This window comes from Rhizobium sp. PAMB 3174 (assembly GCF_052908375.1).
On record NZ_CM128608.1, the window covers coordinates 2,184,993 to 2,297,895 of the forward strand.

General features: G+C 63.1%; 110 protein-coding genes and 1 pseudogene (2 of these 111 only partly in view). 75 read left to right on the forward strand and 36 right to left on the reverse strand.

Features of this window, described 5'->3' with window-relative positions; translation table 11 throughout:
• Positions 1–952 carry the 3' portion of an SLC13 family permease gene (locus tag ACU5AY_RS10440; protein WP_446826152.1) on the forward strand. It extends 875 nt beyond the left edge of the window, so only the last 952 of its 1,827 coding nucleotides appear in the window; its start codon lies beyond the left edge, outside the window; it ends in the stop codon at positions 950–952.
• A 30-nt stretch (positions 953–982) separates the two neighbouring features.
• The gene (locus ACU5AY_RS10445) at positions 983–1,765 is read left to right on the forward strand and encodes an arginyltransferase (RefSeq protein WP_446826153.1); all 783 of its coding nucleotides are present in this window, start codon (positions 983–985) and stop codon (positions 1,763–1,765) included.
• A 48-nt stretch (positions 1,766–1,813) separates the two neighbouring features.
• Here the strand turns inward: ACU5AY_RS10445 and parC are convergent, their stop codons facing one another.
• Complete coding sequence (parC, locus tag ACU5AY_RS10450; protein ID WP_446826154.1) at positions 1,814–4,060, reverse strand: DNA topoisomerase IV subunit A; 2,247 nt, start codon at positions 4,058–4,060, stop codon at positions 1,814–1,816.
• A gap of 250 nt (positions 4,061–4,310) precedes the next feature.
• Between parC and ACU5AY_RS10455 the strand changes: the two genes are divergently transcribed.
• Positions 4,311–5,516 (forward strand): hypothetical protein, encoded by a 1,206-nt coding sequence (locus tag ACU5AY_RS10455; RefSeq protein WP_446826155.1) that lies wholly within the window; start codon positions 4,311–4,313, stop codon positions 5,514–5,516.
• 78 nt (positions 5,517–5,594) lie between these two features.
• Here the strand turns inward: ACU5AY_RS10455 and aspS are convergent, their stop codons facing one another.
• Positions 5,595–7,385 (reverse strand): aspartate--tRNA ligase, encoded by a 1,791-nt coding sequence (aspS, locus tag ACU5AY_RS10460; protein ID WP_446826156.1) that lies wholly within the window; start codon positions 7,383–7,385, stop codon positions 5,595–5,597.
• A 343-nt stretch (positions 7,386–7,728) separates the two neighbouring features.
• Between aspS and ACU5AY_RS10465 the strand changes: the two genes are divergently transcribed.
• Both ACU5AY_RS10465 and rnd read left to right on the forward strand, forming a co-directional pair.
• Entirely contained in the window at positions 7,729–8,988 is a 1,260-nt protein-coding gene (locus tag ACU5AY_RS10465; RefSeq protein ID WP_446826157.1) for an MFS transporter, read from the forward strand.
• A gap of 61 nt (positions 8,989–9,049) precedes the next feature.
• Positions 9,050–10,195, forward strand: coding sequence for a ribonuclease D (gene rnd / locus ACU5AY_RS10470; RefSeq protein WP_446824662.1), 1,146 nt, complete (start codon positions 9,050–9,052; stop codon positions 10,193–10,195).
• A gap of 10 nt (positions 10,196–10,205) precedes the next feature.
• Here rnd and ACU5AY_RS10475 read toward each other — a convergent pair whose 3' ends face one another.
• Together ACU5AY_RS10475 and ACU5AY_RS10480 are read right to left on the reverse strand one after the other, a co-directional pair.
• A complete protein-coding gene (locus ACU5AY_RS10475; RefSeq protein WP_446826158.1) occupies positions 10,206–10,751 on the reverse strand; it encodes a hypothetical protein in 546 nt (181 codons plus the stop codon).
• Between the two features lie 41 nt (positions 10,752–10,792).
• Positions 10,793–11,200 (reverse strand): DUF2000 family protein, encoded by a 408-nt coding sequence (locus ACU5AY_RS10480; RefSeq protein ID WP_446826159.1) that lies wholly within the window; start codon positions 11,198–11,200, stop codon positions 10,793–10,795.
• Between ACU5AY_RS10480 and ACU5AY_RS10485 the strand changes: the two genes are divergently transcribed.
• Positions 11,199–12,098 carry an AraC family transcriptional regulator gene (locus ACU5AY_RS10485; protein ID WP_446826160.1) on the forward strand — a complete coding sequence of 300 codons (900 nt, stop codon included), beginning with the start codon at positions 11,199–11,201 and terminating at the stop codon, positions 12,096–12,098. The genes ACU5AY_RS10480 and ACU5AY_RS10485 overlap by 2 nt on opposite strands.
• Positions 12,099–12,102: 4 nt before the next feature.
• Here the strand turns inward: ACU5AY_RS10485 and ppx are convergent, their stop codons facing one another.
• The 4 genes and pseudogenes from ppx to ACU5AY_RS10505 form a co-directional block, all read right to left on the reverse strand.
• The gene (gene ppx / locus ACU5AY_RS10490) at positions 12,103–13,626 is read right to left on the reverse strand and encodes an exopolyphosphatase (protein ID WP_446826161.1); all 1,524 of its coding nucleotides are present in this window, start codon (positions 13,624–13,626) and stop codon (positions 12,103–12,105) included.
• A gap of 12 nt (positions 13,627–13,638) precedes the next feature.
• Positions 13,639–15,768: pseudogene (locus ACU5AY_RS10495) on the reverse strand (RNA degradosome polyphosphate kinase); the annotation flags it as partial.
• Positions 15,769–15,902: 134 nt separating this feature from the next.
• On the reverse strand, positions 15,903–16,607 hold the full coding sequence (hdaA, locus tag ACU5AY_RS10500) for a DnaA regulatory inactivator HdaA (RefSeq protein ID WP_446826162.1): 705 nt from the start codon (positions 16,605–16,607) through the stop codon (positions 15,903–15,905).
• A 1-nt stretch (position 16,608) separates the two neighbouring features.
• On the reverse strand, positions 16,609–17,742 hold the full coding sequence (locus ACU5AY_RS10505; protein WP_446826163.1) for an AI-2E family transporter: 1,134 nt from the start codon (positions 17,740–17,742) through the stop codon (positions 16,609–16,611).
• A 326-nt stretch (positions 17,743–18,068) separates the two neighbouring features.
• Here ACU5AY_RS10505 and purM point away from each other — a divergent pair, with 326 nt between their 5' ends.
• The 4 genes from purM (at position 18,069) to ACU5AY_RS10525 (ending at position 22,152) form a co-directional block, all read left to right on the forward strand.
• Positions 18,069–19,142, forward strand: coding sequence for a phosphoribosylformylglycinamidine cyclo-ligase (gene purM / locus ACU5AY_RS10510; protein ID WP_446826164.1), 1,074 nt, complete (start codon positions 18,069–18,071; stop codon positions 19,140–19,142).
• Entirely contained in the window at positions 19,139–19,759 is a 621-nt protein-coding gene (gene purN, locus ACU5AY_RS10515) for a phosphoribosylglycinamide formyltransferase (RefSeq protein WP_446826165.1), read from the forward strand. Before purM ends, purN begins: the two co-directional genes overlap by 4 nt.
• A 102-nt stretch (positions 19,760–19,861) precedes the next feature.
• On the forward strand, positions 19,862–20,146 hold the full coding sequence (locus ACU5AY_RS10520; protein WP_446824672.1) for a BON domain-containing protein: 285 nt from the start codon (positions 19,862–19,864) through the stop codon (positions 20,144–20,146).
• A gap of 146 nt (positions 20,147–20,292) precedes the next feature.
• On the forward strand, positions 20,293–22,152 hold the full coding sequence (locus ACU5AY_RS10525; protein WP_446826166.1) for an ABC transporter ATP-binding protein: 1,860 nt from the start codon (positions 20,293–20,295) through the stop codon (positions 22,150–22,152).
• A gap of 12 nt (positions 22,153–22,164) precedes the next feature.
• Here the strand turns inward: ACU5AY_RS10525 and ACU5AY_RS10530 are convergent, their stop codons facing one another.
• On the reverse strand, positions 22,165–22,782 hold the full coding sequence (locus ACU5AY_RS10530; protein WP_446824674.1) for an NUDIX domain-containing protein: 618 nt from the start codon (positions 22,780–22,782) through the stop codon (positions 22,165–22,167).
• Positions 22,779–24,920: a molybdopterin oxidoreductase family protein gene (locus ACU5AY_RS10535; RefSeq protein WP_446826167.1), complete on the reverse strand. Its 2,142-nt coding sequence runs from the start codon at positions 24,918–24,920 to the stop codon at positions 22,779–22,781. Before ACU5AY_RS10535 ends, ACU5AY_RS10530 begins: the two co-directional genes overlap by 4 nt.
• Before the next feature lie 85 nt (positions 24,921–25,005).
• On the opposite strand from ACU5AY_RS10535, the gene ACU5AY_RS10540 reads away from it, so the two are divergent.
• The 3 genes from ACU5AY_RS10540 to ACU5AY_RS10550 are packed head-to-tail and all read left to right on the forward strand — an operon-like array spanning position 25,006 to position 27,228.
• A complete protein-coding gene (locus ACU5AY_RS10540; protein WP_446826168.1) occupies positions 25,006–25,866 on the forward strand; it encodes a 23S rRNA (adenine(2030)-N(6))-methyltransferase RlmJ in 861 nt (286 codons plus the stop codon).
• A gap of 3 nt (positions 25,867–25,869) precedes the next feature.
• A complete protein-coding gene (locus tag ACU5AY_RS10545) occupies positions 25,870–26,607 on the forward strand; it encodes a ribonuclease T2 family protein (protein WP_446826169.1) in 738 nt (245 codons plus the stop codon).
• A gap of 24 nt (positions 26,608–26,631) precedes the next feature.
• Positions 26,632–27,228, forward strand: a complete 597-nt coding sequence (locus tag ACU5AY_RS10550; protein WP_446824678.1) for a glutathione S-transferase — start codon at positions 26,632–26,634, stop codon at positions 27,226–27,228.
• 69 nt (positions 27,229–27,297) lie between these two features.
• Here ACU5AY_RS10550 and ACU5AY_RS10555 read toward each other — a convergent pair whose 3' ends face one another.
• A complete protein-coding gene (locus ACU5AY_RS10555) occupies positions 27,298–27,942 on the reverse strand; it encodes an outer membrane protein (protein ID WP_446824679.1) in 645 nt (214 codons plus the stop codon).
• A gap of 422 nt (positions 27,943–28,364) precedes the next feature.
• On the opposite strand from ACU5AY_RS10555, the gene ACU5AY_RS10560 reads away from it, so the two are divergent.
• The 5 genes from ACU5AY_RS10560 to ACU5AY_RS10580 all read left to right on the forward strand — a co-directional run bounded on the left by ACU5AY_RS10560 (position 28,365) and on the right by ACU5AY_RS10580 (position 32,663).
• Complete coding sequence (locus tag ACU5AY_RS10560) at positions 28,365–29,069, forward strand: SDR family oxidoreductase (protein WP_446826170.1); 705 nt, start codon at positions 28,365–28,367, stop codon at positions 29,067–29,069.
• Positions 29,066–31,096 carry an excinuclease ABC subunit UvrC gene (gene uvrC / locus ACU5AY_RS10565; protein WP_446826171.1) on the forward strand — a complete coding sequence of 677 codons (2,031 nt, stop codon included), beginning with the start codon at positions 29,066–29,068 and terminating at the stop codon, positions 31,094–31,096. Before ACU5AY_RS10560 ends, uvrC begins: the two co-directional genes overlap by 4 nt.
• Positions 31,097–31,199: 103 nt before the next feature.
• Positions 31,200–31,796 carry a CDP-diacylglycerol--glycerol-3-phosphate 3-phosphatidyltransferase gene (pgsA, locus tag ACU5AY_RS10570; protein ID WP_446826172.1) on the forward strand — a complete coding sequence of 199 codons (597 nt, stop codon included), beginning with the start codon at positions 31,200–31,202 and terminating at the stop codon, positions 31,794–31,796.
• Positions 31,793–32,047, forward strand: a complete 255-nt coding sequence (gene moaD / locus ACU5AY_RS10575) for a molybdopterin converting factor subunit 1 (protein ID WP_446824683.1) — start codon at positions 31,793–31,795, stop codon at positions 32,045–32,047. Before pgsA ends, moaD begins: the two co-directional genes overlap by 4 nt.
• 145 nt (positions 32,048–32,192) lie before the next feature.
• A complete protein-coding gene (locus ACU5AY_RS10580) occupies positions 32,193–32,663 on the forward strand; it encodes a molybdenum cofactor biosynthesis protein MoaE (protein WP_446826173.1) in 471 nt (156 codons plus the stop codon).
• Between the two features lie 71 nt (positions 32,664–32,734).
• Here the strand turns inward: ACU5AY_RS10580 and ndk are convergent, their stop codons facing one another.
• Positions 32,735–33,157: a nucleoside-diphosphate kinase gene (ndk, locus tag ACU5AY_RS10585; RefSeq protein ID WP_446824685.1), complete on the reverse strand. Its 423-nt coding sequence runs from the start codon at positions 33,155–33,157 to the stop codon at positions 32,735–32,737.
• Between the two features lie 118 nt (positions 33,158–33,275).
• Positions 33,276–33,965 carry a glutathione S-transferase family protein gene (locus ACU5AY_RS10590; RefSeq protein ID WP_446826174.1) on the reverse strand — a complete coding sequence of 230 codons (690 nt, stop codon included), beginning with the start codon at positions 33,963–33,965 and terminating at the stop codon, positions 33,276–33,278.
• 144 nt (positions 33,966–34,109) lie between these two features.
• Between ACU5AY_RS10590 and ACU5AY_RS10595 the strand changes: the two genes are divergently transcribed.
• Together ACU5AY_RS10595 and ACU5AY_RS10600 are read left to right on the forward strand one after the other, a co-directional pair.
• A complete protein-coding gene (locus ACU5AY_RS10595) occupies positions 34,110–34,622 on the forward strand; it encodes a DinB family protein (RefSeq protein ID WP_446826175.1) in 513 nt (170 codons plus the stop codon).
• Between the two features lie 119 nt (positions 34,623–34,741).
• Entirely contained in the window at positions 34,742–35,785 is a 1,044-nt protein-coding gene (locus tag ACU5AY_RS10600; protein ID WP_446826176.1) for a GGDEF domain-containing protein, read from the forward strand.
• Positions 35,786–35,806: 21 nt separating this feature from the next.
• Here ACU5AY_RS10600 and ACU5AY_RS10605 read toward each other — a convergent pair whose 3' ends face one another.
• The 5 genes from ACU5AY_RS10605 to ACU5AY_RS10625 all read right to left on the reverse strand — a co-directional run bounded on the left by ACU5AY_RS10605 (position 35,807) and on the right by ACU5AY_RS10625 (position 41,129).
• Positions 35,807–36,598, reverse strand: a complete 792-nt coding sequence (locus ACU5AY_RS10605) for a CPBP family intramembrane glutamic endopeptidase (RefSeq protein ID WP_446826177.1) — start codon at positions 36,596–36,598, stop codon at positions 35,807–35,809.
• A gap of 81 nt (positions 36,599–36,679) precedes the next feature.
• On the reverse strand, positions 36,680–37,702 hold the full coding sequence (bioB, locus tag ACU5AY_RS10610) for a biotin synthase BioB (protein ID WP_446826178.1): 1,023 nt from the start codon (positions 37,700–37,702) through the stop codon (positions 36,680–36,682).
• Complete coding sequence (locus ACU5AY_RS10615) at positions 37,699–38,274, reverse strand: biotin transporter BioY (RefSeq protein WP_446826179.1); 576 nt, start codon at positions 38,272–38,274, stop codon at positions 37,699–37,701. Before ACU5AY_RS10615 ends, bioB begins: the two co-directional genes overlap by 4 nt.
• Before the next feature lie 133 nt (positions 38,275–38,407).
• Positions 38,408–39,031, reverse strand: a complete 624-nt coding sequence (locus tag ACU5AY_RS10620; protein WP_446826180.1) for a GntR family transcriptional regulator — start codon at positions 39,029–39,031, stop codon at positions 38,408–38,410.
• A gap of 163 nt (positions 39,032–39,194) precedes the next feature.
• On the reverse strand, positions 39,195–41,129 hold the full coding sequence (locus tag ACU5AY_RS10625; RefSeq protein ID WP_446826181.1) for a methyl-accepting chemotaxis protein: 1,935 nt from the start codon (positions 41,127–41,129) through the stop codon (positions 39,195–39,197).
• 414 nt (positions 41,130–41,543) lie between these two features.
• Here ACU5AY_RS10625 and ACU5AY_RS10630 point away from each other — a divergent pair, with 414 nt between their 5' ends.
• The 3 genes from ACU5AY_RS10630 to ACU5AY_RS10640 all read left to right on the forward strand — a co-directional run bounded on the left by ACU5AY_RS10630 (position 41,544) and on the right by ACU5AY_RS10640 (position 44,737).
• The gene (locus tag ACU5AY_RS10630) at positions 41,544–43,433 is read left to right on the forward strand and encodes an ABC-F family ATP-binding cassette domain-containing protein (protein ID WP_446826182.1); all 1,890 of its coding nucleotides are present in this window, start codon (positions 41,544–41,546) and stop codon (positions 43,431–43,433) included.
• A gap of 198 nt (positions 43,434–43,631) precedes the next feature.
• On the forward strand, positions 43,632–44,147 hold the full coding sequence (locus ACU5AY_RS10635; RefSeq protein ID WP_446826183.1) for a TadE/TadG family type IV pilus assembly protein: 516 nt from the start codon (positions 43,632–43,634) through the stop codon (positions 44,145–44,147).
• Positions 44,147–44,737: a TadE/TadG family type IV pilus assembly protein gene (locus ACU5AY_RS10640; RefSeq protein WP_446826184.1), complete on the forward strand. Its 591-nt coding sequence runs from the start codon at positions 44,147–44,149 to the stop codon at positions 44,735–44,737. The genes ACU5AY_RS10635 and ACU5AY_RS10640 overlap by 1 nt, the downstream gene beginning before the upstream one ends.
• Positions 44,738–44,753: 16 nt before the next feature.
• On the opposite strand, the gene ACU5AY_RS10645 is transcribed toward ACU5AY_RS10640, so the two are convergent.
• Both ACU5AY_RS10645 and ACU5AY_RS10650 read right to left on the reverse strand, forming a co-directional pair.
• On the reverse strand, positions 44,754–45,203 hold the full coding sequence (locus tag ACU5AY_RS10645; protein WP_446826185.1) for a DNA polymerase III subunit chi: 450 nt from the start codon (positions 45,201–45,203) through the stop codon (positions 44,754–44,756).
• An 8-nt stretch (positions 45,204–45,211) separates the two neighbouring features.
• Positions 45,212–46,702 carry a leucyl aminopeptidase gene (locus ACU5AY_RS10650; RefSeq protein WP_446826186.1) on the reverse strand — a complete coding sequence of 497 codons (1,491 nt, stop codon included), beginning with the start codon at positions 46,700–46,702 and terminating at the stop codon, positions 45,212–45,214.
• Positions 46,703–46,947: 245 nt separating this feature from the next.
• On the opposite strand from ACU5AY_RS10650, the gene ACU5AY_RS10655 reads away from it, so the two are divergent.
• From ACU5AY_RS10655 to rsmA, 7 genes are all read left to right on the forward strand, one after another.
• Positions 46,948–48,039 carry a phosphatase PAP2 family protein gene (locus ACU5AY_RS10655; RefSeq protein WP_446826187.1) on the forward strand — a complete coding sequence of 364 codons (1,092 nt, stop codon included), beginning with the start codon at positions 46,948–46,950 and terminating at the stop codon, positions 48,037–48,039.
• A gap of 69 nt (positions 48,040–48,108) precedes the next feature.
• On the forward strand, positions 48,109–49,287 hold the full coding sequence (locus tag ACU5AY_RS10660) for an LptF/LptG family permease (protein ID WP_446824700.1): 1,179 nt from the start codon (positions 48,109–48,111) through the stop codon (positions 49,285–49,287).
• The gene (lptG, locus tag ACU5AY_RS10665) at positions 49,284–50,372 is read left to right on the forward strand and encodes an LPS export ABC transporter permease LptG (RefSeq protein WP_446826188.1); all 1,089 of its coding nucleotides are present in this window, start codon (positions 49,284–49,286) and stop codon (positions 50,370–50,372) included. Before ACU5AY_RS10660 ends, lptG begins: the two co-directional genes overlap by 4 nt.
• A complete protein-coding gene (locus ACU5AY_RS10670; RefSeq protein ID WP_446826189.1) occupies positions 50,373–52,730 on the forward strand; it encodes an LPS-assembly protein LptD in 2,358 nt (785 codons plus the stop codon). It begins immediately after the preceding gene.
• A 159-nt stretch (positions 52,731–52,889) separates the two neighbouring features.
• Complete coding sequence (locus tag ACU5AY_RS10675) at positions 52,890–53,837, forward strand: SurA N-terminal domain-containing protein (RefSeq protein ID WP_446824703.1); 948 nt, start codon at positions 52,890–52,892, stop codon at positions 53,835–53,837.
• Positions 53,838–53,855: 18 nt separating this feature from the next.
• On the forward strand, positions 53,856–54,881 hold the full coding sequence (gene pdxA, locus ACU5AY_RS10680) for a 4-hydroxythreonine-4-phosphate dehydrogenase PdxA (protein WP_446826190.1): 1,026 nt from the start codon (positions 53,856–53,858) through the stop codon (positions 54,879–54,881).
• Positions 54,881–55,708: a 16S rRNA (adenine(1518)-N(6)/adenine(1519)-N(6))-dimethyltransferase RsmA gene (rsmA, locus tag ACU5AY_RS10685; RefSeq protein ID WP_446824705.1), complete on the forward strand. Its 828-nt coding sequence runs from the start codon at positions 54,881–54,883 to the stop codon at positions 55,706–55,708. The genes pdxA and rsmA overlap by 1 nt, the downstream gene beginning before the upstream one ends.
• A 61-nt stretch (positions 55,709–55,769) precedes the next feature.
• On the opposite strand, the gene gmk is transcribed toward rsmA, so the two are convergent.
• The 7 genes from gmk to fabD all read right to left on the reverse strand — a co-directional run bounded on the left by gmk (position 55,770) and on the right by fabD (position 62,395).
• Positions 55,770–56,429 (reverse strand): guanylate kinase, encoded by a 660-nt coding sequence (gene gmk / locus ACU5AY_RS10690; RefSeq protein ID WP_446826191.1) that lies wholly within the window; start codon positions 56,427–56,429, stop codon positions 55,770–55,772.
• A gap of 7 nt (positions 56,430–56,436) precedes the next feature.
• Positions 56,437–57,324, reverse strand: a complete 888-nt coding sequence (locus ACU5AY_RS10695) for a YicC/YloC family endoribonuclease (protein WP_446826192.1) — start codon at positions 57,322–57,324, stop codon at positions 56,437–56,439.
• A 39-nt stretch (positions 57,325–57,363) separates the two neighbouring features.
• Positions 57,364–58,554: an endolytic transglycosylase MltG gene (mltG, locus tag ACU5AY_RS10700; RefSeq protein WP_446824708.1), complete on the reverse strand. Its 1,191-nt coding sequence runs from the start codon at positions 58,552–58,554 to the stop codon at positions 57,364–57,366.
• Between the two features lie 119 nt (positions 58,555–58,673).
• Positions 58,674–59,936: a beta-ketoacyl-ACP synthase II gene (gene fabF / locus ACU5AY_RS10705; RefSeq protein WP_446824709.1), complete on the reverse strand. Its 1,263-nt coding sequence runs from the start codon at positions 59,934–59,936 to the stop codon at positions 58,674–58,676.
• A 223-nt stretch (positions 59,937–60,159) separates the two neighbouring features.
• Positions 60,160–60,396, reverse strand: coding sequence for an acyl carrier protein (locus ACU5AY_RS10710; RefSeq protein WP_027675866.1), 237 nt, complete (start codon positions 60,394–60,396; stop codon positions 60,160–60,162).
• A gap of 290 nt (positions 60,397–60,686) precedes the next feature.
• Positions 60,687–61,424, reverse strand: a complete 738-nt coding sequence (gene fabG, locus ACU5AY_RS10715) for a 3-oxoacyl-[acyl-carrier-protein] reductase (RefSeq protein ID WP_261930595.1) — start codon at positions 61,422–61,424, stop codon at positions 60,687–60,689.
• 26 nt (positions 61,425–61,450) lie between these two features.
• Positions 61,451–62,395 carry an ACP S-malonyltransferase gene (gene fabD, locus ACU5AY_RS10720; RefSeq protein WP_446826193.1) on the reverse strand — a complete coding sequence of 315 codons (945 nt, stop codon included), beginning with the start codon at positions 62,393–62,395 and terminating at the stop codon, positions 61,451–61,453.
• A gap of 176 nt (positions 62,396–62,571) precedes the next feature.
• Here fabD and ACU5AY_RS10725 point away from each other — a divergent pair, with 176 nt between their 5' ends.
• The 11 genes from ACU5AY_RS10725 to ACU5AY_RS10775 all read left to right on the forward strand — a co-directional run bounded on the left by ACU5AY_RS10725 (position 62,572) and on the right by ACU5AY_RS10775 (position 72,708).
• On the forward strand, positions 62,572–63,615 hold the full coding sequence (locus tag ACU5AY_RS10725) for an aldo/keto reductase (protein WP_446826194.1): 1,044 nt from the start codon (positions 62,572–62,574) through the stop codon (positions 63,613–63,615).
• Between the two features lie 45 nt (positions 63,616–63,660).
• The gene (locus tag ACU5AY_RS10730; RefSeq protein ID WP_446826195.1) at positions 63,661–64,584 is read left to right on the forward strand and encodes a calcium/sodium antiporter; all 924 of its coding nucleotides are present in this window, start codon (positions 63,661–63,663) and stop codon (positions 64,582–64,584) included.
• A gap of 130 nt (positions 64,585–64,714) precedes the next feature.
• Positions 64,715–65,623, forward strand: coding sequence for an RTX toxin (locus ACU5AY_RS10735; RefSeq protein ID WP_446826196.1), 909 nt, complete (start codon positions 64,715–64,717; stop codon positions 65,621–65,623).
• Positions 65,624–65,916: 293 nt separating this feature from the next.
• Positions 65,917–66,366: a 30S ribosomal protein S6 gene (rpsF, locus tag ACU5AY_RS10740; RefSeq protein ID WP_446824714.1), complete on the forward strand. Its 450-nt coding sequence runs from the start codon at positions 65,917–65,919 to the stop codon at positions 66,364–66,366.
• Between the two features lie 12 nt (positions 66,367–66,378).
• Positions 66,379–66,624: a 30S ribosomal protein S18 gene (gene rpsR, locus ACU5AY_RS10745; RefSeq protein WP_410010928.1), complete on the forward strand. Its 246-nt coding sequence runs from the start codon at positions 66,379–66,381 to the stop codon at positions 66,622–66,624.
• A 180-nt stretch (positions 66,625–66,804) separates the two neighbouring features.
• A complete protein-coding gene (locus ACU5AY_RS10750; protein ID WP_446828992.1) occupies positions 66,805–67,767 on the forward strand; it encodes a DUF2232 domain-containing protein in 963 nt (320 codons plus the stop codon).
• A 25-nt stretch (positions 67,768–67,792) separates the two neighbouring features.
• Positions 67,793–68,395: a 50S ribosomal protein L9 gene (gene rplI / locus ACU5AY_RS10755; protein ID WP_446824716.1), complete on the forward strand. Its 603-nt coding sequence runs from the start codon at positions 67,793–67,795 to the stop codon at positions 68,393–68,395.
• Positions 68,396–68,734: 339 nt separating this feature from the next.
• On the forward strand, positions 68,735–70,231 hold the full coding sequence (locus ACU5AY_RS10760; protein WP_446824717.1) for a replicative DNA helicase: 1,497 nt from the start codon (positions 68,735–68,737) through the stop codon (positions 70,229–70,231).
• A gap of 265 nt (positions 70,232–70,496) precedes the next feature.
• The gene (locus ACU5AY_RS10765) at positions 70,497–71,291 is read left to right on the forward strand and encodes a transporter substrate-binding domain-containing protein (RefSeq protein WP_446826197.1); all 795 of its coding nucleotides are present in this window, start codon (positions 70,497–70,499) and stop codon (positions 71,289–71,291) included.
• A gap of 89 nt (positions 71,292–71,380) precedes the next feature.
• On the forward strand, positions 71,381–72,052 hold the full coding sequence (locus tag ACU5AY_RS10770; protein ID WP_446824719.1) for an amino acid ABC transporter permease: 672 nt from the start codon (positions 71,381–71,383) through the stop codon (positions 72,050–72,052).
• Positions 72,049–72,708: an amino acid ABC transporter permease gene (locus tag ACU5AY_RS10775; protein ID WP_446826198.1), complete on the forward strand. Its 660-nt coding sequence runs from the start codon at positions 72,049–72,051 to the stop codon at positions 72,706–72,708. Before ACU5AY_RS10770 ends, ACU5AY_RS10775 begins: the two co-directional genes overlap by 4 nt.
• An 8-nt stretch (positions 72,709–72,716) precedes the next feature.
• Here the strand turns inward: ACU5AY_RS10775 and ACU5AY_RS10780 are convergent, their stop codons facing one another.
• The 3 genes from ACU5AY_RS10780 to ACU5AY_RS10790 all read right to left on the reverse strand — a co-directional run bounded on the left by ACU5AY_RS10780 (position 72,717) and on the right by ACU5AY_RS10790 (position 74,663).
• Positions 72,717–73,022, reverse strand: a complete 306-nt coding sequence (locus ACU5AY_RS10780; protein WP_446826199.1) for an AzlD family protein — start codon at positions 73,020–73,022, stop codon at positions 72,717–72,719.
• Positions 73,019–73,672: an AzlC family ABC transporter permease gene (locus ACU5AY_RS10785; protein WP_446828993.1), complete on the reverse strand. Its 654-nt coding sequence runs from the start codon at positions 73,670–73,672 to the stop codon at positions 73,019–73,021. The genes ACU5AY_RS10780 and ACU5AY_RS10785 overlap by 4 nt, the downstream gene beginning before the upstream one ends.
• 133 nt (positions 73,673–73,805) lie before the next feature.
• A complete protein-coding gene (locus tag ACU5AY_RS10790; protein WP_446826200.1) occupies positions 73,806–74,663 on the reverse strand; it encodes an AraC family ligand binding domain-containing protein in 858 nt (285 codons plus the stop codon).
• A 115-nt stretch (positions 74,664–74,778) separates the two neighbouring features.
• Here ACU5AY_RS10790 and alr point away from each other — a divergent pair, with 115 nt between their 5' ends.
• The 7 genes from alr (at position 74,779) to ACU5AY_RS10825 (ending at position 83,446) form a co-directional block, all read left to right on the forward strand.
• A complete protein-coding gene (gene alr / locus ACU5AY_RS10795; RefSeq protein ID WP_446826201.1) occupies positions 74,779–75,933 on the forward strand; it encodes an alanine racemase in 1,155 nt (384 codons plus the stop codon).
• Between the two features lie 183 nt (positions 75,934–76,116).
• On the forward strand, positions 76,117–76,731 hold the full coding sequence (locus tag ACU5AY_RS10800) for a LysE family translocator (RefSeq protein ID WP_446826202.1): 615 nt from the start codon (positions 76,117–76,119) through the stop codon (positions 76,729–76,731).
• A gap of 215 nt (positions 76,732–76,946) precedes the next feature.
• Positions 76,947–78,350 carry a DNA repair protein RadA gene (radA, locus tag ACU5AY_RS10805; protein ID WP_446826203.1) on the forward strand — a complete coding sequence of 468 codons (1,404 nt, stop codon included), beginning with the start codon at positions 76,947–76,949 and terminating at the stop codon, positions 78,348–78,350.
• A 98-nt stretch (positions 78,351–78,448) separates the two neighbouring features.
• Complete coding sequence (locus ACU5AY_RS10810) at positions 78,449–79,042, forward strand: CvpA family protein (RefSeq protein WP_446826204.1); 594 nt, start codon at positions 78,449–78,451, stop codon at positions 79,040–79,042.
• A gap of 131 nt (positions 79,043–79,173) precedes the next feature.
• Positions 79,174–80,664: an amidophosphoribosyltransferase gene (purF, locus tag ACU5AY_RS10815; RefSeq protein WP_446824727.1), complete on the forward strand. Its 1,491-nt coding sequence runs from the start codon at positions 79,174–79,176 to the stop codon at positions 80,662–80,664.
• 70 nt (positions 80,665–80,734) lie between these two features.
• A complete protein-coding gene (locus ACU5AY_RS10820) occupies positions 80,735–81,475 on the forward strand; it encodes an SDR family NAD(P)-dependent oxidoreductase (RefSeq protein WP_446824728.1) in 741 nt (246 codons plus the stop codon).
• Between the two features lie 159 nt (positions 81,476–81,634).
• Positions 81,635–83,446, forward strand: a complete 1,812-nt coding sequence (locus ACU5AY_RS10825) for a methyl-accepting chemotaxis protein (RefSeq protein WP_446826205.1) — start codon at positions 81,635–81,637, stop codon at positions 83,444–83,446.
• A gap of 137 nt (positions 83,447–83,583) precedes the next feature.
• Here the strand turns inward: ACU5AY_RS10825 and ACU5AY_RS10830 are convergent, their stop codons facing one another.
• Entirely contained in the window at positions 83,584–84,333 is a 750-nt protein-coding gene (locus ACU5AY_RS10830) for a GH25 family lysozyme (RefSeq protein WP_446826206.1), read from the reverse strand.
• Positions 84,334–84,583: 250 nt separating this feature from the next.
• On the opposite strand from ACU5AY_RS10830, the gene cysS reads away from it, so the two are divergent.
• From cysS to rarD, 9 genes are all read left to right on the forward strand, one after another.
• On the forward strand, positions 84,584–85,984 hold the full coding sequence (gene cysS, locus ACU5AY_RS10835) for a cysteine--tRNA ligase (protein WP_446826207.1): 1,401 nt from the start codon (positions 84,584–84,586) through the stop codon (positions 85,982–85,984).
• A 239-nt stretch (positions 85,985–86,223) separates the two neighbouring features.
• Positions 86,224–86,592, forward strand: coding sequence for an endonuclease domain-containing protein (locus ACU5AY_RS10840; protein ID WP_446826208.1), 369 nt, complete (start codon positions 86,224–86,226; stop codon positions 86,590–86,592).
• Complete coding sequence (locus ACU5AY_RS10845; protein ID WP_446826209.1) at positions 86,589–87,071, forward strand: GFA family protein; 483 nt, start codon at positions 86,589–86,591, stop codon at positions 87,069–87,071. The genes ACU5AY_RS10840 and ACU5AY_RS10845 overlap by 4 nt, the downstream gene beginning before the upstream one ends.
• Before the next feature lie 327 nt (positions 87,072–87,398).
• Positions 87,399–87,875, forward strand: coding sequence for a GFA family protein (locus ACU5AY_RS10850; protein ID WP_446826210.1), 477 nt, complete (start codon positions 87,399–87,401; stop codon positions 87,873–87,875).
• Positions 87,872–88,360 carry a GFA family protein gene (locus tag ACU5AY_RS10855; protein WP_446826211.1) on the forward strand — a complete coding sequence of 163 codons (489 nt, stop codon included), beginning with the start codon at positions 87,872–87,874 and terminating at the stop codon, positions 88,358–88,360. The genes ACU5AY_RS10850 and ACU5AY_RS10855 overlap by 4 nt, the downstream gene beginning before the upstream one ends.
• Positions 88,357–89,313 (forward strand): prolyl aminopeptidase, encoded by a 957-nt coding sequence (pip, locus tag ACU5AY_RS10860; protein WP_446826212.1) that lies wholly within the window; start codon positions 88,357–88,359, stop codon positions 89,311–89,313. Before ACU5AY_RS10855 ends, pip begins: the two co-directional genes overlap by 4 nt.
• Positions 89,314–89,336: 23 nt before the next feature.
• On the forward strand, positions 89,337–90,953 hold the full coding sequence (gene cimA / locus ACU5AY_RS10865; protein ID WP_446826213.1) for a citramalate synthase: 1,617 nt from the start codon (positions 89,337–89,339) through the stop codon (positions 90,951–90,953).
• Between the two features lie 5 nt (positions 90,954–90,958).
• The gene (locus ACU5AY_RS10870) at positions 90,959–91,162 is read left to right on the forward strand and encodes a hypothetical protein (protein WP_446826214.1); all 204 of its coding nucleotides are present in this window, start codon (positions 90,959–90,961) and stop codon (positions 91,160–91,162) included.
• A gap of 79 nt (positions 91,163–91,241) precedes the next feature.
• A complete protein-coding gene (gene rarD / locus ACU5AY_RS10875) occupies positions 91,242–92,186 on the forward strand; it encodes an EamA family transporter RarD (protein ID WP_446826215.1) in 945 nt (314 codons plus the stop codon).
• Here rarD and ACU5AY_RS10880 read toward each other — a convergent pair.
• Positions 92,175–92,795 carry an LOG family protein gene (locus tag ACU5AY_RS10880; RefSeq protein ID WP_446826216.1) on the reverse strand — a complete coding sequence of 207 codons (621 nt, stop codon included), beginning with the start codon at positions 92,793–92,795 and terminating at the stop codon, positions 92,175–92,177. The two genes, rarD and ACU5AY_RS10880, sit on opposite strands and share 12 nt — an antisense overlap.
• 156 nt (positions 92,796–92,951) lie before the next feature.
• On the opposite strand from ACU5AY_RS10880, the gene ACU5AY_RS10885 reads away from it, so the two are divergent.
• The 5 genes from ACU5AY_RS10885 to ACU5AY_RS10905 all read left to right on the forward strand — a co-directional run bounded on the left by ACU5AY_RS10885 (position 92,952) and on the right by ACU5AY_RS10905 (position 99,039).
• Entirely contained in the window at positions 92,952–95,027 is a 2,076-nt protein-coding gene (locus ACU5AY_RS10885; protein WP_446826217.1) for a LysM peptidoglycan-binding domain-containing protein, read from the forward strand.
• Between the two features lie 146 nt (positions 95,028–95,173).
• The gene (locus ACU5AY_RS10890; RefSeq protein ID WP_446826218.1) at positions 95,174–97,060 is read left to right on the forward strand and encodes an ABCB family ABC transporter ATP-binding protein/permease; all 1,887 of its coding nucleotides are present in this window, start codon (positions 95,174–95,176) and stop codon (positions 97,058–97,060) included.
• 127 nt (positions 97,061–97,187) lie between these two features.
• Positions 97,188–97,886 carry a phosphatidylserine decarboxylase gene (locus ACU5AY_RS10895; RefSeq protein ID WP_446826219.1) on the forward strand — a complete coding sequence of 233 codons (699 nt, stop codon included), beginning with the start codon at positions 97,188–97,190 and terminating at the stop codon, positions 97,884–97,886.
• Between the two features lie 16 nt (positions 97,887–97,902).
• On the forward strand, positions 97,903–98,751 hold the full coding sequence (locus ACU5AY_RS10900) for a CDP-alcohol phosphatidyltransferase family protein (protein WP_446824745.1): 849 nt from the start codon (positions 97,903–97,905) through the stop codon (positions 98,749–98,751).
• A 156-nt stretch (positions 98,752–98,907) separates the two neighbouring features.
• Complete coding sequence (locus tag ACU5AY_RS10905) at positions 98,908–99,039, forward strand: hypothetical protein (RefSeq protein WP_446824746.1); 132 nt, start codon at positions 98,908–98,910, stop codon at positions 99,037–99,039.
• A gap of 95 nt (positions 99,040–99,134) precedes the next feature.
• On the opposite strand, the gene ACU5AY_RS10910 is transcribed toward ACU5AY_RS10905, so the two are convergent.
• Positions 99,135–99,806, reverse strand: coding sequence for a TetR/AcrR family transcriptional regulator (locus tag ACU5AY_RS10910; RefSeq protein ID WP_446826220.1), 672 nt, complete (start codon positions 99,804–99,806; stop codon positions 99,135–99,137).
• 76 nt (positions 99,807–99,882) lie between these two features.
• Between ACU5AY_RS10910 and ACU5AY_RS10915 the strand changes: the two genes are divergently transcribed.
• Positions 99,883–101,319, forward strand: a complete 1,437-nt coding sequence (locus ACU5AY_RS10915) for a DUF1254 domain-containing protein (RefSeq protein WP_446826221.1) — start codon at positions 99,883–99,885, stop codon at positions 101,317–101,319.
• Positions 101,320–101,337: 18 nt separating this feature from the next.
• On the opposite strand, the gene ACU5AY_RS10920 is transcribed toward ACU5AY_RS10915, so the two are convergent.
• Positions 101,338–102,129, reverse strand: coding sequence for an SOS response-associated peptidase (locus tag ACU5AY_RS10920; RefSeq protein ID WP_446826222.1), 792 nt, complete (start codon positions 102,127–102,129; stop codon positions 101,338–101,340).
• Between the two features lie 481 nt (positions 102,130–102,610).
• Here ACU5AY_RS10920 and rpsU point away from each other — a divergent pair, with 481 nt between their 5' ends.
• Positions 102,611–102,832 (forward strand): 30S ribosomal protein S21, encoded by a 222-nt coding sequence (gene rpsU, locus ACU5AY_RS10925; RefSeq protein WP_446826223.1) that lies wholly within the window; start codon positions 102,611–102,613, stop codon positions 102,830–102,832.
• Positions 102,833–102,847: 15 nt separating this feature from the next.
• On the opposite strand, the gene ACU5AY_RS10930 is transcribed toward rpsU, so the two are convergent.
• Positions 102,848–104,032, reverse strand: a complete 1,185-nt coding sequence (locus tag ACU5AY_RS10930; protein WP_446826224.1) for a multidrug effflux MFS transporter — start codon at positions 104,030–104,032, stop codon at positions 102,848–102,850.
• A gap of 188 nt (positions 104,033–104,220) precedes the next feature.
• Between ACU5AY_RS10930 and ACU5AY_RS10935 the strand changes: the two genes are divergently transcribed.
• The 8 genes from ACU5AY_RS10935 (at position 104,221) to ACU5AY_RS10970 (ending at position 109,292) form a co-directional block, all read left to right on the forward strand.
• Positions 104,221–104,631, forward strand: coding sequence for an NUDIX hydrolase (locus tag ACU5AY_RS10935; protein ID WP_446826225.1), 411 nt, complete (start codon positions 104,221–104,223; stop codon positions 104,629–104,631).
• Positions 104,632–104,640: 9 nt separating this feature from the next.
• Positions 104,641–105,054 (forward strand): TIGR02301 family protein, encoded by a 414-nt coding sequence (locus ACU5AY_RS10940; protein WP_446826226.1) that lies wholly within the window; start codon positions 104,641–104,643, stop codon positions 105,052–105,054.
• Positions 105,055–105,205: 151 nt separating this feature from the next.
• On the forward strand, positions 105,206–105,415 hold the full coding sequence (locus ACU5AY_RS10945) for a hypothetical protein (RefSeq protein ID WP_446825905.1): 210 nt from the start codon (positions 105,206–105,208) through the stop codon (positions 105,413–105,415).
• 17 nt (positions 105,416–105,432) lie between these two features.
• A complete protein-coding gene (locus ACU5AY_RS10950; protein WP_446826227.1) occupies positions 105,433–106,209 on the forward strand; it encodes a hypothetical protein in 777 nt (258 codons plus the stop codon).
• Between the two features lie 96 nt (positions 106,210–106,305).
• A complete protein-coding gene (gene ygfZ / locus ACU5AY_RS10955; RefSeq protein WP_446826228.1) occupies positions 106,306–107,142 on the forward strand; it encodes a CAF17-like 4Fe-4S cluster assembly/insertion protein YgfZ in 837 nt (278 codons plus the stop codon).
• A gap of 32 nt (positions 107,143–107,174) precedes the next feature.
• Positions 107,175–107,750 carry a YfbR-like 5'-deoxynucleotidase gene (locus ACU5AY_RS10960; protein ID WP_446825906.1) on the forward strand — a complete coding sequence of 192 codons (576 nt, stop codon included), beginning with the start codon at positions 107,175–107,177 and terminating at the stop codon, positions 107,748–107,750.
• A complete protein-coding gene (locus ACU5AY_RS10965; protein WP_446826229.1) occupies positions 107,750–108,268 on the forward strand; it encodes a tyrosine phosphatase family protein in 519 nt (172 codons plus the stop codon). The genes ACU5AY_RS10960 and ACU5AY_RS10965 overlap by 1 nt, the downstream gene beginning before the upstream one ends.
• Positions 108,269–108,401: 133 nt before the next feature.
• Entirely contained in the window at positions 108,402–109,292 is an 891-nt protein-coding gene (locus ACU5AY_RS10970) for a mechanosensitive ion channel family protein (protein WP_446828994.1), read from the forward strand.
• Positions 109,293–109,403: 111 nt separating this feature from the next.
• Here ACU5AY_RS10970 and ACU5AY_RS10975 read toward each other — a convergent pair whose 3' ends face one another.
• The gene (locus ACU5AY_RS10975; RefSeq protein ID WP_446826230.1) at positions 109,404–110,213 is read right to left on the reverse strand and encodes an EF-hand domain-containing protein; all 810 of its coding nucleotides are present in this window, start codon (positions 110,211–110,213) and stop codon (positions 109,404–109,406) included.
• Between the two features lie 394 nt (positions 110,214–110,607).
• Between ACU5AY_RS10975 and ACU5AY_RS10980 the strand changes: the two genes are divergently transcribed.
• The 3 genes from ACU5AY_RS10980 to ACU5AY_RS10990 all read left to right on the forward strand — a co-directional run.
• A complete protein-coding gene (locus tag ACU5AY_RS10980) occupies positions 110,608–111,252 on the forward strand; it encodes an HD domain-containing protein (protein ID WP_446826231.1) in 645 nt (214 codons plus the stop codon).
• 9 nt (positions 111,253–111,261) lie between these two features.
• Positions 111,262–112,110 carry an MOSC domain-containing protein gene (locus ACU5AY_RS10985; protein WP_446826232.1) on the forward strand — a complete coding sequence of 283 codons (849 nt, stop codon included), beginning with the start codon at positions 111,262–111,264 and terminating at the stop codon, positions 112,108–112,110.
• 107 nt (positions 112,111–112,217) lie between these two features.
• Positions 112,218–112,903: the 5' portion of an MFS transporter gene (locus ACU5AY_RS10990; RefSeq protein WP_446826233.1), read on the forward strand. Its footprint extends 532 nt past the window's final position; the window shows 686 of its 1,218 coding nt (coding positions 1–686); it begins with the start codon at positions 112,218–112,220; its stop codon lies beyond the right edge, outside the window.

Here is a 112,903-nt window from a genome sequence, read left to right on the forward strand (position 1 = left end):
CTTCATGGAGGCGATCGCCAAGGGCGAAAAGGGCCCGGCGCTGGAGCACACCAATGTTCCCGGCGAAGCGCTGGCCGACCCGGCGCCGCCTGCCGCCGACTATCATCTGGTCGAGGCGGTGATCGCACCCGGCTCGCGCTTCGAGGGACGCACCATCCAGCTTTCCGGCCTGCAGCCGCAGTTCGGCGTCGCCGTCTTCGGCGTGCAACGCAAGAGCCGCATGGCGCGGACGGCGCTTTCCGAAGTCCGTCTCGAGGCCGGCGACACGCTGCTGCTCGGCGGACCGCTGGAAGCAATCGAATCGATGCGCGGCAACCACGACATCCTGCTGCTCGAACACTCCGCGGAAGCCGTGCCGCAGCGGCAGAAGGCGATCCTGGCGGCGCTGATCTTTGCCGGCATCGTGCTGCTTTCCGCCTTCGACGTGTCGCCGATCGTCGTCAACGCCATTGCCGGCGCCGTGCTGATGATCGCCACCGGCTGCCTGACGATCAATCAGGCGAGTCGCGCCTTCGACAAGCAGATCTTTCTGCTGATCGGCACCTCCATCGCCATGGCGACCGCATTGGAATCAACCGGCGGCGCACACCTGATCGCCACCGAAACCGTGTCGATGATGGACGGCGCACCGCCGGCGATGATCCTGTCGGTGCTCTTCCTGCTGATGTCGGTGATGACCAACGTGCTGTCCAACAATGCGGTTGCGGCACTCTTCATGCCGATCGCGCTCGACATCGCCAACAAGGTCGGCGTTTCGCGCGAAGCCTTTGCTATGGCTGTGATTTTTGCCGCCAACTGCTCGTTCGCCACGCCCATCGGCTACCAGACGAACCTGCTGGTCATGGGCCCCGGTCATTACAGCTTCGCGGAGTTCATCAAGGCCGGCACGCCGCTCGTCATCATCATTTGGTTGACGTTTTCAATAGTTGCGCCATGGTATTATGGTTTCTGATCTTCGAAACCAAGGATCCGCAAGCCTCAGATGAACACACGAGTCGCGACCTCCCCGCAGTTCTACCTGACAGCACCAGCCTCCTGCCCCTATCTGCCGCGCGAAATGGAGCGCAAGGTCTTCACGCATCTCGTCGGTCCACGCGCGTCCGAGCTGAATGACCTTCTGACGCAGGGTGGCTTCCGCCGGTCGCAGAACATCGCCTATCGCCCGGCCTGCGAAACCTGTCGGGCCTGCGTCTCCGTGCGCATTCTCGCCGACGAATTCAAGCCGACCCGCTCGATGAAACGCATCCTTGCCGCCAACAAGGACGTGGTGGCGACCGAACTGCCGCCGCAGCCGACACCCGAACAATATTCGCTCTTCCGCCGCTATCTCGACGATCGCCACCAGAAGGGTGGCATGTCGGACATGTCCTCGCTCGACTACGCGATCATGGTCGAGGACACGCATGTGACGACCCGGCTGATCGAATACCGGATCCGCGAGCCCGGCCACGGCTTGGGTGGGGAGAAGAAGGGCGAGCTGATCGCCGCGGCGCTCACCGACGTCATGTGCGACGGACTGTCGATGGTCTATTCCTTCTTCAACCCGGAACTGGACCGCCGCTCGCTCGGCTCGCTGATGATCCTCGACCATATCCGCCGCACCAAGGCGATGGGCCTGCCGCATGTCTATCTCGGATACTGGGTCAACGGTTCGAAGAAAATGCATTACAAGACCCGCTTCCAGCCGCAGGAGCACCTGATGCCGAAGGGCTGGCAGCGGTATGAGGCGGAAGCCGGGGAAGAACTGGACGATAGCCAGGAATGAGCCTCAGGCCATTGTCCAGATCCTAGCCGGCGCGCGCCCTCACGCCAGTCAGAACTTGCCCGAACGCGGGAAACCCTTGGGCACAAGCCGTCCGGCGGTAGCCCGGTCGCCGAGCCATTCGGCCAGTTCCTCGCGCTTGCGCACAAAGGTGCGGCCGGCGCTGTCGTCCCAGGTCAACCCCTCCTCCATCGCGAAGCAGCGGACGTCGGACACGCCGCCGTCCTTGTAGCGCTGCAGGCGGACGCCCTTGCCGCGCGACATCTCAGGTATCTGGACGAGCGGGAAGACGAGCATCTTGCGGTTCTCGCCGACGACGGCGACGTGATCGCCCTTCACCTCGGCGGCAAGCCGTGTTTCGTCCGGCAGAGAGACGTTCATGATCTGCCTGCCCTTGCGGGTGTTGGCGATCATGTCGCTTTCGGCAACGACGAAGCCGTTGCCGGCAGTCGAGACCATCAGTCGCTTGCGCTCCGGATCGTGGACGAAGGCCGTCAGCATGTCGTGGCCAGCCTCCATGTCCACCATCAGGCGCAAGGGCTCGCCGTGACCACGGCCGCCCGGCAGCTTGTCGGCGCCGAGCGTGTAGGCCTTGCCGCCGGTGGTAATCATCAGGATCTTGTCGGTCGTCTGGGCGTTGAAGAACACGCCCATCTTGTCGCCTTCCTTGAAGGTCAGCGACGAGACGTCGGACATGTGGCCCTTCAGGGCGCGGATCCAGCCCTTTTCCGAAATGACGACGGTGATCGGTTCCTTCTCGATCATCGCCTGGTGGATCGCCTCGTCGTCGGCGTCCGGCGCGTCGGCAAACTGGGTGCGGCGGCGTCCGAGCGGGGTCGCCTTGGCATAGGTCTTCTTGACCTCGCCGATCTCCCAGGCAACGGTCTGCCACTGCTTCTCGTCGGAGGCGAGCAAGGCTTCGATGCCGGCCTTTTCGGTCGACAGTTCGTCGTGCTCCTTGCGGATCTCGAATTCCTCGAGCTTGCGCAAGGAGCGCAGGCGCATGTTGAGGATGGCTTCGGCCTGGATGTCGGAGATGGAGAAGCGCTCCATCATCACCTGCTTGGGCTCGTCCTCCTCGCGGATGATGCGGATCACCTCGTCAATGTTGAGGTAAGCGACCAGCAGACCGCCGAGGATTTCCAGGCGGCGCTCGATGGCGGCAAGGCGGAAGCGCGAGCGGCGGATGAGCACGTCGCGGCGATGCGCCAGCCACTCCAGCAGCACGTCGTTCAGCGCCATCACCTTGGGCACCTTGCCCATCGACAACACGTTCATGTTGAGCGAGATGCGGCTTTCGAGGTCGGTGAGCTTGAACAGCGATTCCATCAGGAGGACGGGATCGACGGTGCGGCTCTTCGGCACCAGCACGATGCGGACGTCTTCGGCCGATTCGTCACGGATGTCTTCCAAGAGCGGCAGCTTGCGGGCGATCAGCAGTTCGGCGACCTTCTCGATCAGGCGCGACTTCTGCACCTGATAGGGAATCTCGGTGACGATGATCTGGAAGCCGCCGCGGCCGAGATCTTCCGTCTCCCACTTGGCGCGAACGCGGAAGCCGCCGCGGCCGGTCTTGTAGGATTCGATGATGCTTTCGCGGCTCTCGATAATGATGCCGCCGGTCGGCAGGTCCGGGCCGGGCATGAACTCGACCAGCTTCTCGATCGTGGCGTCCGGATGCCTGATCAGGTGCAGCGCCGCGTCGCAGATCTCGTGCGCGTTGTGCGGCGGGATCGAGGTGGCCATGCCGACGGCGATGCCGGAAGCGCCATTCGCCAGCAGGTTCGGGAAGGCGCCCGGCAGAACGACCGGCTCCTCGTCTTCCTCGTTGTAGGTCGGGCGCAGGTCGACGGCATCCTCGTTGATGCCCTGCAGCAGAAGTGCGGCGACTTCCGTCATGCGCGCTTCGGTGTAACGCATTGCCGCTGCGCCATCGCCGTCGATGTTGCCGAAGTTGCCCTGGCCGTCGACCAGCGGATAGCGGATCGCGAAATCCTGCGACAGGCGCACAAGCGCATCGTAGATCGAGGCGTCGCCATGCGGGTGGAACTTACCCATGACGTCGCCGACGATACGGGCGCATTTCTTGTAGGCCGAATTGGGCCGGACGCCCATTTCGCTCATCGCATGGACGATGCGGCGGTGGACCGGTTTCAGTCCGTCGCGCACATCCGGCAGCGCACGGTGCATGATGGTCGACAAGGCATAAGCGAGGTAGCGCTCCTCGAGCGCCGCCTTCAAATCGACCGGCTGAATGTGATCGCCGCCGTCACCCGGCGGTACAAGCGATTTCCCCATGTTTCCTGACTATCCGGGATCGGCAGCAGGAGCAAGAAAGGCGGCGCAATCCCCTGTGGATTAAGGTGTTCAGCGCCCCGGCCCGATTTTCGCGCCGTTTAAGGCTTCGTTAAACCCGCCCGCCAACGCCCTGCCCGCCGCTATTGCGCCGTATTCATTGGTGACATACTGGTTTGCATCTGATCGCGTATATCGCAGATGACGGGACGGACAATACTGTTCCTGTACACTATTCTATTCTGGGGGTTTCATGTTTCAGTACAGAAAAACGAGACTGCTTCTGGCCGGCGTTGCTTTCGCGGCCATGAGTTCGTCGGCCTTCGCGCTCGACGGCGAGAAGCTGTTCGAACACCTGAGCAAGAGCTACGAGGGCCAGGGCGGCATGACGCTCAAGGCTCAGGACGTTTCGACCAACGGATCGAATGTCACGCTCTCCGGCGTCAGCATCACCGTACCCGGTGAGGACAAGGAAATTCCGCTCGGCAAGATCGAACTGACCGATGTCGAGGAGGCCGGCGACGGCGGCTACACGATCGGCAAGGCGATGTTCGACAATGTCGACTTCAGCGATGCAGACTCCGCCTTCAAGATGCGCGACATCGTGGTTTCGGATATCGCGGTGCCTGCCGAGATCAAGCCGAACCCCACCAGCCTTTCCGACATGCTGCTCTATCGCAACATCCATGTCGGCCCGATCAGCGCCGAGGACAAGGGCACGAAAGTGTTCGCCATGGACGGCCTCGACATGAATCTCGGCGTCGACGGCGACAACAGCACGCTGACCTTCGACTACACCGGCAGCGGCGTCTTCATCGACATGTCCAGCGTCAAGGACATGGATCCGAAGACACGCGAAAAAATGCAGGCGCTCGATCTCATGCAGATCAGCGGAACGTTTTCGGGCAATGGTAACTGGAACTCGTCGAGCGGCATGCTGGACATGCAGTCCATGGCCTATGATTTCGACAAGGTTGGCAAGCTCGATATCGGCCTGTCGATTTCGGGCTACACGCTGGAATTCGTGAGGGCCCTGCAGGAAGCCACCAAGGCCGCCCAGGCCAGCGGCAACACGCCGGAGGCCCAGCAGGCGTCCGGCATGGCCATGCTCGGCCTGATGCAGCAGCTCAGCTTCGTCGGCGCCACCATCCGCTTCGAGGATCACTCGATCACAGAGCGGGCGCTGGACGTGGCCGGCAAGGACCAGGGCATGTCAGGCGAGCAGATGGCGCAGATGCTGAAGGCCATGGTGCCGATCGGCATGGCACAGCTGCAGATCCCGGAACTGCAGAACATGGTCAGCCAGGCGGTCAACACCTATCTCGACAATCCGGAGAACATCACCGTCTCGGCGAAACCCGCCGATGCCGTCCCCTTCCCGATGATCATGGGCGCCGCCATGGGCGCGCCGAAGACGCTGCCGCAGGTGCTCGGCGTCACGGTCACGGCGAACGACTGACCGGATCAAGCCGATCCAAAACAAAACCCCGGCGGAGCGATCCGCCGGGGTTTTTCGTTACCTTCGCCAGAAGGACGGTCAGTCCTTCTTGGCAGTCGGGATGACGCGTAGTGCCAGTTCACGTAGCTGCTGCGGGCTTGCTTCTGAAGGAGCGCCCATCAGCAGGTCCTGGGCCTGCTGGTTCATCGGGAACAGCGTGATCTCGCGCAGGTTCTTGGCACCCACGAGCAGCATGACGATGCGGTCGATGCCGAAGGCGGCACCACCGTGCGGCGGAGCGCCGTACTGGAAGGCGCGGTACATGCCGCCGAAGCGTTCCTCGACGTCCGCCTTGGACAGGCCGACGATCTCGAATGCCTTGACCATGGTTTCAGGCGACTGGTTACGGATCGAACCGGAAGCGATTTCGAAGCCGTTGCACACCGCGTCATACTGGTAGGCCTTGATCGTCAGCGGATCTTGGTTCTCAAGCGCATCCATGCCGCCCTGCGGCATGGAGAACGGGTTGTGCGAGAAGTCGACCTTCTTCTCGTCCTCGTTCCATTCGTAGAACGGGAAGTCGACAATCCAGCAGAGTTCGAAGCGGTCGCGATCGACGAGGTCCAGTTCCTCGCCGGCGCGGGTGCGGGCTTCGCCTGCGAACTTGTAGAACTTCTCCGGAACGCCGGCGACGAAGAAGCAGGCATCGCCGTCATCGAGACCAAGCTGCGTGCGGATCGCGTCGGTGCGTTCCGGGCCGATGTTCTTGGCGAGCGGGCCGGCGCCTTCGAGGCTTTCGCCTTCCTTGCGCCAGAAGATATAGCCGAGACCCGGCTGGCCCTGGCTCTGGGCCCAGGCGTTCATGCGGTCGCAGAAGGCGCGGCTGCCGCCGGTCTTGGCCGGGATCGCCCAGACTTCGACCTTCGGGTCGCGTTCGATCATGCCGGCGAAGACCTTGAAGCCGGAACCGGCGAAATGCTCGGTGACGGACTGCATCTCGATCGGGTTTCTGAGGTCCGGCTTGTCGGTGCCATACTTGCGGATCGCGACGTCGTAGGGAATGCGCGGCCAGTCCTTCGTCACCGGCTTGCCCTCGGCGAAACGCTCGAAGACTTCGGTAATGACCGGCGTCATCGTGTTCCAGACGTCTTCCTGGGTGACAAAGCTCATTTCCAGGTCGAGCTGGTAGAATTCGCCCGGCAGACGGTCGGCGCGCGGGTCTTCGTCGCGGAAGCACGGCGCGATCTGGAAGTAGCGGTCGAAACCGGCGACCATCAGCAGCTGCTTGTACTGCTGCGGGGCCTGCGGCAGCGCGAAGAACTTGCCTTCGTGGATACGGCTCGGCACGAGGAAGTCGCGCGCGCCTTCCGGCGAGGAGGCCGTCAGGATCGGCGTCGTGTATTCGGTGAAGCCGGCGGAGGCCATGCGGTTACGCATGTCGGCGACGATCTGCGTGCGCTTGACGATGTTCTTGTGGAGCGTCTCGCGGCGCAGGTCGATGAAGCGGTAGCGCAGCCGGACGTCTTCCGGATAGTCAGGCTCGCCGAAGACCGGCAGCGGCAGTTCCTTGGCCGCCGACAGGACCTCGATTTCCTCGGCATAGAGTTCGATCTCGCCGGTCGGCATGTTCTTGTTGACGGTGTCCTCGGTGCGCGCCTTCACCTTGCCGTCGATGCGGATCACCCACTCGCCACGCACGGTCTCGGCCATCTTGAAGGCCGGGCTGTCCGGATCGGCGACGACCTGGGTCATGCCGTAATGGTCGCGCAAATCGATGAAGAGAACGCCGCCGTGGTCGCGGACGCGGTGCACCCAGCCGGAAAGGCGGGCGGTCGATCCGACATCGCTCTTGCGAAGGGCGGCGCAGGTGTGGCTGCGGTAACGGTGCATCTTGTTCTCTATCCTGCAGTGCTTGGTGAAGCGGCGGCATGCGTGGCACTGACGCGCGACGGCCACCGGCAGACAAATCGCGCGGAAAAGCGCATGCCGGACCGCTTTTGTCAAGGCAAAAGGCGGAAAGTCGGGGCCGCGAACGCCTGAGCCGCCGCCGTTCACCAAGACACTCCCCTTCTCCGTGCGCCTGCGAGACGTGCACTCAAGCGGCGGCATCCATATGAGCAACTTGCCGACTCATTCCAACCTTTGCATTGTCATGGAAGCGGATGGCCGTTTATTGATGGCTATTGGCGCAACAAGGCATCATCCGAGTCGCGCAGCGTTCCGGTAGCCGTCCATGCCACAGATCCGCGCCCTTATCCCTCTTCTCGTCGCCGCCGGCATCCTGATCGGCGGGAATGGCATGCAGGGCACCTACATTCCGCTGCGCGGTGCGTATGAAGGCTTCTCCGTCACCCTGATCGGCATCATCGGCGCCAGCTATTCGCTCGGCTTCGCCATCGGCTGCATCTATGTCACGCGGCTGTTGCGGGCGATCGGACATGTCCGCCTGTTTGCGGCCCTCGCGGCGATCGCCGCCAGTGCCTCGCTGTCGATGGCGCTGCTGATCGACCCGGTCTTCTGGTTCCTGATGCGCTTCCTGACCGGCATCTGCGTCGCCGGCCTGTTCGCGACGGTCGAAAGCTGGATCAACGCCAAGGTCACCAATCACACGCGGGCGCGCACGCTCTCCATCTATCGCTTCGTCGACCTGTTCTCGGTCACGGCCGGTCAGTATCTGATACCGGTCGCCGGCATCCCCGGTTTTGCCGCCTTCGCGGTGATCTCGATGGCAACGACCCTGTCCCTGGTGCCGATCTCGCTTGCCGACAAGTCGAGCCCGGCTGTGCCGAGCGCCGTCAAGTTCGACGTGCGCACCATCTGGCAGGTCTCGCCGCTCGCCGTCGTCGGCGTCGTGGTCGTCGGCCTCACCATGGCCGCCTTCCGCTATGTCGGGCCGCTCTATGCCGCCAATGTCGGCTTCTCGATCGCCGAGGTCGCGAGCTTCATGAGCGCCGGCATCATCGGCGGCGTGGTGCTGCAATATCCGCTCGGGCATTTTTCCGACCGCATCGACCGGCGCAAGATCCTGCTGGTGACGACCGCGGGTGCGCTGGTCGCCGGCCTTTATCTCGCCATGGCGGCCGGAAACAACGAATGGCGCAACATTGCCGGCGTCTTCATCTTCGGCGCCTTCGCCATGCCGCTCTATTCACTCTGTTCTGCCCATGCGAACGATTTTGCGAAGGACGGGCAGCACGCCTCGATTGCTGCAGGCCTCCTGTTCTTCTGGTCGGTCGGTGCGACGATCGGCCCCTTTCTCGCCTCCGTCATGCTGCAGTTCTTCGGCCCGCACGCGCTGTTCTGGTACACATCCGTCATCCAGGCGGCCTTCATCGGCTACACCGTCTACCGGATGTCGGCGCGGGCGGCGATCCCGGCTGGCGAACGGCGCTCGCGTTTCCGCTCACTTTTGCGCACCTCTCTCTACTTCAGCAAGCTCGCCACGCCGCCCGCCGAGCGAGACGGCGGTCGCAAAAGCGGGCCAAGCGATTGACATCACGGCCGAAAGCGACAAGGAATAGCGCGTTTCCCGTCTACAAGAATGTAAGAAGAACATGATCGTTACCACCGCGGACCTTGAGGCCGCCTGCCAGAAGCTTGCCAAATCCGAATTTGTAACAGTCGATACGGAGTTCATCCGGGAGACCACCTTCTGGCCGGAACTCTGCCTCATCCAGATCGCCAATCCATCGATGGAAGTGCTGATCGATCCGCTGGCCAAGGGCATCGACCTGAAACCCTTCTTCGCGCTGATGGCCGATCCCAACGTCGTGAAGGTCTTTCACGCCGCCCGCCAGGATCTCGAAATCATCTACAATCTCGGCGGCCTCATCCCGCACCCGCTGTTCGATACGCAGGTCGCGGCCATGGTCTGCGGCTATGGCGACTCGGTCTCCTACGACCAGTTGGTCGCACGCATCGCCGGCGCTCATATCGACAAGACCTCGCGCTTTACCGACTGGCGGCACCGGCCGCTATCCGACAAGCAGCTGGACTATGCGATCGCCGACGTCACCTATCTGCGCGACGTCTATCTGGCGCTCAAGGAAAGGCTGGAGCGTGACGGACGGACGTCCTGGCTGAAGGAAGAAATGGACATCCTCGAGGCGCCGGAGACCTACGACCTGCATCCGGACGACGCCTGGCAGCGACTGAAGATGCGCGTGAAAAAGCCGCAGCAGCTCGCCGTCCTGCAGAGCGTCGCCGCCTGGCGTGAGCGCGAGGCGCGCAACCGCAATGTGCCGCGCGGCCGGGTGCTCAAGGACGATGCGATCTACGAGATCGCCCAGCAGCAGCCGAAGGATATCGAGGCGCTCGGCAAGCTCCGCTCGATCCCCAAGGGCTGGGAACGGTCGTCGGCCGGTGCGCAGCTGCTCGAAGCCGTCAATCAGGCGCTTGCCCTGCCGAAATCCGAACTGCCGGCCATGCCGCGCCAACAGCAGTCACCGGAAGGCTCCGGCGCGGCCGTCGAACTGCTCAAGGTGCTGCTGAAGCTGACGGCGGAAAAGCACGGTGTCGCGCCAAAGGTGATCGCCAACAGCGACGACCTCGAAAAGATCGCGACCGACGGCGAGAATGCCGATGCCGCCGCCATGCACGGCTGGCGCAAGGAACTGTTCGGCGACGTGGCGTTGAAGCTGATCAACGGCGAGATCGGACTCCGGTTTGCCGGCAAGAAGGTGGAAGCCGTCGAGCTTTGAGCCCGGACGCCTAGCGGTGGCGCAGCCTGGCGGCTGCGTCTTTCAGCGATGCGAGGAAATCGGCGACGGCGCGCGGCAGCGGGCCGTGCTGATAGGCTTCCAGCCTCTCGACCGTCCAGCCACCTTCCGGACAGAGTTGGCGCAACAGGTCGCGCCGCTGCCCTTCCTGCTCCGGGGTGAGCGGCAGCTCGGCCGCCATTGCCAGATAATCGAGGTTCTGGTGCATCCGGCGCATAATCCGGAAGGCTTCGAACATGGTGGCAGCGATGCCAGCATCGTCACGCCACGAGCGTCCGCCGAAGACCTCCTGCGTCACCCGCTGTCCGGCGCCCTTGCAATCGAAGGCGACGCAGCCGGAGAAGCCCTGCTCCTCCAGCATGCTGTGGATCGTGCAGGAATGCCGTGCCGACAGATGCAGGCAGGGCGCGTCGGCATCCTTGTTGTAGGCGAATTCATCGCCCTTGTCGAAATGGAAGGCGACGCAGCAGAGCGCCGCGCAGCGGCTGCAATCCGCCACGAGCGATACGCTGTCCGATCCGGTCGTCCTATTCGCCATGGCCGACGCTATAGCGTCCCTCACCGTCGACCTCAAGCGCCTCAGGGGTGCATCCGGGCTCCCTTGCAAACCTTGTCGGCGATTTTCCTATCGGCGTGGAAGGCGATGCCGACGACCCTGGCGTCATCCGGACCGTAGGCGGAAAAGGCCTCCCGGTTGGCGGCATCGTGTCCGGTCGCGAACATCTCCTCTATATAGAGCGTCGAAGCGATGTCGCGCTCCAGCGTGCGGCGATGGATCTTCGACAGGGTGTCGCCGTCGGCGGCGAGCACGATGATCGGCTGTACGCTCATCGCATTATAGACATGGCCCGCCGCATCCCGGTAAGCTTCGCCGATGATTTCCGGCTTGGCGGCGGCGATGCCGGTGGCGAGGAAGGCGGTGACGTTGAGCTTCTGCCAGACGGCCAGATCCTCGCGAACGACGACAACGAACTTGGTTTCGAACATGTACGGCAACTCCACGAAAGGCTTTCAAAAAATAGGTTCGGCCGGGACCTTATCGGCGTCCGCGCCGGATGGTCTTGAAGGTTCGTGCACGATCGGGAAGGACGAAATCTGCGCTGCACCGGAGGAAGGCGGCATCGAGCGGATCGAGGCGCGGTTCCACGGCAACGGCTTTGCGCCGCACCGCCACGACACCTATGCGCTCGGGATCACCGTCAGCGGTGTGCAGACCTTCCGCTATCGCGGCGCATCCCGCTTTTCCATGCCGGGACAGCTCATCATTTTGCATCCGGACGAGTTGCACGACGGTGGAGCCGGAACGGCAAGCGGCCTGCGCTACCGCATGGTCTACATTCCGCCGGACCGCATTGCCGATGCCGCGGGTGGTGCGGGCGGCCGCCTGCCCTTCGTGCCGGCGCCGGTGATGGACGACCCGAACCTGCGCGCAAGCCTTGCCGATGTTCTCGACGACCTGGACCGGGAAATCGGTAATCTGAAACTCGATAGCTTTCTGGCGGAGGTCGCCGCAGGTCTCAACCGCCACAGCGACGACCGCCGGCAGACAGCATCACGCCTCGATGGCCGGGCCTTGTCGGCCTGCCGTGATTTTCTGACCGAAAACTGCCGCAGGAACGTCAATTCCGGTGAACTCGAAACGATTGCCGGCATCGATCGCTTTACACTCGCACGGCAATTCCGCACGGCCTACGGCACGAGCCCGCACCGCTTCCAGGTTCTGCGCCGGCTGGATGTCGCACGCAGACTGATGCGTAAGGGGCATGGCCTCGCCGACGCCGCCTTCGACAGCGGCTTCGCGGACCAGGCACACATGACCCGGCATTTCAAGAAGACATACGGCATGACGCCCGGCCGCTGGCTGGCGCTGCAGTCGGCGTCCTGAGAGCTCAGAGATAGCGGAAGGCGAGCCGCTTGCCGGTGAGCTTGGCGAGCTGCTGCAAGCGGCCGTCGAGCCTTTCACCGCGGAAATCGTGATATTCCGCCGGCACGACGAATTCCAGGTCAAGATCCGGATTGTCGGACACGACGAAGCTCAGGTTCCTCACCACGCCCGGCATGGAGGCGGAAAAGAGGTAGACGACTCTCAGCAACCCGCCGACGAGCTTGGCGCGCTCGAGGAAATGCGGCGTGGCGATATCGGCCAGCTGCTTGGAAGCGCCGTCCTCGCGAAGACCTTCAAAGCGGAAATAATTGGTCAGCGCAATGAAGGCGCGGCCCGGATGGGTGATGCCGATGAAGGAGGAATGGGCGATGATGTTGAGCGCCTGCAGTCCGCGATAATCGGGATGCGCACGCCAGGAAATGTCGGCGAGCAGGCAGGCCGCCTGGCGATACCGGCTTTCTTCCTCCGTCTCGCTGATGCCGAAGAGCGGCATCATGCGGCCGGTCCATTCGGCGAGCTCGCGGGCATGCTCGGGCGAACGGGCGCGCAGGATCGCCAGTTCGTCGGCGGCCGACAGCAACGGATCGCGGGCCTGGTCGGCCTCGGACAGGAGCGAATAGAGATAGCCTTCGCGCACGCCCTGGGCAGAAAACGAGACCGAGCTCGGCTTCATTTCCTCCAGCACGGCACGCATGGCGATCGCGCCATAGGGCAGCAGGCTGCGGCGGTTACGCGAGATGCTCGACCACGCCGGGTCCTTGCCGGGATCCTTGGTGTCGATGATCTCGCCGAGGAACTGCATGATCTCCTCGAACGGCACGTCGTAGCCCTGCATCATGTGCAGCGGATAGCCGCGCTTTTCCATGTGCAGCTTGGCGATATTGCGCCAGGTCCCGCCGACGGCATAGAAGGTGCGGCCCTGCCCCTTGGAGAGGAAACCGGCGGTGGCAACCTGCTTGCGGGTGAAGCTTTCCGCCCGTTCGAGCGAGCCCTTCGAATATTCCGACAGGCGCAGGCCGCCGAGCGGCAGCGTGATGCCGTCACTGAAGCTTTGGCCCTTGATGTCGATGAGCTCGAGCGAGCCGCCGCCGAGGTCGCCGGCAATGCCGTCGGGCTCATGGAAGCCGCTGATGACGCCGAGCGCAGAATAGCGCGCCTCTTCGGCGCCGGAGAGGATGATGACCTTCTGGCCGAGGATGTCTTCGGCGGCACGAATGAAGTCCGGGCCGTTGCTTGCCTCGCGCGCGGCAGCCGTCGCCAGCGCATAGATGGTGCGGGCACGCGCCTGGGCCGACAGGATCTTGAAGCGGTGGAGCGCGGCAAGCGCCCGCTCGACGCCCTCCTCGTGCATCTTGCCCGTCGAGGCGATACCGCGGCCAAGGCCGCAGAGCACCTTTTCGTTGAAAAGGATGGCGGGTGCGCGGGAAAGGCCCTCGTAGACAACGAGGCGGATGGAATTCGACCCGATGTCAATCACCGAGACAGGAGCAATACCCGGAAGGCGCCCCTGGGCTTCTGATTCAACCATTAAGTCCCAGTTCTAGTTCTTCTTGCCGGAAATCCATCCAGCAATCAGTTTCGGCGCACTGGACTTCAAGGCTTCCCCCCGGCCCGACAGGCTGGGATTTGTCATGAAATAGTGCTGCGCATTGAACGGCTCCTCGCCCTCGCGCACTTCCATGCGTCTGGACGTCCCGTCGGGCAGTATCTCGTAGCTCTGCTGGTTGTCAATCAGATTGCCCAGCATGATCTGTTGAAGAACCTGCTCGTGCACGGTCGGGTTCAGGAGCGGCACCAGCGTCTCGACGCGGCGGTCGAGGTTGCGCGGCATCATGTCGGCCGAGCCGATATAGACCAGCGCCTTTGCCGACGGCAGGCCATGGCCGTTGCCGAAGCAGAAGATGCGACTGTGCTCGAGGAAGCGGCCGACGATCGACTTGACGCGGATATTGTCGGAGAGGCCCGCCACCTGCGGGCGCAGGCAGCAGATACCGCGCACCACGAGGTCGATCTCGACGCCGGCATGGCTTGCCCGGTAGAGCGCGTCGATGATGTCGGGGTCGACGAGCGAATTCATCTTCATCCAGATCGCCGCCGGACGGCCGTTCCTGGCGTTCTCGATCTCCTCGTCGATATGGGTGAGAATGCGCCTGCGCAGCGAATAGGGCGAGACCGCCAGCTTCATCCCCTCCTCCATCTCGCCGTAGCCGGTGATGAAGTTGAAGACGTTGGCCATGTCCTGGGCGATCTTCGGGCTGCAGGTGAAGAAGGACAGGTCGGTGTAGATCTTCGCCGTGACCGGGTGGTAGTTGCCGGTGCCGAGATGGCAGTAGGTGCGCAGCTTGCCGTCCTCGCGGCGCACGACCATCGACATCTTGGCGTGCGTTTTCAACTCGATGAAGCCGAACACCACCTGCACGCCGGCGCGTTCGAGGTCGCGCGCCCAGCGGATGTTGGCCTCTTCATCGAAGCGCGCCTTCAACTCGACGAGCGCGGTCACGGACTTGCCGGCCTCGGCCGCGTCAATCAGTGCGCGCACGATCGGGCTGTCGTTGGAGGTGCGGTAGAGCGTCTGCTTGATCGCCAGCACGTCCGGGTCGCGGGCCGCCTGGAACAGGAACTGCACCACCACGTCGAACGATTCGTATGGGTGGTGGACCACCATGTCCTTTTCGCGGATCGCGGCGTAGCAGTCGCCGGCATGCTCGCGCACCCGCTCGGGGAAGCGCGGATTGTAGGTTTCGAACTTCAGTTCCTCACGTGGCGCCTTGACGATCTCGGAGATCGTGTTGAGTGCCAGAAGGCCCGGCAGGACGGCGACGCGATTGTCCGGAACGCCCAGTTCATGGACCACGAAATGGCGCAGTGAGGCCGGCATTTCGGAATCCGTCTCGATGCGGATCACGGAGCCGCGGCGGCGGCGCTTCAGGGCGGTTTCGAAGAAGCGCACCAGATCTTCGGCCTCTTCCTCCACTTCGATATCGCTGTCGCGGATGATGCGGAACGTACCGGAGCCCTGCACCTCGTAGCCGGGGAAAAGCTTGTGGATGAACATCGACACCACGTCTTCGAGCGTGATGTAGCGGATGGTCGTGCCGGCATCGGGCAGACGGATGAAGCGGTCAAGCGCCGGCGGCAGGCGCAGGAGCGCCGTCATCGGCTCGCGGCCGGTCTTCGAGACCAGCTGGAGTCCGACCGAGAATCCGAGGTTCGGAATGAAGGGGAACGGATGAGCCGGGTCGATCGACAGCGGGGTCAGGACCGGGAAGATCGATTCGGCGAACTCATTGCTCAGCCACTGCGCATCCTCGTCCGACAACGCGCCGGGGCGAACGATCAGGATATCCTCCTTCGCCAGCGCCTGCTGCAAGACGGCGAGCGAGGCCTGCTGTTCCATCTGCAGCTTGTCGATCTCTTTCAGGATTTCGTCGAGCTGTTCGGCCGGCGTCTTGCCGTCGGGCGTCCTCATCGACATGCCCTGGCGCACCTGCCCTTCGAGACCAGCGACACGCACCATGAAGAATTCGTCGAGGTTGGCGGCAGAGATCGACAGGAAGCGGACGCGCTCCAAGAGCGGATGGGCGGAGTTCAGCGTCTCCTCAAGCACCCGTCGATTGAACTGAAGCCAGGAAAATTCGCGGTTGATGAAGCGTTCGGGACTGGCGATCAGCGTATCGAACGGATCGTCTGCGACCGTTCCTTCCTGTTGCTCCATGTTCTGGTTGTCGGATGCGAACGTGTCCATTTGCCTGCCTTCGTATGATTTCCCGCGAATATAACACGTTAACGACGGTTATGTGACAATCACTCGCCACCCTGCCCGCCGCTCATTTCATCGATGACCTCGCCGGCGAGCGTCCGGGTGATCCGCGTTCCCCTGGCCAGCGCCAGATGGTCGAGGCTCTCGACGATCTTCTGCGCCGCGCGCATGGAGCGTTCCATGCGGTTGACGATGTAGAGCACCAGTTTCTCGTCGATCAGAAGCTGCCGGTCGGCAAAGAGCTTGACGATCACCTGCGACAGCAAATCCTCGTCCGGCTCGCCGATCTCGACCACCGTCGCCGCCTTCAGCCGCGAGACGAGGTCCGGCAGCGTCACCGGCCAGGACATCGGCCAGAGGCGCGACGTCATCAAGAGGCTCGTGCCATTCTCGCGAACGGAGTTGATGACGTGGAAGAGCATGTCGTCGTCGAAGCCGGCGCGGTCAGCATCCTCGAAGACCACCGGTCCCAGGGCGGCCAGTTCGCTCGCCTTCGCGCCCATTTCGGCCGAGATCGGCACGGCGCCGCTGCGCTCCCGCCAGATGGCGGCGAGGTGCGACTTGCCGGCGCCTTCCGGCCCGGCGAGGATGACGACGGGCGACGGCCAGCGCGGCCATTCATCGATGATGGAGACGGCCGCGCTCAACGGATCGGACACGCGCAGGTCGTCGCGGCCGCGTGCAGCCGCGTGTTCGAAGGCCAGCGGCAGCTGGCCGGTCTCGCGCCTCGGACGGTCGCTCTTCTTCATCTTACGGCTCCAGTTCCTCCGGAGCCGTATCATGTTCGATGAGCTTCATGCCGCCGTGCCCGTGATAAAGATCGCTTTCCAGATAGCGATTGAGGGCAAACCGGACGAGCACGCCGACGGCGGCGGCCGCCGGAACGGCGACCAGCAGGCCGACGAAGCCGAACAACAGACCGAAGGCAAACAGCGCGAACATCAGCCAGACGGGGTGCAGGCCGACGCTTTGGCCGACCAGCTTCGGCTGCAGGATGTTGCCCTCCAGGAACTGGCCGGAGAGGAAGATGATCAGCACCAGGGCAACATTGAGGTATTCCGGCCAGAACTGCACGACGGCGACGCCAAAGGCGAGCACCAGGCCGACGGTCGAGCCGATATAGGGAATGAAGCTGATCGCGCCGCTGAAGAGACCGATCAACAGCCCGAAGTTCAAACCCGTCAGCGACAGGCCGATGCCGTAATAGAGGCCGAGGATCAGGCAGAGGGAGCCCTGCCCGCGCACGAAGCCGGCGATCGCATTGTCCATTTCATGGGCGATCAGGCGGACACTGGCGACGTGGTCGCGCGGGATCCAGCTGTCGACCTTGGCAACCATGCGGTCCCAGTCGAGCAGGAGATAGAAGGCGACGACCGGCGTGATGACGAACAGCGAGGCGATGTCGACCAGCGCCTTGCCCGAACTCCAGATCTGCCCGAGCAGCTTGCCGATAAATCCGGCGCCCTCGGTGATGAAATTGGAGAAGTTCTCCTTCACCGTCGTCACCTGGTTGGCGATCCAGTCGGGCATCAGCGTGCCGTGCTGGCGGGTGATGAAGTCCTGCAGCTGGTTGATGTAGCCTGGAAGCTTGGAGATGAAGTCGGACAACTGTCCGGCGATGATCGGGATGAGGATGACCAGGGCGATCACGAAGACGACGATGAACATGATGAGGATGACGATCGTCGCCATCATCCGGCTGAGCCCGATCTTCTCGAGCCGGTCGGCGACCGGATCGAGGAAATAGGCGAGCGCCATGCCGGCCACGAAGGGCAGCAGGATCGAATGGAATACGGTGAGGAACACGGCGAGGACCAACAGGGCACAAAGCCAGAAGACTGCCTGCCGCCTGAGGCTCGCGCTGCTGATGTGTTTGTGTTCCAAGAGCTTCGGTTTCCTCGTGTTGGGCCGGAGTTCGAACCGGTGCGGCTGAAATTGCTGTCCCTAGGAGATAGGATGCGTGTGGGAGACTGGTCAAGTCCGCCCGTCATCGGCGATGGTGCAATCGAAAGCCGGCGTCGCCACCCGGTCCTGCGAGACCCTGAATTTCACACCGCGGCGCATGCGGCGGGCCTTGCGCCTGTGCCCAAAACAGCCGGCATTGCGGTGAAAAACCGGGGTTTTCGCCGCCATCCGGCTTGCATCTCGCGCTGACCCGTGCAATTGCCAGCGGCACGAAAAAACCGTTCCGAGCCAGTGGAGAACGATCGATGAGCCATTCCGGCAAAAACGGCCTTACCTACAGCGACGCAGGCGTCGACATCGATGCCGGCAATCTCATGGTAGAGAAGATCAAGCCCGCTGTGAAGTCGACGCGCCGTCCGGGCGCCGACGGCGAGATCGGCGGTTTCGGCGGACTGTTCGACCTGAAGGCCGCAGGCTTCACCGATCCGGTGCTGGTCGCCGCCAATGACGGCGTCGGCACCAAGCTCAAGATCGCCATCGACGCGGACAGGCACGACACCGTGGGCATCGACCTCGTCGCCATGTGCGTCAACGACCTCGTCGTCCAGGGCGCGGAACCGCTCTTCTTCCTCGACTATTTCGCCACCGGCAAGCTCGACGCCGACCAGGGCGCTGCAATCGTCGGCGGGATTGCCGCCGGATGCCTGGAAGCCGGTTGCGCGCTGATCGGCGGTGAGACGGCGGAAATGCCGGGCATGTATTCCTCCGGCGACTACGACCTTGCAGGCTTCGCCGTCGGTGCGGCCGAGCGCGGCCAACTGCTGCCGTCCGGCAACATCGAGGCGGGCGACGTCATTCTCGGCCTCGCCTCCTCCGGTGTGCATTCCAACGGCTTCTCGCTGGTGCGCAAGATCGTCGAACTCTCCGGTCTCACCTGGGACGCGCCGGCACCGTTTGCCGAGGGCAAGACGCTCGGCGAGGCGCTTCTGACACCGACCCGCATCTATGTGAAGCCGCTCCTGAAAGTGATCCGCGACACCGGCGCGATCAAGGCGCTCGCCCACATCACCGGCGGCGGCTTCCCGGAAAACATTCCGCGCGTTCTGCCGAAGACGCTGGCCGCCGAAATCGACCTGGCATCGATTGCCGTTCCGCCGGTCTTCTCCTGGCTTTCGGCGCAGGGCGGTGTCGCCGCCAACGAAATGCTGCGCACCTTCAACTGCGGCGTCGGCATGATCGTTGTCGTCCCTGCCGACCAGGCTGACGCCGTCACGGCGGCGCTCGGCGAAGCCGGCGAGACGGTCTTCCCGCTCGGCCGCATGGTCGAGCGCAGCGAAGGCGCGCCCGGCACGGTCTACAAGGGTACGCTCGCCCTATGAGTTCGGCGAAGAAGCGCGTCGTCATCTTCATCTCGGGCTCCGGCTCGAACATGGTGGCGCTTGCCAGGGCCGCGCAGGCACCGGACTTCCCTGCGGACATTGTTGCCGTCATCTCCGACAAGGCAGACGCCGGCGGGCTCGCCAAGGCGGAAGCGCTCGGCATTGCCACGCATGTGTTCATGCGCAAGGACTACGACAGCAAGACCGCCCACGAAGCGGCCATTCTCGCCTGCCTCGCCGAGATCAACCCGGACCTGATCTGCCTTGCCGGCTACATGCGCCTGCTGTCGGCCGAATTCATCCGTCCCTATGACGGGCGCATCCTCAACATCCACCCCTCCCTGCTGCCGCTTTTCCCGGGTCTTCACACCCATCAGCGGGCGATCGACGCCGGCATGAAGCTTGCCGGCTGCACCGTGCATGTGGTCACCGAGGGGATGGACGAAGGTCCGGTCATCGCCCAGGGCGTCGTGCCAATTCTCGCAGGCGACACCGCCGACGACCTCGCCCACCGCGTTCTTGCCGTCGAGCACAAGATTTACGCCCGCGCACTGGCCAAAGTCGCCGGCGGCGCAATCGAGGCAACCGACGGCGCAGACTTCCTCATTTCCGTCTGATCCCTGCCGCATTGCGGGGCCATCATGGAACAATCCTGATCGTGAAGCGCTTTCCTTAAGCAGGGTTCATGCCCTGCGTAAGGAAACGAAAGGAGGATTGCCATGAAATATGAGCTTCCCACATTCTTCGACGAGCATAACGAAGGCGCCGAAATCCGGGCCGTCAAGGACAAGCTGACCGAAACCCGTGTCGCCGGTACGCTCGCCACCACTGAAGGCGTTCATGCCGAAGCGCTTGAGGTCGAGGTTCACGACGACACCGCTCGCCTCAGCGGCACCGTTCCGCAGGAGCGCGAGATCGAGGTTGCCACCAATGCCGCCGCTTCGGTGGAAGGCGTTGAACGCGTCGACACGCGCATCACTGTGGCGAAGGGCGAAAAGCTCTGAGGGCACAGACATGCCCCGCCGAGGAGACGGAGACGGCGGCAACCTGAAGACGAATGACACGCGATTGGCTTCGCCCATCAGCACGACTCGTGGTTTAGTGAACGGACCTAACCGCCCGCCCTGACATCATCGAAAAGCAGGTTGCCATGTCGCTGTCAGACCGCGTCTTTCGCCCGTTCGAGACGCTCGTCCGCCCCCTGGATGTGCCGTTCAGCCCCCTGCCCGCAGATGGGCCGCTTGCGCTTCTCATGCATTTCGCACGCATGTGCCGCGGTGCCCTGATCGCGATCCTTGTGCTGAGCATGGCGACGGAGGCCTGCAATCTCGCCGTCATCTGGGGCATTTCGCGATTGGTGGACGGTGTGACGACGCAAGGTGCGGCCGCTTTTGTCGAGAGCCACATGTCGGCGATCGTCGCTTTCGGCGTCCTGTTCTTCCCGGTGATGCCGCTGCTTGCCTTCCTGTGCAACACGCTGGGCTCACAGGTCATTGCCGTCAGCCTGCCCGTCCTCATGCAATGGCATGGCCACAAGGCGGTCGAGCGCCAGGACCTCGCCTTCTTCCACGACCTGTTTGCCGGACAGGTCGCGACGCGCATCGCCCAGGTCGCCTCGGCCATCAAGCAGCAGCTGGCGGTGGCGGCATGGGTCCTGCCGAACTTCATCGTGCAGGTGACGGGCTCGCTGATCCTGATTGCGGCCATATCCTGGCCGCTCGCCATTCCGGTGCTCGTCTGGGCGGTCGCAAACCTCTTCGTCGCCCGCAAAGCGGTGCCGCTGTTTTCCGATCTCGCCCGCCGCACGGCGAAGACGCGCAGCCGCGTGGTCGGGACGATGGCGGATCTCTATTCCAACATCCAGACGGTCAAGCTGTTCTCGGCAGAAGACAGCGAGGCGGGTGCAATCCGCAAGGCGCTCGGCAAATCGCTCGCCGCCCAGCACACAGAACGTCGTATCATGCTGACGGCGGACATCACGATCATCACCCTGAACGTCCTCCTGCTGCTTTCCACCTGTATCGTCGGCATCTGGGGGATGACGGCGTCCTTCGTCACGCTCGGGGATTTCGTCGCGTCCATCACCATCGCCCAGCGGCTGTCATCCAATGCCCGGGCCTTCCTCAACATGGGCCAGCAGATCTTCGAGGCGATCGGCACGATCCGCGACGCGATGCCGGTAATGACCACGCCGCCGACCATCAAGGATGCTGCCGACGCGGGCCACCTGGAGGTCAAGCATGGAGAAATCCGCTTCGAGGCCATTCGCTTCCAATACCAGAAGGACCAGCGGGTCATCCGGGACCTGTCGCTGACGGTGAAGGCCGGTGAGAAGATCGGCATCGTCGGCCTGTCGGGCGCCGGCAAGACGACGCTCGTCAGCCTGCTGCTGCGCTTCTTCGACCTGGAGGGCGGTCGTATCCTGATCGACGGACAGGATATCATCCGCGTCACACAGGCGAGCCTGCGCGACGCGATCGGCGTCATCACCCAGGACGTGTCGCTGCTGCACCGCTCGGTCGGTGACAACATTCTCTATGGCCGACCCGGCGCCTCCCGCCAGGAGGTGGAGAATGCCGCACGTCTGGCACAGGCCGACACATTCATCCCCGAACTGAAGGACAGCGAAGGCCGCAGTGGCTACGACGCCTATGTCGGCGACCGGGGCATCAAGCTGTCCGGCGGCCAGCGGCAGCGGGTGGCGATCGCCCGCGTGCTGCTCAAGGATGCGCCGATCCTCGTGCTCGACGAGGCGACCTCGGCGCTCGACAGCGAGGCGGAAGCGGCGATCCAGCAGAACCTCGACCTGTTAATGGGGAACAAGACAGTGATCGCCATCGCCCACCGCCTCTCGACGATTTCGCAGATGGACAGGATCGTCGTCCTCGACAAGGGGCGGATCGTGGAGGAAGGACGGCCCGACGAATTGCTGGCGATGGGTGGTCTCTACGCCCGTCTCTGGAACCGCCAGACCGGCGGCTACATTGCCGACAAGGAAGAGGCTCTCTGACGGCCGGCCGGCTCAACCGGGGACGGGAATTCTGCCGGCCTTCAGCGCGTCGCGATTGAGCATCGCCCATTGCAGCAGCATGACCGTCTTGCCGTCGACGATCTCGCCGCGGCCGATCATGGCGTAGGCTTCCTCCAGCGGAAGCTCCACGAGTTCGAGGTCTTCGTTCTCATGGTCGAGGCCGCCGCCGTCCGCGACCTTCATCGACGGATCGACAAAGGCGGCAAAGAACTGGATGCGCTCCATATAGGCGCCCGGAGACATGTAGACCTCGAAGAGCGGCACGACGTCGTCGATCTGATAGCCGGTCTCCTCGAGAATCTCGCGGCGGATGCCGTCGGCGGGGTCGCCCTCCTCCAGATTGCCGGCCGGCGCTTCCAGAAGAAAATGCGGCAGCTTCTGCAGATAGGCCGGCAGACGGAACTGGCGGACAAACGTGATGGTCTCGCTTTCGCGGTTGAACAATAGCACCGCCACGGCCCGGCCGCGATCGTAGATCTCCCAGGTGATGCGCGATGTGTCGCCATCCGAGCTGGTGTAGTCGAAGGTGACCTCGCTCAAACGGCTCCAGCCCTGCCAGATCGTCCTGTCCTCGACGATCTGGATTTTCGTCCTGTCAAACTTGCTCATGCGAATTCCGGTTGCTCGGCCGTGACCTTTTCCAGCCAGACGCGGTTGTCATGGATGGCCGCGCCGCCATAGGGGGCGACGCAGTCGGCGCCGGTCAGCACGTTGATGCCCTCGCCGTCGAGATGGGCGCTGTTGGCCCAGAGTCCCTCGGCGATCAGCGTGCCGCGCTTCATCTCGTCGGTCACCTTGGCATGGATGCGCAGCGTGCCGCGATTGTTGCCAATGCGCACGATCGCGCCGTCTTCCACGCCGAGGCGGGCGGCGTCTTCCGGATGGATCATCAGTTCAGGCCTGCCCTCCTTCTGCCGCGACGTCTTCGTCTCGGCGAAGGTGGAGTTCAGGAAGTTGCGGGCGGGCGACGTGGCAAGGCGGAAAGGATGCGTCTCGTCCACTTCCTCGATCAGTTCGACATGATCCGGGAACATCGGCAGGCGATCGACGGCACCGAGCACACCGACCGATTCCGGCGGGCGGTTGGGCGCGGGTGTGCCGGTCCAGTCGGGCCGGAAGCGGAACTTGCCGCCCGGATGGGCGAAGCCGTTCAAGTAATGGGCGTCGTCGAAGGCCGGCTGGCGATCGAACCATTTCTCCTCGGCGAGCGTATCGAAGTCCGGCAGGTTGGATGCCGTGAGCATGGCGGCGATATGCTGGCGCTCGCTCATGCCGAAGCCCGGACGGTCGGCGACGCCAAGCCGCTTTGCCAGTTCCTCGATGACGAAGAGATTGGTGCGCACCGTGGCCGGCGGCTCCGTCACCTTCGGGCCGATCAGGATATGGCTCTGGCCGCCGCCCCGGTAGATGTCGTCATGTTCGAGGAACATGGTGGCGGGCAGCACGATGTCGGCGAGCTCGGCGGTGTCCGTCATGAACTGCTCGTGGACGGCGACGAACAGGTCGTCGCGCAGGAAGCCCTGTTTCACCAGCCGCTGCTCGGGCGCGATATTCACCGGATTGGTGTTCTGGACCAGCATCGCCGTCACCGGACCACGATGGCGCAGCGCCTCGGCATCGCCGGTCAGCACCCGGCCGACCTGCGATTGGTCGAGCATGCGGATGTCCGGATCGACCATCGCCGTGCCTTTGACGATCGCCGTGTTGAGCTTGAAGATGTCGGAATTCGAGTGAAACGCGCCGCCGCCCTCGTGCTGCCACGAACCGAGAACCGTGGCGATCGACAGCGCCGCATGCATGGCGACCGCACCGTTGCGCTGGCGGGTGAAGCCGTAGCCGAGGCGGAAATAGCTTTTCGGCGTCGTGCCGACGAGCTTCGCGAAGGTCTCGATCTCGTCCACCGAAAGACCGGTGATGCCGGCCGCCCATTCCGGCGTGCGCGTCTTCAGATGCGCATCAAGGCCGGCCGGATCGTCTGCGAAGCGGGCCATGTAGTCGCGGTCGGCATAGCCGTCGCGGAAAGCGATATGCATGACGGCGCAGGCGAGTGCGGCGTCCGTGCCGGGCCTGAGGATGAGCTTCAGGTCGGCCTGCTTCATCGTCGGATTGTCGTAGATGTCGATGGCGACGATCTTGGCGCCGCGTTCCTTGCGGGCGCGGATCGCGTGCGTCATCACGTTGACCTGGGTGGCGACGGCATTCGTGCCCCAGATGACCACGCAATCGGACTTGGCCATCTCTCGCGGGTCCGGACCGCGCAAGGTGCCGGTGCCCATCGTGTAGCCAGTCCAGGCCATGTTGGTGCAGATCGTCCCAAAGAAGCCGGAGTAGCGTTTCGCATGGCGCAGACGCTCGATCGAGTCGCGCTGCACCAGGCCCATGGTGCCGGCATAGAAATAGGGCCAGACCGCCTCGGACCCGTGCTTTGCCTCCGCCTTGACGAAGGCCTCGGCGATCTCGTCGAGCGCTGCGTCCCAGGAAACCTCCTGCCAGTTCCCCTCGCCTTTCGCACCGGTGCGCCGCTTTGGCGCCATCAGCCGGTCCGGATGATAGAGCCGCTCGGCATAGCGGGCGACCTTGGCGCAGATGACGCCGGCCGTGTAGCTGTTGTCGGCGGAACCGCGGACGCGGCCGACCTTGCCGTCGGCCGTCAGTTCGACGTCGAGCGCGCAGGTGGATGGACAGTCGTGCGGACAGGCCGTATGACCGGTGGAGGATTGCGGGCGGATGGGTGCGGCAATGTTCATACGTCTCTTATAGAGGAGAGACCGGACGCCCCAAAGTCGGAAATGTCCGCATTCCAAGAAATCATCGGAGCGATCACGTCAGCGAATGAACTACCGCCACATCTACCATGCCGGCAATTTCGCCGATGTCCTGAAGCACGCCATCCTCGCCCGCATCGTCCGTTACATGCAGGCGAAGGACAAGGCCTTCCGGCTGATCGACACCCATGCCGGCATCGGGCTTTACGATCTCACCTCCGAGGAGGCGCAGAAGACCGGTGAATGGCGCGACGGCATCGGCCGGCTGATCGGCGCGTCCCTGCCGCCGAAGGTTGCGGATATCCTCGAACCCTATCTCTCCGCCGTTCAGAGCCTGAATCCGGAAGGCGGCGTAACCCATTATCCCGGTTCGCCAAAACTGGCCCGGATGCTGTTCCGCCCGCAGGACCGCCTGTCGGCGATGGAGCTGCATCCGACGGACGCCGCGGTCCTGAAATATGTCTTCGAGGGCGATTACCAGGTCCGCGTGACCGAGCTCGACGGCTGGCTGGCGCTCGGCGCGCACCTGCCGCCGAAGGAAAAACGCGGCGTCGTCCTGGTCGACCCGCCCTTCGAGGAAGAAGGCGAATACGACCGCCTCGTCGACGGACTTTCCAGAGCCTACAAGCGCTTTCCCGGCGGCACCTACTGCCTCTGGTATCCGATCAAGCAGGGCGCGCCGATCAAGGAATTTCACCAGGCGCTGCGCGACACCGGCATCCAGAAGATGCTCTGTGCCGAACTGACGGTCAAAAGCGACCGCGACTCGACCGGGCTCACCGGCTCCGGCCTCATCATCGTCAATCCGCCGTTCACGCTGAAGGACGAGTTGCACACGCTGCTGCCCTTCCTCAAGGAAACGCTGGCGCAGGACCGCTTCGCCTCCGGCAAGGCTCACTGGATCCGCGGCGAAGGCGAGGAAGGCTGAGCGATGCGACGCTATGCCGGCTTCCTCCTGCTTGCGCTGTTCATCGCAGCCGGTGGAGCGGCCGGCCTGATGCGTGGCGGCGATGACCGCGAGACCGCCGTCAAGACTGCTCAGACATCTCCAACCGAGGTCGCCAAGACCGATACGCCGGCGCCCGCCGTTCCGATCGGCTCGGGCTTCGATTTCTACGTCCTCTCACTCTCCTGGTCGCCGACCTTCTGCTCCGGGCCATCCGCCGGAAATGCCGGCCAGCAATGTGGTGCGGGAAAGTCCTACGGCTTCATCGTGCATGGTCTTTGGCCGCAATATGAGCGGGGCTATCCCGACTCGTGCTCGTCGGCTGAGGCCGGGCGCATTCCCGATGCCCTCGTCCGCGAACTCGGTCCGATCATGCCGTCGGCGGGGCTGATGCGTCATGAATGGGAGAAGCACGGCACCTGTTCCGGGCTTTCGCGGGACGATTATTTCGAGGTCCTGAAGACCGCACGCCAGAGGATCACGGTGCCGAAGCTGCTGGACCGACCGCGCCAGCGCCAGACGCTCGCCGTCAACGAGATCGAGCGGCAGATGATCGCCGCCAATCCCGGTCTCAAGCCGCAAGGCGTCGCCGTCACCTGCGAGCGCGGGCAGCTTGACGAAATCCGGATTTGCCTTACCAAAGACCTTAAATTCCGGACTTGCCCGGAGGTCGACCGGCAGTCCTGCCGCGCCGGCCAGATCAACGTTCCGCCGGTGCGCTGAACCGGATACCTCAAGGGAGACCCCATGAAGCTTCTCTATTCCTCCACATCGCCCTACTCCGCCAAGGTGCACATGGCGATCCGCTATCTCGGCATCGATTTCGACGCCGTGAAGGTGAACACGACGGCCGCTCCTGTCGAACTCGTCGAGCAGAACCCGCTCGGCAAGATCCCGACGATCGTCACCGCCGACGGCGACGCGGTCTACGACAGCCGGGCGATCATGCAGTTCCTAGATCAGGAATATGGTCGCAAGCTCTACCCGCACAAGAAGAAGAAGCGCGCCGAGGCGCTGGTGCTGGAAGCGCTGTGCGACGGGATCACCGATTGCCTCGTTACCAGCATCTACGAACGACGGTTCCGGCCGGAGGAGAAGGTGCACGAGCCGTGGCTGGAATGGCAGTGGTCGAAGGTCGAGCGCGGGCTCGACTATCTCGACAAGAACCTGCCGAAGACGCCGAAGACACTGCATGGCGGCCATTTCGCGCTGGCCGCATTGGTCGGCTACCTGCAGCTCCGCTTCGAAGGCCGCTGGGAAGAAGGTCGCGAAAACCTCGCTGCGTGGCCGGTCAAGTTCGAGAAGCGCTTCCCGGAATTCCCTGCCCTGAAATCGCAGGGCTGATCCGCAGGACGACACAAAAAAGCCGGGGCAGAACCCCGGCTTTTCCGTCTTGTATTTCTCGAAGAGAAATCAGAACTTGACGCCAATACCAACCTTGACGGAGTGCTCGTCGAAGCCGCGGGAGAACGAGCTGCCGCCGACATCGTAGTCACGGTCGAAGTAGTTGGTGTAGTCGTATTCGACGCGGGCCGTGATGTTGTTGGTCACGAAGGCTTCCGCACCGACGCCAACGGTCGCGCCGTACTGGACCTTGCTGTCGGAATCGCCGTTACCCGAAATCTTGGTGTCGGCCATCGCGAGACCACCCGTACCGTAGATCAGGAAGGGGTTCAGGTCGTAACCGACGCGGCCCTTGATGGCGCCGTTCCAGCCGGTCTTGCCCTTGAAGCCGGAAGCGACATCGCCTTCGACGCCGGAGTATCCGATATCGCCTTCAAGACCGTAGACCATCTTGCCGGCCTGCCAGTTGTAGCCGCCGTAGAAGCCACCACCGAAACCATCGCCATTCAGGCTGCTGCTATCACCGAAGCGAGCCCAGTTATAGTCGCCTTCACCACCGAGGTAGAAACCCTGCCAGGTGGGCGTCACCGGAACGACGTCGTTTGCAACCGGCGGCGGAGCCGGCGGTGCTTCGATCGCATCCGCTGCCTGGGCCTGAGCGATCCCCGCGATGAGCGCGGTGGAGGTGAGAAGAGTAATCAACACAGTACGCATATTCTATTTCCTTTCGGATTGATGCCGACTGCCTCATGGGCAACCCGGCGAAATTCAGTTTCCCCCGCCAGGACAAGTGAGAATTTGGATCGCGAATGAGGAATTGCCAGAGCCGAAATGTGAAATATTTGCGGCACAAAGATGGTGTATTTACGGTGTTGCTTTTAGGCAACGGAAATTTTACATATCTTAACATAGATTAATCACAGATACCTCTGTTTAATATTTATTTAATACATAAATATACTGAAAGTAAAAATCGAAATTAAATCCGAACGACACTTGCCACACTCTTTATCATCCGGCGCGAACGCCTATATCATGGCATCGAGACTCTGATTTCATGCGAGGAACGACTTTTGACGGCAAATATTCCACGTGTCGCCCTGGTCACCGGGGCTGCAAAAAGGCTTGGTCTGGCCATGGCTCAAGACTTGGCGAAAGATGGCTTTGCCGTCGCAATTCATGCCAATACTTCCCTTGACGAAGCCAAAGAGGCCGCCACCGCCTTGCGGGATCAGGGACATACGGCCATTGCCGTCAAGGCCGACCTTTCAAGCGCCGAGGAAACGGAGACGCTCGTTGACGCTGTCAAGGCCCAGCTCGGCCCGGTCGGCGTACTCGTCAACAATGCCTCCGTCTTCATTCATGACAGCGTCAAGGACATGAACGCCAAGGCATGGGACCTGCATTTCGCGCTGCATGTGCGCGCACCCTCGCAGCTGGCCGCAGCGCTTGCCCGGCAATTGCCGGAGAAGGCGGAAGGCCTCGTCGTCAACATGGTCGACCAGCGCGTGCTGGCGCTCAATCCGCGATTCTATTCCTACACGCTATCGAAGTCGGCGCTCTACACGGCCACAAAGACGATGGCCCAGGCCCTTGCGCCGCGCGTCCGCGTCAATGCCATCGGCCCCGGGCCGACGCTTCCGAACACACGGCAGGAGCAGGAGGATTTCGACAAGCAGGTGGCTGCCGTGCTCTTGCAGCGAGGGCCGGCGCTTGACGAATTCGGCCGGACGATCAAGTTCCTGATCGACACGCCGTCGATTACCGGGCAGATGATCGCTCTCGACGGCGGGCAGCATCTCGCCTGGCAGACGCCGGACATCATGGAGATCAGGGAATGAGCGGCAAGCCGGATGACGGCGGCATCCTTTACGGAGAAACGGACGACGAAGACGACGACGACATCATCCCGGATGCCGTGACGACGATCGGCGCGACCGGTATCGACTGGAATGAAGGTGACGGCCGCGCGCACGGGCTGAAGGGTGCGGAACTCATCGGCGCCTTCGTCAAACACCTGCCGAATGCGCCGGGCGTCTACCGCATGTTCAACGAGGCCGGCGACGTGCTTTACGTCGGTAAGGCCCGCTCGTTGAAGAAGCGCGTCGCCAACTATGCCCAGGGCCGCGGCCATTCGAACCGCATCACCCGGATGATTCGCGAAACCGCACATATGGAATTCGTCACGACGCGGACGGAGACCGAGGCGCTGCTTCTCGAAGCGAACCTCATCAAGCGGCTGCGTCCGCGCTTCAACGTGCTGCTGCGCGACGACAAGTCGTTTCCCTATATCCTGATCACCGGCGATCATCGCGCGCCTGCCATCTTCAAGCATCGCGGTGCGCGGGCCCGAAAGGGTGACTATTTCGGGCCGTTCGCCTCCGCCTCGGCCGTCGGTCGGACGATCAACTCGCTGCAGCGCGCCTTCCTGATCCGCACCTGCACCGACAGCGTCTTCGAGAGCCGCACCCGCCCCTGTCTGCTGCACCAGATCAAGCGCTGCTCCGGTCCGTGCACGCATGAAGTGAGCGATGCGGACTATGCAGAGCTGGTGTCCGAGGCGAAGGACTTCCTTTCCGGCAAGAGCCAGAACGTCAAGGCCGCCATCGCCGAGGCCATGAACGACGCCGCCGAAGAGCTCGATTTCGAGCGCGCTGCCGTCTACCGCGACCGGCTGGCCGCGCTCTCGCACGTCCAGAGCCACCAGGGTGTCAATCCGGCCGGCATCGAGGAGGCGGACATCTTCGCGATCCACCACGAGGGCGGCCTGTCCTGCATCCAGGTGTTCTTCTTCCGCACCGGCCAGAACTGGGGCAACCGCGCCTATTTCCCGAAGGCCGACCCGGCGCTCACGGGTGCCGAGGTGCTGAACGCCTTCCTGGCGCAGTTCTATGACGACAAGCCCTGCCCCCGGCAGATCCTGCTGTCGGAAAAGATCGAGGAAATGGATCTGCTGTCGCAGGCGCTCGGCGAAAAGGCCGGCTACAAGGTGACGGTCTCGGTGCCGCAGCGCGGCGAGAAGAAGGAGGTCACCGACCAGGTTCTGGCGAATGCGCGCGAGGCGCATGGCCGCAAGCTCGCCGAAACCGCCTCGCAATCGCGCCTTCTGCAGGGCTTTGCCGAGACCTTCGAGCTTGCCTATGTGCCGCGACGCATCGAGATCTACGACAACTCGCACATCATGGGCACGAACGCCGTCGGCGGCATGGTGGTCGCCGGGCCGGAAGGGTTCGTCAAGAATCAGTACCGGAAGTTCAACATCAAATCGACGGACATCACGCCGGGCGACGACTTCGGGATGATGAAGGAAGTCATGACCCGCCGTTTCTCGCGCCTCTTGAAGGAGGAAGGCAAGCCGGACCGCTCGCCGGAAGCGGTGGCCGCCGACGAGGACGCCAATTTCCCGGCCTGGCCGGACGTTATCCTGATCGACGGCGGCAAGGGGCAGATGAGCGCCGTCAGAGCCATTCTCGACGAACTCGGCATCAGCGACTGCGTGACCGCCATCGGCGTCGCCAAGGGCGCCGACCGCGAGGCCGGCCGTGAACGGTTCTTTGCCGGCAAACGGGACGACTTCACCCTCCCGCCCCGCGATCCCGTCCTCTATTTCATCCAGCGGATGCGCGACGAAGCGCACCGTTTCGCGATCGGCTCGCACCGGGCCCGCCGGAAAAAGGAGATGGTGAAGAACCCGCTCGACGAGATTTCCGGCATCGGCCCCGGCCGCAAGCGCGCGCTCCTGCAGCACTTCGGCACGGCCAAGGCCGTGTCGCGCGCCGGGCTCGCCGATCTGATGACCGTCTCCGGCATTTCGGAAACTGTCGCAAAGCAGATATACAATCACTTTCACGACGAGCGGTCCGGGTGACGTCGGGCTTCATCGTAAAAACGCCGCAAAGAAGAGTTGACGCGTTAACTTCAAAGTTCTCATCTAGCGTTAGCGTCTTCTGAAAAAGAGAATACAGGACACCATGGCCTCCCCCGCACTCAACATCCCCAATCTCCTGACCTACGGCCGCATTCTGGCCGTGCCGCTGATCGTGCTGTGCTTCTTCGCGGAAGGCACGCTGCATATGACGGATGTGGCGCGCTGGGCGGCGCTCGGCCTGTTCGTCGCTGCCTCCATCACCGATTTCTTCGACGGCTATCTGGCGCGCATCTGGAACCAGACGTCCAATATCGGCCGGATGCTCGATCCCATCGCCGACAAGCTTCTGGTCGCCACCTGCCTGCTGCTCTTGGCCGCCGACACGGAAAAGACGATTGCCGGCTGGTCGCTGTGGGCCGCGATCATCATTCTCTGCCGCGAAATCCTCGTATCCGGCCTGCGCGAATATCTCGCCGAGCTGAAGGTCAGCGTGCCGGTGACGCGGATCGCCAAGTGGAAGACGACCGTGCAGATGGTGGCACTCGGCTTCCTGCTGGCAGGTCCGGCCGGCGACAAGTATTTCGCCTACACCACCGATCTCGGCATCGCCCTGCTGTGGCTCGCCGCCCTGCTGACGGTCTATACCGGCTATGATTATTTCAGGGCGGGTCTCAAGCATGTCGTCGGAGAAGAAGCGTGACAAAACTCGTCTACTTCGCCTGGGTGCGGGAAAAGATCGGCAAGACCGAGGAAGAGGTGAACCTGCCCGCCGATGTGGAGACCGTGGCCGATCTGCTTGAGTTCCTGAAAGCGCGAGGCGAGGAATACGACGCGGCGCTGCAGTTCCCGAAGGCGATCCGGGTTGCGATCAACCAGGAGCATGTGGAACACGGCGAACGTATCGCCGGTGCCCGCGAGATCGGCATCTTCCCGCCAATGACCGGTGGGTGAGACGCGGTCCGCGAAGCGGAGCAATCGATCCAGTGAACCGATTGCAGCGTCGAACACCCGAAGCCATGCGAAGGGCCGGGATGCGTCAGGCTCTCGGCGCAGCACGTGGAAAAGTTCAAAGACAGAAGCTGAAGACAGTACGCCCATGACCACCGTCGTCCCTACCATCCGCGTCCAGCGCGAGGATTTCGACCTTGCCGGCGAATGCATGAAGCTGACCGAGGGGCGCGCCGACATCGGCGCCGTCGTCACCTTCACCGGGCTTTGCCGCGACGAGGGCGGCACGCTTTGCGCACTCGAACTGGAACATTATCCCGGCATGGCGGAAGCGGAGATTACCCGCATCGCCAGGCTGGCGATCGAGCGGTTTCAGTTGCAGGGGCTGACCGCCATCCACCGTTTCGGCAAGATTTCGCCCGGCGAGAACATCGTCCTCGTCATCGCCGCCGCACCCCACCGGCAAGCGGCCTTCGACGGTGCGAACTTCGTGATGGATTTCCTCAAGACCTCCGCCCCCTTCTGGAAGAAGGAATATCAGGCGGACGGAAAGCTCGGCGACTGGGTGTCGGCAAAAGATGCCGACGACCGGGCCCAGGAAAAGTGGCAGACACAATAAAAAACGGCGCCGGATGGCGCCGTTTTCACGAGTCTTTTCAAACCGGTCCGCGAACCGGTTCAGACAATGATTCAGCCGACGATTTCGGTGCCGGAGAACCAGTAGGCGATTTCTTCTGCAGCGGTTTCCGGAGCGTCAGAGCCGTGAACGGAGTTTTCGCCGATCGAGAGCGCATGAACCTTGCGGATGGTGCCTTCGGCAGCGTTTGCCGGGTTGGTGGCGCCCATGACTTCGCGATTCTTGGCGATGGCGTTTTCACCTTCGAGAACCTGGACGACGGTCGGGCCGGAAGACATGAAGTCGACCAGTTCGCCGAAGAACGGACGTTCCTTGTGAACAGCGTAGAAGCCTTCGGCTTCGCGGCGGCTCATCCACACGCGCTTGGAAGCGACGACGCGCAGGCCGGCATCTTCGAGCATCTTGGTGATGGCGCCGGTCAGGTTGCGCTTGGTGGCGTCCGGCTTGATCATGGAGAAGGTGCGTTCAATCGCCATTTCGGTTTCATCCCTTGAATTGATTGAGGAGGTTTGGGCGGCTCAATAGCCGCCTTCCGCCTGCAAAACAAGAGGGACGAAGCGAGAATCGCCGGCCTGGGCAAGGCCGGCGATGCGATCAGGCGGCATCGACCGAGCGGCCGAGCCCGTCATAAAGATCGAGGCAGCCCTCGAACCAGTCGGTGACCGGATCGCCCGCCGGCAAGACCTTGGCATCGGACACGATCCTCAGCCATTGCAGAGCGCCGAACAGGATGTAATCGGCAAACAGCGGGCTGTCGCCGCCGAGGAAGGGCTGGAACTTCAGCATGTGCCGCATCGGCTCGAGCTTGGCGGAAAAGCTGGCGATTTCCTGCTCACGGCCGGCTGCCACGTCTTCGAGCGTGCGGGAGAAACGCTGCTCGCGGTTTTCGCGGAAATAGGCCTGATCCTTGGGCGCCAGCATGCCGTGGATATCGAGAATGGCGATCTTCGTGATCGCCGGGTGGACGACGAACTGCGAATAACCCTCGACGAAGCGCGATAGCGCCTTGGCGCCCTCGCCGCGAAACAGCGACGGCGTCTCCGGATAGGTCTCATCGAGATAGAGGGCGATCTGGAAACTGTCGATCACCACCGTGCCGTTGTCGACCAGAAGCGGAACCGTCTTGGTCGCGCCGCCCTCGATATGCGGAATGCCGGTAAACGGGGTCGGAACTTCCCGGTAGGCGAGCCCCTTGTGGGCGAGCGACATCTTGGTCTTCCAGACATGCGGAGAAAAGGGACGCGTCTCGTCGGCACCGCACAGCGAGTAAAGCAATCTGGTCATCAAACAGGGGCTCCAATGGTTTCGGCAGGGCAATCATAGCAGGTCATCCCGGCATGATAATCCAATCAGTAATTTTCATGGATCCGACTGTTTTCAAACCTGCCCGCCCGCCGCACTATCTGCCACCAACGAACGGAGGATTTCATGCGCGACCATTTCATGATGTTTGCCGCGTACAACCGCTGGGCCAATGACCGGCTCTATCAGGCCGTGTCCGACCTGACGCCGGAAGAGTTCAACACCGACAAGGGCGCCTTTTTCGGTTCGCTCAGCGGCACGCTCAACCATGTCCTGCTTGCCGATCAGATCTGGATGCGGCGCTTCACGGGGACCGGCAATGCCCCGACAGGGCTCGACGGCATTGTCCACGAGGAATTCGCCGATCTGAGGAACGCCCGAAGGCAGGAAGACGAGCGTATCTTCGACTGGGTAGGCAGCCTGACGGAGGAACAGCTCGCCGCCGATATCACCTACACGCCGATCACCAATCCGGTGACGATCACCCAGCGCCTCACATCCACCCTGTTTCATTTCTTCAACCATCACACGCATCATCGCGGCCAGGCGCACATGACGCTCACGGCGCTCGGCAAGCCGTCGCTCGCGCTTGACCTCATCTATTTCCAGCGCTCCGAGGATGGCGCCGCTTACAGGTGATGCGAACGGACCGTTAACCGTCGCATCAGCTTTTCGGCGGACAACGCCTTGAATTTCACGCGAAATTAAAACGCCTCCGCACCTAATGGCGCAAAAGCTCGAAGTGGCGGAGGCGCGTCATGTGGTCGGTCGACCGAAAGAAGACGGAATCGGACAACATCAATGTCCTGATGCAGCGGCTGAAAATCCGCGGCCTGCCGCGCAATTACGAGCTGTTGTACGAGGCGCTTTACGGAGCACAGGACGAGTTGCGCAAGGACATCACCGCGCTCGGCGTCGGTCCCGGCCAGGTCCTGATCGACGAGGTCGGGCTCAAGCACCGCCTGCCCGGTTTCTGGGGCTACCGCGCCGAACAGGCCGGCGGCAACCAGTCGCGGGTCATCCGCTCGCTTTCCGAACATATCGGCCTCGCCAGCACGGGGAAGGCCAATTTCCTGCGATCGCTCGAGACCGTCACCGGTGCACTCGATGGCGCGACGGCGGATGAGGCGCAGGCCATCATCGCCCAGGCCGGCTTTCTCGGCGAAGCATTGTCCGACGTCACCCGCTTCGAGCAGCAGCTCGTCGAAAAGCTGGACAAAGGCCTCGAACAGCTGGACGCCGGCGACCGGTTCCGGGAACGCGCGGCGGAAGCGACTCTCCGCGACCGGCTGACCAGCCTGCCGAACCGGGCCGCCCTGCAACGCAAGCTCGCCGATGCCTATGACGGCGCGACCGTGCCGCAGGAGATGGCGCTGATCATCGCCGACATTGATGGTTTCGCGCTTTTCAACCGCACCTATGGCGCCAGCGCCGGCAACCGGGTTCTCAAGCAGCTCGGCACGATCTTCCGCAAGGCGGTCAAGAAGGACGACTTCGCGGCGCGGTCCGGCGGCGACGAATTCGCCTTCCTCATCCATGGCGTCACGAAAGAGGATGCCGTTGGCATCGCTGCGCGCCTGCGTGCCCAGGTCGAGGACAACCTGATCTTCGCGACCGAGATGGTCGGCCCGCCGCTGACGCTGTCCTTCGGGCTGGCGATGACGGTGAACGCGCCCTCGCCCGCGCATCTGCGTGCCCAGGCGGAGGCCGCCCTTGCCGCAGCACGTGCCAACGAGCGCACGCCGGTCGTCGCCTTCGGACCGGATATCGCCCGCGCCAATATGCGCAACAGCGTCGCCTGAGCTCGCAGGCGGCGGCAAGCCCTATTCGATTTCGCTGTCGCGCCCGACCTTGCGCAGCAGAAACACCGCGTGCATGAGCAGCGGCAGGACGACCAGGACCGGCACAAGCTGCTGATACCAGGGAATGGTCGCTGCGACCTCGTTCAACGACTGGCCTTCAGCCTGCGCGGATGCCGAGCGGACGATCGTCAGCAACGAGAAATCCCAGAGTGCGTGCAGTGCGATCGCGGGATAGAGCGAGCCGGAACGGATACGCACCGCCATGAACAAGAGCCCGCTCATGGTGGCCGCCAGCGCCTGGAGCGCTGCGGCGAGCAGATTGCCCGTGAACAGGGCATTCAGCACATGCACGACGCCAAAGACCAGTGTGACGACCATGATCGCCGGCCAGATGCTCAACACCCGCCGTGCGCCGCTGAACAGGACGCCGCGAAACATGGTCTCCTCGGAAATGCCGACCAGCATCGTGTTTATGAAGACCAGCGCGACGATGTGCGGTGGCGGCAGGCCGAGCGAAACGGCCGAGGCGAACATGACGGCGATGTAGAGCGCCGGCAGCCAGATGATGCCGAAAAGGCCCGGCCGCGGTCGGTTGAAACCGAGATCGCGCCAGCGAAAAATCCAGCAGATCAACAAAATGAAGGCAGAAGCAAAGAAAAACTGCCGCGCCAGGCCTGCGGAAACGAGTTCGGAAATGTCGGTAGCGCCCTCGGGCGCCACGCCGGTCAGCGAGGTGACGGCAATCCACAGCACGAACGCCGCGATCGCCACACCGAACGTGCCCTCGCCGCGCTTCCGTCCGGCTTTTTGCATATGGGGTCTCCGCCAAGACAGGCCCGGCCGGACATTGTCCGGCCGGCCTTCGTTTCATTCCGGTTGCACGCGGGCAGGGGATCAGCCGGGAATCGGTACGACCCGGAGGTCACTGTCGTCCGTTTCCCGATGCGAAGCAATCGGACTTGAGGAATGCGCAATGGCGGCAAAAAGTTCCACGTCGTCGCCAAGATCGGCATTCGGCGTGGTCAGCAGCGTCTCGCCGTAGAAGACCGAGTTGGCGCCGGCCACCATGCAGAGGATCTGCGCCTCGCGGTTGAGGGACGAGCGCCCGGCCGACAGCCTGACCATTGCCTGCGGCATCACCAGCCGGGCGGTCGCGACCATGCGGACAAGCTCAAGCGGATCGATCCTCGCCCGGTTTTCAAGCGGCGTGCCGGCCACCGGGACAAGCGCATTGATCGGCACGCTTTCGGGGTGCGGGTCCATGGCGGCAAGCACCTGCAGCATCGACGCCCGGTCACGCACCGTCTCCCCCATGCCGATAATGCCGCCGCAGCAAAGGTCGATACCGTAGGCACGGACGGTGGCAAGCGTCTCCAGCCGGTCCTGATAGGTCCGCGTCGAGATGATCCGGCCGTAGAACTCCGGGCTGGTGTCGAGATTGTGGTTGTATGCGGTCAGCCCGGCCTCGGCGAGACGCTCGGCCTGATGCGGCTTCAGCATGCCAAGCGTCACGCAGGCCTCCATGCCCAGCCTGCGCACGCCCCTGACCATGTCGAGGACCGCGTCGAACTCGCGACCGTCCTTGACCTGCCGCCAGGCCGCGCCCATGCAGAAGCGTTCGGCGCCGGCCGCCTTGGCCCGCGCCGCCATCACAATGACGGCCTGCGGGTCCATCAGCCGGTCTCGGGTCAGGTCCACCTCGCTATGACGGGCCGATTGCGGGCAATAGGCGCAATCTTCCGGACAGCCGCCGGTCTTGACCGACAGCAGGCTCGCCTTCTGCACCCGGTTGGGATCGTGATACTGCCGATGGACCGCATTGGCGCGCCCCACCAGTTCCAGAAGCGGCAGGCCGTGAAGCGCCTCGATCTCCCCGACGCTCCAGTCGTGCCGGACGTCTCCGTCCCTTGCGGTCATCGGACAAAGCCCGTTGCCCGTTCGACCAGGCCGCGGACCGAGGACGCGCCGACGGCAACGACGGCAATCTTGACGAGGTCGCCGAGAATGAAGGGCGCGACACCCAGGGCGAGGAGCTTGCCCGGCGGCACATAAGCGGAAAGCCAGGCAAGGCCGAACAGATAGACGACCACCAGGCCGGCCGCCATGGCGGCAAAGCGGCCGATCATGCCCCTGCCCGCCGACAGCACGCCGACCATCCAGGAGGCGACGAGGAAGCCGATCAGATATCCGCCGGTCGGGCCGACCATGTAGGCAAGACCGATCCCCCGTTCCGGCGTGCCGGAGAACACCGGCATGCCGACGGCGCCGGCGGCCAGGTAGGCGATGAAGATGGAAACGGCGAGCCGCGGGCCAAGAACGACCGCGAATGCCATCACCGCCATGACATGCAGGGTCATCGGCACCGGCCAGAACGGTACCTGGATCTTTGCCGCCAGCGTCATGACCGCCGCGCCGGCAATGGCTACGCCCATGGTTTTCAGGGCCTTGCCGCTACGGCTCTCGGCCGGTTGGGTGATCGTGTCCTTCATGTGTCTCTCCTTTTTAAAATTATAGATAATTTTTATTTTCTATCGCTAATCGAATCCACAGAAATACAAAAATGACAAGAGGCGCGCCCGACATCACCGTCGGGCGCGCTCCAAGCTGTTCAATTCATTGAGATTATGCGCGGCTCTTGCCGACCCACTGGACGTGCCGGGCCAGCACGGACACGGCGAGGTCAACCTCGCCCTTGCGCAGGGCATGGAGAATCGCCTGGTGGTCGCGGTCGGTCGGCGTTTCCCATTCGGCACGCCAGCCGGAGAAGAGAAAACGCGCGCTTGCGGCCTGCAGATCGTCGATCGCCTTGATCAGCCTCGGCATGCCGCAGGGCTTCAGCAATGTCTGGTGAAAGGCGCGATTCGCCTCCTCCCAGGCCTGCACATCGCCCGATTTTTCCATCGTCCGGTTGATCTCTTCCGCGCGGTCGAGCAGCGCCCTCGTCAGATGCGGCGCGGCATGGCGCAGCGCCAGGCTCTCCAGGGCGGAGCGCATTTCGGCGACCTCGCGGACCTCCTCCAGACTGAAGCCGGCCACCCGCACGCCGCGGCGCGGCAGGCTGGTCACCAGCCCCTGCGCCTCCAGCCGCCGGAAGGCCTCGCGCACCGGGACATGGCTGGCACCGAACTCTGCGGCGACATGATCCTGCGCCAGCCGCACGCCGGGCGCCAACGCACCGGAGACAATCCGGTCCGCCAGTACCTTCGAAATGCGAACGGCAATGGTATCGTCCTTGGCTGCAGACATATTTTATAGATAATTTGAACCGGCTCGCCTGTCGAGATGGAGAAGTGCGCCGCCGCGCTTCGTCCACACGTCTGCCGGACTATCGGGAGCAGGCGTACTGAGAAAAGAAACCCCGCGGCGGCCACACCACGGGGTTTCAACGATCAAAAGGCAGTCGACCCGATCAGAATTCCTGCCAGTCATCCTTGACCGCGACAGCCGCGCCGCCGGATGCGGTGGCCCTTCTCGCCGGCGCCGAGTACGCCGGCCTTGCCGGCGCCTGCGCCATGACGTGTGCGACCTGGCGCAGCGCGGACGACTGCGCCGCGGCAATGCCGTCGATCTGGAACTGACCGACGAGGTCGCGAAGCCGCATGGCTTCCTGAGCGAGCGAGTTCGAGGCGGCGTTGGACTGCTCCACCATCGCCGCGTTCTGCTGCGTCGTCTGGTCCATCGAGTTGACCGCCGTGTTGACTTCGGCCAGCCCCACGGACTGCTCCCGGGCGGAGGTGGCGATCGCTTCCATGTGGCCGTTGATCTCGACGATGAAGCCGCCGATCGTCTTCAGCGCCTCGCCGGCATCGCGGACGAGCTTGACGCCGCCTTCGACTTCGGTGGACGAGGTCTGGATCAGCGCCTTGATTTCTTTCGCGGCCTGGGCGGAGCGCTGTGCAAGCTCGCGCACTTCCTGGGCAACGACGGCGAACCCCTTGCCGGCATCGCCGGCACGCGCCGCCTCGACACCTGCGTTCAGCGCAAGCAGGTTCGTCTGGAAGGCGATCTCGTCGATCACGCCGATGATGTTGGAGATCTGCTGCGAGCTCGCTTCGATCTTCTTCATCGCCTCTTCGGCCGTCGAGACGACTTCCGCCGATTTCACGGCGGACTGGTTGGCCCGCGTTGCGACCGAACGGGCCTCTTCCGTCCGCTTTGTGGAGCTCGTCACATTCGCGGTGATCTCGTCGAGGGCGGCAGCCGTTTCCTCCAGCGAGGCAGCCTGCTGCTCCGTGCGCTTGGACAGGTCGTTTGCGCCGGCGGCGATCTCGCGGGTGCCATTGTCGATCGAGGATGCGGTTCCGGCAATCGACGACATGGCGGCGCCGAGTTGGCTAACCGACTGGTTGAAGTCATGGCGCAGAGCCTCGAAGTCCGGCGCGAAGGCTTCCGTCAGCTGGAAGGCCAGGTCGCCGGCGGCAAGACGCTTGAGGCCGGCGGCAAGACCGGAGGTGGCGACCCGCAGCCGTTCCGCGGCGTCGGCTTCGGCCTTTTCCTGAGACGCGATGCGGTCGGCCTCCGCCTTGCGGCGGTTTTCCTCGGCTTCAGCTTCGAGACGCTTGTTGGCAATGGCCGCCTGGCGGAAGACTTCAACGGCTCCGGCCATGGATCCGATTTCATCGGCGCGGCCTGCAAACGGCACTTCGGACGCGGTATCACCTCCGGCAAGTGCCTTCATCGCATCGGTAATGCGGTTGATCGGACGGGCGATGCCGGTCATGGCGAAGATCATCGAACCGAAAACGACCAGTCCCACGAAACCGAGGGCGCTGAACATGATCACCCGCGTCGAGGAATACGCCTCCCCGCTCGATGCATATGCCTGTTCCGAACCGTCATGATTGATCTTGATGAGCTCGACCAGCAGATTTGAGGCAGCGTCGTAGTCGGTGTCCATCTGCCCCTTGAACAGCTTTGCCGCTTCTTCATTCTGGTTGGCGCGCGACAGGGTCAGCAGCTTTTCGTGCAGTACGAGATAGTCAGCCCATTCCTTCGAAAACTGTTCGTAGACCTGACGTTCGTGATCGGAGGAAATCAGCGCTTCATATTTCTTGCGCAGCGTGACGATGCTGTCGCCGACAGCCTTGATGTCGGCTTCGGCCGCGGCCATCTCCGCCTCGTTGGTGGACATGATGTGCGCGCCTTCGCCGATGCGGAAGTCCGACGTCGCAGTATTGATCGTGTTCACCAACTCGACACTCGGCAGCCAGTTCGTCGAAATTTCCGTCGTAGCGTTGTTCGTGGTGGCGAGCCCGTTGATGGCAATATAGCCAAGGGCCGCGGAAATGATGGCGATCGACGCGAATACAGCGGTCAGCGACGCCTTGATACTCAGTCTCTTCATGAAGTCAGTCCTCCAACATTCGAAAATGGCGATCCGCTTCGCTGGCGACAGATCCGAAGGTGGAGGGCCCGCATGGCGTCAGAGACGTCACGCGCCGTTCAGATCGCGGACAGGAAGTCACGCACGGGTCGCAGCCAGAATTAACCATCTACCGTTAAAGAATTATCAACGAACACGACGCGACAAAGTTCAAACGTCTCGAAATTGAAATTTTTTCTATTGCGTAAAAGCATAATACAACCAGAATTAGGCGTAGTTAAACATTATATCAAATTTATACTTTTCCGAAGAATACAAATTCGGACAATTCAAGATGAATGCGCACCCCGCACGGACACCGACGAGACGCCGGCTGTGTCAGCGAACAGGCGCTTGCCCCTTGCTTTGTGCGAAGTCCTCCGCCAAAACGCCGGCATGATCACGATTTCCGACCTCACGGTCCGCATTGCCGGACGCCTGCTTATTGAAAACGCCTCCGTATCGCTTGCCGACGGGATCAAGGCGGGTCTGGTCGGACGCAATGGCACCGGCAAGTCGACCCTTTTCAAGGTGCTGACCGGCGACCTCGCCGCCGAGACAGGCAATGTGACGCTGCCGCGCAACGCCCGCATCGGTCAGGTGGCGCAGGAAGCGCCCGGCACAGAGGACCCGCTGATCGAGATCGTGCTGGCCGCCGACAAGGAGCGCGCGAGCCTGATGCGCGAAGCCGAGACGGCGACCGATCCGCTGCGCATCGCCGACATCCAGACGCGCCTCGCCGATATCGGCGCTCATTCCGCAGAAGCACGGGCGGCGAGCATTCTGGCCGGCCTCGGCTTCGATCACGAGGCGCAACAGCGACCGGCCTCCTCCTTTTCCGGTGGCTGGCGCATGCGCGTCGCACTCGCGGCCGTGCTGTTCTCCGAGCCCGACCTCCTGCTGCTCGACGAGCCGACCAACTATCTCGACCTCGAAGGCACGATGTGGCTGGAGGATTACATCCGCCGCTACCCCTACTCCGTCATCATCATCTCGCACGACCGCGACCTGCTCAACACCGCCGTCAACGCGATCATCCATCTCGACCAGAAGAAACTCACCTTCTATCGCGGCGGCTACGATCAGTTCGAGCGGCAGAAGGCGGAAGCCGATGAACTGCAGATGAAGGCCAAGGCGAAGAGCGATGCCAAGCGCAAGCATATGGAGGCCTTCGTCGAACGTTTCCGCTACAAGGCGTCCAAGGCACGCCAGGCGCAGTCGCGATTGAAGGCGCTTGAGCGGATGGGAACGATCGCCGCCGTGGTCGATGACCACGTGCAGGGCTTCACCTTCCCCGTGCCGGAAAAGGAGCTCGCCTCGCCGATCATCGCGGTGGAAGGCGGCGCGGTCGGTTATCAGCCCGGCAAGCCGATCCTGAAGCGCCTCAACCTGCGCATCGACGCCGACGACCGGATCGCCCTGCTCGGCTCGAACGGCAACGGCAAGTCGACTTTCGCGAAGTTCATCTCCGGCCGGCTCTCCGCCGAAAGCGGCAATCTGAAGATCGCCACCAACCTCAAGACCGGCTTCTTTGCCCAGCACCAGATCGACGACCTGATCCCCGGCCAGTCGGCGGCGGACCATGTGCGGGCAAAAATGCCGGATGCTCCGGAGGCCAAGGTGCGCGCCCGCGTCGCGCAGATGGGCCTGGCGACGGAAAAGATGGACACGCCGTCGAAGGACCTTTCCGGCGGCGAGAAGGCGCGACTGCTGATGGGCCTTGCCGCCTTCGAAGCGCCGAACCTGCTGATCCTAGACGAACCGACGAACCATCTCGACATCGACAGCCGCCGCGCGCTCGTCGAAGCGCTGAACGACTATCCCGGCGCCGTCATCCTGATCTCGCATGACCGCCATCTGATCGAGGCGACTGTCGACCGGCTGTGGCTCGTCAAGGACGGGACCGTGTCCGCCTATGACGGAGACCTGGAGGACTACAAGGCCCTCGTGGTGCAGTCGGGCAAGAGCCGCGAAGACAAGACCGCGAGTTCCGAGGCCGACGACGGCGTTTCCAAGGCCGAGGCCCGCAAGCGCGCCGCCGACAGGCGCGCGGCGCTTTCTCCGCTCAAGAAGAAGATCAACGAAATCGAATCCTTGACCGGCAAGCTTGAGAAACAGATTCAGGCGCTGGACGTGGAGCTCGGCGACCCGACACTTTACGAGAAGTCGCCGGCGAAGGCTGCCGCCAAAGCCAAGGAACGCGCGGACGCCGCGCGCAGGCTATCTGAAGCCGAGGAGCAATGGCTGCTGCTCTCCGATGAATACGAAACCGCAATGGCAGGTTGATTTCGGCACAGCCAAGCCACTGCCGTGCTTGGGTTTCCCGGAATTGCTATAATTTTTGCGATCGCCTTAAGGGATGGGAAATGCTTGCGCGATATGGTGCGGCGGGTTCCAATTTATTGCGACTTTCCGGACACCACGAAGCGTGAGGCCATTTTCAGAGCCATGTTTCATTGGATGGAAAGCCGCCGAGGCTAACAGATGAAGCGGCTCTTTCGGCGATTTCTGGTCAAGGACAAGCAGGGCGCGACAGCAATCGAGTTCGCATTGCTGGCCATGCCCTTCTTCATCATGATCTTCGGCGTGATGGAAGTCGCGCTGATGTTCTTCACCGACTCGACCCTCTCCGCTGCCTTGCAGACCTCCGTGCGCGAAATTCGCACCGGTTCGGCACAGACCGCGGCCACGGATATCAACAGTTTCAAGGCCAAGGTTTGCAACAACATGGCCTACGCCTTCAATTGCAGCACCGATCTGCTGATCCGCGCGGACGTATTGACGGACATGTCTTCCGTCAACTACGCCACGGCGGTGTCGGCTGGCACGATCGCGGTGACGGAAGGGTTCGACATCGGCGAGTCCGGGGATTACGTGCTCGTCCAGGCCTTCCTGCCCTGGAGCCGAATCCTGACCATGTACGGCACCAATGACGCGACGCTTGCCGACGGCCGCTATGTGCTGGCCGCCGCGACCCTGTTCAAGAACGAGCCCTTCTGATGACGACAGCAGCAGCCATCCGCGAAGGCGCGTTCAAACGGCTTGGCCGTGTGGTTCAAAGGCTGCGCGCCGACAGGCGCGGCGTGTCCGCCATCGAATTTGCGCTGATCATGCCCATTCTTGTCATTCTGCTTGCCGGCACGGTCGATCTTGGTCAGGCACTGATCGTCAACCGCAAGGTCAATCAGATTTCCTCGACCGTGGCGGACATGATCTCCCGCTCCTCCTCATGGAAGACCGCCGACGTCGACGTCATCCTTGCCGGCTCCGCAACCATACTGCAGCCATTCTCGACGAACGGCCTGACCATCCAGCTGGCCGTCATCGACGTGGCCACGGACCTCAGCACCACGGTCAACTGGTCCGTCGGCTACCAGGTGACTGCCTTGACCAAGGGAGCTGCATCGCCGCTCGACATCCCCAATGATGTCAAGACTTCCGGCGTGCAGATGATCGTGGTCGAGACCAAGTATTCGCTGGTCACGCCATTCACCTCGCTGTTGTCCGCGGCGACCGGCGTCACGAGCTACAATTACGACAAGTTCCACTTCACCCGTCCGCGTATCGGCGACACGCTGACACTAAACTGAGGCAAGGCCCGACGGCTTAGGCCTTCCGCTGCCAGCGACGGTCGGAACTCTGCTGCCAATAGGTCAGCGCGTGCCCCTCCTCCTTCAGCCGCTTCCACTGGGCGCGCGCCGCGCCCACCTCGGACTCCTCGTATCCGTCGAACATCAGCACAACGCGCTGGTACCCGCCGACGTCCTGCGGCGCAGCGCCGTCGACATAGAAGCGGACGCTTGAGGCGTTCGGGTTCGCATCAGCAACACTGAGCAGGATCGGCTCTGCCGCGGGGGTTTCCGCCTCATCCGTCGCATGCGGCAGAAAACTGTCGGCCCGAAAGGTCCAGAGATGCGCATCCATGCCGTCGCGACGCTCGGCATTGGAAAACTGGACGGAGACCCGCCACCCCCGCTCAATACTCTTTTCGAGCAGGGGCGGCAGGGCGTCCTCCAGTTTCGACTCCGTCATGTGGTAAAAAAGGACTTCCGTCACGGACGCCGTCATCCTTCGTAATTGGCGCGGACCAATTCATCGAGAAGCCGGACACCGAAGCCGGATGCCCAGGTCGTGCTGATTTCCGTTGCCGGCGACGCCATCGCGGTTCCGGCGACATCGAGATGCGCCCAGGGCGTTTCCTTGACGAAGCGCTGGAGGAACTGCGCTGCGGTGATGGCTCCAGCATTGCGCCCGCCGGTGTTCTTCATGTCGGCGAACTTGCTGTCGATCAGCTTATCGTATTCGGGCGCCAATGGCAGGCGCCAGAGCTTTTCCTGGGTATGCAGGCCCGCCTTCAGCAGGTTTTCGGACAGCGTATCATCATTGGAGAACAGCCCGGCATGCTGGGTTCCGAGCGCCACGAGCACGGCACCGGTCAGCGTCGCCAGATTGATCATGAAGGCCGGATTGAAGCGCTCGTTGCAGTACCAGAGCGCATCGCCGAGAACGAGCCGGCCTTCCGCATCGGTGTTGATGATCTCGATCGTCTGGCCGGACATGGAGGTGACGATGTCGCCCGGACGCTGGGCGTTGCCGTCCGGCATGTTTTCGACGAGGCCAAGGATACCAACGGCATTGACCTTCGCCTTGCGTGCGGCAAGCGCATGCATGAGACCGATCACGGCGGCAGCACCGCCCATGTCACCCTTCATGTCTTCCATGCCACCGGCTGGCTTAATCGAAATACCACCGGTATCGAACACCACGCCCTTGCCGACGAAAGCGACAGGCTTGGCCTTGGCCTTGCCGCCCTTCCACTGGATCACGGCGAGACGCGGCGGCCGGCTGGAGCCTTGCGCCACGCCAAGCAGCGCACCCATGCCGAGCTTGCGCATGTCCTTTTCGTCGAGAATCTCGACTTCGGCGCCAAGCTTTTCGAGCTCCTTGGCCTTGGCCGCAAACTCGACCGGGCCGAGCACGTTCGGCGGTTCGTTGACCAGATCGCGTGCCAGGATCGCGCCGGCGACCACCGCCTCGGCGTCCGCGAAGGCCTTCTTCGCGTCGGACACGGCAGCGGTGACGATCGTCACCTTGACCTTCTTGTCCTTTTCCTCGCCGTCCTTGTCACGCTTGGTCTTGTACTTGTCGAACTTGTAGGCGCGCAGGAGCATTCCGGCGGCAAAGTCGGCGGCGTTGGCGGCTGTGACCTCGACGCCCGGCGCATCAAGGAACACGCTGACCGATGTGCTGGAGCCAATCTTGGAAGCGGCGGTGCCGCCGGCCCTGAACCAGTCGTACGGCGCGAGGTCGGCAGACGCACCGAGACCGACCACCACCACCCGGTCGGCGGCGGCGTCTTCCGGGGCGATGAAGTCGAGGACACCCATGGATTTCGCCTTGAATTCCGCGATGCCGGATGCGCGCGCGACGGCGGCCGCGGAAATCACGCCATCCGCCGGCGACGGGCCGTTGCCGCCCTTCGCCTGCAGGAGAACGGCAAGACCTCCCTTGACCGAAACCGACCGTGCGAAACTGACTTCCAATTTATCCGACATCTCGTCTCCCGACTGTTTTGAGCATGGCTTTTGCGAAATCATGGGACAATCGCCGACGAAAACAAGGGCAAGGTGTCGAATTGCGGCAGTCTTCCACGGTGTTTGCCGTCCTCACCCACTCCAGCACAGGCGGGAACGCAAACGTGAACAACCCGCGTCATCGCGGCAGGTCGAAATGGAAATCCGGATGTGATACCGATCGCCGAAATTTCGCTGCGCCGATACAGGCAGAGGGAGAGCATCGTTTGGCATTGTCGGTATCGAGCCTGTTGGAAGACGTTAGACGAAGTGGCGCATGGCGACATGCCGCTACCCGCCTGGAACCGTTGCGGAGCGCGAAGACATGGCTGCGGCCGGACGCCCGCCAGGCGATGACGATTTCCCTTGTGCTGCTTGTCGCATGGTGGCTGCTGCTTGCCTTCTTCTACCTGTTTCCAAGTATCGACATCGCCGCCGCGCGACAGTTTTTCACGAGCACTCCCTGCCCGGCGACGGCCGCACCCGATTCGGTGTGCGGAACCTTCGCGCTGCAGACCAACGGATTTCTGAATTTCATCCGGCGGATATTCTTCTATCTGCCGGCGCTCTCGGCGATCTGCGTCCTGATTGCCTTGATCCACCAGTTGTCACGCGACCACACGCCGCGAATCAAGCCAGATCAGGCGGCACGACTGACACAGGCCATGCTGCTCGGGCCGAAACTGCTCGGCGCGGTCATGACAGAGGAACTCAACCGCTCGCGTCGGCCCCGTTTCGTCGATATCTGCAGGGTGATCTTCGTCTATATGCCGGCTTTTCTTGCCTATCGGCTCCTCCTTGCGACGGTCCGCCTGCTTTCCACCACAGGGAAACCAACGGCGAAGCCGTACAGGATCAGCGCGATGGCGGCCGGCGTCGTATCCATGCTTGTCGGTCCATACGTCCTGGTCAATCTCGTGCTCAAGGAGATATCCGGGCGTCCGAGGCCGCGCGTGACCGACCTTTTCGGCGGCGACATGACTTTCATGCCGGCAGGGGTTTTCGGGGGCGAATGCGATCATAACTGCTCGTTCGTTTCCGGCGAAGCGTCGGGCGCCGGATGGCTGATATGCCTCCTCGTCATCCTGCCGCCGGCGTGGCGCAAGAGGTTGTTCATTCCAATCGTCGCGAGTTCATTGCTGACGGCCGGATTGCGCGTTCTTTACGGCGGCCACTACCTGTCCGATGCTTTGCTCGGCTGGCTGCTCTCCGTCGTCGTGTTCTACGCAACGCTTGGCGCTTTCCTGTACCTGCGGGTCGGCAGGAGGCTTCTTGAGGGGCGCGGCCTTTCCATTTCTGCAACAGCACCAGAAACTTGAGCCGGGCATGGCACCGCCCAACGCAGTTCCCGCTTGCCTCTCCCGTCCCGTTATGTATCAAAGGCGAACATGAAGACCCTGCAGTCCTACATATTCGGACGAGTGATGCAGATGTCGCTTGCGGCATTTCTGCCGATCCTTGCTATTATATGGACGACACAGGTCCTGAGGCGCGTGGATCTGGTGACCGACAGCGGACAGTCGATTGGCTCGTTCATGCTGCTCGCCACGCTGATCATGCCGAGCATCGTGCCGCTGGTGCTGCCGTTCGGATTGGTGATCGGCATCACGCAGACGCTGACATCCATGAACAACGATTCGGAACTGGCAGTGATCGACGCCGCCGGCGGGCCGCGATCGACAATATTCATGCCGATCATCCTGCTGTCGCTGATCTTCAGCGCCGTCTCGTTCGGTGTCACCAACTACGCCGCCCCCGCCTCAAGCCGGGCTGCGAAGGACATGATAGCCGAGACCTATGCGGACCTTCTCTCAACCGTGATCGAGGAGAAGACATTCCGACAGATCGAGGGCGGTCTTTATGTGCAGATCTCGCAGCGGCTTTCCGGACGCATCCTGAAGGGCCTCTTCGTCGTGGACGAACGCGATCCGACGGTCAGCCTGATCTACTATGCCCGAGAAGGCGCCGTTAACAGCGACGGCACATCGCTGATCATGAACAACGGTCAGATCTACCGCAAGCTCCCGAACGGCGAAGTGTCCGTCATCAGTTTCGACACCTACGCTTTCGATCTGTCCGAACTGACGGCATCGGACGACGGCGCATCCCTGAAGGAAGGCGACCAGCCGACTTCCTATCTCTTGAACCCGCCGGCCAACGACGATCGGTACAAGGCGACAGCTGACCGCACATGGTCGGAACTGCACCGCCGCTTGAGCGACTGGACGACCCCGCTCGTCTTCGGCCTCATTTCTCTGGTGTTTGCGGCTGATGCCCGTTCGCACCGCGAGGCGAGGCTTCATCCGATGATCGGAGCGCTGATTGTATCGTTCCTGGTGCGCGGCATCCTCTTCTACGTGACCAACCAGACGGGCCGCGGCTATGCCAGCGTCGCCTGGTACTACGTCGTGCCGGCGGTCTGTGTCGCAGTCTGCCTATATCTGCTCGTCTCCGGAAGGAGGCTGAAGTTCACCGAAGGTGTAAGCCAGCGGATCAGTACGACATGGCAGCGAACCATCCGTCGGCTGGATTCGCGCACGAACGACGAAGACGAAGGTGTCGCATGATCTTCACGACGCTGGGCCGCCATTTCTTCAAACTCTACGTCACGACCTTTCTGTGGTTCGCACTCGGAACCTCGGCCATCATTTTCCTCGCCGATTTCAGCGAAACCACAAGGCGCCTGTCCTACATGTCGAGCTACTCCCTGCTCGGTGCGTCGGCGATGACGCTGTTGCGCCTACCGCTCATTCTGCAGCAAACGATTCCGTTCCTTGCGCTCTTTGTCGGCATGACGGTGCTGATTGCACTGAACCGGAAATACGAGCTGGTGGTCACGCGGGCGGCCGGCATTTCGGCATGGCAGTTCATGCAGCCTTTCGTCTTCGGGGCGCTGGCGATGGGACTGACCACCACCTTCTTGCTTAACCCGCTAGCCGCCTACGGCATGCGCCAATCACAGACGCTGGAAAGCGACTGGCGGATCGACGCTGGACGAATGAAGGAAAAGTTCATCATTCCCTGGTTCAGGCAAACAGTCGGCACCGACGACATGATCATCGGTGCGGCTTCGGTCTCCGACAACGGCACGACCCTGAACAAGGCGACGATATTCCATTTTGATGCGGATGGCCGGATCGTTCTCAGACAGGACGCAGCCACAGCAAAGTTGGAAGATGGTTACTGGCTCCTTACCCAGGTTTCGGAGCTTCGTCCCGGCGAGGTGGTGAAGACGCTGCCGGAGGTCAAGGTTCGTACCAATCTGGAACAAAAATACCTTACCGAGCGCCTGACAGCGCCGGAAGACGTTGGTTTCTTTGAACTTTCACGCAAGATCGAGGCGGCAAAGAGCTACGGCGTGCCACCCTATCCGCTGCAGACACAGTATCATTATCTTTTGTCATTGCCTGTGCTTCTCGTGGCAATGACATTGATTGCCGCGACCGTATCGCTAAAGTTCAGCCGGTTCGCGCAATCGAGGTCGATGATTCTCGGTGGAATCATTTCCGGGTTCGTGCTTTATGTGGTGACCGCATTGGTTAAGGCTTTCGGAAGCAGTGGTATTCTGCCGCCGTTCATTGCCGCGTGGATTCCTGTAATCGTGGCTCTGGCTGCCGGGGCGACAGTACTGCTGCATCAGGAGGATGGCTAAGTGGCGGCTAGGGACCGCAGACATTGGGGAAAGCTGGGGGCTGTTCTTCTTACTACCACGGCGCTGACAGCGAACCCGGCGGTGGTGACGAGTGCCTACTCCCAGACAGCTTCTGCGCAGAATACAGGCACCGAGCTTGTTTCCGCGAAGATTCCGGAAGGATCGAAACTCCTCCTCTCCGCCAATGAGCTGATTTACGACAGAGACAACGACCGTGTGATCGTGCGCGGCGCTGTGCAGATTTATTACGGCGGCTACAAGATGGTCGCCCGTCAGGTCGAGTATAACCAGAAGAACGGCCGCCTGATCGCGACCGGCGGCATCGAACTCGTGGAGCCGGGTGGCAACCGCGTCTATGCCGACAAGATGGATATCACCGACGATTTCGCCGACGGCTTCGTGAACACGTTGCGGGTCGAGACGACGGACAACACGCGCCTGGCCGCAGAGACTGCGGAACGCGTCAACGGCAAGGTGTCGATCCTGCACAAGGGCATCTACACAGCTTGCCTGCCATGCGAGAGCGATCCGAGCCGTCCACCGGTCTGGCAGATCAAGGCCGAACGCGTCATCCAGAATGGCGAGACCCACACGATCCGGCTTGAAAAGGCCAAGTTCGAGCTGTTCGGCCGTCCGATCGCATTCTTCCCGTCGATCGAGGTTCCGGACAACACTGTCAAGCGCAAGTCCGGCTTCCTGTTCCCGACGATGAGCACGTCGCAGAACCTCGGCTTCGGCATCAAGGTCCCCTACTACTGGGCCATCGCACCCGACCGGGACATGACCGTCAACGCCACCGGCTATACCAATCAGGGCTTCCTGCTGGACGCGGAATACCGGCAGCGCTTCGAAAACGGCACGCATGTCTTCCGCTTTGCGGGCATCGACCAGATGAACCCCGGAAGCTTCTCTGCCGATACGACCGATTCGGAACGCAACATGCGCGGCATGGTGGCGTCGAAGGGCGAGTTCAAGATCAATCCTCGCTGGACCTTCGGCTGGGATGCGATGCTCCAGAGCGACAACAATTTCGCCAAGACCTACGGCCTCGACGACCTGGACAGCACCGTCCATACGAACAAGGTCTATCTGAAAGGCTTCGGCCAGCGGAACTCGTTCGAGGCAAACGCATATTACTTCGACGTCCAGGACGCCGATACGGATAGCATCGACGAGAAGAAGCAGGCCATCGTCGGACCGGTCATCGACTACAAGTACTATGCGCCCGAGGCCGTTGCCGGCGGCGAGCTTTCGCTGGACGCCAACTACACCCATCTGACACGCTCGAGCTCGGACTTCTACACCGTGTCCGGACGTGACCGTTTCCGCGGACTGAGCGGCGACTACAACCGTCTTTCGGCCGAAGTGCAATGGCAGCGTACCTTCACGACCCCGCAGGGCATACTGCTGACGCCGATCGCCGCGGCACGCGGCGATGCGCTGAACGTCGACATGTCCGACCCGTCCGATCTAGGTACCTATGATGGTGACTGGCAGGGCAACGGCGCCAAAACCCGAGGCATGGTCACGGCCGGGCTTGAGGCGCGCTACCCGATCCTGATGACGACCCAGAACAGCTCGCATGTCTTCGAGCCGATCGCCCAGATCTTCGTCCGGCCGGACGAACAGATGGTTGGCGGCCTGCCGAATGAAGATGCGCAAAGCTTCGTCTTCGACGCCACCAACCTGTTCGAGCGCGACAAGTTCTCGGGATACGACCGCATCGAGGGCGGCACCCGCGCCAATGTCGGCTTCCGCTATACCGGCACGTTCGACGCCGGCTATTCGATCCGCAGCATTTTCGGCCAGTCGTACCAATTGGCCGGCAAGAACTCTTTCGCCTCGGAGGATCTTGTTGGGGCCGGCCTTGAGTCCGGTCTTGAAAGCACCGTGTCGGACTTTGTCGGCATGGTCGCGGTCGACCTTCCGGTCGGCGTGTCGCTGTCGACCAGTTACCGCCTCGACGAGAAGACCCTCGACCTGCGTCGTGCCGATGCATCTGTGAGCTATCGAAGCGATCGCTGGCAGACGGATGTGACGTACACCCACATCACTGCGCAACCGGATTACGGCTTCGACAGAGACCAGGAGGAATTGCAGACGGCCGGTTCGCTCAACCTCAACGACCGGTGGTCGGTATTCGGCTCGCTGACCTGGGACATCAACAACAACGTACTGAGCCGCCGCGGCGTCGGCGTGACCTATGCGGACGAATGCACCGAATTCTCGCTCGTCTATTACGACAAGCGCGACACGGACAACGAGTCCGCGGTCGACTGGTCGATCGGTGCCCGCGTCGTGTTCAGAACCCTTGGTGACGTTTCCCTCGGCAGCACTAAGTTGACCGGCTTCGATTGATATTCCGAACTTGCATCAAAGCACCTCTGCCGGGATATTCCCGACAGAGTGCTTGGAACGTCATCGTTTTGCCGCAACCATTGTACATTTCATGCTGCCTGCTGTAGATATCCGGCAGGGATACGGTATCGGGGCAATACCGCAGGGAAAGGAACATCCATGAGATTCGTGAGACAGGCGTTGTCGGCAATGGCTCTTTCGCTGGCCGCGCTGACGCTTAGCTTCACCGTTCAAACGACGATCCGTCCGGCCTATGCGGCAAGTTCGGTGGAAGTGGTCGTCAATGACGAAGTGATCACCAGTGGCGACGTCGCGCGCCGGGCCGCCTTCCTTAAGCTGCAGCGCAAGCAGGGCAACCTCAAGAAAATGGCCCTGCAGGACATGATCGACCAGGTGCTGAAGCGCCAGGAGATTCTACGCACCAAGATGTCGGTCAGCAGCAGCGACGTGGATGCCGCCTACGAACGCTTTGCCTCTGGCAACAAGATGTCCACCGCGCAGCTCGACAAGATTCTCCAGCAGGCAGGCGTCGGCAAGGAACACTTCAAGGCCTATATCGCCGTTTCCATGAGCTGGAGCCGCGCTGTGCGCGCCCGCTACGGACAGAGCGACGGGCTTTCGCAGGACGAGCTGATCGAAAAGCTGCAGCAGACGAAAGAAAAGCCGGTCACGACCGAGTACATCCTGAAGCAGATCATTTTCGTGGTCCCAGAATCCCGCCGCAAGGCCATCCTTTCCAAGCGCAAGGCGGAAGCGGATGCGGCGCGGGCGAGGTTCCCCGGATGCGACCAAGCGAAAGTCTTCGCAGCGACGATGATGGACGTGGCGGTCAAGGATCTGGGCCGGTTCATGCTGCAGGAACTGCCCGCAGATTGGAAACCCTTCATCGAAAAGGCCAGCAATGGCACGACCGCCACCCGCGTGACGGACCGTGGCGTGGAGTTCCTGGCGATATGCTCCGCACAGCAGGTGTCCGACGACAAGGCCGCCGAAGTCGTGTTCCGCGAGCAGAAGCAGGAAGAGATGAGCAAGAAGAAGGGCGAGGATCCGGACGACAAGAAGTACATCGAGGAACTCCGGAAAAAGGCGCGGATCGTCTATCCCTGACGATCGATGCCCTCATCCATGCTCCATCCCACTCCACTTGCGTTGACGCAGGGCGATCCGGCCGGAATTGGGCCGGATATCGCCTTATCCGCCTACAGCCGTCGCGAAAGCATGAACCTTCCGCCGTTTCTCTATATCGGAGATCCGGCGGTTCTTGCTTCGCGCGCGGCAAGCCTCGGCATGAGCGTCGAGATTGCTGAAGCGGATGCGTCTGACGCAGTGGCCATCTTTCCCCGCGCCCTGCCCGTCATGCCGGTTCCTGCCGGCGCAGAGGTGACGCCCGGCATTCCGGACAGCAACTCGGCCAAGGGCACGATCGCGGCCATCGAAACGGCGGTCTCGTTGGTCAGGGACGGACGGGCCGGCGCTGTCGTCACCAATCCCATCGCCAAGTCAGTACTCTATGCGGCCGGCTTCTCGTTTCCTGGACATACCGAATTCCTGGCGCACCTTTCGGGGCTCACCGCGTCCGGTGAGGCCTATCGACCCGTGATGATGCTCGCCGGCCCGCAGCTGAAAGCCGTTCCGGTGACGATCCACATTCCGTTGAAGGATGTCCCTGAGGCGCTGACGAGCGAGTTGATCCTCGAGACCTGCCGAATCATCGACCATGATCTGAAAACACGCTTCGCGATCTCTTCGCCACGGCTGGCGCTTTCCGGGCTCAATCCGCATGCCGGAGAAGACGGCGCGCTCGGTCAGGAAGACGGGGCGATCATCAAGCCTGCGATCGACACGCTGCGCGCGATGGGAATCGACGCCTTCGGGCCCCTGCCCGCCGACACCATGTTCCACGACGCTGCGCGCAAGGGCTATGACGTCGCCGTCTGCATGTATCACGACCAGGCGCTGATCCCAGCAAAGGCGCTCGGCTTCGACGACAGCGTCAACGTCACCCTCGGGCTGCCCTTCATCCGCACGTCTCCCGATCACGGCACGGCATTTTCGCTGGCCGGCAAGGGCGTGGCCCGGCCGGACAGCCTGATTGCGGCAATACGTCTTGCCGGCGAACTCGCCGCTCACGCGGCAAAGGCGGGGGCATAATGGCGGCACTCGACGGTCTCCCGCCTCTGCGCGACGTCATCCGCACCCATGGGCTCGACGCCAAGAAGGCGCTCGGGCAGAATTTCCTGCTTGATCTCAACATCACCCAGAAGGTCGCACGCACCGCCGGTCCGCTCGCCGGAATGACGGTGATCGAGGTCGGCCCCGGGCCTGGCGGCCTGACGCGGGCAATCCTGGCGCTCGGCGCCGAAAAGGTCATCGCGATCGAACGCGACCCGCGCTGCCTGCCGGCCTTGGCCGAAATCGGCGAACATTATCCCGGCAAGCTGACGGTCATCGAGGCTGATGCCCTGAAGGTTGATTTCGCGGCGCTGGCCGGCGACGCGCCGACGCGGATCATCGCCAACCTGCCCTACAATGTGGGCACCCAGCTGCTGGTCAACTGGCTCCTGCCTGCGCACTGGCCGCCCTTCTGGCAGTCGATGACGCTGATGTTCCAGAAGGAAGTCGGGCAGCGCATCGTCGCCCAGGAAGGCGACAATCATTATGGCCGCCTCGGCGTGCTCTGCGGCTGGCGCACGGACGCGCACATGATGTTCGACCTGCCGCCGCAGGCCTTCACGCCGCCGCCCAAGGTGACGTCGACGGTCGTCCACCTGACGCCGATCGCCGCGCCGATCGCCTGCGAGGCCTCCGCTCTGGAAAAGATCACCCATGCAGCATTCGGGCAGCGCCGCAAGATGCTGCGCCAGAGCCTGAAACCGGTTGGCGGGGAAGCCCTGTTGAAACAGGCCGACATCGATCCGTCGCGGCGGGCGGAAACGCTGAGCGTCGAGGAATTCTGCCGGCTGGCAAACTGCCTGTAGCAGTTCACAACCCGATTTCGCCTCGGGCGCTTTCTTCCTGAGATGACAGAGGAAAAGACGGTTAGCGCCGCGTCTCTTCCATCAGCGCGTTGACGAATTCGAACAGGCCTGGCCGGCGGTCGCGGCGCAGGCGTTCCGCCGACACGATCGACTTCAACGAGCTGAAGGCGCGGTCCAGATCGTCGTTGACGATGACGTAGTCATATTCACGCCAATGCTCGATTTCAGCGCGTGCGTTGGCGAGGCGCGTCTGGATGACCTCTTCCGAATCCTCGGCGCGGCGATGCAGGCGGGCCTGCAGTTCATCGATCGAAGGCGGCAGGATGAAGATCGACACGACGTCGGCCGACATCTTTTCCTGCAGCTGCTGAGCGCCCTGCCAGTCGATGTCGAACAGCATGTCGCGCCCCTCGGCCATCGCCGTTTCCACCGGCTCGCGCGGCGTGCCGTAGAAATTGCCGTGCACCTCCGCCCATTCCAGAAGTGCATCCGTATCGCGCATGCGCTCGAAGTCGCGGATGGAGATGAAGTGGTAATGCACGCCCTCGATCTCGCTCGGGCGGCGCTTGCGGGTGGTCACGCTGACCGACAGTCCGATCGCCTTGTCCGCCTCCAGCACGTTGCGGGCGATCGTCGACTTGCCGGCACCCGACGGCGAGGAAATGACGAGCATCAGCCCGCGGCGCTTGACATTGCCTGCGATCTCTGCCGCATTTGCCATTGGTCGGTTACTCCAGGTTCTGTATCTGCTCGCGGAACTGGTCGATGACGACCTTCAGTTCGATGCCGGCGGCCGTGACCGTGGCGGAATTCGATTTCGAGCAGATGGTATTCGATTCGCGGTTAAATTCCTGTGCGAGAAAGTCGAGCTTACGCCCCACCGGTCCGCCGTCGGCCAGGAGCTCGCGCGCGGCTGCGACATGGGCCTTGAGGCGATCCAGTTCCTCGCGGATATCGGCCTTGGTCGCCAGCATGGCGGCCTCGGCATAAAGACGGTCGCTGTCGAGCGAAGGACCGGCATCCATCAGCGCCTGCAACTGCTGTGAGAGCTTCCGGACGATCTCCTGCGGGCTGCGGGCCGGATCGGCCTCGATCGTGTCGGCGAGCGCCGCGATCTTGCTCAGCTGCGCCTCGAAGAGATCGGCAAGGGACGCCCCTTCCCTTTCCCGCATCGACTGGAGCCGTTCAAACGCAACGCGAGCGCTTTCGAGAACGGCGCGATCGAGTTCGGCAACGGCTTCCTCGCTGTCCTGGCTTTCACGGAATTCGACAAGCCCGCGGATCGACAGCAGCGTGTCGAGCGTCATCGGGGCCGTGTCGGCAAGGTCGCCGAGTTCGTCCCTGAGCCTCAGGACCGCATCGAGCGCGTCACGATTGAGGACCGCCTGCATCCCGGCGCTTTCCGCCGTCAGCGTCAGGGCGGCCTGGACGTTGCCCCTGGCCAGGCTGTCGGAGGCGATGCGGCGCAGGTCGCCTTCCAGCCGCTCCATGCCATTCGGCAGCCGGAAGCGGATGTCGAGCCCCTTGCCGTTGACCGACCTCAGTTCCCAGCTCCAGCGGTAGCGTCCGACGGCTCCCTCGCTGCGGGCAAAGCCCGTCATCGACTGCAATGGCATCTCGCGTCCCCTTAAACCCCACGCACCCTCGCCGGGCGCTTACTGGCCCGTCGTGTCCGTTGCGTCGCCGTTGGCCTGTTCGGCCTCTTCCTTCAGCCTGTTTTCCTCGACCTTGCGCCAGCGCTTCACGTTCGCGTTGTGCTCTTCCAGCGTCGCGGCAAAGACATGGCCGCCGGTGCCGTCGGCAACGAAGTAGAGGTCGTTCGTCTTCCAGGGATTGGCGACGGCTTCCAGCGCGGCGCGACCCGGATTGGCGATCGGCGTCGGCGGCAGGCCCTTGATGATATACGTGTTGTAAGGCGTGCTCTTCTTCAGGTCCGACTGATAGATCGGCCGGTCGGACGGTTTGCCTTCGCCACCGAACAGACCGTAGATGATGGTCGGATCGGACTGGAGCCGCATGCCCTTTTGCAGCCGGTTGATGAAGACGGAGGCCACATGCGGACGTTCGTCGGCGCGGCCGGTCTCCTTCTCGACGATCGAGGCGAGGTTGACCAGTTCTTCCTTCGTCTTGATCGGCAGGTCGGGATCGCGGTGGCTCCAGACGTCATCCACCAGTCGGGTCTGCGCCGCCCGCATCTGCGCGACGATTTCCTCGCGCGTGGTCGCCTTTGAGAACTTGTAGGTGTCCGGCATCAGGCTGCCTTCCGGCGGCAGGATCGCCGGCAGGTCGCCGGTCAGCGTTTCGTCGGCCCTCAGCCGGTCGAACATCTGCGCAACCGTCAGGCCCTCGGGGAAGGAAATCGAATAGAGGATGGATTTTCCGGACTTCAGCAGCTCCATGACGTCCATCATGGAGGCATGCGCCTTGATCTCGTATTCACCAGCCTTCAGCGTGCTGCCGTCGCGCAGATGCGTCGCGGTCACGTAGCGGAAGATGCGGGCGTCCTCGACGATTCCCTTGCGTTCGAGATCACGGGCGATTTCGGCGAGGCCGGCGCCGCTGCGGACGCTGAAGGTGCTGTTGACCGCCAGCGGGCCCGGCTGCTCGTAGCTGGAAATGACATAGTAGAAGACCGCCACGCCCGCGATACAGAGAATGACCATCATCGACATGACGAAATTCAGGAAGATGACGAACTGGCTGCGCGCCTTCTTGGAGCGCTTCTGGACTTCCGGCACCTTCTCCGGGCGCAACGCCTCGGAAGGCGACTTGGGAATGAAGGGCTCCCTCGGTGCCTGTCCGCCCCGTCCGTAACCGGAACCGGGATTTCCGTAACCGTCACTCATCCGTCCATCCTCGATTGGCCAGGCAGGCCAATGCCCCCATGACTTCCACTATCGTAATGTCCGCGATTGCGGCAAAAAAGACGTATCTGGGAGGCGCCAACGCTCCTCCCCAGAATTCGTCACGCTTCGTAACGACGCAGAACCAGCGAAGCGTTGGTGCCGCCGAAGCCGAAGGAGTTCGACAGGGCGACGTTGATCTCCCGCTTGCGGGCCTTGTGCGGCACGAGATCGATTGCGGTCTCGACCTCGGGATTGTCGAGGTTCAGGGTTGGCGGCGCGATGTTGTCGCGGATCGCCAGGACCGAGAAGATCGCCTCGATGGCGCCGGCGGCACCCAGCAGGTGGCCGGTCGCCGACTTCGTCGACGACATCGAGATCTTAGAGGCATGCTCGCCCACGAGACGCTCGACGGCGCCGAGCTCGATGGTGTCGGCCATGGTCGAGGTGCCGTGCGCGTTGACGTAATCGACGTCGGCAGCCGACAGACCGGCGCGCTTCAGCGCCATGGTCATGCAGCGGAACGCGCCGTCGCCGTCTTCGCTCGGCGCGGTGATGTGATAGGCGTCGCCGGACATGCCATAGCCGATGACCTCGGCATAGATCTTGGCACCGCGCGCCTTGGCGTGTTCGAGTTCTTCCAGGACGACGATGCCGGCGCCCTCGCCCATGACGAAACCGTCGCGGTCGCGGTCATAGGGGCGCGACGCCTTCTGCGGATCATCGTTGAACTGGGTGGAAAGCGCCTTGCAGGCGGCGAAGCCGGCGAGCGAGATCCGGCAGATCGGCGATTCCGCACCGCCGGCGACCATGACCTCGGCATCGCCGAGCGCGATCATGCGGGCCGCATCGCCGATCGCATGCGCGCCGGTCGAGCAGGCGGTGACAACCGCGTGGTTCGGGCCGCGCAGCTTGTGGCGGATCGAGACCTGGCCGGAGACCAGATTGATCAGGCGGCCGGGAATGAAGAAGGGAGAGATGCGGCGGGGGCCGCGGTCGCGCAGCGTGTAGCCGGCCTCGACGATGCCCTCCAGTCCGCCAATGCCAGAGCCGATCAGGACGCCGGTCGAAATCTGGTCTTCATCCGTTTCCGGATGCCAGCCAGCATCGGCAAGCGCCATGTCGGCGGCGGCCATGCCGTAGGCGATGAAGGGATCGACCTTGCGCTGCTCCTTGGGCTCCATCCAGTCATCCGGATTGTACGCCCCTTCAACGCCGGCCTCGGTGGGAATACGGCAGGCGATCTGCGCCGGCAGATCATCGACTTCGAATTCCGTAACCCTGCGGGCACCGTTCTGACCTGCCAGCAAACGCTGCCAAGTGATCTCGGTGCCACATCCCAGAGGGGATACCATGCCGGTTCCTGTGATAACGACACGCCTCATCGACTGCAACCTACCCCAATATTACCGTCTTTGTTATTGCTGCTGGACGGCTGATCGCCTGTATCAATTGCAGGGACCGCCTCGCCAGCAACGGTTCAAAAGGCGCCACGCTCCGGACTGGGTCGTTCACCCGCCGCGCCGCTGGTGCGGCAGTCGCGCGCAAGGCGCATAGAATACATAGAGCGGGCGCAGGGCCCGCTCTATCAAAATCCATATCGCAGGATTAGGCCTGAGCCTTCTCGATGAACTTCACGGCATCGCCGACAGTCAGGATCGAGTCTGCAGCGTCGTCGGGAATTTCAACGCCGAATTCTTCTTCGAACGCCATAACGAGCTCAACGGTGTCGAGGGAGTCGGCACCGAGGTCGTCGATGAAGCTTGCGCCTTCGACAACCTTGTCGGCATCAACGCCGAGATGATCCACTACAATTTTCTTTACGCGTTCTGCGATATCGCTCATGTCGGTTTCCTCGACCTCTTGATCTTCACCGGAATGCCCATGAGCATTCCCTATTGCTGGAAAGCCGACCACACCTCGAAATCAAAGTGGGGCCTGCAAACTCTTTAAGACCCGGACCGCGCCAACACAAGAACCAACCCGTTCGGAATGCTCTCATATCTTACGCAGCGCGTCTCAGTCCCGGCCCGCTTAACACGGTTTAAGCCCGCAGCAAAGCCAGAAAATCAAACCGATTTAGCCGTTCAACAGGGCTTTTGAGCCGTTGACGGGTCCAAACCGGCCTGAATTCGTCAAATCATCGCCATGCCGCCGTTCACGTGCAGCGTCTGGCCCGTCATGTAGGCGGCTTCGTTGGATGCGAGGTAGGCGACGGCGGCGGCAATCTCCGCGCCGGTGCCCATGCGCTTCATGGGAATGGCGCCCATGATCGCATCCTTCTGCTTGTCGTTGAGCTTGCCGGTCATGGCGCTTTCGATGAAGCCCGGAGCGACGCAGTTGACCGTCACGTTGCGGGTGGCGATCTCCTGGGCGAGCGACTTGGAAAAGCCGATCATGCCGGCCTTGGAAGCACAGTAATTGGCCTGGCCCGGATTGCCGGTGACGCCGACGATGGAGGTGATGTTGATGATGCGGCCGAAGCGGCGGCGCATCATCGGATGAGTCAGCTCGCGCGTCAGGCGGAAGGTCGCCGTCAGGTTGATCTCCAGAACCGCGTCCCAGTCCTCGTCGCTCATGCGCACGAACAGGCCGTCCTTGGTGATGCCGGCATTGTTGACCAGAATGTCGACGCCGCCCATCTCGGCTTCCGCCTTTTCGCCGAGCGCCTTGACTTCGGCACGGTCGGAAAGGTTGGCCGGGAAAACGTGAACGCGGTCGCCGAGTTCGGCGGCGAGCGCATCGAGCTTTTCGCGGCGGGTGCCGTGCAGGCCGACGATGGCGCCCTGGGCGTGCAGCGTGCGGGCGATTTCCTCGCCGATGCCACCGGTGGCGCCGGTGACGAGGGCCTTGCGGCCGGTCAGATCAAACATGTGTCCCATTCCTTGCTGTGTCCCGCTCAGGCCATCAGCGCCGCAATCGCGGCATCGATGTCTGCGGGAGAATTGACGGCAACGCCGCTGATTGTCTTGTCGATGCGGCGGGCGAGACCCGTGAGGACCTTGCCGGCGCCGATTTCATAAAGCGTGTCGACGCCGTTGGCGGCGAACCATTCGACCGTTTCGCGCCAGCGCACCTGGCCAGTCACCTGCTCGACCAGCAGGGATGCGATCTCGGTGGCGTCGCTCACCGGTGCGGCGCGCACATTGGCGATCACCGGCACAGCGGGGTTGTGCTTCTCGACCTTGGAGAGCGCCTCGCGCATGGCTTCGGCCGCAGGACCCATGAGGGCGGAATGGAAGGGTGCGGAGACCGGCAGCATCAGCGCACGCTTGGCGCCCTTTTCCGATGCCAGCGCCGCCGCATTTTCAACGGCAGCCTTGGAGCCGGAGATGACCAGCTGGCCGCCGCCATTGTCGTTGGCGATCTGGCAGGAGCCGGCAGAGGAGGCCTCGGCGCAGACCGCTTCGACATCACCGTGCTCGAGGCCGATGATCGCCGCCATGGCGCCCTCGCCCACCGGCACTGCCGCCTGCATGGCGTTGCCACGGATGCGCAGAAGCCGTGCGGTGTCTGCAATCGAGAAGGTGCCGGCAGCACAGAGGGCGGAATATTCGCCGAGCGAGTGGCCGGCGACATAGGCGACCTTGTCCTTGAGCGACAGGCCCCTGGCTTCGAGAACGCGAACGACGGCCATGGACACGGCCATCAGCGCCGGCTGCGCATTGGCGGTCAGCGTCAAAGTCTCTTCCGGACCGTTCCACATGATGTCGGACAGCTTCTGGCCGAGCGCTTCGTCGACTTCCTCGAAGACTGCGCGCGCTTCGGCAAAGTTGTCGGCGAGCTCCTTGCCCATGCCGACGGACTGACTGCCCTGGCCTGGAAATGTGAATGCGATTGCCACGGGTCGTGTACTCCCTGATCGTTTTTCCCCTCCAATTCACATTACCAGACCGGAAGTCAAGGGTAAGCGGGGGATGCCAACTTCTTTCACCACCGCCAAAAATGCGGTGGTGGCGCTTGCGAATTGCCGCAAGGTGCCTACATTCCGCTCAGCTTTCACGTGGGGAAATCATATTCATGAAGTATAATACGCTTGGCCGTACCGGCATTTCCGTGTCCGAAATCTGCCTCGGCACCATGACCTGGGGCACACAGAACACGGAGGCGGAGGCCCATGAGCAGATGGATTATGCCGTCGAGAACGGCATCAACTTCTTCGACACCGCCGAACTTTATCCGACCACGCCGGTTTCGGCGGAAACGCAAGGCCTGACGGAAGACTATATCGGCACCTGGTTCAAGAAGACCGGCAAGCGCTCCGACATCATTCTCGCCAGCAAGGTCGCCGGTCCGGGCCGGCCCTACATCCGCGACGGACGTCCGACGGATGCGGCCGGGATCCGCGAAGCGGTCGACGCCAGCCTGAAGCGCCTGCAGACCGATTACATCGACCTCTACCAGATCCACTGGCCGAACCGCGGCCATTTCCACTTCCGCAGCAACTGGTCCTACGATCCGTCGAAACAGGACAAGGAGAAGGCGGTCGCCGACATCCTGATGATCCTCGAAACGCTCGACGAATGCGTCAAGGCCGGCAAGATCCGCGCGATCGGCCTTTCCAACGAGACGACCTGGGGCACGCAGAAATACCTGACGCTCGCCGAAAAGCACAATCTGCCGCGCGTGGCCACGATCCAGAACGAATACAATCTCCTCTACCGCCACCACGACCTCGATCTCGCCGAACTGTCGCATCACGAGGATGTCGGGCTGCTCGCCTATTCGCCCCTCGCCGCCGGCCTGCTCTCGGGCAAGTATCTCGACGGCCAGCGTCCCGCAGGCTCCCGCCTGACCATCAACAACGATCTCGGCGGCCGCTACCAGCCGCAGCAGGAACCCGCCGTACGCGCCTATGTCGAGCTTGCCAGGAAGCACGGCCTCGATCCGTCCGCCTTCGCGCTAGCCTTCCTGCTGACCCGTCCGTTCATGGCATCCGTCATCATCGGCGCGACGACGATGGAACAGCTGGAGATCGATATCAGCGCCGCCGACGTCACGCTCAGCGATGCTGCAATGAATGATATCCGGAAGGTGCATCGGCTCTATCCGATGCCTATATAAGGCGCCGGATAAAAAAACAGCTCCAGACAAGGCGGCAACTCAACCATGGATTTTCTCCTCATCGCCGGCGGTCTCGTCGGGCTCTACTTCGGCGCGGAATGGCTGCTTGGCGGTTCCGTCCGGATCGCAGCCCGGCTCGGCCTGCCGCATCTGATCGTGTCCCTGGTCATCGTCGGCTTCGGCACCTCCATGCCGGAGCTGCTCGTCTCGCTGAGAGCGGCCTTCACGGGTGCGCCGGACCTGGCGCTCGGCAATGTCATCGGCTCCAACACCGCGAACATCCTGCTGATCATCGGCGTCAGCGCCGCCATTTTCCCGATGCGGCAATGGGACAGCAACGTGCGCCACGACGCCATCGTGATGGTTCTGGCCGCCCTGCTCGTTCTCGTCGCGGTGCAATTCCAGCATATCGGCCGTCTGACCGGCCTCATCATGTTGATCCTGCTCGGCGCCTACCTCTTCCACGCCTACCGGCGCGGCCGCGACGCGCCGAGCGAGAGCGAAATCGACATTGAAAGCGCCGCACAGCGAATGTGGCTCAGCGTGGTGATGGTTGTCGCCGGCCTCGCCTTTCTCTTCATCGGCGCGGAACTTCTGATCCGCGGCGCGACCAACATCGCCCGCGATTACGGCGTCTCGGAAGCCGTGATTGGCCTGACCGTCGTCGCGCTCGGCACCAGCCTGCCGGAGCTTGCCACAGCCGTGATCGCAGCCCTGAAGCGGCATTCCGACATTGCGATAGGCAATGTCGTCGGCTCGTGCATCTTCAATGTACTCTGCATCCTGGGGATCACCGCCGTCATCCACCCGATCGGCGTTGCGTCGCAGTTCGCCACCTTCGACGCGCCGGTGATGCTAGCGGCCACCGTCGCCTTCGCCGCACTGCTGATCTTTGCCAAGGCGATCGGCAGGAAGACCGCGTATGCCATGCTCGCGGGCTACGCCGTGTACATTGCGCTGCTTGTGTAGAGCGGCACTCTACTCAGGCCGTGATGCCAAAGCTTCCCATTTAGTCTTTGGTTACCTCGACCGACGATAATGATCGCCGGTCGAGGTGGATCTCCGTATGATCGGCCTTCGCTCCAGCTCGGGAAACCCTATGGTCGGCATCAGTTCATTCTTCAAAGGCGCCTACGCGGCGCAGTATGCCTCCCAGCTGTTTTCGCGGGGATCGCAGGCCAATATGACCGCCTCCAGCGGTCAGCCGGGGCAGTCTTTCCGCAATACCGATGAACCGGCCTATTCGGGCGCTGCCGAACGGGCGCTCGCCCGGATCGTCGACATTCTCTCGACCAGCGACGAGGCTGCGGACGGCAAGGCGGGCGTCAGCGAGGCGATGGGCTATATCACCAGCGCCTACGGCACCAGCGGCGAGGACAAGATGACGATCACCGGCCGCGCCGTCTACAATGCCGAGACCGGCAAGGGCGACGACACGCTGATCGTCAAGAGCGACGCCGTCTCCACGGTCGATACGGGCGACGGCGACGATTCGCTCAACATCGCCGCAAGCTTTTCCGCCGACATAGAGGCCGGTGACGGAAACGACACCGTCAAGATCGCCGCAGACCTGGCGCTCGGCATTTCCGGCGGGGCCGGCGACGACGACATCAAGATTTCGGCCCGCACCATCCTCGGCGTGGACGGCGGTGACGGCAACGACACGCTCTACCTGGAAGGCAGCCACATCAGCGCGTCCGGCGGCAAGGGCGACGACACCGTGACCCTGAACAGCGACGGCAAGGGCGACGTGACCTACGACTTCGCCCGCGGCGATGGCAAGGACACGCTGAACGTCACGAGCGGCATCAGCCTGCGCTTTACCGGCGTTGACGGCTACACGCCGGACGATGCGCAGATATCCGTGGGCGACGGCAAGCTGACCATCACCTTCGCCGGATCGGACGACACCCTCACCGTCAATTTCGACCAGGGCGCCCTTGACGGCGACACGCCGCAATACGCGTTCGAGATGGACGCGGGCGCCTACGTCCTGAAGATCAATTGATCCCTTAAGCGCCGCAATCTCAGCATTTCTCCCGGCTGCGCTTGCATTCCCGGCAGAAATGCGTATAAGCGCGCTGTTCACAACACCCGGTCATTCGGCTGGTGGCTGAACGGAGGGCCGGCAGACTTGTTCTGCCGACAGGAACGACAAGCGTTCCGGCCTCCCGTGTCTCCGCTCTCGACCGTCTCGAACAACGCTTTTCTTGCATGGGCCACATGCCCGCCAAAGAACAGTCGTTGAGGCTTAGCGCCGGTTTCCGGGTTTGAGATAAACGCAAGAAAGGCAAGTCCATAATGGCACTTTATGAACATGTATTCCTTGCCCGGCAGGATGTTACGCCGCAGCAGGTCGACGCTCTTATCGAACAGTATAAGGGTGTGATCGAAGAAAACGGCGGCAAGGTCGGGCGCATCGAGAACTGGGGCCTCAAGTCCCTCACCTATCGTATCCGCAAGAACCGCAAGGCTCACTACGCGCTGATGGACATCACTGCTCCGGCAGCGGCGATCCACGAAATGGAACGCCAGATGCGCATCAACGAAGACGTTCTTCGTTACATGACCATCGCCGTCGAAGCCCACGAAGAAGGCCCGTCTGCCATGATGCAGAAGCGCGACCGTGACGACCGTCCGCGTCGTGACGACGACCGTGGCCCGCGTGGCGACCGTCCGCGCCGTGACGACGATCGTGGCCCGCGCCGCGACGACGACCGTCCGCGCCGTCCGCGCGAAGACCGTGCATAAGGAGAAGATCTGATGGCTATTGCTTCCACTCCCGTCCGCCGGCCCTTCCACCGCCGCCGCAAGACCTGCCCGTTCTCCGGCGCCAACGCTCCGAAGATCGACTACAAGGACGTTCGCCTCCTGCAGCGCTACATTTCCGAGCGCGGCAAGATCGTTCCGTCCCGCATCACGGCCGTTTCCCAGAAGAAGCAGCGCGAACTGGCTCGTGCCATCAAGCGCGCCCGTTTCCTCGGCCTGCTGCCCTACGTCGTTTCTTAAAGAACGACCTTTGGAATACCGGAGGGCGCCCGACGGGCGCCTTCCATTCTCCCTTCCGCGATGGGCGTGGATCGGAACCTTTTGAAAACCCCATGTTGGGGAGCCGTTCCATTGAGACTTTGAGTCCGGAACCTCCTCTAACTGCTTGAATGAAGCAGGACAGCGACCGTGAACAGATCGATGCTGACATTGCTGGCTACCGGCGTTCTTGCCGGACTGACCGCCACCTTCCTGGTGTTGGGCGCGACCGTTCAGCCTGCCTATGCGACCCTGCTCTACGCGGCCTCCGCGCTGCCGATCTTCATCGTCGGCCTCGGCTGGGGCAATACCGCCTCGCTGGCCGCGATCGTCACCGCCTTCGTGTTCGGCGGCGCCGCCTCTTCCATGCAGTTCGCCCTGCTGATGACCGTCACGACGCTGGCGCCTGCCGGCTGGCTCAGCCATCTGTCGAGCCTTGCGCGTCCCGCGAGCGAGCTCGGTGGCCCGGAAAACCTCACCGCCTGGTATCCGCTCTCGGACATCATGCTGCATCTCTGCGCCGTGGTGACGCTGGCGCTGATCATCGTCGGCATGATGATTGGCTATGGTCCGGAACTGGCCGGCAGCCTCGTCGACATGATGGCCGCCAACCTGCAGAGCCAGGATCCGGCATTGTTCGCCGAGGCCGAGACATTGGCGCAGACCAAGGCCTCGCTGGTACTCATCCTGCCGCTCGCCCAGGGCGCGACCTGGGTGATCTTCCTGTTTTCCGCCTACTATTTCGCCAGCCTGATCGTCAACGCCTCCGGCCGGGCGAAGCGTCCGCGCGAAGACATGCCGTCGGCGCTGCGCATGAACCAGATCGGCATCTTCGTCTTTCTCGCCGGCCTTGCCGCGATGTTCGTCGGTGGTGTTCCAGCCATGATCGGCGCCGCGGTCTGCGGTGCCTTCGGCGCAGGTTTCCTGCTTGCCGGCTTCGCCTCGATTCACCTGCGCACCCGCGGCAAGCCCTGGCGCTTTCCGGCGCTGGTCCTTGCCTATCTGGCGTCAACCTTCATGTTGCCCGCCTTCTTCATTCTGGTCCTGGGACTGATCGACACGCGTCGCGCCGTCGCCCTCACTCCGGCCAAGAACGACAATTCATCAAACGACAGCAAACACTAGAGACAGACCTGAAAGGAACAGAACCATGCAAGTCATTCTCCTCGAACGCATCTCCAAGCTCGGCCAGATGGGCGAAACCGTAAAGGTTCGCGACGGCTACGCCCGCAACTACCTGCTGCCGCTCGGCAAGGCACTGCGCGCAAACGCCGCCAACAAGGCCCGTTTCGAAGCCGAACGCGCCGTTCTCGAAGCCCGTAACCTCGAGCGCAAGTCCGAAGCCCAGAAGGTTGCCGACGTTCTCGACGGCAAGTCCTTCATCGTCGTACGCGCCGCCGGCGAAACCGGCCAGCTGTACGGCTCGGTCGCTGCCCGTGACGTCGTCGAGACGCTTGCCGCCGAAGGCTTCACCATCGGCCGCAACCAGGTTCACCTGAACCAGCCGATCAAGGCCATCGGCATCCACAAGGTCGAGATCGGCCTGCATGCGGAAGTCGAAATCACCGTCGAGCTCAACGTCGCCCGTTCGGCCGAAGAAGCCGAGCGCCAGTCCAAGGGTGAAGACCTCACCTCCGTTGACGCCATCTACGGTGTGGACGAAGACGCGCTGCGTCCGGAAGACTTCTTCAACCCGGAAGCCGACTACGACGACGAAGGCGCTGAAGACGCCGAAGAAGCAACCGAAGAATAAGCCCTTCGACTGCACCACTTTGAGGAAGCGCCCGCGGAAGACAGTCCGCGGGCGCTTTTTCTTTTTGCTCCGGCGTCATCGATTGTAAAATGGCGTGCGACCCCGAGTCGGGTATGATTCGAGTCAACCGTGACGGGCGCTTTTTCAGGATTCTTTTTTTCGTGCCTGTGAATCGCTGTGGGTTATGTGAATGACGGTTTCGCATCCGCCTTTTTACGGTAAACCGGGGGTCCACTAGGCAAGACGGAACACGGATGAGCGCCCCAGGGTAATGGGTCGGGGCGAACGGACTGTGCATGCCGGCGTCTGGCCGGCACAAACGGAAAGACGGCAGGGAACATGAACGACGCAGCGCGCAAACTCGCTCCGGTAAACACGGCGGAACCGCATTACCGCGAAGCGCCGCACAACATCGAGGCCGAGCAGGCCCTTCTCGGCGCCATTCTCGTCAACAATGACGCCTATTATCGCGTTTCCGACTTCCTGAAGCCGAACCATCTGCACGAAGGGCTGCACCGCAAGATCTTCGAGGTCGCCGGCGACATCATCCGCATGGGCAAGACCGCCAATCCGGTGACGATCAAGACCTTCCTGCCGGCCGACGAAAAGGTCGGCGACATGACGGTGGCGCAGTATCTCGCCCGCCTGGCGGCTGAGGCTGTCTCGATCATCAACGCGGAAGACTATGGCCGGGCGATCTACGACCTGGCGCTGCGCCGTGCGCTGATCACCATCGGCGAGGACATGGTCAACATCGCCTATGACGCGCCGCTCGACATGCCGCCGCAGACGCAGATCGAGGACACCGAGCGCCGCCTGTTCGAACTTGCCGAAAACGGCCGCTACGACGGCGGCTTCCAGTCGTTCAACGATGCCGTGGCGCAGGCGATCGACATGGCCGGCGCCGCCTTCGAGCGCGACGGACACCTTTCCGGCATCTCGACCGGCATCATGTCGCTCGACAGCAAGATGGGCGGCCTGCAGCGCTCGGACTTGATCGTCCTTGCCGGACGTCCGGGCATGGGCAAGACGTCGCTTGCCACCAACATCGCCTACAACATCGCCGCTGCCTACGAGCCGGAAATCCAGGCGGACGGTACGCCGAAGGCCAAGAACGGTGGTGTCGTCGGCTTCTACTCGCTCGAAATGTCGTCCGAGCAGCTCGCCACCCGTATCATCTCCGAGCAGACGGAAGTCTCGTCTTCGAAGATCCGCCGCGGCGACATCACCGAGGCCGATTTCGAAAAGCTGGTCGCCTGCTCGCAGATGATGCAGAAAGTGCCGCTGTTCATCGACCAGACCGGTGGCATCTCGATCGCCCAGCTTTCGGCGCGCGCACGCCGCCTGAAGCGCCAGCGCGGCCTCGATTGCCTGGTGGTGGACTATATCCAGCTGATGACCGGTTCCGGCAAGTCGGGTGAAAACCGCGTGCAGGAAATCACCCAGATCACCACGGGCCTGAAGGCGCTCGGCAAGGAACTCAACGTGCCGATCATCGCGCTGTCGCAGCTGTCGCGTGGTGTCGAAAGCCGCGAAGACAAGCGCCCGCAGCTTTCCGACCTTCGCGAATCGGGCTCGATCGAGCAGGACGCCGACGTCGTGCTCTTCGTGTTCCGCGAGGAATACTATGTGAAGAACCTCGAACCGCGCGATCCGGCCGATCCGAAATATGCCGAGTGGGAAGCGCTGTTCGACAAGGTGCGCGGCACGGCCGACGTCATCATCGCCAAGCAGCGTCACGGACCGACCGGCACCGTCAAGCTCGCCTTCCAGTCGGAATACACCCGCTTCGCCGACCTCGCCGATCCGTCGTTCACGCAGTACGAAGAACCCTGATCCGCGATCGCGTTCGACAAGGCCGCCGACCATCCGGTCCGGCGGCCTTTTTCATACGTCGAGAGAAAATTGCGATTGCTCAATTTTCTGCCCGCTGCCTTCGCATTGTGCATGTTCGCCGGGCCGACAGTGCCGGATACACGCGCACCAAATGCCGATCGACCAAAAATCGCCTACAATCTCCCGCATGAATTGTATTCGATCCTCCCGGTCGGCACTGGCACACCGCTTGCTTCCTTCATGACGGACAATGAAGGAGAGCAAAATGATCCGCAGACAATTCCTCGCCATGACCGCCGCTGCTGCCGCCATGTTCGGCACACTGGCGATTTCCGCCCCTGCCCATGCCGACGCGCTGGAGACCATCACCAAGTCCGGCACAATCCGCGTGGCCGTGCCGCAGGACTTCCCGCCCTTCGGCAGCGTCGGCTCCGACATGACGCCCCAGGGCTACGACATCGACATGGCGAACCTGATCGCCGACAAGCTCGGCGTGAAGGTCGAGATCGTGCCGGTCACCAGCGCCAACCGCATTCCCTATCTGCAGACCAACAAGGTGGATCTGGTGATCTCCTCGCTCGGCAAGAACCCGGACCGCGAGAAGGTCATCGACTTCTCCAATCCCTACGCGCCGTTCTACAACGGCGTCTTCGCACCGGCCGACACCAAGATCGAATCGGCTGCCGACCTTTCCGGCAAGACGGTCGGCGTGACGCGCGGCTCGATCGAGGATCTGGAGCTGACGAAGGTCGCCCCAGCCGATGCCGACATAAAGCGCTACGAAGACAATAACGGCACCATCTCGGCCTTCCTGTCCGGTCAGGTCGAAGCGGTCGCCACCGGCAACGTCGTCGCCGCCGCGATCCTCGCCAAGAACCCGCCGAAGCGCCCGGAGCCGAAGTTCCTGATCAAGAATTCGCCCTGCTATGTCGGCCTCAACAAGAACGAGCCGGCGCTGATGGAAAAGGTCAACGCCATCATTGCCGAGGCCAAGAAGGACGGTTCGCTGAACAAGATCTCGGAAAAGTGGCTCGGCGTCGCGCTGCCGGCCGATCTCTAAGGTCTCGGCGCTGACAGCTTGAAAAGCCGCCGCCCCGTTCGATCCGGACGGGGCGGCAACCGGTTCAGCCCCATTGCGGACAGACACCATTGACCTACATCTTCGACTTCAGCTGGATCGCCGACTATTATCCGGTCGTCCTCAAGGGCATCGGCATCACGGTCGAACTGACCGTCGTCGGCGGCCTTTGCGGCGTGCTGTTCGGCATCGTCTGCGCCTGGACGCGCACCCATGGCCCCAAATGGGCCAAGCCGCCGGTCGCCGCCTATGTGGAGCTGATCCGCAACACGCCGTTCCTGATCCAGCTCTTCTTCATCTTCTTCGGCCTGCCCTCGATCGGCGTGAAGATGACGGAGCTTCAAGCCGCCAATCTGGCGATGATCATCAATCTCGGCGCCTATAGCTGCGAGATCATCCGGGCCGGCATCGAGGCGACGCCCAAGGGGCAATATGAGGCCGGCGCAGCGCTGGCGCTCAGGCCACTGCAGACCTTCCGGCTGGTCGTCCTGGTCCCTGCCCTGCAGCGCATCTGGCCGGCGCTCTCCTCGCAGATCGTCATCGTCATGCTCGGCTCCGCGGTCGTCTCGCAGATCGCCGCCCAGGACGTCACCTATGCGGCCAACTTCATCCAGTCGCGCACGTTCCGCGCCTTCGAGGCCTACATGGTGTCGACCGCCATCTATCTCGTGCTGGCGATCCTGCTTCGCCAGGTGCTGGCGCTGATCGGCCATGCCCTCTTCCCGAAAGGCCAGATGCGATGACCGATTTCACCTTCTGGGACATCCTGCGCAACCTGCTGCTTGCCACCCGCTGGACGCTCGTCCTGTCGCTCGTCTCCTTCGTCGGCGGCGCGGTGGTGGCGCTCGGCATCCTCATGCTCAGGATCGCCAGGTTCAAGCCGGGCCAGGTGCTCGCCCGCGGCTATGTGGAGCTGTTCCAGGGCACGCCGCTGCTGATGCAGCTGTTCCTCGCCTTCTTCGGCCTCGGCCTGGTCGGCATCGACGTTCCCGCCTGGCTTGCCGCCGGCGTCGCGCTCGTCCTGTGGACGGCGTCCTTCCTCGCCGAAATCTGGCGCGGCTGCGTCGAGGCGGTTCCGAACGGGCAATGGGAGGCGGCGCGCAGCCTGGCGCTCAACTATATCCAGCAGATGCGGCTCATCATCCTGCCGCAGGCGATGCGCATCGCCATCGCTCCGACCGCCGGCTTCTCCGTGCAGGTGGTCAAAGGCACGGCGCTGACCTCGATCATCGGATTCGTGGAACTGTCGAAGGCCGGCACGATCGTCACCAACGCCACCTTCCAGCCCTTCACCGTCTACGGGCTGGTGGCGCTCCTCTACTTCGCCATCTGCTTCCCGCTGTCGAAATACTCCAAGTATCTGGAGCGCAAGTTCAGCGCCGCCTATGGGCGCCACTGACCGGGACGTCAGAACGGCAGAAGCATCCGTAGTGCGGCAACCGTCACGACGCCGAGCCCCGCCGCAGCCAACAACGGCAGGCGCGTCGCGGCGAGTGCCGTGACGGCGGCGGCGATCGTTTCGGCCGGTCCTGTGGCCAGAGCCGTCGGCGCGATGACGGCCATCAGCACGGCGGGCGGGATTGCCTGCATCGCCTGCGTCTGGCGCGGCCCCAGCGTCACGAACCTATAGAGGACCAGTCCGGCAATGCGGGTCGCGACCGTGGCGGCCGCCATGGCGAGGATGGCCAGAAGCGTGGCGGGGTCGAGCGTCATGCCGCTACCTCCTTCGGCGCCGGGGCAACGAGGGCCGCGGCAAGGCCGGCCAGAGCACCGGCGAGGATGTACCAGACGCCGGGCACGAAATGGTGCACGGCGACGGCACTCGCGCCGCTGGCGAGCAGCACCAGCCCGGTGCTGGGCCCCTTCCAGAAACGCATGACCAGAACGATGAAGACTGCGCAGAAGGCGAAGTCGAGACCGACCGCATTCGGGTCGCCGAGGAAGGCGCCGGCTATCGCTCCGACGAGGCCGGATAAAACCCAGGCGGCATAGAATGGCAGCACCGCACCGGCAAACCACAGGGGCGTCAGCTTCGCCCGGGCGGCATGGCCTTCGGCAACCGCCCAGCCCTCGTCGGTCAGGAACAGGACGGCCACGTATTTTCGCCAGCCGCGAAAGGCCTCAAGCTTGGGCGCGAGCGAGAAGCTCATCAGCACATGGCGGACATTGACGAGCAAGGCCGCAAGCCCGAGGGCGACCCAGGCGGGCGGCGACGTCCAGATGTCGACGGCGACGAATTGCGAGCCGCCGGCAAAGACCAGGGCACTCATCAGCGTCGCCTCCAGGGCCGAGAGGCCCTTGGCCGCGGCCGCCGCTCCGAAGAGCGCGCCGATCGGGATGACGGCGACGATCAGCGGCACCATCGCCTTCGACCCGTTGAGAAATTCGGTGAGATGTCTGTCATTCAAGTCATTCGTCCCGTCGTCTGCGTTTCCGGTGGAACGGAGATAGGCCGGGCGGATGGACCGGGTCTTGAACGAAAGTGATGTCGGACGATCAGGCGGCGCGGAAGGCGCCGGGCGTCACGCCGGCCCGGGCCTTGAAGTGGCGGGTGAAATGGGCCTGGTCGGCAAAGCCGCAGGCGAGCGCCACTTCGGCGGGCGCCATGTCGTTGGCGAGAAGCTGTTTTGCCGCCCGCACGCGCCGGTGCGTGAGATAGGCGTGCGGGGTCATGTGGAAGGCCTTGCGGAAGGCGCGGATCAGATGGGCGCGCGACAGGCCGGCGACGCGAGCCAGATCCGCAAGGCTGATGTCTTCGTCAAAATGCTCTTCGAGATAGGCCCGCGCCCGGCCGACGGCAGACTGGTCACGACTTTCAGGCAGACGCACCACCGCGTCGCCATGGCGAATGAAGAGCGCAGCGAGCACGCCGTACATGCCCTCGTCGGTTTCCAGCGCGCCCTGCCCCTCTTCCAGCCGCTTCTGCGCCTTGAGGAAGGCATTGGCCAGCGGCTCGTCCTTCAGGATCTGGCGCGAGAATGACGGGGTGCCGTGAAAGGCCTTTCCGGTCACGTCCTCTATGATGTCGGTCAAAAGCTCGGCAGAGGGATAGATCATGCGGTAGCGATAGCCGATCTCGCCGGGATGGCCGTCATGCACCTCTTCGGGATTGATCAGATAGATGTCGCCCGGCCCGGCGGCCTTGCTCTCGCCGCGGATGCGGCCGATCTGGCAGCCGGCCTCAATGGCCCCGATGCAGAGCGTGTCATGCGCATGCGGGGCGAAGGCATGGGTGATGAAGGTGGCGCTGAGGCACTCCATGTCGCGGAAATGCCGCGCGCGCCAGAAGCGGGTCGCCTCACCCTTTTCCAGCGGCATCGCTTCGGTCGCCTGTTCCTGCGTCACGATTTCCATGGGCCTTCTATACACCGCGCGCGCCGGCATCGTCTTGAACAAAAGTGCGCATGCGTCACCCGTTTATGCTGCACTGCCGTTGTCAGACGCGGGGACGATCTGTAATCAGGGAAGCATGGATGATATCGACGCCTTCACCGAAGAGACCGACGCTTTCGACGCCGCCACCGCGCGGCTGACGATCGACCTTGCAGCCCTTTGCGACAACTGGGCCGACATGGCCGAACGCTCCGGCTCGGCTCGCGCCGGCGCCGTCGTCAAGGCGGACGCCTACGGTCTCGGCATCGAGGATTGCGGCGGCGCGCTCTATGCCGCCGGCGCCCGCGATTTCTTCGTCGCCACGCCGGACGAAGGGGCCAGCCTGCGCCCTTACGCGCCGGACGCGCGCATCTACGTGCTCTCCGGCATCTGGCCGGGCACGGAGGCAACCTTCTTCGGCAACGACCTCGTGCCGGTGATCGCCTCGGAAGAACAGCTCGCCTTCTTCATGGCACTGTCGGCCGAACTCGGCGACTACCCCTGCGCCATCCAGGTCGATACCGGCTTCAACCGCCTCGGCCTGTCGGTGGACGAAGCGATGATGCTGGCCGACGACGCGTCGCGCCCGTCGAGCTTCTCGCCGGTGCTGGTGATGAGCCATCTCGCCTGCGGCGACGATCCGTCCAATCCGATGAACCGCAAGCAGCTTGAGTCTTTCCGGGCGGTTAGCGCCGCTTTCGAAGGCGTCGAATCAAGTCTGTCTTCGTCCGCCGGCGTGTTCCATGGGCCCGATTTCCACTTCGACCTGACCCGGCCCGGCATCGCCCTTTACGGCGGCGAAGCCGTCTCGGGTGTGGCAAACCCCATGCGACCAGTGGCGACCGCCGAGGCGCGGATACTGACGATCCGCCATGCGAAAGCCGGCGAGACGGTCAGCTATGGCGCGGCCCACAGGCTGACACGCGACAGCCGGCTTGCCGTCGTCGCGGCGGGCTATGCCGACGGCTACCTGCGCTCCGGCTCCGGTGCGGGCGTGCCGTTGCGGACGACCAACATTCCCGGCCAGATGGCATTCGTCGCCGGCCACAAGGTGCCGCTTCTCGGCCGCATCACCATGGACATGAGCATCTTCGACGTCACCGACATACCGGAGACTGCGGTCAGGGCTGGCGACTACGTCGAACTGTTCGGCAGCAACATCGCGCTGGACGACGTCGCCCGCGCCGCCGGGACGATCGGCTACGAGATGCTGACCAGCCTCGGATTGCGGCACGAGCGCCGCTATCTCTGAAATCTGCTCAGGGCCAATTGGGGCCATGAGAAAGTGATCATTTCGGCAAGGGCGGACATCGGGTTCGCCTGCACGTGTCTTTTGCAGCAATCGGGCCCAAATCCTGCAACGCAGATCTTTTCCTTCAACGCGTTTGGGCTAAGCTTTTTTCGTCTGAGAGCACCACCAACGCCTGGAGCCGCCATGGATATTTCGACCTTGCTCGCCTTTGCCGTAGCGTTCTTCGTGTTTGCCGCCAGCCCCGGTCCGGACAATATGACGATTGTCGCCCGGACTATTTCCTATGGCGCAGCCTCGGGCATCGCATATGGAGCCGGAACGGTCGCCGGCATCCTGATTTTCCTCGTTCTCTCCGTCTTCGGGCTTTCAATGCTCGCTGCGGACATGAGTGGGGTGATGATGGTTCTGCGCTATGCAGGTGCCGCCTATCTGATCTGGATGGGAATAAGGCTGTGGACCGCGGAACCCGTCGTGCCGGAATTGCAACCGGTGTCACAGCGCCGGGAGCTGTTGCCGGTATTCGCAACAGGCGTCGCGCTCAATCTCGGCAATCCCAAAATGCCACTCTTCTACGTGGCGCTGCTGCCGAACGTGGTCGGATCATCCCTCACCACCAGCCACATCGGCGCACTGGCCGGCGTCATCGTTCTTGTCGAAGTGCTGGTGATCGGCGGACATGTCCTGCTCGCCGGTCGCGCCCGCCGATTGCTGCGCAGTCCGATCGTGGTTCGTCGCGTGAACCGGACGGCCGGGACCGCGATGATCGGGGCCGGCGCGGCCGTCGTGGCATCGCGCTGACCTTTCAAGGACGGCGTCGACCTGGAGCCGAATCCGCCGCCCGACAGCGCTCGCTGATGCGGGAAAGGTTCGGCGCCTGTTGCCGCCGTCACGGATCATTCTCGACGACAGGGGCCGTTGCCAGGCACGAGTCCGGACAATTTGGCTTTGCACCATTGCCCCCTCTGCGGATCAACCGCTAAGAATCCCTCCGATTCTCCAGGAACCTTCTGCCCATGGCCAAGCCCCGCACCCAATTCATCTGCCAGAACTGCGGCACCGTGCATTCGCGCTGGGCGGGCAAGTGTGACGGCTGCGGCGAGTGGAACACGATCATCGAGGAAGATCCCACCGGCGGCATCGGCGGCGGGCCCGGCAAGACGCCGAAGAAGGGCCGGCCCGTCGCGCTGACGACGCTTTCAGGCGAGATCGAGGAAGCGCCGCGCGTCCAGACCGGGATTTCGGAACTGGATCGCGCGACCGGCGGCGGCTTCGTGCGCGGCTCCGCGGTGCTGATCGGCGGCGATCCCGGCATCGGCAAGTCGACGCTGCTGATGCAGGCGGCAGCGGCGCTGTCGCGCGGCGGCCACCGCATCATCTATGTTTCCGGCGAAGAGGCGGTGGCGCAGGTCAGGCTGCGCGCGCAGCGGCTGAACGCGGCCTCGACCGACGTGCTGCTTGCCGCCGAGACCAATGTCGAGGACATTCTGGCGACCCTTTCCGAAGGCAAGCGGCCGGATCTCGTCATCATCGATTCCATCCAGACCCTCTGGAGCGACATCGTCGATTCGGCACCCGGCACGGTGACGCAGGTCAGGACCGGCGTACAGGCGATGATCCGCTTCGCCAAGCAGACGGGCGCGGCGATCGTGCTCGTCGGCCATGTCACCAAGGAAGGCCAGATCGCCGGCCCGCGCGTCGTCGAGCACATGGTCGACGCCGTCCTCTATTTCGAGGGCGACCGCGGCCACCACTACCGCATCCTGCGCACGGTCAAGAACCGCTTCGGCCCGACCGACGAGATCGGCGTCTTCGAAATGTCGGATATCGGCCTGCGCGAAGTCTCCAATCCGTCGGAACTCTTCCTCGGCGAGCGCAACGAGAAATCGCCGGGTGCTGCCGTGTTTGCCGGCATGGAGGGCACGCGGCCTGTGCTTGTCGAAGTACAGGCGCTGGTCGCCCCCACCTCGCTCGGCACGCCGCGCCGCGCCGTCGTCGGCTGGGATTCGGCCAGGCTGTCGATGATCCTCGCCGTGCTGGAAGCCCATTGCGGCGTGCGGCTCGGCCAGCATGACGTCTATCTCAACGTCGCCGGCGGCTATCGCATCACCGAGCCCGCCGCCGACCTCGCGGTCGCCTCGGCGCTGGTCTCATCGCTTGCCGGCGCGCCGCTGCCGGCCGACTGCGTCTATTTCGGCGAGGTCAGCCTGTCGGGGGCGATCCGGCCGGTGGCGCATACGGCGAACCGGCTGAAGGAAGCCGAGAAGCTCGGCTTCTCTTCCGCCGTGTTGCCGCAGGGCTCTCCCGACCTTCCGAAGGGCAATAGCCGCCGGTGGAGCGAGATCGAAAGCCTTCCCGATCTGGTTGCCCGCATCGCCGGCTCGAAAGCCGCGTTAAGACAAGGGGATGATGAGGATTGACCCCTTTATTCTTTCTGCGCGGCGATGCTATAGGTGCAGGCTGTGAGCGGCCGCGGCCCATGCGGTGGCACATGGCGCGAAGTCATGGAGTGAATTGAATGCCCATCACGATTTTCGACGGTATCGTTCTCGTCGTTGTGCTGTTCTCGGCCGTTCTGGCCATGGTACGCGGTTTTTCGCGGGAAATCCTGTCGATCGCCAGCTGGCTGGGTGCGGCCGCAGCGGCCTATTATCTCTATGGCCTGCTGATGCCCTATGCGATGAAGTATACCGACGACACGCGCATCGCCACGGCGGGCTCGGCGGCGGTGGTCTTCCTGATCGCCCTCATCGTGATCTCCTTCCTGACCATGCGGATCGCCGATTTCATCATCGACAGCCGCATCGGGGCGCTCGACCGCACGCTCGGCTTCCTGTTCGGCGCCGCCCGCGGCATCCTGCTGCTCGTCGTCGCCGTTGCCTTCTGGAACTGGCTGGTGGCGCCCGAGCAGCGGCCGGAATGGGTCAACAACGCCAAGTCGAAGCCGTTCCTCGATGACATGGTTACGAAGCTCGAGGCCGTGCTGCCGACGGAATTCGCCCAGGTGATCCGTGCCAGCGTCTTCAACGAGAAGGACGCCGGTCAGGGCGCGGATGCGACCTCGGATCAGGCACCGGCGGAAGACGCTCCGGCCGACACGACAGGCAATTAGGGCCTGCGACGCATTCAGCCCTCAAAATATGGGGCAAAAGACCTATATAGGGACTCCACTTTGTGATCAGGACGGTGTATAGCGCCGCCCTTCACCGCACTATTTCTTTTGTGATCCAAGGACCGGCGGCCATGAATCTCCCAATCCCTGCAGACATCGATGATGACCTCGATGGCGACACCCTGCACGAAGAGTGCGGGGTGTTCGGCATTTTGGGGCACAGCGATGCTGCCACTCTGACCGCACTCGGCCTGCACGCCCTGCAGCATCGCGGACAGGAAGCAGCCGGCATCGTCTCCTTCGACGGCCAGCAGTTCCGCTCCGAGCGCCGCATGGGCCTCGTCGGCGACCATTACACCGACCCGGCGACGCTGGCGCTTCTGCCGGGCTCCATGGCGATCGGCCATGTGCGCTATTCGACGACCGGCGAGACGGTGCTGCGCAACGTCCAGCCGCTGTTTGCCGAACTGCAGAACGGCGGCATCGCGATCGCCCATAACGGCAACTTCACCAACGGCCTGACACTGCGCCGGCAGCTGATCGCCAGCGGCGCGATCTGTCAGTCGACCTCGGACACCGAAGTCGTGCTGCATCTGATCGCCCGGTCTTGGCACACCTCTTCGGCCGACCGTTTCGCCGATGCGATCTCGCATATCGAGGGTGGCTACGCCATGCTGGCGCTGACCCGCACCAAGCTGATCGCCGCGCGCGACCCGAACGGCATCCGTCCGCTGGTCATGGGCGAACTCGACGGCAAGCCGATCTTCTGCTCGGAAACCTGCGCGCTCGACATCATCGGCGCCAAGTTCGTCCGCGACGTGGAGAACGGCGAGCTGATCATCTGCGAAGAGCAGCCGGACGGCTCGATCTCGATCGAGAGCCGCAAGGCGACCAATCCGAAGCCGGAACGCATCTGCCTGTTCGAATATGTCTATTTCGCCCGGCCCGATTCCGCCGTCGCCGGCCGCAACGTCTACACCGCGCGCAAGAATGCCGGCATCAACCTCGCCAAGGAAGCGCCCGTCGAGGCCGACGTCGTCGTGCCGGTTCCCGACGGCGGCACGCCTGCGGCCATCGGCTATGCGCAGGAAAGCGGCATTCCCTTCGAGCTCGGCATCATCCGCAACCATTATGTCGGCCGCACCTTCATCGAACCGACGCAGCAGATCCGCGCCTTCGGCGTGAAGCTGAAGCATTCGGCCAACCGCGGCGTGATCACCGGCAAGCGCATCGTGCTCGTCGACGATTCGATCGTGCGCGGCACCACCTCGGTCAAGATCGTGCAGATGCTGCGCGAGGCTGGCGCCAAGGAAGTGCATATCCGCGTCGCCAGCCCGATGATCTACTATCCGGACTTCTACGGCATCGACACGCCCGACCGCGACAAGCTGCTCGCCAACCAGCACGACACGCTGGAATCGATGTGCAAGTATATCGGCGCCGATTCGCTGGAATTCATCTCGCTTGACGGACTTTACATGGCCGTCGGCGGCAAGCCGCGCGACCCGAAGAACCCGCAGTTCACGGACCATTACTTCACCGGCGACTACCCGACCCGCCTTGTCGACCAGGATTCGACCGACAAGGTTCGCCCGCTTGCCGTTCTGGCCGGCAGCGGCTAAACGGCTCTCGGCACATCGTTGACTTTGCGAAGCGGCCCCGGGCCGCTTCGTCGCATATGGGGGACAGGACATGAGCGTGGATCTGAACGGCAAGCTGGCACTCGTGACCGGCGCCTCGCGCGGCATTGGCTACTTCACGGCGATTGAGCTCGCGAAGGCCGGTGCGCATGTGATTGCCTGCGCCCGCACGGTCGGCGGACTGGAAGAGCTCGACGACGCCATCAAGGCCGTCGGCGGCTCGGCGACGCTGGTTCCCTTCGACCTCACCGACATGGCGGCGATCGACAAGCTCGGCGGCTCGATCTTCGAGCGCTGGGGCAAGCTCGACATCCTCGTCGCTAATGCCGGCATTCTCGGCGTCATCTCGCCGATCGGTCATGTGGAAGCCAAGACCTTCGAGAAGGTCATGACCATCAACGTCACCGCCACATGGCGGCTGATCCGCTCGCTGGAGCCGCTTTTGAAGCTCTCCGGGGCCGGCCGCGCCGTTATCCTGTCATCGGGCGCCGCCCACAAGTGCCGGCCGTTCTGGGGGCCCTACTCCGCTTCCAAGGCAGCCGTGGAAGCGCTCGCCCGCACCTGGGCGGCGGAAACCGAGAACACGCCGCTGCGCGTCAACAGCGTCGATCCGGGCGCAACGCGGACCGCCATGCGGGCGCTCGCTTATCCGGGCGAGGACAAGGACACGTTGCCGCATCCCTCGACGGTGGCCCAGGCGCTGCTGCCGCTGACCGGCTCCGACGTCACCGAAACCGGCAAGCTTTTTTCCGTACGTGAAGGCCGCTTCCTCGACTATCGCATGCCGGCCTAAGCCGGGCTTTTGCTCAAGACGCACGCAACAAGTCCTGATTGAGACGAATAATTTCGCTCATTTCGGCATCTTGGCGGCATTTAGCTAAAATTGCATTCAGTCATCGGTAAGATTTTTCCTCGATATTCTTGATACTATTCATGAATACTGGGGCCCAAAATGCGAAACATGAAAATCTCGGCCAGGCTTTTTGCACTGGTCGCCCTGACGCTGGTCATTCTCGGCGGTTGCGTCACCTTCAGCCTTTTCCAGAGCTATGACGCGTCGGTCAACGAACGCAAGGCTGGCCTGCAGGCGATGGACGACAACGCGCTTGCCATTTTCGACAAGTATTACAAGCTGGAGCAATCGGGTCAGCTGACCCGCGAGCAGGCACAGGCGGAAGCCATGGCGGCCGTCGGCGCGATGCGCTACGGCGGCGGCAGCGGCTACTTCTGGATCAACGACATGCAGCCGAAGATGGTCATGCATCCGATCAAGCCGGAGCTGGTCGGCAAGGATCTCTCGCAGAACCAGGACGCGAACGGCAAGTTCCTGTTCCTCGAATTCGTCAACACCGTCAAGGCGCATGGCCAGGGCTTCGTCGACTATTACTGGCCGAAGCCCGGCGCCGACAAGCCGGTGGAGAAGTTCTCGCACGTGGCAGGCTTTGCACCCTGGGGATGGGTCGTCGGAACAGGCGTCTACGGCGACGATCTCGCCGCCCTCTTCTGGCGCAATGCGATGATCTACGGCGCCCTCTGGCTCGGCGCCATGGCCGTCGTCATGGCCGCAGCCTATGCGATCGTGCGCAGCGTGACGGGGCCGATCGGTGAACTGCAGTCGGCCATGCGGGCAATTGCCGCCGGTGACACCGATGTCGCGATCGCCGCATCCGGCAACAAGGATGAGGTCGGCCAGATGGCCGGCACGCTGCAGACGCTGCGCCAGTCTGTCCGCGAAGCCGCGATGCTCCGCCAGAGCGAGGCCGAGCAGCGCCGCACGCTGGACGAGACCCGCGCCCGCAACGAGGACGCCAACCGCATCACCAGCGAAAAGCAGGCCAATGCGATGTCCGCCCTCGGTGCGGCCCTGTCGCGGCTGGCCGACGGCGACCTGACCGCCCGGGTCGGCGACCTCGGCGCCGACTATGCCGAACTGCGCACCGATTTCAACAAGACGGCGGAATCGCTGCAATCGGTCATCGAGGCGATCGTTCATACCGGCGAGATCATCGACGGCAGCGCCTCCTCCATCAGCGAGGCGACCGGCAACCTCTCCTACCGCACCGAACAGCAGGCGGCCTCGCTCGAGGAAACCGCGGCGGCGCTCGACGAGATCACCTCGACCGTGCGCACCGCCTCGGAACGGGCGGCGGAGGCGAGCCGCATGGTCGGCGAGACGAAGTCGAGCACCGGCAAGTCGAGCGGCATCGTGCGCAACGCGATCGAAGCCATGGGCCGCATCGAGACATCATCAAGCAAGATCAGCCAGATCATCAGCGTGATCGACGAGATCGCCTTCCAGACCAACCTGCTGGCGCTGAATGCCGGCGTCGAGGCGGCACGTGCCGGCGAAGCGGGCCGCGGCTTTGCGGTCGTCGCCCAGGAAGTGCGTGAGCTCGCCCAGCGCTCCGCCAATGCGGCGAAGGAGATCGCCAACCTGATCCAGACCTCGGCAGGCGAAGTCCAGGGCGGCGTCGGCCTCGTTCGCTCGACCGGCGAGGCGCTGGCCGAGATCGAGGACCTCGTCAACAAGGTCAACGACCACGTCCAGACGATTGCGACCGCCTCGCGCGAACAGGCGACCGGCCTGCAGGAGGTCAACACGGCCGTCAACCAGATGGACCAGATGACCCAGCAGAACGCCGCCATGGTGGAGGAAAGCTCGGCGGCCAGCCAGACGCTGGCCGAGGAAAGCCGCAAGCTCCGCGACATGCTCTCCCGCTTCACGCTTTCGAGCGGCGCCGCACGGACAAGGCGGGCCGCCTGATTTAAGGCACGGTCAGCAGGACCGGCGGTCCCAGCGACGACGACAAATACGAAATCCGCGTGCCGACTAATCCCGGCACGCGGATTTTTTCATCCTCTCGGATATCCTTACGGCTGCCGGTGAAGCTCAGGCCGCATTCATTGTCCGCCGAGTTCCGGAAAGAGCGCGGCGAACCCGGCCTCATCGGGGCAGACGGCATTGAGATCGACGGGGCCATTGATGCCCTTGATCGTCGCATTGTCCGCAAACTGCCAGATCGACCATTGGGCGCATTCCTGGTTCTCCGGCTCCTTGAAGACGCTCCTGAGCCAGAGATAGTGATCGGGAAAACGGTTCTCGTTGCCGTTGAAATACTGATCGCGGAATTCGGAGTTCATGTAGAAGATCGGCTTATCCGGGAAGACGGCCTTCAGCTCGTCCACGAACGCAGTAACCTCCAGGGACAGCTCTTCCAGGGTCGGCACCTTGTCGCAGTTGCCTACGAATTCGATGTCTACGGCAATCGGCAAGGTTCTCGCTTCCCGCGGAACCGTGGCGATGACGTTGCAGGCCTGATCCACACCCGGACGGCAGAAGGTGAAGAAGTGGTAGGTGCCGCGCACCAGGTCGACGGACTTGGCCGCCTGCCAGTTCCGGCTGAAGTCTGGATCGCGATAGTCTCCGCCTTCCGTGGCCTTGATGATGGCAAAGCGGACGCCCGGCTGCGCGGCCACCGTTCGCCAGTCGATATCGCCTTGGTGATGGCTGACGTCGATGCCCTGGACCGGATAGTCTTGCAAAGAAGGATAATTGAACCGCACCATGCCGCGATCATAGGTGAAATAGAAGATCGACGCACCGGCAGCGAGCACAAGGCAGACCGCCGCCAACCGAAACATCCACCGCATCGAGCATCCCTCCCGTTCTCCGCCAGTTATCCCGACACCCGCGAAGAGTGCAAGCCGGCGGCTCGCCTCCCCCCTTGACCAAACCCCTTCGGCGCGCGATAAGTCGGCCCATGAAAACGAGCACCTGCATTATCTGCCGGATTATTATTCGCTAGCTTTCCGCTGGCCTGGCCGTTTTCGTCTCCCGATATCCGCAAGAGAACAAACGTCCCGGCCCGCCGGGTGAAATCTTTTGTTTGGAGACCTGGGAATGACCGAGCTGAAGCTCTACAACACGCTGACACGGGAAAAGACGGTCTTTCAGCCGATCGATCCGAGCAATGTCCGCATGTATGTCTGCGGCCCGACGGTCTATGACTTCGCCCATATCGGCAATGCGCGCCCGGTCATCGTCTTCGACGTGCTCTACCGGCTGCTGCGCCATGTCTACGGCGCCGATCACGTCACCTATGTCCGCAACATCACCGACGTCGACGACAAGATCAACGCGCGGGCGCTGCGCGACCATCCGAACCTGCCTCTGAATGAAGCGATCCGGCTGGTGACGGAGAAGACGGAGACGCAGTTCCTCGAAGACGTGAAGGCGCTCGGCACGCTGGAGCCGACCGTGCAGCCGCGGGCGACCGACAACATTTCGCAGATGGTCGCGATCATCCAGTCGCTCCTCGACAAGGGCCACGCCTATGTGGCGGAAGGATCGGAAGGCAGGGAAGTGCTGTTCGAGGTGCGCTCGATGGCCGATTACGGCCAGTTGTCGAAGCGCAATCTCGACGACCAGCAGGCCGGCGCCCGCATCGCCGTCGAGGCGCACAAGAAGAACCCGGCCGACTTCGTGCTCTGGAAGCAATCGGCGGACACCGAACCCGGCTGGCATGCCGAGTTCACGGTCGATGGCGCGACGACGGACATCTACGGCCGGCCCGGCTGGCATATCGAATGCTCGGCGATGAGCGGCCGCTATCTCGGCGACACGTTCGACATCCACGGCGGCGGGCTCGACCTCATCTTCCCGCACCACGAAAACGAGATCGCCCAGTCGCGCTGCGCCCATGGCTCGGCGGTGATGGCGAATGTCTGGATGCACAACGGCTTCCTGCAGGTCGAAGGCCGCAAGATGTCGAAGTCGGAAGGCAATTTCGTCACCATCAACGAATTGCTGGCGACGGAGAAATTCGGCGGGCGCACGTGGCCGGGCGACGTGCTGCGGCTGGCCATGCTGATGACGCATTACCGCGAGCCGATCGATTTTTCGATCAAGCGGCTGGAGGAAGCGGAACGCATGCTGGCCAAATGGCCTGCCGGTCTCGTGGCCGACGGCGACGTCCACGCATCCGTGCTCGAAGCGCTTAGCGACGACCTGAACACGGTTGCCGCCATCCAGGCTCTGCACCATCTGGCAAGCACGAATGCGCCGGAATTTGCCGCATCCGCCGCACTCCTCGGTGTCTTGCCGGCCAAGGCCGAAGTCAGCGACGATCTCAGTGAAGCGGTCGCCGCCCTCGTCGCCATGCGTCTCGAACTGATCAAGGCGAAGAACTGGGGCGAAGCCGACAAGATCCGCGACGACCTGCTGGCCAAGGGCATCCAGCTGAAGGACGGCAAGGACCCGGAGACGGGCGAACGGATGACGACATGGGAGGTCAAGCGGTGACGATGTCCACCCCCCTCTGTCACTTCGTGACATCTCCCCCGCAAGGGGGGAGATCGGGGGCGCGCGGGCTCGACTGTCTACACTCCGGCCTCTCCAGCTCTCGCCACAGGGTTGCATCTGCGACGAGAATTCGTTCCTATTCTCATCTCGTCGACAGTTGCGACGATCTGCGCAGCTTCGCTGGCGTCCAATCTCCCCCCTTGCGGGGGAGATGTCACGAAGTGACAGAGGGGGGTGACATGCCGCACGGTCAAGTGCCACCGAAGTTGCGCACCAATGCGCGTCGCATGCGGAAGGCCATGACCGACGCTGAACTGAAGCTGTGGAATGAGCTGCGGGCTCACCGCCTGATGGGGCTGGGCTTTCGACGGCAGATGCCGGTACTCGGTTATATCGCCGACTTCGCCTGCCCGGAATATCGCCTCATCGTCGAAGTGGACGGCTCTCAGCATGGCCACGGGCAAACTGCCCAGGCCGATCTGGATAGAACCGCAGCCCTTGAACGCGCGGGCTGGCAGGTTCTTCGTTTCTGGAATCATGACATCCTCTGCGACATAGACGGTGCCTGCACCCACATCCTGCGCGCCATCGGAAAGGATCGGGAATGACATCGACCATTCACACCGGCGGATGTCAGTGCGGCGCGGTGCGGTTTCGCGTCGAAGGGGATCTGAGCGACTCGTCGATCTGTCACTGCCGCATGTGCCAGAAGGCATTTGGCGGCTATTACGCGCCGCTGGTCTCCAGCCGCAAGGCGGTGCTGACATGGACCCGGGGCGCGCCGAAAAAATTCCAATCGTCCAATTTCGTCGCGCGGGGCTTCTGCGCCGAATGCGGCACGCCGCTGACCTATGAGGCGCCGGACGGCGTGGCGCTGGCAGCCGGCGCATTCGACGATCCGGCCGCCCTGCGCCCGAACAGGCAGTTCGGCATCGAAGCCAAGCTGCCGTTTGCCGACAGCCTGCATCTCCTGCCCGGCCATCCGACCGAGGACGACCTGGAGGAGGCGCCCTTCCTCGCCGACCTCGTCTCCTACCAGCACCCGGACCACGACACCGAGAAATGGCCACCGGAGGACGCAGCATGACGGAGAAGAACCCGAATACGCAAATGCCGAAATGGATGGTCTACGGCATCATCGGCAAGATCGTCTTCATCGTGATAGTGCTGGTGGCCGTGCTGATCTATGCGGGGGTGATCTGATGGCGATCGACACAGTGTTGAAACGTTCACCCCTCCCCAACCCCTCCCCACAAGGGGGAGGGGCTGACCCAATCGTTATAGCCTCAAACGGGGCAAAAGCCTTCCGCGCGTCTTCTCCCCCCTCGTGGGGGAGATGGCCGGCAGGCCAGAGGGGGATTTTGCTCGAACGCCAGAATTTCCTCCACAACGCCAACTGCCAAGGAGACGCACAATGACCAACACCACGGACACCCACTCCGGCGGATGCCAGTGCGGGGCGGTGCGGTTTCGGGCGTGCAAGCTCGGGCGGCCGTCGATCTGCCATTGCCGCATGTGCCAGAAGCAGTTCGGCAATTTCTTCGCGGCCTTCGTGACGGCCGATCCTGCGCATGTGGAATGGACGCGCGGCCAGCCAAGCTGGTTCCGCTCCTCGGCCAAGGTCCATCGCGGCTTCTGCAACAAATGCGGGACGCCGCTCGCCTATCGCTACGAGGGCGCGCTGGAGCTTGCGATCGGGGCGCTCGATCAGCCGGAACTGTTCGAGCCGCAGATCCAGGTCAATCACGCCCAGCGCCTGCCATGGATCGATCACCTGTTCGACAAGCCGGCCTACAGCACGCCGGCCATGGCCGCGTTCCATGCGAGCGTCGTCTCCTGGCAGCATCCGGACCACGATACGACTGAATGGCCGCCGGAGGACGAGGCATGACGAGCGACCCCATCACAGGCGGTTGCCAGTGCGGCGCGGTGCGCTACCGTGTCCGCGGCCGGCTCTCGAACCCGCATCTCTGTCATTGCCGCATGTGCCAGAAGGCGGCCGGCAACTACTTCATGCCGCTTGCCAGCGCGAACGAAGACGAATTCGACCTGACGCGCAGCGAACCGTCGTGGTTTCACTCCTCCGATCCGGTCAAGCGCGGCTTCTGCGCAAGCTGCGGCACGCCGCTCTTCTTCAAGACCGTCGGCAGCGACACGGTCGCGGTCACGCTCGGCAGCCTGGACGATCCGTCCGCCTACACGCCCGAAAGCCAGGACGGCGTCGAGGCGCGGGTCAGCTTCTTTCATCTGCTGACGGGGCTTAAGGAAAACATCACGGACCGCGACGATCTGCCCGGTGGGCTCAACGCCGTGCGGTCGACCAACCACCAGCATCCAGATCACGACACCGACCATTGGAACGGCAGCCCCACATGAGCGACCTCAGGACCTACCATCCGATCACCGAACCCTATGCCTCCGGCCATCTCGATGTCGGCGACGGGCACCGGATCTATTGGGAGCGGGTCGGCACGCCGGGTGCAAAGCCTGCCGTCTTCCTGCATGGCGGTCCCGGCGGCGGCATCCGGCCGGCCTATCGCGGCTTCTTCGATCCGAAACTTTATGACGTGCTGCTGTTCGACCAGCGCGGCTGCGGCAAGTCCACGCCGCACGCCTCGCTGGAAGCCAACACGACCTGGCACCTGGTCGCCGATATCGAGCGGCTGCGCGAAATGGTCGGCTTCGACAAGTGGATGGTGTTCGGCGGTTCCTGGGGCTCGACGCTGGCGCTCGCCTATTCGGAAAAGCATCCCGAACGCGTGACGGAACTCGTGCTGCGCGGCGTCTATACGCTGACGCGCGCCGAGCTTCTCTGGTATTACCAGTTCGGCGTCTCGGAGATGTTTCCCGACAAGTGGGAGCGCTTCATTGCGCCGATCCCGGAAGACGAGCGCGGCGACATGATGGCGGCCTATCGCAAGCGACTGACGAGCGAGGACCGCGACACGCGGATCGCCGCGGCCAAGTCGTGGAGCCTCTGGGAGGGCGAGACGATCACGCTCCTGCCCGAACCCGAGACCAGCACCGGATTTGGCGAGGACGATTTCGCGGAAGCCTTTGCCCGCATCGAGAACCATTACTTCGTCCATGCCGGCTGGCTGGACGAAGGGCAGCTCCTGCGCGACGCGCATAAGCTTCAAGACATTCCGGGACTTATCGTCCACGGTCGCTACGACATGCCCTGCCCGGCGAAATACGCCTGGCAGCTGCACAAGGCATGGCCGAAGGCCGAATTCCATCTGATCGAAGGCGCAGGCCACGCCTCCTCCGAACCGGGTATTCTGGACAGGCTGGTCCGGACCACCGACATGTTCGCGAACAACCGATAAGGCCGCATACGGGAAGAAACACCATGAACCGCGAAAGACTCTATCTCTTCGACACGACATTGCGCGACGGGCAACAGACGCCGGGCGTCGATTTCTCGGTCGAGGACAAGATCGCGATTGCCACCATGCTGGACGATTTCGGCATCGATTATGTCGAGGGCGGCTATCCGGGCGCCAATCCGACAGACACCGAGTTTTTCGCCAAGAAGCGGACCCAGGATGCGGCATTTGTCGCCTTCGGCATGACGAAGCGGGCCGGCATTTCCACGTCCAACGATCCGGGGCTGGCCGCTCTCATCCAGTCGAAGAGCGACGCCATCTGTTTCGTCGCGAAAAGCTGGGACTACCACGTGAAGGTGGCGCTCGGCTGCACGAACGAGGAAAACCTCTCTTCGATCCGCGACAGCGTCAAGGCCGCGGTTGCCGCCGGCAAGGAGACGATGGTCGACTGCGAGCATTTCTTCGACGGCTACAAGGCCAATCCCGACTATGCGCTGGCCTGTGCGAAGACGGCCTATGAGGCCGGCGCCCGCTGGGTGGTGCTCTGCGACACCAATGGCGGCACGCAGCCCGCCGAAATCCGCGCCATCATCGAGACGGTGATCGCAAGCGGCGTGCCCGGCGCCTCGCTCGGCATCCACGCCCACAACGACACCGGACAGGCGGTCGCCAATTCGCTCGCCGCCGTCGAGGCCGGCGCACGGCAAATCCAGGGAACACTGAACGGTATCGGCGAGCGCTGCGGCAACGCCAACCTGATCACCCTCGTTCCAACGCTGGTGCTGAAGGAGACCTACAACAGCCGCTTCGAGACAGGCATCGACCGTGACCGGCTGGAAGGCCTGACCAAGCTCTCGCACGCCTTCGACGAACTTCTGAACCGGCAGCCCAACGAACAGGCGCCCTTCGTCGGCTCTTCCGCCTTCGCCACCAAGGCCGGCATCCATGCCTCGGCGCTTCTCAAGGACCCGAAGACCTATGAGCATGTGGAGCCGGAAAGTGTGGGCAACCGCCGCCGGGTCATGGTCTCGGACCAGGGCGGCAAGTCGAATTTTCTGAACGAGCTGAAGAAGCGCGGCATTTCGGTCGGCAAGGACGATCCGCGTCTCGACGACCTGATCGCCATCGTCAAGGAGCGCGAGGCATCGGGCTATGCCTATGAGGCGGCGGATGCGAGCTTCGAACTGCTGGCTCTGCAGACGCTCGGCGTCGTGCCCGAGTTCTTCCACACGGAAAGCTTCCGGGTCATCGTCGAGCGCCGCTTCGATGCCAATGGCCGCAAGAAGACGGTCTCGGAGGCGGTCGTGAAGATCCTGATCGACGGAGAATACGTCATGTCGGTCGCCGAAGGCCACGGACCGGTCAATGCGCTCGACATCGCGCTTCGAAAGGATCTCGGCAAGTACCAGGGCGAGATCGCCGATCTGGAGCTGGTCGACTACAAGGTGCGTATCCTCAACGGCGGCACCGAGGCGATCACCCGCGTCCTGATCGAATCGACCGATGGCACGGGCGCGCGCTGGCGAACTGTCGGCGTATCGGACAACATCATCGACGCTTCCTATGAAGCGCTGCGCGATTCCGTCGTCTACAAGCTGATGAAGAACCGTGAGCTCGCCGGCCGCATCGCGGCGGAATAACCGCCTTGCGGGCCGTGGGCGGCAGCGCTAATCTCGACGTCATGGAGCAACCGCAACCGACTGCGCAGTCCGCGTACCGCCTGCTTTTGCCCGCCCTGGCGCTCAGTGCGACGGCGGCTCTCTTTGGCGCGGCCTTTTCCGGCTGGCTTGCCTACGGCACCGACATCTTCCTGACGATGGCGGAAAACGGCCTCTCCAACTGCTTCTGAACCATCCTTCAATAGTTTGAATTTGTGCATCAGCGGCAGATCGACTACCGCTCTCGCTTCCATTTCAGGGAGAGACACCATGGCGACGACCGAAGCCGCAACGCCGATCAAGGGCGAAGACACGCCGCGCGGCTTTGCCTTCGCGCTGACCGCCTATGTCATGTGGGGCTTCCTGCCCTTCTACATGAAGGCGCTCGGCCACATACCGGCAGCGGAAATCATCGCCCACCGCATCTTGTGGTCCGTGCCGGTCGCCGGCCTCATCCTCGTGGCCCTCAGACGCACCGCCGATCTGAAGGCGGCGCTTCGCCAGCCGAAGATGCTCGCCATGGCACTGCTGACCGCCATCCTGATCAGCATCAACTGGGGCACCTATGTCTGGGCGATCTCGGTGGGGCGCACGCTCGACACGGCGCTCGGCTACTATATCAACCCGCTCTTCAGCGTGTTTCTCGGCGCCATCGTGCTGAAGGAGAAACTGACGCCGCTGCAGATCGCCGCCATCGCCATGGCGGTCTCCGCCGTCGTCGTGCTGACCTTCGATTCCGGTGGCCTGCCCTGGGTCTCGCTGGTGCTGACCTTCTCCTGGGGCTTCTACGCCTTCTTCCGCAAGACGCTGCCGATCGGGCCGAACCAGGGCTTCTTCCTGGAGGTCATGCTGCTGACGCCCTTCGCGGCGGGATACCTCATCTATCTCGCGATAACCGGCAACAGCCATTTCCTGTCCGACGGTCCGCTCGACACGGTGCTGCTCGCTTCGGCCGGGCTCGTCACCGCCGTGCCGCTCGTCATCTACGCCAACGGCGCGAAACTCCTGAAGCTGTCGACGATCGGCATCATGCAATACATCGCGCCGACGATGATCTTCCTGATCGCCGTCTTCGCCTTCGGGGAAGCCTTCACCACGGCCAAGGCCATCGCCTTCCCGCTGATCTGGGGCGCGCTGGTCCTCTATACGTGGTCGATGCTGCGTCAGTCGCGCATGAAGGTCGTCACCGAACCGACGGTCACGTCAAAGCTTTGAAATCATGGCCTCGTCGCCGGCAACGGGGGCGCTGGCCGAGGTCCGCTCGATCAGCGCCGGGACGATGTCCTCGACGTCACCGATCACCATCGGCTGCACCTTGTGCGCGGTATGGATGAAACCTTCGGCGCGCATGTGGCCGATCAGTTCCAACATCGGATCCCAGAAGCCGTTGATATTGGCGAGAACCATCGGCTTCTCGTGACGTCCGAGCTGCCCCCAGGTCATGATCTCCACGATCTCCTCCAGCGTGCCGATGCCGCCCGGAAGCGTCACGAAGGCGTCCGACTGCTCGAACATGCGATGCTTGCGCTCGTGCATGTCCTTCGTCACGATGAGGTCGTTCAGCTGGCCGAGCGAATGCCTTGTGGCTTCCATGTCGATCAGGAATTCCGGTATGATGCCCGTCACCTTGCCGCCGTTCGACAGGACGCCGCTGGCGACCGCGCCCATGATGCCCTTGGTACCGCCGCCATAGATGAGGCGGATGTCGTTCTCGGCCATGGCGCGACCGAGCCTGCGGGCGGCCTCGGTGTAGAGAGGATCGCGTCCGGGCTGTGAACCGCAATAGACGCAGATGGATCGAATCGAAGGTTTGTTCTGGCTCATACGCTAGAAGGAACTATGGGCCGCCGGGGCAGTCAAGAAAATAGAAGGAAAACTGACGCTGCCCGTTTGCGCGCCCGTGATGAATACTTGTGCGGCACGGAATAAGAGGCTAGCAATTCCCTTGGCGGAAGGGGGATTTCCGCGCGGAGACGAATTATGAAGAAGCTATCCGCCGGCTGGCTGGCGCTTATTGTTGTATTCTTTGCTACCATCATCATGGTCGTGTTTGGTCTGCCCCGCATGAACGGGGATGGCGAAGCGGGTTCAATTTCCGATGTCGCCGCCGATGCATTGAAGGCATCCAAGGACCTCATCACGGGGAATGACGAAGCGAAGACGGACGCTGAAAAGCCCGCTGACAGCGCGGCGACGGATGCAGCCGACGCCAAGCCCGACGCTGCAGAACCCGCCAAGGAAGAGGCAAGCGCCGACAACAACACGCCGTCCTTCGACGTCCTTCGCGTCGAGCCCGACGGTTCGACCGTCATTGCCGGCAACGGACAGCCGGGCGCCAAGCTCGAAATCATGGACGGCGACAAGGTCCTGACGACATCGAAGATCGAAAGCTCCGGCGACTTCGCCGCCGTTCTCGACAACCCCCTCTCCCCGGGGGACCACCAGCTCACGCTGAAGACCACGACAGACGACGGCAAGACCACCTCTTCCGAGGAAGTTGCGACGATCTCCGTGCCGGCCGACGACAAGGGCCAGCTGCTCGCCATGGTGACCAAGCCGGGTGAAGCCAGCCGCATCATCACCGCGCCGACCGAGGAACCGAAAGCCGCCGAAGCGCCCGCTGCCACAGAAGCGAATGCGCCGGCAACCGAGACCGCCTCAGCCGAACCGGCCGCGCCCAAGCCCGAGGCTCCCGCTGCGGCGGAAGCCCCCGCACCTGCAGCCGAAAAGCCGACGACCGAGACGGCCGCCGCAGCAGGCGAACCCGACGTGCGCATCAGTGCTGTCGAGCTGGAAGGCGACAAGGTGTTCGTTGCCGGATCTGCCGCTCCCGGCGCCCGTGTGCGCGCCTATGCCGACGGCAAGCTGATCGGCGAGTTTCCTGCCGACGACAAGGGCCGCTTCGTCATCGACGGCGCCATGAAGCTCAGCGTCGGGGATCATGAAATCCGTGCCGACGTCGTCGATGCCGACGGCAAGGTCGTGGTGCGCGCCACCGTTCCGTTCAACCGGCCGGAAGGCGAAGCGGTCGCCGCCGTCGCCGGCAAGCCTGCCGCGCCGACCGAAGTCGCCCAGGCCGCGCCGGCCAAGACGGATGCAGCGGGATCGGACGTCACGTCGATGGCGAACTTCGACAAGATGCAGTTCGAGAAACTGTCGACCGAGGCAATGAAGGCGTTGAACCTGCTGAAGGGCCTTTATGCCGACGGCAAGACGCCGACGGCGGAAGAACTGGCCGCCGCACGCTCCGCCCTCGAGATCGCGCTGAAGTCCGTTGCAGACTACAAGTTCGCCGAAGAGACCGATGCGGAAACGAAGGCAAGCCTGCAGAAGGTCGCCGCCCATGCCGCCAAGGCGCTCGCCGCCCTGAAGGCCCTGCCGGCCGACGCCAAGGCGCTCGGACCGAAGCTCGCGGCCATCGAAGGCACGCTGACCGGCACGATCGAAATGGCAACCGAAACGGCGGCCCAGACCCCGGCCCTACCGGCAGCCTCGACCGAGCTTGCCACCAAGGCGCCGGAGATCACCGTGCCGGGTGCCTCCTCGAAGCCTGCCACGGCCGAGCCGGCTCCGGCTCCAGCCACGGCGGAGCCGCAAATCCCGGCGCTGCCTTCAGCATCCAGCGATCTCGCCACCAAGGCGCCCGATGTCGGCGGAACAGCAGCACCCGCGACGGCTGACAACGCAGCCCCTGCAGGCACCGCTGCCGACAAGACGATCGAAACGCCGCCGATGCCGGCGGGGTCCGCCGACCTCGCCTCCAAGGCGCCGGAAGCGGTGACCGAACCGAAGACCATCGTCCAGGAGCCTCTGGAGAAGAGCGACACGTCGGTCATCATCCGCCGTGGCGACACGCTCTGGCAGATCGCCCGCCGCGTTTACGGCAAGGGCGTGCGCTACACGACGATCTATCTTGCCAACGAGGACAAGATCCGCGACCCGGACATGATCGAGCCCGGTCAGGTGTTCGGCCTGCCGGACAAGGCGGCACCGAACGCTGAGGAAATGCACAAGCGTCACCTCAAGGGGCTGCCGATCGACCCCACGTCAAACTGAGGCGAATTTCGGCTCCGGGCATTGTAATGCATGGGCGATGTGCCTACTTCAAAGTGTGCGGCGGCCTTCGGGCCGCCGTTCCATTTCAGCGGCGACGTGCGGGTCCGCATGCTGAAACGTCTTGAAAAACACGGACAAGAGACAGAATGAACTCCAGGGGCAAAACCGTTTCGGCGGACTCCGGCAATCCGCTGCAGACGATCATCAACCTGTGGCCCTACATGTGGCCGCAGACACGGCGCGACCTGAAGCTCAGGGTCGTCTGGGCGACCGTGTTCCTGGTCGTCGCCAAGTTCATCCTGATCCTCGTGCCCTATTTCTTCAAATGGGCGACCGATGCGCTGAACGGCAAGATGGACAACCCGGACATCCTGCCGAGCTTCATGCTCGGCGCGGTCATGCTGGTCATCGCCTATAATTTTGCCCGGCTCTTGCAATGGGGCCTCAACCAGCTGCGCGACGCGCTTTTCGCCAGCGTTGGCCAACACGCCGTGCGCCAGCTCGCCTACAAGACCTTCGTCCACATGCACCGCCTGTCGCTGCGCTTCCATCTGGAGCGCAAGACCGGCGGCCTGTCGCGCATTATTGAACGCGGCACCAAGGGCATCGAGACGGTGGTGCGCTTCACCATCCTCAACACGGTCCCGACCATTCTCGAATTCGCGCTGACGGCGTTCATCTTCTGGTGGGGCTACGGCCTCTCCTATCTCGCGGTGACGGCCATCACCGTCGCAGTCTACATCTGGTACACGGTGAAGGCCAGCGACTGGCGCATCGGCATCCGCCGCGCGATGAACAATTCCGATACGGAGGCCAACACCAAGGCGATCGATTCGCTCCTCAACTTCGAAACCGTCAAATATTTCGGCAACGAGGAGATGGAAGCCCGCCGCTTCGATGACTCGATGGCGCGCTACGAGAAGTCGGCCACCCAGGTGTGGACCTCGCTCGGCTGGCTGAACTTCGGCCAGGGCGCGATATTCGGCGTCGGCACCACGATCATGCTGGTCATGTCGGCGCTCGCCGTGCAGCGCGGCGAGCAGTCGATCGGCGACTTCGTCTTCATCAACGCGCTGCTGCTGCAGCTGTCCGTGCCGCTCAATTTCATCGGCATGCTCTATCGCGAGATCCGCCAGGGTCTGACCGACATCGAGCAAATGTTCGACCTCCTGGACGTGGCGCCGGAAGTCACCGACAAGCCCGATGCGTCCGAACTGCAGATCAAGGAAGGCGCCATCGCCTTCCGCAACGTGCATTTTTCCTACGATCCGGCGCGGCCGATCCTGAAGGGCATTTCCTTCGAGGTTCCTGCCGGCAAGACGATCGCGGTCGTCGGTCCGTCCGGTGCCGGCAAGTCGACGATTTCCCGCCTGCTCTACCGCTTCTACGACGTCAATTCCGGTTCGATCACCGTCGACGGCCGCGATATCCGCGACGTCACCCAGGAAAGCCTGCGGGCCGGCATCGGCATGGTGCCGCAGGACACGGTGCTGTTCAACGACACGATCGCCTACAACATCCGCTACGGCCGGCCGACGGCCAGCGACGAGGAGGTAATGGAGGCCGCCGAAGCCGCCCAGATCGGCAACTTCATCCGCGCGCTGCCGGAAGGCTTTCATACCAAGGTCGGTGAGCGCGGGCTGAAGCTTTCAGGTGGCGAGAAGCAGCGCGTGGCGATCGCCCGCACGATCCTGAAAGCCCCGCCGATCCTGATCCTCGACGAGGCGACATCCGCGCTCGACACGACGACCGAGCAGGAAATCCAGGCCGCGCTCGACATCGTATCGAAGAACAGGACGACGCTGGTCATTGCGCACCGGCTTTCGACCGTCGTCGATGCGGACGAAATCATCGTGCTTCGTGCCGGTGAAATCGCGGAGCGCGGGACGCATCATTCGCTGCTTGCCCAGGGAGGTCTCTACGCCTCGATGTGGAACCGCCAGCGCGAGGCGACCATGGCCGAAGAGCAGCTCAAGCAGATGCGCGAGAGCGACGATATGGGCATAGTGGTGCGCCTCGACCCGGCGCGCTAAGGTGGCCGAACGCCGGTTCGCCGGCAAAATAGCGTGCGCAAAGCGGCTTGCGGCCGAGCGGCGCATTGCCCCGCGCGCCAATTGAATGTAGTCAGCAGTTCGAGTTTCGTCAGGGAGTTTGGCCGACATGAGCCTTTTCGACACCATCCGCAACACCATCGTACCGGTGCACAAGGAAGGTTATCCGTTTGTTGCGGCGTTCTTCGCAGCCTCTCTCGTGCTGGGCTGGCTGTTCAAGCCGCTGTTCTGGGTGGGCCTGATCCTCACGCTGTGGTGCGCCTATTTCTTCCGTGATCCGGAGCGCATGACGCCGCAGGACGACGATCTGGTGATCAGCCCGGCCGATGGCCGCGTCTCCTCCATACAGAAGATGGTGCCACCGGCAGAGCTCGGTCTCGGCACCGAGGAAATGCTGCGCATCTCCGTCTTCATGAACGTCTTCAACTGCCATGTGAACCGCATGCCGATGCGCGGCCGCATCACGCATATCAATTATACCGAAGGCAGCTTCCTGAATGCCGAACTCGACAAGGCCAGCCAGGAAAACGAGCGCAACGGCGTCGTGGTTGAAACCACGCATGGCGATATCGGCGTCGTGCAGATCGCCGGCCTCGTGGCACGGCGCATCGTCTGCTGGGTGCATCCCGACGAGCCGATCGAAGCCGGCGAGCGCTTCGGCCTCATCCGCTTCGGTTCCCGCCTCGACGTCTTCCTGCCGGCCGGTGCGCAGCCGCGTGTCAGCCTCGGCCAGACGGCGATTGCCGGCGAAACCGTGCTCGCCGAATTTGGAGCCCTGAAGGGACCGGTCACCGCGAAGCGCTCGTAGGCGACAGGAAGGAATCATGGAGACGCCATTCCCACCGCATGAACCGAACGGTCCGGACGACGCCGCACGCGGCCCCCGCCTTCGGGAAATCCCACTTCGGATGGTCATCCCCAATCTGATCACCGTGATGGCGATCTGCGCCGGCCTGACGGGCATCCGTCTGGCGTTCGAGAACAAGTACCAGCTGGCGGTCGGCATGGTGCTGCTCGCCGCCTTCCTGGACGGTATCGACGGCCGCATCGCGCGGCTGATGAAGGCGACCTCGAAGTTCGGCGCGCAGATGGATTCGCTTGCCGACATCATCAATTTCGGCGTCGCCCCGGCCCTCGTCTCCTACGTCTTCATCCTCGACCAGGGGCGTTCGCTCGGCTGGGCGGCAGCGCTGATCTACACGATCGCCGCCGGCCTGCGGCTTGCCCGCTTCAACGTGATGGCCGAACGCGACGTCAAGGCGAAGTGGCAGTCGGAATATTTCGTCGGAGTACCGGCGCCCGCCGGCGCCTGCCTCGTGCTGCTGCCGGTCTATTTCGGCTTTCTCGGCCTGGCGCCGAGCGCGACCTTCGCCTATGCCTCGTCGCTCTACACCGTCATCATCGCCCTGCTCCTCGTCAGCCGCCTGCCGGTCTGGTCGGGCAAGTCGGCGACCGCGCGCATCCGGCGCGACCTGGTGCTGCCGATGATCCTCGTCGTCGTGCTCTATGTGGCGCTGCTGATGAGCTACACGTGGGAAGTGCTGGTCGCCTCCGTCGTCTTCTATCTCGCCACCCTGCCCTTCGGCGCACGGGCCTGGCACAAGAAATACGGCACGCTGACGATCACCGAAGACCCGGGCCCGAGCGACAACAGTATCGACAGCGGCATCTGAGGAAATATTCCGCTTTCGCAATATTTCCTCAGTGCGAGCAATATTACACGCCGTTTTCGTAATTGATTTCTAGCAAAGCCCTTACGCCTTTATTTTGTCACGATCCGGCGCGAGAGAGCCGGCGACCATATTCGGGTGGAATCAAAGGAACGGGAAATGACCAAGGAAACGTCTCCGGCAGACACGCAGAAGCGAGAGAAACCGGAGCTCCTGTCGCTCTACAAGCCACTCGGCCTGAAGGCCGTTCTGGCAGCAGCGATCATGGTGAGAAAGCCTAAGGCCGCTTAAGAAGGCCGACAAGGGATCTCAATCGGAAGACAACCGCAAACCCGCCCTCGAGGCGGGTTTGTCGTTTGCGGCGACGGCTTGTTTGCGCCTGTGGTTCAGCGCCGACCGGTATCCGGCTTTTCAGGCTGCAATAAAAGCCTGGCCATCGCCTCCCCGACCGTGCCGGCGAGATCGTCGGTCGACAATTCCGGCGCCAGAATGCCGAGTGCCGCGGCCATGCGGTCCGGCTGACCCAGCGTTGCATTGAGGATGACGAAGACGAGTGCCGGGTTAGCGATCGGGATGACGCCCGCATCTATGCCTTCCTGGATGAGCGGGCGCGCCGCCTCGTAGATCGGCTTCAGCAAACGGTCTGCGATGATCGGACCGCGTGGCGGAGGCTCAAGGCTTCCTCTCGCGATGAAGCCGCGCAAATCAGGATTTTGATCGTAATAGGCCGCCGTCATCGCGATTGCAGCGCCAAGGCGCTCCCGCACGCCGGACCATCGAACCTCTGACAGAAGTGCGACCGCCTTCAGCTTCGGCGCCAGGTTTTCCGCCAGCGCGTCGACGCAGGCAAGCCACAGCCCTTCCTTGTTGCCGAAATGGATGGTGACCAGATTTGGCGCGGCGCCGGCGCGGGCCGCGATCATGCGCACGCCCGCCGCCTCGAAACCGAGGTCCGCGAAACAGCGGGTGGCGGCCAGGATCAGCGTGCTGCGTCCCGCCGGGAGATTTGCCGGACGTCGCCCGCGCCGCGGCGGCTCATTGTCTTGACCGTTCGTCATTCGGATGAATATATGTACAATTGACCATATAGCAACCCAGCTTCCGCAATGTCGGGACCTGAGAAAGGAATGGATCATGCGCTTTCCCATCACACGCCGTGCCACGCTCCTCAACCTGTCGGCGCTCGCCGCCTCTGGCCTCATCGGCTGCGCCTCGAAGCTGCGCCCGAACTCACGCGACGAGCAGTTGACCGGCGTGCTGGACGATACGGTGATCGACGCCTTCCTTTATGCCTTCGGCCCTTATGAGTTCGCGCGCTCCATGCAGGCGTTGTCCGGACAGATCGACGTGGGGGATACGATGGTATCGAAGGAGGCGCTTGCCGAGGCCGCCAAACGGGCCGGCGACGACGGCGTCCTGATCAACCGCCATATCCATGTCCGCGACCTCGCCGACGAACGCATCCGTTCCGTCACGGCGCCAAACAACGACACGCTCTACACCTCCGCGGTGCTGGAACTGTCGCGGACGCCCGTCCGCCTGACATTACCGGCGAGCGGTAAGCGCTATCTGTCGGTCGCACTGATGGACATGTTCACCGACCAGGCCGGGATGATCGGCCGTGCGGAGCATCACGGCAAGGGCGGGACGTTCCTGATCGTCGGCCCGGACAGCCCGACTGTGAACGCGCGTGGCGCGACCATCGTCCGCATGCCTTCCAACGACGTCTGGCTTCTGGCACGCACCTTTGTCGCCGGCACGGACGATCTGGAGGCTGCCCGGTCCGTTCAATCGGGAATCAATGTGGAGCCGGCGATCGCCAAGGCGAAGGCCAGGCGCTTCGTCACGCTCGCACCGCCGGAGATGGAGGCGCCCACCTATCTGGCCCTGACTAACGAACTGCTCGGGCGATCACCCACCCACCCCCAGGTGGCGCGCTCGGCGGATTTTGCTGCAAGGGGCATCATACCCGGGCGGCTCGATGCCTGGAACACGCTGCGGCCCCGCTTCCGGGTGGCATGGGAGGCCTGGCTGCCGCGCTCGCTGGCCGTCGTGCGCAAGGGCCTGTCGCGCACGCAGGACAAGCCCGGCTGGAACACACCGCCCCGGATACTCGGGGACTATGGCAAGAACGACGTGGTGCGCGCGGCAATCGCGCTGATCGGCTTTGGTGCGCTGCGGATCGAGGACGCCTGCTACTACCGGACGGAGAGCGATGCGGACGGCCGCGAACTGACCGGCGATGCGGTCTACGAGATGGTGATTCCGCCAGAAGGCGTGCCGGTGGAGGCCTTCTGGTCGCTCAGCGTTTACAAGCCGGACGCGGATGGACGGCTGTTCTTCTTCAAGGTGCCGATCAAGCGGCACTCGCTCAACTCCGGCTCATCCGACATCCGCAAGCGAGACGACGGTTCGATCCTGCTGTACCTGTCGCGAAAGCGTCCGGATCGCAAGGATGTGGTCTGGGTGCCAACCCCCGACGGCCCTTTCGAGGCGATCTTCCGGACCTACGATCCGAAGAAGCCGATCGTTGATGACCGCTGGACGGTGCCGCCGCTTCGCCGTCAATAACGATCCGGGTGTCGCCGGCTAGAACAGAGACATCTGCCCGCCGCCGGAGGCATCGCCGGGCGTATTCTTCCGCTTGGGCTTTTCGGGCGGTGCTTCCGCGTCTGCTGCGACGCCGACCGGTTCCTGCAGGTCCGGCCCCATATTGGCAACCTTGTTGACCTTGTCGGAGACGGCAATCATTTCGAAGAAGCCGTCATCGGCGGGTTTCAGGAGATCGGCCACGTCGCGCGGCTCCTGCGTGCGGCAATCGAGCCAGCGCGCAAAGTTCTCCGGCTCGATGACGACCGGCATCCGGTCGTGGATCGGGGCCATTGCGGCATTGGCGCCGACCGTCAGTATGCAGCCGGTATCGACCTCGGACCCGTCCGGCGAGGACCAGGATTCCATCAGCCCGGCAAAGGCGACGAGGCCGCCGTTCTTCGGACGGATCCAGTAGGCCTGGGACTTGCGGCCGCTGTCCTTGGCGGGGCGATGCCACTCGTAGAAGCCGGAGGCCGGCACGAGGATGCGGCGGTGGCGCATGGCGGCGCGAAACGACGCCTTCTCGGCCGCCGTTTCGGACCGGGCATTGATCAGCAGCGGAAAGTCGCGCGGATCCTTCACCCATGACGGCGTGAAGCCCCAGCGCACCAGCATCGCCTTGCGGTCGGGCAGGTTCGAGCCTGGCTCGGCGCCCTCGCCCGCCGTCACGATCAGGATCGGCTGGGTCGGGGCGATGTTGTAGCGCGCCGGAAAATCCTCGATCATGATGACCGAGAGGAACTCCAGAATATCCTCCGCCGTCGCGGTCAGCGCATATCGTCCACACATGGGTTCGTGTGATCGCACCACGCGACGGAATGGTCAAGCGCGGCCGGATTGCTGCCGGCGGCCCTTGAAATCCCCGCCCCAATGCCTAAATTATGATCATCGAACCTTCTTCGCGGGTCTTTTCCGAGGTGCAAGCCTCGCCGCACTTTCCCAGAACAGTCGACGATGCCTCGGCGGACAGAGTGCTTTATCTGCACCGTTCCCGGCATGGCCAAGGGAAGCAACCCATAGTGTGGCTGACTTGAGAAGACCCTGCAGGTTCGCGTTCGCGCGCGGCTGACCACGGATGTACTGGCAGCCATGCGTTCGATCGACGGGAGGGGACTGGCCGGCCTCAGGCTGGCGTCCCGCATTGAAAATCGGATGCTGCCCCGCCTCGGACGGACAATGACTGTCCGCCATTGGCGTCACGGGCAGGTGCAGTTCCCTCCCCTTCTTCCCACAGCGGCGTGTCAGCGCCGCCAAAGAGAAAGGATCCGCTTTGCAAGTCATCGTGAGAGACAACAACGTCGAACAGGCCATCCGCGTTCTGAAGAAGAAGCTGCAGCGCGAGGGCGTCTTCAAGCAGATGAAGGCACATGCCACCTATGAAAAGCCGTCCGAACGGCGCAACCGGCAGAAGGCGCAGGCGATCAAGCGTCACCGCAAATACGTCCGCAAGCAGATGAAGCGCGACGGCTTGATCCCCGCATCGGGCCGATAGGCCCCGCCTTTCCCTTCAGGCCGTCCTGCCGCGAAGTGTCAGGAAGGACAGCGTCAAGGCGATAACGCCGCAGCCGGCAATGCTTGCCACCACCGGCAGCGGCGTTCCGTCGAACACCAGGCTGACGATCGCGATAGCAATCGCGCCGACCAGCATCTGCAGCGTGCCGCCAAGTGCTGCGGCACTGCCGGCAATCTCTCCGTGCTCTTCGAGCGACAAGACCATCGCCGTCGGAATGACGAGCCCGAGGAAGGCATTGGCGACGATCAGCATGAAGACCAGCAGCCAGAAGCTTCCCAGTCCCAGCAAAAACAGCACAAACATCAGCATCGACGCGGCCGCGAAGCCGACGACGGAGACGCGCACGACCGCGAGCGCGCCGTACCTCCCGCCGAGATTGGCAGCAAACTGGCTTGAGGAGAAGAAGCCGAGCGCGTTCAGCGCGAAGGCAAGGCTGAACTGCGTCGGCGTCAGGCCGTAATAGCCGGTGTAAAGAAACGACGCAGTGGACAGGAAGGCGAAGAAGCTCGCCATGCCCGCGCCGCCGATCAGCGTCTGGCCCATATAGGACGGATCGCGCAGAAGAATGCCGAACGCCTTCAGCATGGCGCCCATCCGAAAGGCCACGCGGCGTTCCGGCGGCAAGGTCTCCTGCAGGGCAAAGCGGGTCAGGATGAGGCTGGTGACCGCTGTTATCGCCGAACAGTAGAAGACCGCCCGCCAGCCGAAGGGCACCATCAATGCCGAACCGATCAGCGGCGCCAGCATGGGCGAGACGGAAATGACCAGCATCACCGTCGACATCAACCGCGTGGCGGCATTGCCGGTGTAGAGGTCGCGGATGATGGCACGCGGGATCGACATGACGGAGGCAGCACCAATGCCCTGGATGAAGCGCAGCGCGATCAGCCAGCCGATCGTCGGCGCCAGCGCGCAGCCGATGGAGGCGACGGCAAACAGCGTCAGCCCGAAATAGAGCGGCAGCCGGCGGCCGAACATGTCGGAGGCCGGGCCATAGAAGAGCTGCGACACGCCGAAGGACAGGAAGAACGCCATCAGCGTCCACTGCGACAGCGCCACCGGTGCCTGAAGGTCGGCGGCGATCACCGGCATGGCCGGCAGATACATGTCGATTGCGACAGGTCCGACAGCAGCGAGCAGGCCCAGAATGCCGGCGAGCTTGATCATTTCAACCTTCATGTTGACCTCTCGTTGCGATGACGTCGCGGTGTCTTGATGACACTAAGAACAAACGAAGAACTCCTCATATACGAGCCCGCGCGCGCTGAGAAGTGCCAAATCTCGTAACGCGCGCAGTGACCCGAAGGCCATCCTTTTTCTCGCCCGTCCCCTTCGCAGCCCATCCGCTTTCGTGGCAGAGTGCGGCCATGACAACGCTCTCCCTTCAGGCTTCTTCGGCAATCGTGGTTCATGATGGCCGGTTTCTTCTCGTCCGGCGCGCCAACCCGCCGGGCAAGGGCGTATACGCATTTCCGGGCGGTCGGGCCGAGGCCGGCGAGACGCCGGAGGAAACGGCGATTCGCGAACTGGAGGAGGAAACCGGACTTCGCGGACGCAATGCCCGCTTCTTCACCGCCTACGACCTGCCCCCTTCCGCCGATGGCGGAGTTGGCTTCTATCTCTCCGTGTTCGAGATTGAAGCGGAATGGCCGGAAACGGCGGCCGCCGCCGATGACGCGGACGCGCTTGGCTGGTATAGCGTGGAGGAAATGCGGCAGATCGCCGTTCTGCCGAGCGTTCTGGAATGCGCCGAACGGATCGCCGGCATGACATCTTAGGACCGACCGATGCGCCTGCCTGTTCTGTTCGTTCTCCTGGCTTCCTTCGCCGCCCCCGCCGCATTTGCGGCAGGAAAAGCGGCCGAACAACCCGCGCCCGCCGCTCCTTCGCCTCCGCCCCCCTATGAGGACAAGCTGGTGCGGCTGTCTGAGATCCTCGGCTCCGTCCAATATCTCAGAAGCCTTTGCGGAACGGACAAGGAGACGAACTGGCGTGATTCGATGCAGACGCTGCTGGACCTGGAAACGGTCGGCGAACCGGACCGGACCGCGAAGCTGACGGCGGCATTCAACCGGGGCTACCGTGCCTTCGCCGCGATTCACACCGGTTGCACGCCGGCGGCAGTGAAAGCCGAGGAGCAATATCGTATCGACGGCGCAACACTGGCGACAGAAATCGCGACCCGCTTTGGAAATTTATGATTTATTTACCTCTTTCCCTAGCGCGCAGTGCCGTTTTGGGAAAAAACTGATAACGTCTTTAAGAGTGTGGTAAGAACCCAGAGTAAGTACAGGGGTAAGGGCAGTGGAAAGAAGCATCAACGAACTCGACGACATCATCGTCCACGAAAAGATGCAGGCTGCTCTCGAATACCAGAACGAAGCCTGGGCCGACGGCGTTGCCGACGGTATCGAGCCTGAAATCATCGCCGATGCCGCAATCGCCCTTGCCATGCGCGAGACGGTACGCCTTCATGGCGAAGACGGAGCGGAGGCGATGCTCGAATCGCTGCGCGAGCGCATTCGGTCGGGCGAGTTTTCTCCGGGCCGAACCATTCAATAGAACGGGACACCATATCCATGCCAAGGACCGCGACGCTTCTGGTGTCGACACGTCTTCTTTTGCGGACCGCCGCGATCGTGCTGCCTTCGTTCCTCGCGTTTGCCCATATCCAGCCGGCCTTCGCGCTTTCCGAACTTCAGAGCACGCCGGCCGACAAGGCTGGCGACACTGCGACTGAGCCGCAGGGCGCGGAAGACGACGGTACCGCGACCGACGAAGGCGAGAGCGACGAGGACAGCAGCGAAGGCACGGACATAGAGCAGGGCCTGCCCGACCCCGACCCGATGGTCAAGCAGAAGGCCGACGTCGACCAGCCGAAGAAGGAGGTCGAATATATCTTCGACGCCTCGAAGCTTCCCGAGCCGGTCCGGCGGATGCGCCAGTTGATCGTCGAGGCGGCGGCATCCGGCGACGTGACGCGGCTTGCACAGCTCACCAATCCCGGTCCCGACCAGACGCAGCTTGGCGCTGGCGGCAGCACGGGCGAAGATCCGGTCGCGGTGCTGAAATCCTTCTCCGGTGATCCGGACGGCCGCGAAATTCTCGCGATCGTTCTCGACCTCCTGCAGGCGGGCGCCGCGCACTTCAACAAGGGTACGCCCGACGAAACCTATGAGTGGCCCTACTTCGCCGAGAAGGACCTCGACAAGCTGACGCCGCCGGAAGTGGTGGAACTGCTGCGAATCGTGACTGCCGGCGACTATGCCAACATGCTCGACTATGGCGGCTACAATTTCTACCGGATGGGCATTTCGCCGGACGGTACCTGGAAGTTCATGCTCGCCGGCGAATAAGAAGACACTTGCTCCGTTGCGGGTCACGTCCTACCTGTTCCCTTTGACGGGATGCGCGATATCGCGAGTCCCCCACACCAATTCCCGGGAACTGCGATGTCCAAAGCCCATCTCGAAGACCGCCGACTGATCCGGATATCCGGGCCGGACGCGGAATCATTCCTGCAGAACCTGATCACCACCGACATAGCCAGTCTCGGCGACGCGGAGGCGCGGCCGGGGGCGCTGCTGACGCCGCAGGGCAAGATCATGTTCGATTTCATGATCTCGCGGACCGCCGATGGTTTCAGCATCGAGACGGATGCCACGCAGACCGAGTCGCTGTTGCGGCGCCTGATGATGTACAAGCTCAGGGCAAACGTGACGCTTGCCGCCGAAGACAATGACGGTGTGAGCGTCGTCTGGGACGAGACGGCACCGGACGGCAGCGTTGCGGACAGCCGCTTCGCCAAGGCCGGAACGCCGCTTTACCGCCTGCCCGGCAATCTCGGCGATGGCGATCGTGCGGCCTATGAGGCGCTGAGGATAGGTCTCGGCATTGCGGTGTCAGGACAGGATTTCGCCCTGCAGGATGCCTTTCCTCACGACGTGATGATGGACCTGAACGGCGGGCTCTCCTTCAGGAAAGGCTGCTATGTCGGCCAGGAAGTGGTATCGCGCATGCAGCACCGGGGAACGGCGCGTCGCCGCCCTGTTCTCGCGACAGCGGAAAGCGGCTCTCTGTCCCCGGATACGCCGCTGACAGCCGCCGGCAAGCCGGTGGGCAACGTCGGCAGCGTCTCCGGTTCCTCTGCGATTGCGATCGTGCGGACCGACCGGGTCGGCGCGGCGCTTGCCGCCGGCACGCCGATCCTGGCAGGAGACACCGCGGTCACGCTTGCCCTGCCCGCATGGTCCGACCTCTCCTTCCCGTCCGACGAGGTCGACGCTTGAAGACGCCGACGACCCCGCGCGCCTGGCAGCGCATGCTTTCCGGCCGACGGCTCGACCTTCTCGACCCCTCGCCGCTCGATGTCGAGATCGCCGACATCGCCCACGGCCTCGCCCGCGTCGCACGCTGGAACGGCCAGACACGCGGTGACCATGCCTTCTCCGTCGCCCAGCACAGCCTGATCGTCGAAACCATCTTTACGAAGAGCTGCAAGACGACCGCGCGCGACCGGCAGATGGCGCTGCTGCACGATGCCCCGGAATATGTGATCGGCGACATGATCTCGCCGTTCAAGGCGGTGGTCGGCGGCGGCTACAAGACGGTCGAGAAGCGGCTGGAGGCAGCGGTGCACCTGCGCTTCGGCCTGCCGCCGCATCCGACGGCCGACCTCAAGGCCAGGATCAAGAAGGCGGACCAGGTCGCGGCCTACTTCGAGGCAACCGAGCTCGCCGGTTTCGATCCGGCGGAAGCACGCCAGTTCTTCGGCCAGCCGCGCGGCATCACGCGCGACATGCTGCTCCTTGAGCCGCTGCCGGCGACCGAAGTCGAGCGGATCTTCTGCGCGCGGTTTGAAGCGATCGAGGCCGAGCGCAAGGCCGAGGGTCCGTAATGCCGCGCATCGTCGTCTCGCCGCTCGCGCGGATCGCGGAAATGGCCGTCCGGCACCGCTCGCGCGAGATGATCAGCCTGGTCGGCGAAAGCCAGAAATTTCACCGTCCGGCGGTGATCTCAGGCGATCGCCATCTGCGGCTCGACGTCAATGACATCACCTTCGCCTCGAAGACCGAGGGCCTGATCGCGCCACAGGAGGCGCATGTCCGGTCGATTATCGACTTTGCGCGGGACTGGGACCAGAGCGCGCCGCTGCTCGTTCATTGCTGGATGGGGGTATCGCGCTCGCCGGCGGCGGCGGCGATCGTCGCCCTCGCCCTGCGGCCGGATCTGGACGACTTCGCACTCGCCGAAGACTTGCGCCGGGCCTCGCCCTTCGCAACGCCGAACACCCGCCTGATCGCCATCGGCGATTCTGTGCTCGGCCGCCAAGGCCGGCTCGTCGAAGCCATGGCGTCCATCGGCCGGGGCGCCGATGCTGACGGCAATGCGCCGTTCTCGCTCGATTTTGGCTGATACCTGGCCAGGAAACGCCAATAATTCCTCAGCTTGTTTGACTTCGAGGTGCCTGCGCCCTTTATAGGTCTCTGACTCCGCCCGAAAGACCAACTGAGGACGAAGGAATATGGAAAACCTCTCCGCGGATGCCATCGGCTCGAAGGCCAACGACATTCTGCTCTCCACCTCCACCCTGATCGATTCCCTGGCCACGCTAATCGTGTCCTACGCCTTCTCGACCGTGGGCGCGATCCTGATCCTGATCATCGGCTGGATCGCCTCCAGCCTGTTCAGCCGATGGACCGAAAGCGCGCTCGGCCGTGTCCGCGGGCTGGACGCAACCGTCATCAACTTCCTCGGCAACATCGTCCGCTACGGGGTCCTCATCATCGTCGTGGTCATGGTGCTCGGCCAGTTCGGCGTGCAGACCACCTCGATCATCGCCGCCCTCGGCGCCGCCGGCCTCGCCATCGGCCTTGCCCTGCAGGGCACGCTGCAGAACATTGCCGCCGGCATCATGCTTCTGGTGCTGCGCCCGTTCCGCAACGGCGAGTATATCGACGCCGGAAATGTATCGGGCATCGTCCAGCAGATCGGACTGTTCGCCACCGAATTCAGGACGCCGGACGGGCTTTATCGCCTGGCGCCGAATTCGTCGCTGTGGAACGTCTCGATCACCAATTACAGCCGCCAGAAGACCCGCCGCAACGACCTGACGATCGGGATCGGCTATGAGGACGACATCGAGCTGGCGCAATCGATCCTGATGGACATGGCCAATGGCGACGAGCGCGTGCTGCCCGATCCGGCGGCCGAAACCTTCGTTGCCGAACTCGGCGACAGCGCCGTATCGATCACCCTTCGCTACTGGACGATGAGCGCCGACTGGTGGCCGACAAGCCGGCATTTCACCAAGACGGCAAAGCTGGAGTTCGACAAGCGTGGCATCTCCATTCCGTTCCCGCAGGTCACCTACACCGTGGCGGCCGCGGACGGGACACCTGCTCCGGTCGACAAGGAGCAGGACAAGACGACCGGCTGACCTGCCGAATCGAGGGAGACCGCCTTCTCCCGGAAGAAACAGAAAACCGGCCACGAAAGACGCGGCCGGTTTTTGTCTTCATGATGCGCCGTCATCCCGGCCCGGCAGGGCCTAGGCGTCGGCTTCGGCAACCTCGTTGGTCGTGCTGGAGATGGCACCAAGAAGATCGGACAGCGAATAGGTGCTGTCCTCGCCCAGCGTCATCATCTGGACGCCGCCGGGCGGCGGGCCCGGACGGTTGCTCTTCATGGCGTCACCAAGCGCCTCGGTGGTCAGTGAACCCGTGCCTTCGCTATCGAAGGAATTAAACAGCGTGGTGGCGTCTTCCTCGGAGACTTCATCCGGGCGGGCGGCCACGAATTCCTCAAGGGTTACGCTGCCGTCCTCGTCGCTATCCATCGCACTGACGAGGTCGTCGTCGCCATCACTGTCCTCGGACGGCGGGCCACCCGGAGGCGGACCTCCCGGTCCACCCGGCCCACCCATCGGCGGCGCCGGCCGGCTGGCATCCATGGCGTCGGCAAGCGCCTCCGTCGTCAGCGAACCGGTGTCCTCGCTGTCAAAGGAGTTGAAGAGCGTCGTGGCGTCCTCTTCGGATACCTCGTCCGGACGCGAGGCGACAAACTCCTCGAGCGTCACACTGCCATCCTCATCGGAATCCATCGAGGAGACCAGGTCAGTCGTCGACAGCTGGGGCGATGCCAGCGTATCGGACATGCTCATCATCATCGACATCATGTTGCCGGAAAACTTCGACGTCGCGCTGTCGCTGTCGAATTCCATCGCCGGTGGCGTGGGCGGCATGGAGGACGTGGCAGAAGCCGCCGTCGACGCTGCCGCTTCCGTGCTTTCCTTGTCGGTTCCATTGATCTTGGACAAATAGAGATAGTTGCTGCTTCCCGCAGCGGACACGCTGGTCATTAAAAAAGCCCCCGTAAAAATATTCTCTGAAATCCTGCGGGACAGAATACGAAACCAGGACTGATGAATCGCTAATTTGAGTCGCCTTTTCCGGCAAAAAAAATTGTTAATTGCCACAATCAGCAATTGACACGTTTCGAATCGAATTTTTGTTAATATTTATTAACCTCTCCGGCCATATCGCGCGAAAAACCCATTCCATCTTAGGGGCGATGTCGACGGCCACGTCTCGAGCGGCCGCGCATCCTGCGTCAATCTGTCGCACTCATTTCGTGCGATCAGTATATGCACGGACTGGTCGAAACATCGCACAGCGATCCCCGGATTGCGTTCGCAGCCGTCGGCCTATAATCAATAGCGGTCAGATTCGCCGATTGGGAGGAACGATCCACCGATGCTGACTGCCCTGGCCTTTGCGCCGCACCAGGCGATTGCCGAACAGCTTCTGCCTCATCTCGACGCCGGCAATGACGGGTCGCACGACCTTGCCCATATCCAGCGCGTCTTCCGCAATGCCTTCCGAATCCAGGCGGTGGAGGGCGGCAATACCGAGGTGCTGGCCGCGGCCGTGCTGATGCATGACTGCGTGTCGGTGGAAAAGAATTCGCCGCTGAGAACCCAGGCCTCGCGGCTCGCGGCCGAAAGAGCGGCAAGGGTCCTTGGCGATCTCGGCTGGGCTGACGCCGACCTCGATGCGGTGGCGCATGCCATCCTCACCCACAGCTTTTCGGCCGGAATTCCACCTGAGACCCTGGAAGCGAAGATCCTGCAGGATGCCGACAGGCTGGACGCAATCGGCGCCATCGGCGCGGCACGCTGCTTCTACGTCGCCGGACGGATGGGCTCGGCGCTCTATGACCCCGCAGATCCGCGCGCGGACGATCGCCCGCTCGACGACAAGGCCTTTGCCATCGATCATTTCGAAGCCAAGCTTTTCAAGCTCGCCGACGGTTTCCAGACGAAAGCGGGGCAGGATTTCGCCCGCGAACGTCACGACCGGCTGGCACAATTCCTTCAACACTTTCTCGACGAACTATAGGACGGTCCCATGCAGGTCAGTGATCTCTTCATCTACCCGCTCAAGAGCGCGCGCGGCATCCGCCTGCCCTATTCGAAGGTTGACGCTTTCGGTCTCTCCGGCGACCGCCGGATGATGATCGTCGACGGCAATGGCCGGTTCATCACCCAGCGCGAACTGCCGTCGCTTGCGCGCATCGACGCGCGCCCCGGTGCGACCTCGCTGCTTCTGACGATGGAAGGCAAGGGCGAGCTTCTGGTGGCGCCGCCGCAGCCGGACCACCGCATGGAGGTCATGGTCTGGAAGTCGCGCGTCAACGCGGCGATTGCCGACGACGGCGTCAATGCCAAGCTTTCGCAGTGGTTCGGGACGGAGGTGAAGCTTGCCTTCTTCGACGCCGACGCGCATCGCGAGGCGAGCGTCGACTGGGCCGGCGAAGGCACGCCCGTCACCTTTGCCGACGGGTTCCAGGTGCTGGTGACGACCACCGGCTCGCTGAACGCCATCAACGCCAACCTGCACGGCCAGGGCCTGCCCACGGTGCCGATGGACCGGTTCCGTCCGAACATCGTCGTCGACTGCGAGGAGCCCTTCGCCGAGGACCGCTGGGCGGCCATCGAGATCGGCGGCATCCGCTTCGATTTTGTGAAGCCCTGCGTGCGCTGCGTGATGACCACCCAGGACCAGAAGACCGGCTCGCGCGAGATCGCCGACCCGATGCCAGCCCTTCGCAAGCTGCGCATGTCGGCGGACGAGCGGATCAAGGGCGTGCTCTTCGGCTGGAACGCCGTGCCGCGCGGCGAAGGCCGTATCTCGGCCGGCGACGAGGTGCGCGTAATCGACGAGCGGGGCAGCGGCTGGAAGCTTCGGGCGGCCTGAACCATCAAATTTCCTGATCAAAGATTCAAATCTAATCGCTTGGCGTGATTAGTGCGCCGTATATACTTCAGTCTCAGAGAATACTGGCTGGCTGAGGGGACAGTTCCATGCAGAAGACCGCCACACACCCGATGCCCTGGGCTCTGATCATCGCGGGATCGCTGATCTCGATCATGACCTTCGGACCGCGCTCGGCCATGGGCTTTTTCCAGTTGCCCATGTTGTCGGAAACCGGCTGGGACCGCTCCACCTTCGGCCTTGCCATGGCGATCCAGAACCTGTTCTGGGGTCTCGGCCAGCCGTTCTTCGGTGCGCTGGCGGACAAATACGGCACCGCCAAGGTGCTCATCATGTCCGCCCTCCTCTATGCTGCCGGGCTCGTGATGATGGCGAGCGGACATTCCATCGCGCTCCTGCATCTGGGCGGCGGCGTGCTGATCGGCCTTGCGATCGCCGCCGGTTCGTTCAGCGTCATCCTGTCGGCATTTGCCCGCAACGTGACGGCCGACCAGCGCTCCTTCGCCTTCGGCATTGCGACCGCCGCGGGATCGGCCGGCATGTTCCTCTTCGCGCCGCTCACCCAGGGGCTGATCAATGCGTTCGGCTGGTCGGAATCGCTGATCATCTTCGCCGCCATGATGATCGTCGTGCCGTTCCTCGCCATCCCGCTGAAGGGCAATGCCAGGTCCGGCAGCCAGTCGCACACCCAGTTCGAGCAGACGGTCGTGCAGGCGCTGAAGGAAGCGCTCGGACACCGCTCCTACCTGCTCCTGACCAGCGGCTTCTTCGTCTG

Bases quoted from the DNA above. Each gene is read 5' to 3' on its own strand.
- ACU5AY_RS10445 (WP_446826153.1), top strand. From the start codon at position 983: ATGAACACACGAGTCGCGACCTCCCCGCAGTTCTACCTGACAGCACCA.
- parC (WP_446826154.1), bottom strand. From the start codon at position 4,060: ATGGGGAAATCGCTTGTACCGCCGGGTGACGGCGGCGATCACATTCAG.
- ACU5AY_RS10455 (WP_446826155.1), top strand. From the start codon at position 4,311: ATGTTTCAGTACAGAAAAACGAGACTGCTTCTGGCCGGCGTTGCTTTC.
- aspS (WP_446826156.1), bottom strand. From the start codon at position 7,385: ATGCACCGTTACCGCAGCCACACCTGCGCCGCCCTTCGCAAGAGCGAT.
- ACU5AY_RS10465 (WP_446826157.1), top strand. From the start codon at position 7,729: ATGCCACAGATCCGCGCCCTTATCCCTCTTCTCGTCGCCGCCGGCATC.
- rnd (WP_446824662.1), top strand. From the start codon at position 9,050: ATGATCGTTACCACCGCGGACCTTGAGGCCGCCTGCCAGAAGCTTGCC.
- ACU5AY_RS10475 (WP_446826158.1), bottom strand. From the start codon at position 10,751: ATGGCGAATAGGACGACCGGATCGGACAGCGTATCGCTCGTGGCGGAT.
- ACU5AY_RS10485 (WP_446826160.1), top strand. From the start codon at position 11,199: ATGTACGGCAACTCCACGAAAGGCTTTCAAAAAATAGGTTCGGCCGGG.
- ACU5AY_RS10480 (WP_446826159.1), bottom strand. From the start codon at position 11,200: ATGTTCGAAACCAAGTTCGTTGTCGTCGTTCGCGAGGATCTGGCCGTC.
- ppx (WP_446826161.1), bottom strand. From the start codon at position 13,626: ATGGTTGAATCAGAAGCCCAGGGGCGCCTTCCGGGTATTGCTCCTGTC.
- hdaA (WP_446826162.1), bottom strand. From the start codon at position 16,607: ATGAAGAAGAGCGACCGTCCGAGGCGCGAGACCGGCCAGCTGCCGCTG.
- purM (WP_446826164.1), top strand. From the start codon at position 18,069: ATGAGCCATTCCGGCAAAAACGGCCTTACCTACAGCGACGCAGGCGTC.
- purN (WP_446826165.1), top strand. From the start codon at position 19,139: ATGAGTTCGGCGAAGAAGCGCGTCGTCATCTTCATCTCGGGCTCCGGC.
- ACU5AY_RS10520 (WP_446824672.1), top strand. From the start codon at position 19,862: ATGAAATATGAGCTTCCCACATTCTTCGACGAGCATAACGAAGGCGCC.
- ACU5AY_RS10525 (WP_446826166.1), top strand. From the start codon at position 20,293: ATGTCGCTGTCAGACCGCGTCTTTCGCCCGTTCGAGACGCTCGTCCGC.
- ACU5AY_RS10530 (WP_446824674.1), bottom strand. From the start codon at position 22,782: ATGAGCAAGTTTGACAGGACGAAAATCCAGATCGTCGAGGACAGGACG.
- ACU5AY_RS10535 (WP_446826167.1), bottom strand. From the start codon at position 24,920: ATGAACATTGCCGCACCCATCCGCCCGCAATCCTCCACCGGTCATACG.
- ACU5AY_RS10540 (WP_446826168.1), top strand. From the start codon at position 25,006: ATGAACTACCGCCACATCTACCATGCCGGCAATTTCGCCGATGTCCTG.
- ACU5AY_RS10545 (WP_446826169.1), top strand. From the start codon at position 25,870: ATGCGACGCTATGCCGGCTTCCTCCTGCTTGCGCTGTTCATCGCAGCC.
- ACU5AY_RS10550 (WP_446824678.1), top strand. From the start codon at position 26,632: ATGAAGCTTCTCTATTCCTCCACATCGCCCTACTCCGCCAAGGTGCAC.
- ACU5AY_RS10555 (WP_446824679.1), bottom strand. From the start codon at position 27,942: ATGCGTACTGTGTTGATTACTCTTCTCACCTCCACCGCGCTCATCGCG.
- ACU5AY_RS10560 (WP_446826170.1), top strand. From the start codon at position 28,365: ATGGCTCAAGACTTGGCGAAAGATGGCTTTGCCGTCGCAATTCATGCC.
- uvrC (WP_446826171.1), top strand. From the start codon at position 29,066: ATGAGCGGCAAGCCGGATGACGGCGGCATCCTTTACGGAGAAACGGAC.
- pgsA (WP_446826172.1), top strand. From the start codon at position 31,200: ATGGCCTCCCCCGCACTCAACATCCCCAATCTCCTGACCTACGGCCGC.
- ACU5AY_RS10580 (WP_446826173.1), top strand. From the start codon at position 32,193: ATGACCACCGTCGTCCCTACCATCCGCGTCCAGCGCGAGGATTTCGAC.
- ndk (WP_446824685.1), bottom strand. From the start codon at position 33,157: ATGGCGATTGAACGCACCTTCTCCATGATCAAGCCGGACGCCACCAAG.
- ACU5AY_RS10590 (WP_446826174.1), bottom strand. From the start codon at position 33,965: ATGACCAGATTGCTTTACTCGCTGTGCGGTGCCGACGAGACGCGTCCC.
- ACU5AY_RS10595 (WP_446826175.1), top strand. From the start codon at position 34,110: ATGCGCGACCATTTCATGATGTTTGCCGCGTACAACCGCTGGGCCAAT.
- ACU5AY_RS10600 (WP_446826176.1), top strand. From the start codon at position 34,742: ATGTGGTCGGTCGACCGAAAGAAGACGGAATCGGACAACATCAATGTC.
- ACU5AY_RS10605 (WP_446826177.1), bottom strand. From the start codon at position 36,598: ATGCAAAAAGCCGGACGGAAGCGCGGCGAGGGCACGTTCGGTGTGGCG.
- bioB (WP_446826178.1), bottom strand. From the start codon at position 37,702: ATGACCGCAAGGGACGGAGACGTCCGGCACGACTGGAGCGTCGGGGAG.
- ACU5AY_RS10615 (WP_446826179.1), bottom strand. From the start codon at position 38,274: ATGAAGGACACGATCACCCAACCGGCCGAGAGCCGTAGCGGCAAGGCC.
- ACU5AY_RS10620 (WP_446826180.1), bottom strand. From the start codon at position 39,031: ATGTCTGCAGCCAAGGACGATACCATTGCCGTTCGCATTTCGAAGGTA.
- ACU5AY_RS10625 (WP_446826181.1), bottom strand. From the start codon at position 41,129: ATGAAGAGACTGAGTATCAAGGCGTCGCTGACCGCTGTATTCGCGTCG.
- ACU5AY_RS10630 (WP_446826182.1), top strand. From the start codon at position 41,544: ATGATCACGATTTCCGACCTCACGGTCCGCATTGCCGGACGCCTGCTT.
- ACU5AY_RS10635 (WP_446826183.1), top strand. From the start codon at position 43,632: ATGAAGCGGCTCTTTCGGCGATTTCTGGTCAAGGACAAGCAGGGCGCG.
- ACU5AY_RS10640 (WP_446826184.1), top strand. From the start codon at position 44,147: ATGACGACAGCAGCAGCCATCCGCGAAGGCGCGTTCAAACGGCTTGGC.
- ACU5AY_RS10650 (WP_446826186.1), bottom strand. From the start codon at position 46,702: ATGTCGGATAAATTGGAAGTCAGTTTCGCACGGTCGGTTTCGGTCAAG.
- ACU5AY_RS10660 (WP_446824700.1), top strand. From the start codon at position 48,109: ATGAAGACCCTGCAGTCCTACATATTCGGACGAGTGATGCAGATGTCG.
- lptG (WP_446826188.1), top strand. From the start codon at position 49,284: ATGATCTTCACGACGCTGGGCCGCCATTTCTTCAAACTCTACGTCACG.
- ACU5AY_RS10675 (WP_446824703.1), top strand. From the start codon at position 52,890: ATGAGATTCGTGAGACAGGCGTTGTCGGCAATGGCTCTTTCGCTGGCC.
- pdxA (WP_446826190.1), top strand. From the start codon at position 53,856: ATGCTCCATCCCACTCCACTTGCGTTGACGCAGGGCGATCCGGCCGGA.
- rsmA (WP_446824705.1), top strand. From the start codon at position 54,881: ATGGCGGCACTCGACGGTCTCCCGCCTCTGCGCGACGTCATCCGCACC.
- gmk (WP_446826191.1), bottom strand. From the start codon at position 56,429: ATGGCAAATGCGGCAGAGATCGCAGGCAATGTCAAGCGCCGCGGGCTG.
- ACU5AY_RS10695 (WP_446826192.1), bottom strand. From the start codon at position 57,324: ATGCCATTGCAGTCGATGACGGGCTTTGCCCGCAGCGAGGGAGCCGTC.
- mltG (WP_446824708.1), bottom strand. From the start codon at position 58,554: ATGAGTGACGGTTACGGAAATCCCGGTTCCGGTTACGGACGGGGCGGA.
- fabF (WP_446824709.1), bottom strand. From the start codon at position 59,936: ATGAGGCGTGTCGTTATCACAGGAACCGGCATGGTATCCCCTCTGGGA.
- ACU5AY_RS10710 (WP_027675866.1), bottom strand. From the start codon at position 60,396: ATGAGCGATATCGCAGAACGCGTAAAGAAAATTGTAGTGGATCATCTC.
- fabG (WP_261930595.1), bottom strand. From the start codon at position 61,424: ATGTTTGATCTGACCGGCCGCAAGGCCCTCGTCACCGGCGCCACCGGT.
- ACU5AY_RS10725 (WP_446826194.1), top strand. From the start codon at position 62,572: ATGAAGTATAATACGCTTGGCCGTACCGGCATTTCCGTGTCCGAAATC.
- ACU5AY_RS10730 (WP_446826195.1), top strand. From the start codon at position 63,661: ATGGATTTTCTCCTCATCGCCGGCGGTCTCGTCGGGCTCTACTTCGGC.
- ACU5AY_RS10735 (WP_446826196.1), top strand. From the start codon at position 64,715: ATGGTCGGCATCAGTTCATTCTTCAAAGGCGCCTACGCGGCGCAGTAT.
- rpsF (WP_446824714.1), top strand. From the start codon at position 65,917: ATGGCACTTTATGAACATGTATTCCTTGCCCGGCAGGATGTTACGCCG.
- rpsR (WP_410010928.1), top strand. From the start codon at position 66,379: ATGGCTATTGCTTCCACTCCCGTCCGCCGGCCCTTCCACCGCCGCCGC.
- ACU5AY_RS10750 (WP_446828992.1), top strand. From the start codon at position 66,805: ATGCTGACATTGCTGGCTACCGGCGTTCTTGCCGGACTGACCGCCACC.
- rplI (WP_446824716.1), top strand. From the start codon at position 67,793: ATGCAAGTCATTCTCCTCGAACGCATCTCCAAGCTCGGCCAGATGGGC.
- ACU5AY_RS10760 (WP_446824717.1), top strand. From the start codon at position 68,735: ATGAACGACGCAGCGCGCAAACTCGCTCCGGTAAACACGGCGGAACCG.
- ACU5AY_RS10765 (WP_446826197.1), top strand. From the start codon at position 70,497: ATGATCCGCAGACAATTCCTCGCCATGACCGCCGCTGCTGCCGCCATG.
- ACU5AY_RS10775 (WP_446826198.1), top strand. From the start codon at position 72,049: ATGACCGATTTCACCTTCTGGGACATCCTGCGCAACCTGCTGCTTGCC.
- ACU5AY_RS10780 (WP_446826199.1), bottom strand. From the start codon at position 73,022: ATGACGCTCGACCCCGCCACGCTTCTGGCCATCCTCGCCATGGCGGCC.
- ACU5AY_RS10785 (WP_446828993.1), bottom strand. From the start codon at position 73,672: ATGGTGCCGCTGATCGTCGCCGTCATCCCGATCGGCGCGCTCTTCGGA.
- ACU5AY_RS10790 (WP_446826200.1), bottom strand. From the start codon at position 74,663: ATGGAAATCGTGACGCAGGAACAGGCGACCGAAGCGATGCCGCTGGAA.
- alr (WP_446826201.1), top strand. From the start codon at position 74,779: ATGGATGATATCGACGCCTTCACCGAAGAGACCGACGCTTTCGACGCC.
- ACU5AY_RS10800 (WP_446826202.1), top strand. From the start codon at position 76,117: ATGGATATTTCGACCTTGCTCGCCTTTGCCGTAGCGTTCTTCGTGTTT.
- radA (WP_446826203.1), top strand. From the start codon at position 76,947: ATGGCCAAGCCCCGCACCCAATTCATCTGCCAGAACTGCGGCACCGTG.
- ACU5AY_RS10810 (WP_446826204.1), top strand. From the start codon at position 78,449: ATGCCCATCACGATTTTCGACGGTATCGTTCTCGTCGTTGTGCTGTTC.
- purF (WP_446824727.1), top strand. From the start codon at position 79,174: ATGAATCTCCCAATCCCTGCAGACATCGATGATGACCTCGATGGCGAC.
- ACU5AY_RS10820 (WP_446824728.1), top strand. From the start codon at position 80,735: ATGAGCGTGGATCTGAACGGCAAGCTGGCACTCGTGACCGGCGCCTCG.
- ACU5AY_RS10825 (WP_446826205.1), top strand. From the start codon at position 81,635: ATGCGAAACATGAAAATCTCGGCCAGGCTTTTTGCACTGGTCGCCCTG.
- ACU5AY_RS10830 (WP_446826206.1), bottom strand. From the start codon at position 84,333: ATGCGGTGGATGTTTCGGTTGGCGGCGGTCTGCCTTGTGCTCGCTGCC.
- cysS (WP_446826207.1), top strand. From the start codon at position 84,584: ATGACCGAGCTGAAGCTCTACAACACGCTGACACGGGAAAAGACGGTC.
- ACU5AY_RS10840 (WP_446826208.1), top strand. From the start codon at position 86,224: ATGCCGCACGGTCAAGTGCCACCGAAGTTGCGCACCAATGCGCGTCGC.
- ACU5AY_RS10845 (WP_446826209.1), top strand. From the start codon at position 86,589: ATGACATCGACCATTCACACCGGCGGATGTCAGTGCGGCGCGGTGCGG.
- ACU5AY_RS10850 (WP_446826210.1), top strand. From the start codon at position 87,399: ATGACCAACACCACGGACACCCACTCCGGCGGATGCCAGTGCGGGGCG.
- ACU5AY_RS10855 (WP_446826211.1), top strand. From the start codon at position 87,872: ATGACGAGCGACCCCATCACAGGCGGTTGCCAGTGCGGCGCGGTGCGC.
- pip (WP_446826212.1), top strand. From the start codon at position 88,357: ATGAGCGACCTCAGGACCTACCATCCGATCACCGAACCCTATGCCTCC.
- cimA (WP_446826213.1), top strand. From the start codon at position 89,337: ATGAACCGCGAAAGACTCTATCTCTTCGACACGACATTGCGCGACGGG.
- rarD (WP_446826215.1), top strand. From the start codon at position 91,242: ATGGCGACGACCGAAGCCGCAACGCCGATCAAGGGCGAAGACACGCCG.
- ACU5AY_RS10880 (WP_446826216.1), bottom strand. From the start codon at position 92,795: ATGAGCCAGAACAAACCTTCGATTCGATCCATCTGCGTCTATTGCGGT.
- ACU5AY_RS10885 (WP_446826217.1), top strand. From the start codon at position 92,952: ATGAAGAAGCTATCCGCCGGCTGGCTGGCGCTTATTGTTGTATTCTTT.
- ACU5AY_RS10890 (WP_446826218.1), top strand. From the start codon at position 95,174: ATGAACTCCAGGGGCAAAACCGTTTCGGCGGACTCCGGCAATCCGCTG.
- ACU5AY_RS10895 (WP_446826219.1), top strand. From the start codon at position 97,188: ATGAGCCTTTTCGACACCATCCGCAACACCATCGTACCGGTGCACAAG.
- ACU5AY_RS10900 (WP_446824745.1), top strand. From the start codon at position 97,903: ATGGAGACGCCATTCCCACCGCATGAACCGAACGGTCCGGACGACGCC.
- ACU5AY_RS10905 (WP_446824746.1), top strand. From the start codon at position 98,908: ATGACCAAGGAAACGTCTCCGGCAGACACGCAGAAGCGAGAGAAACCG.
- ACU5AY_RS10910 (WP_446826220.1), bottom strand. From the start codon at position 99,806: ATGACGAACGGTCAAGACAATGAGCCGCCGCGGCGCGGGCGACGTCCG.
- ACU5AY_RS10915 (WP_446826221.1), top strand. From the start codon at position 99,883: ATGCGCTTTCCCATCACACGCCGTGCCACGCTCCTCAACCTGTCGGCG.
- ACU5AY_RS10920 (WP_446826222.1), bottom strand. From the start codon at position 102,129: ATGTGTGGACGATATGCGCTGACCGCGACGGCGGAGGATATTCTGGAG.
- ACU5AY_RS10930 (WP_446826224.1), bottom strand. From the start codon at position 104,032: ATGAAGGTTGAAATGATCAAGCTCGCCGGCATTCTGGGCCTGCTCGCT.
- ACU5AY_RS10935 (WP_446826225.1), top strand. From the start codon at position 104,221: ATGACAACGCTCTCCCTTCAGGCTTCTTCGGCAATCGTGGTTCATGAT.
- ACU5AY_RS10940 (WP_446826226.1), top strand. From the start codon at position 104,641: ATGCGCCTGCCTGTTCTGTTCGTTCTCCTGGCTTCCTTCGCCGCCCCC.
- ACU5AY_RS10945 (WP_446825905.1), top strand. From the start codon at position 105,206: ATGCAGGCTGCTCTCGAATACCAGAACGAAGCCTGGGCCGACGGCGTT.
- ACU5AY_RS10950 (WP_446826227.1), top strand. From the start codon at position 105,433: ATGCCAAGGACCGCGACGCTTCTGGTGTCGACACGTCTTCTTTTGCGG.
- ygfZ (WP_446826228.1), top strand. From the start codon at position 106,306: ATGTCCAAAGCCCATCTCGAAGACCGCCGACTGATCCGGATATCCGGG.
- ACU5AY_RS10960 (WP_446825906.1), top strand. From the start codon at position 107,175: ATGCTTTCCGGCCGACGGCTCGACCTTCTCGACCCCTCGCCGCTCGAT.
- ACU5AY_RS10965 (WP_446826229.1), top strand. From the start codon at position 107,750: ATGCCGCGCATCGTCGTCTCGCCGCTCGCGCGGATCGCGGAAATGGCC.
- ACU5AY_RS10975 (WP_446826230.1), bottom strand. From the start codon at position 110,213: ATGACCAGCGTGTCCGCTGCGGGAAGCAGCAACTATCTCTATTTGTCC.
- ACU5AY_RS10980 (WP_446826231.1), top strand. From the start codon at position 110,608: ATGCTGACTGCCCTGGCCTTTGCGCCGCACCAGGCGATTGCCGAACAG.
- ACU5AY_RS10985 (WP_446826232.1), top strand. From the start codon at position 111,262: ATGCAGGTCAGTGATCTCTTCATCTACCCGCTCAAGAGCGCGCGCGGC.